We start from the raw sequence: 100605 nt of genomic DNA, 5'->3' as shown, positions 1-100605 counted from the left end.
TGAAAAAGCGCCATCCGGCATACACCAACCATGCCGCACATACGACACGACACAGCCAGAACAATAAAAACCAACCAACACAAAAAAGTACATTGGCACACTATTGAGTTCTCACACATCATCACCACACAGTCATGCGGAACATCTTTCGATGAAACGCAGCACTGCGAGTAAAGAAAATTTTGTTTGTCAGGGCCTGTTTTCCTACCGCCACTCTTCAAGAACTTTCGTTCCTGTGGGGCGCTGTCGGTCGCGCTGACTCGTATAAAGTTACACACGGCCTCCATAAAACACAAACATGCACTTCATTGAAGGTTTTTAGCCTCTCAAGAAGTGCACGTCATTGGCTTTATAGCGCTTGTCTGCGAGCAGTTTCTAGCTCGCGCCAAACCACCCCATGAGCCCCGGGCTGAAGACGTTGGCACGCTTTGCCATTCGGGGATAGGTCAGTGCCCACGCAAGGTAGATGATCACCATTCCGGCGACCGCCCACTCCATTGGAATCGTGGAATTGATGAGCAAGGTGAGAAATATGGCCGCAATGAGTGCTGCAAGGACAACCGTGTAGTGCCAGGTCTGTTTATCGGTAATGGCAAGACTCAGGAGGAGTGAGGTTGTCGCGAGAAGCACGACGGTGAATCCTGCAAGATTTCCAGTCACTACAGCGGTTATCAGGTCAGCCACCGCCGCTAAGCCCACTGGAATCACGGTGCACAGCAGGGTGGTTTTAGCCCAGGCAGCGCGGGGCAGCCCGAAGGTCACTGCATCTTTCAAGGAACTTCGCACTGAGTCCATTAGGATCGGTACGACAATCAAGGTGACGATGGTACCCACGATTCCCACGTTTTTGCCCCACAGTTGGATAATCGCAACAGTCGCCGCAATAGCGAGGAAGGCGCCGAACGCCACCCACATCCATGCGCGGGCTTGCGGGCGCAGAATGATCTGAGAAGCCGGGGAAGCGGAGAACAGGCCGGTTGAAGAATCACCATCGCTGCCAGCGATGAGTGATTTCGCCGTCAAACGCGATGGTTCAAACTGCTTCACCATGCAGACTATCCATGCCAACACCGGGGCAATGAGTACCCACCAGGGAAACGCAAAAGGTGCACTGACAAGAATGAGCACAAGCGCTAAAGAAGCATTGATTCTCCGATGCCCATTCCACACGCGTGTACTGAGACCAAAAGTGAGGTAACGCGAGAAGTCAGGTTGGGAAAGGTAAAGCATGAGGGGCATAAAGAGTGAATAGCCGATGGCCCAGCCAGTTCCGCGGTCCTGCCCCAGAAACGGCAAGACGATAATCCATATTGCGTAGATTGCACTGAATGTCGAGAGCGCCATGTGTCTATAGAGCTTCATCGCGTCTCCCCCAATGCCAGTACTGCCTGTTCAAGGGAAACCTCAGAAGCACGCAGGCCCATCTCCTGTGCCATGTCGAAGACGTTGGCGGAGTGGTTGGGTCGGGCGTCGACAAGCGCGCGGTCCGCTACCGCAGAGCTTTCGCGCTCGAGCACCGGGAGTTGCAGGCGCCCCAAGGCGCGATCGAGGTTCTCGGCGGGGCCGGTGAGCTGGACGACGCCCTCGATGAACTCATCAATCGGACCAGACAGAGGGCTCTCCCCCATCAGGGCCACCGTGTCGAGAAGACCGGACAATTCGTTGAGGTGGTGGGTGGAGACAATAATGGTGCGCCCGTGCTCTTCGCGCAGCACATCGTAGAAGATTTCCCGTTTAGCGGCATCTAGGCCAAGGTAAGGCTCATCGAGAAGCATGATCGGCACCCCCGATGCCACCGCAACGATGAAGCTAGCCGCCGACTTCTGCCCCCGGGACAGGCCCGAGTAGTTCTTCATGGGCAGCTCAAAGCGCTCGACCAGCTCTTCGGCGCGCTCTTTATTCCAGGTGGGCCACCGCAGACTGGACACGGTGAAGACCTTCTTCATGTTCCAACCTTCGGGCAGGGGGTTATCAATGCCCATGAGCACAACTTTGTTGAGCACCTTCTCATTGTCGAAGGGCTTCTCACCGTCAACCGTGATACCGGAACCACCCAGTTGACCGGCAATTTTGCGCAACAGAGTGGTCTTACCAATGCCATTGGGGCCGACAAGCCCGTGGGTGAGGCCGTCGCTGAATGTGAAATCTGGGGTCTTAATCATGAGTAGAGTCCTCGGCTTTCTGCGACTAAGTCGATGAGGTCGTGGAGTTGCTGGCGGGTATAGCCCAGGTGCACGGCTTCGTCGATAAGCGGGGCGGCGTATTCGGCCGCAAAGTCCTGGCGGCGGCGTGCACGAATAAGTTCGGCCGCGCCAAAGGTGACGAACATTCCGATGCCTCGGCGTTTTTCGAGGATCCCGAGATCCGCGAGGAGGGTGAGGCCCTTGCGGGCGGTGGCTGGGTTGATGCTGTGGAAAGCGGCGAGCTCATTCGTGGACGGCGCCTGGGCACCTTCAGCGAGAGTGCCGTCAATGATGGCGTCCTCGATAAGCACCGCTATCTGGCGAAAGAGGGGCTGCGCGGAATTGTCCATGCACGCCTCCTAGTTGGTTGGTTACTCATGTAACTAACCATATAACCAACCCTATATCGCCTGCAAGAGTCTCTCCCAACACCAGCTTGACCTGCGAATTTCCTTAAGGTTATCGACGTTTTGTGACCAATGGGGCACACTGGAACCCACTAGCCTTAGGCTGGGGACCACACGAATGTGACCATAGAAAAATTAGTTAGAAACAATAGAACGGAATTTAGGAGCCATGCTTGAGCGAACACTTGTTTTCGTTGACACGTCATACCTACTCGCTAGTTTTTATAACTCCTGGGAGACCGGCGCTCGGGCCCAACTAGAGATTGATTTGCCCGAGGTTGTTAGTTCCCTCGGCTGCATGATTGAAAACCAGGTGGGCAACCGTATTCACCGTCAGTACTGGTACGACGGAATCCCCGATACCGGCCCCCACCGCTACCAGCGCGCGCTACGCGTGTGCGATGGTGTGCAACTGCGCACCGGCCAGCTCATCGAATGGGGGGAACGCCGCACGCAGAAGGCCGTGGATACCCGCCTCGTCGCGGACATGATTGTCTCCGCAATGAAGGGTCAGGTCACCGACTTTGTCTTGGTCTCCGGTGACGCTGACATGATTCCCGGCGTCCAGGAGGCCGTCAACAACGGCGTACGCGTGCACCTCTACGGCTTCGGATGGGATTCCATGTCCTCGGCCCTTCGCCACGCCTGTGACTCCACGACCATCCTCGACCCGCGCGAGGACTTCGCCGACGCCATGGAACTCGAAGTCCTCGAGGGGCCACTGCCGCCGACAATCCGTGAGCCGCGCGAGTCCGACGAGGAGTCCGATTCTGACGCGGTGCTTGGCGACGTCCCCGCCGACCAACCCTCCGCCCCCACCGACAGCACCACGAACGGTGAGGACCACGAGCCTGAAGAGCCAACGGAAGCCCAAGCCGCCTTCCCTTCGGCGCCGAAGCCTGGTCCCTCCACTCCTTCCGCTGCGGCCCCCGCCGCACCAGACGCTGCGACCGCCGAGGCGCCCATCGACGAGGATGAGCCCATTCTTTCCGGCCGTCGCTCGCCCGCCGCCGCGGCGTCCACGGAGGACTCCAGCGACGCGGACGACGTCACCAACAAGGATTCTTCCGGGGCCAAGCCCGCGGATGCACAGGCCTCAGATAAGAATGCGGCGCCGAAGCTGGCACCCAAGCCCTCTGCACCAAAGCCTTCCATGATGGCCCCGCGCCGTAAGCTGCGCTCGAAGTATGTCCCGCTACCTGAAGAGGTCTGGAGCTCCGCCGGCTTCCAATCGCCCTTCGACGTTGGTCAGCAGTACGCCTCCTGGTGGTTCGATAACGCGGCCAGCGCCGATCAGCGCGACCAAGCCCACCTCCTCTCCGGCGGCGGCCTGCCCCCAGAGATCGACCGCCCACTGTTGCAGTTCGCCTGCGAAACGCTTCATGAGTACACCCTGACCGAGACCCAGCGCGTGAATCTTCGTGATGGTTTCCACTCCGGCATCCGTGGCGTGCTCATTAACATCCGCCGCCAAGACGGCTAACGCGCGCCAGTACCCGCAGCGTGCCGAGAAGCCACACCGGCACGCTGCTGCCTGACACCTCACGAGGAGCACACTAAAGGGACCTTCTAAGGCTTGTCGCTATCCGCGACCTGGGATTATCTTAATCCCGCGCCCTGGAAGGTCCCTGTAGTGTGGTCCCTCTGCTACTTCCTGTCGGGACCCTCTGCCCCTTCTACGTCCTCGGTGGCGTCGGTTTCGCCATCGGAACCAGCTTCAATAGCGTCCGCGGGCTTATCGCCAGCACCGGACTCTAGCTCCTTGTCCTTGGCCATCTCGGCACGAATCTCATCGAGGCGAGAGGTCGCGGCCATATCGTGGCCTGCGGCAGTAATCTCCTGAATGCGATCCCCGCCTGAGGCTTGGTGCAGCTCCTGGGCGCCGAGAGCGTCAGCGTAGCGCTTTTCAATCTTGGCGCGCACGCCATCCAACGTCGGCGTGGAATCGTCAGGCTTCAACTCATTCATGGAGTCGAGAGCCTCAGCGTTTTTCTCCTGCATCGCAGCCTGGTCAGCCTGAGCCAGCAGTTGGTCTACCTGTGCCAGCTGCTCCTTGAGGCGTGCCTCTGACTGCTGCTGCTGAGCCTTGGCCTGCTCAGCGGCCTGGGTAGCGGCCTCGTGCTGGGCCTTCACGCCCTCGAGCTCCTGCTCCACGGCGACGAGCTGGCTTGCTACAACCTCAGCAGCCTGGTTGTACTCGGACGCGACCTGCGGGTCCTCGGCCTTCTCCGCCAGTTCCAATGCCCGGCGCGTCTGATCCTGGCAGTCCTTCTGGTTCTTCACCAGGCGGTTGAGCTGCATCTCCAGCTGGGACTTACGGCCGACGATCTCCGCAGCATGCTCGGAAATCTGGCGGTGCTGCTCCTTGGCACCTTCCACCGCCTGCTGGATTTGGACCTTCGGGTCGGCATTCTCATCAATCTTCTGATCGAAAGATGCCATCACATACTTCCAGCCCTTGCTGAATGGATTAGCCATTGCGCTTACTCCTTCATGCTTGCTGCGGCCAGGTGTGCTGCCGCGGTTGTTGAATGCAGTCTTCTTAATCTTTGATGTCACGCTCAATAAAAAAAGGCGCTTTCCTGCGAGTGTAGCGATACTCACAGGAAAGCGCGCGGAGGGAGTAAAAGGAATTTACTCCGTCGGGCCAGACTGCTCGCCCTGCTGGTTTTCCACCTGGGCGCGAACCTCGTCCATGTCGAGGGCCTTGACCTGGGTGATGAGGTCCTCCAATGCTGCCGGCGGAAGTGCACCTGCCTCACGGAAGACCATGATGCCATCACGGAAGACCATCAGGGTCGGGATGGACTGAATCTGCAGCTTGGCTGCAAACTCCTGATTAGCTTCAGTATCGAGCTTGGCAAAGGTGGCGTCCGGGTGCTCTTCGGAGGCCTTCTCAAAGATCGGGCCGAAGCGCTTGCAGGGACCGCACCATTCCGCCCACGCATCAACAAGCGTGATGCCTTCGCCTTCAATGAGCTCCTTGAACTTGTCCTCAGTAATGTCGATCGTTGCCATTGGTCAATCTCCCTATCAGTTCGGGTTCATTCTTAGGTTCTTCTCCCCACAACGGTACACAACACCGTTCTATTCCTTGCGCGTATACCCTAGGGGGGTATATGCTCGGCTTAAGAACATCCGCAACAGAAGGGAAAACCATCATGGCCACCAAGAACTACACCGTTACCGGCATGACCTGTGGTCACTGCGAAATGTCAGTCAAGGAAGAGGTCGGCGAGATCGCCGGCGTCACCGAGGTCACTGCTGACCACGCTACCGGCGCTGTCAGCGTCAGTGGCGAGGGCTTCACTGACGAGCAGGTTGCTGCCGCTATCGCCGAAGCCGGCTACGAGCTGGCCTAACTATCATGACTAACGTCCTCCAGCCCGCCGCCCCCCTAGCCCACCTCGACCTCGGCGTTACCGGGATGACATGCACCTCATGCTCCTCCCGCGTCGAGCGCAAGCTCAACAAGGTTGAAGGCGTTGAGGCCACGGTCAACTTCGCCACGGAATCCGCGTCGGTGAGCTATGACCCCGCAACCACCACGCCCAGCGACCTCATCGAGGTTGTTGAAGGCGCAGGATACGGGGCCTTCACCATGGGCGGTGAGGGCGAGGCAGATTCGACGCCCACCACGACGGAATCCGCCCGTGATGCCGAAGCCGCCGACCTGCTGCAGCGCACGCTCGTCTCCGGGGTGTTGTCAGTGCCGCTCATGGTGCTGTCCATGGTCCCGGCCCTGCAATTCCAGCATTGGCAGTGGGCGTGCCTGGTGCTCGCGACCATCGTCTACATCTTCGGCGGCGCGCCCTTCCACCGGGCCACCTGGGCCAACCTCAAGCACGGTGCGGCCACGATGGACACGCTCATCACCTTGGGCACCACTGCCGCGTATGCTTGGTCACTCTATGCCCTTTTCCTGGGCAAAGCCGGCATGCCCGGCATGACCATGCACATGACGCTGCGCTCCAACAACGCCCAAATGGACCACATCTACCTCGAGTCCGTAGGCATGGTCATCACCTTCCTACTCCTCGGACGGTGGTTTGAGGTCAAGGCAAAGGGACGTTCCTCCGAGGCTTTAACCACCTTGCTCACCATGGGGGCGAAAGACGCCACGGTTCTGCGGGGAGAGTCCGAACAACGCATCCCTGCCTCTGACCTGCGCGTGGGCGACATCATCGTGGTTCGCCCTGGTGAGAAGATCGCCTCGGATGGTGTCGTCACCGCTGGGCACTCCGCAGTTGATGAATCTTTGCTCACTGGCGAATCTCTCCCCGTTGAGGTCTCCCCGGGCAGCCGCGTTACAGGCGCGACCATCAACGCCTCCGGCCGCCTCGAAGTGCGCGCCACGCGCGTCGGTTCAGATACCGTCTTGGCCCAGATGGGCAAGCTCGTCACCGATGCCCAGGCGTCAAAAGCCCCCATCCAGCGCTTGGCCGATCGCATCGCGAGTGTCTTCGTCCCCATCGTCATCGGTATCGCGCTGCTGACCCTCATTGCGCACCTCTTCGTCGGTGGCGTGGCTCCAGCGTTCGTCGCCGCCGTTGCCGTGCTTATTATTGCCTGCCCCTGCGCCATGGGCTTGGCGACGCCCACCGCGATCCTCGTCGGCACGGGCCGCGGCGCCGAGATGGGCATCCTCATCAAGGGTCCAGAAATCCTGGAATCAACCCGGCAAATCGACACCATCGTGCTAGACAAGACCGGCACGATTACCGAAGGCCGTATGTCTGTCACGGACGTGACACCCGTGAGTGGACCGCACGCCGAGCCCCGCAGCGAGGATGAACTCTTGCGCCTCGCCGCGGCCGTAGAGAAGGGCTCCAAGCACCCCATCGCCCGCGCCATCGTTGGCGCCTACGAGGGCGAGTTACCCGCCGCGGAAGCCTATGAGGAACTCCCCGGCCAGGGCATCGAAGCGACTATCGACGGCTCCCGGGTTCGCGTAGGCCGTCCCCCTGCCGGCTACGAGGGCACGGGCACCCAGGTCGGTGTCTATGTCGACGGTGACCTAGCCGGCACCATCGAACTGCATGACCGCATCAAGGATTCCTCCATTTCCGCTATTGTCCGCCTGAAAGAGCTGGGACTCGAGCCCTACCTCCTCACCGGTGACAACGCCAATGCTGCTCAGGCCGTTGCTCGCGAGGTCGGTATCGCGGAACCAGACGTTCAGGCAGAGGTCATGCCGGAAGACAAGGTCGATGCCGTCAAGCGCCTTCAGGCCGAGGGGAAGGTTGTGGCCATGGTGGGCGACGGCGTCAACGATGCCGCCGCACTTGCACAGGCCGACCTCGGCATTGCCATGGGTGCCGGCGCGGACGTGGCCATCGAAGCGTCCGATATCACCGTGATGAACAACGACTTAAGTTCCGTGGCTGATTCTGTGCGCCTTGCTCGCCGCACGCTGCGCATCATCAAGAGCAATCTTTTCTGGGCTTTTGCCTATAATATTATTCTCATCCCGGTTGCGGCCTTCGGCCTGCTCAACCCCCTTCTCGCCGGGTTGGCCATGGCTTTGAGCTCCGTATTCGTTGTCACGAATTCACTTCGCCTAAAAAGCTTTACCTCTTCGGAGTAGCATAACGGTGCATGAATCGTCTTGATCATCACACTATCTCCCGCACGGAACGCCTTGACCGGCTTCCAGTTACTCCCAAGCACAAACGTCTCCTCTTCGGCTCCGGCATTGGCTGGGCGCTCGATGCCATGGATGTGGGCCTCATCTCCTTCATCATGGCAGCCCTCGCCGTGCACTGGGGTATCACGCCCACCGAGTCCTCCTGGCTCGCCTCTGTCGGCTTCATCGGCATGGCGTTGGGCGCCACGTTCGGTGGCTTGTTGGCCGATAAGTTTGGCCGCCGCCACATCTTTGCCCTGACATTGCTGGTCTACGGACTGGCAACGGGCGCATCGGCCTTGGCGACTGGGCTGACGATTCTCATTGTCCTACGCTTCTTCATCGGACTCGGGCTTGGTGCGGAGCTTCCCGTGGCCTCGACCCTCATCTCTGAGTTCGCGCCCCTCAAGGTGCGCGGGCGCATGGTCGTCTTGCTCGAAGCCTTCTGGGCCTTGGGCTGGATTCTTGCGGCTGTTATCGGAACGTTTGTCGTGGGGGCGTCGGAAAGCGGCTGGCGCTGGGCATTAGCCCTCGGCATGGTGCCGGCCGTGTACGCTCTGTTCGTGCGGCTCAAGCTTCCCGAGTCCGTGCGCTTCCTAGAATCTCAGGGGCTCCACGAGGAGGCCGAGGAGATCGTCGCTTCCTTTGAAGCCGAGGTAGATGACGCCGACATCGACCGCACGACGCCCCCACCGACGTACTCCGAAGAAGACGTCACCGCCACCAGCATCTGGTCAAAGAGTCTGCGCGGCCGCACACTGGCGCTGTGGACCATCTGGTTCTGCGTCAACCTGTCGTACTACGGCGCCTTCATCTGGATTCCGTCTCTGCTTGTTGCTGACGGCTTCTCCCTGGTGAAATCCTTCAGCTTCACGCTCATCATCACGCTGGCACAGCTGCCTGGCTACGCCGCGGCTGCCTGGCTCATTGAGGTGTGGGGGCGCCGCAGCACACTGGCTACCTTCCTCGTGGGCTCCGCCTTGTCCGCGGGTCTCTACGGCTTCGCCGGCAGCGAGGCCATGATCATTCTGGCCGGCTGCCTGCTGTCCTTCTTCAATTTGGGCGCATGGGGCGCGCTCTACGCCATCGGTCCAGAGCTCTACCCCACCGCACTGCGTGGACGCGGCACCGGTGCCGCCGCTGGTTTCGGCCGGCTCGCCTCCATCCTCGCCCCGCTCATTGTCCCTCCTCTTATTGCTGCGGCAGGTACCGGCTGGCTCTTCGTGCTCTTCGCCGCGGCCTTCGCCATAGCGGCAATCGCAGCGCTCAGCCTCCCCGAACTTCGAGGCAAGGCCCTTGCTCAATAAAGTATCTCTCGCCGCATGGATAGCGGTGATGGTCGCTCTCACCACGCTCAAGCCCTTCTACCAGATCGGCTACCTGTGGAAGCCGGAAAACCAGCGCGTAAGGGACCTGCGGCTGGTACCGCTCGACGAATTTTCAGGCGGCACCTGGTTTGGCCCGCTCTTTGAATACGCGGGCAATACCGCCTTCTTCATTCCCTTCGGCATGCTGGTCTTTGCCCTGTGCCGGTCGTTGCCTAAGACGGCCGCGTGGGGCTTCGCTCTGAGCCTAGCGCTCGAAACTACGCAGTATGCCTTCGCGCTCGGGCGCACGGATATTGATGATCTCATCTTCAATACCCTGGGCGCACTCATCGGAGCAGTCTTTGCGCGCCTTAGTGGCGAGCGTTTCTTCCCGCTGTGGCGATGGCTGGCGCTGGCCGCAGCTGCGGTTTTCTTGGTGCTGGTGATTCTTGGCCCACGGTTGGGTGACCCCAACGCGGTGGTGGACCTCTAAACCGGAGCCGGTTTTCCCGTTCTCTCCCTAGCCGTGCGCCATGTTGACGAACTTGGAGTAATGCAGCTGGTGGGCCACCTTGACCGTGTCGATCGGACCACCACGGTGCTTGGCCAAAATAATGTCCGCTTCGCCAGCGCGGGGATCATCGCGGTCCTGTGAGTCTGGGCGGTAGAGCAGCATAACCATATCGGCGTCCTGCTCCAGCGAACCAGACTCACGCAGATCCGCCAACTGGGGCTTCTTGTCTGTACGGGATTCCGGACCACGGTTTAGCTGCGAGATAGCAATCAGCGGAACCTCAAGTTCCTTGGCCAGCAGCTTAAGCTGGCGCGAGAACTCCGAGACCTCCTGCTGACGAGACTCCACCTTCTTGCCCGAGGACATCAGCTGCATATAGTCCAAAACAATGAGGTCGAGGCCATGCTGCTGCTTCAGGCGGCGCGCCTTGGAACGAATTTCCATCATGGTGAGGTTCGGGGAATCATCAATGAACAGGGGCGCGTCTTGGATGCGGTTGAGGGTGTCATCAATCTTGGCCCAATCCTCCGTGGAGACACGCCCACCACGCATATCGGAAAGTTTGACCTCCGCCTCCGCCGAGAGCAGGCGCATAACGATCTCCGAGGCGGACATCTCAAGGGAGAACACGACGGAGGTCTTATTGTGTTGCAAGGACGCCGAGCGCATAAAGTCCATGGCTAGGGTGGACTTACCCACACCCGGACGCGCCGCCACAATGATCATCTGGCCCGCGCGCAGACCGTTAGTGAGGTTATCCAAGTCAATGAACCCGGTGGGAACGCCGGCTTCCACGCCATTTTGTTGGAGGGCAGCAAGCTCATCGATCGTGGGGTCAATAAGATCAGTCAGCGAGCGATAGTCCTCAGTAGTTTTCTTCTGTGCCACCGCGAAGACCTCTTGCTGGGCGCGGTCCAGAACCGATTCAATCTCGAGGTCCTCGGAGCCTTCAAAACCGAGCTGAACAACGCGCGTACCGGCATCAACAAGCTTGCGCAGCACGGCCTTTTCCGCCACGATTTCCGCGTAATACCGTGCGTTAGCTGCGGTAGGAACCGTGGCAAGCAGGGTGTGAAGGTACGGCGCGCCGCCGACGCGCTCCAAGTTGTTGTAGCGGTCCAGGCGGGAGGCCACGATAACCGCGTCAATATCCGTACCGCCGGCATACAGGTCAATCATCGCCTGATAGATGAGCGTGTGGGCTGGGTAGTAGAAGTCCTCGGGCTCAAGCTCCTCAATGACTTCCATCACCGTATTCGGGCTGAGCAGCATCGCGCCCAAGACGCCCTGCTCTGCCTCACGGTCTGCTGGTGGTTGGCGGAATTCTCCATAGCGCTTCGGTTCCTCGGGGCGTGAGTGGCCGCGGCGATAGGAGCGGCGCGATTCATCCTCGGAGGGCTCCGGCGGCAGTGGTACAGAGTCATCGTCGAAACTGGCGTTAGTCATTTCTCATCAACCCCCGGGGTGCTCGTATTTGCCTACACGTGTCCCGCCCGCTATCTCCCTCCCGAAACCTTGTGGCACGTTGGCTGGATCCGGAGAGAAGGCGTAGCAGCGAAGTACACAACAGTCTAGCCGAGGCCTCGGACACTCCCCCTTGGGCATAACTTCCAGATTTATCCACAGGAGGTTGTGGAATTACCAGCTCAGGCGACTTGGGTCTCCGGAAGGCCAAGGTCAGGGCTGTGGATAACTTATACCTGCCGTGACCTGCATAGATAATAACCGCAGGTCAAAGCTAGTTTTTTGCGGTGTGAAAAAGTGCACAGATTCGGTGGAAAAGTACGACTATTCGCGCTAAATCGCAGCTACCAGCAGGTTAACAACGACCCGTGTGAGTAAACTCATCGTAAACTAGCCGAAGAGTTATCCACAGAATTTCACAGTTATCCACATCTCTGCACAGTACCGGTGGCTCGGCTGCTGGACTGGGAAAACAGCGAAAGGCCGTGCCCTCTCCACCACCTCACATAGTGGGAGAAACACGGCCTTTACGCCTTGCTGTTGTCAGTGGGTCATGTCTGCGTCCTACTGCCACGCCTCACACGTGGGAAGGACGGAGTTGACCGTCGTGCGCCTTAGTTCTTAGGCAGCAACGACCGAGAAGTTCACCTTGCCGAGAACATCAGCGTGCAGCTTGAGCTCGACTTGGTAGTTGCCGGTCTTCTTGACCAGGCCCTTGGGCAGCACAACGATGCGCTTGTCCAGCTTCGGGCCGCCAGCGGCGGCAACGGCGTTAACAATGTCCTCAGCGGACACGGAGCCGAAGAGCTTGCCGGACTCGGAGGTCTTCACGGGGACCTTAACGTCCTTGAGCTCCTCCAGCTGGGTGCGGACCTCGCGTGCGTGATCCAGGTCGCGGATCTCGCGAGCTTCCTGAGCACGCTTGATGCCCTCGATCTGCTTCTCAGCACCGCGGGTGGCAACAATAGCCAGGCCGCGCGGAAGCAGGTAGTTACGTCCGTAGCCGTCCTTAACCTCAACAATTTCGCCAGGGGCGCCGAGGTTCTCAACGGCAGCGGTGAGGATCAGCTTCATGATCCCTGCCTTTCAATTGAGTTAAATGAATACTTGCGTGACAGTCTTAGAACGGGGGTTCTGCATCCGCACCGTCATAGCTTCCTGCTTGGGGTGCCGAATTCCACGGATCGTTGCTTGGAGCCGACTGCTGCTGAGACTGCTGCGGGGCAGAAGACTGGGATTGGTTTCCAGAGAAACCACCCTGGTTGCTGCCACCACCGTAGTTGTTGCCGCCGCCGAAATTGCCGCCGCCTTGCTGCTGGCCGCCGCCGTAGTTGCCACCATTGCCGCCGTTGCCGGACTTGCGGGTGACCTGTGCGGATGCGTAGCGCAGGGACGGACCTACCTCATCGACCTCAATCTCAAAGACGGTGCGGTTATCGCCCTCACGGGTCTGGTATGACCGCTGGCGCAGACGGCCAGTGACAATAACACGCATGCCCTTGGTCAGGGTCTCCGCAACGTTTTCTGCAGCTTGACGCCACACGTTGCAGGTGAGGAACATGGCCTCGCCGTCCTCCCACTGAGAGGTCTGCTGGTTATAGCGACGCGGGGTGGAGGCAACGCGGAAGTTTGCTACTGCGGCACCCGACGGGGTGAAGCGCAGTTCCGGATCAGCAACAATGTTGCCGACAACCGTAATGTTGGTATCTCCCTGAGCCATGTCTTTACTCCTTAATATCGGTTACGTGGATTCGTGTAGAAATGCTCGAAACCCAGTATCCGCTATTTGCTGTCGGTGCGCAGAACCTTGGTACGCAGAATGGAGTCGTTCAGGTTCAGGCGACGGTCGAGCTCGAGTACCGACTCGGACTCGCACTCCAGGTCTACGACGACGTAGATGCCTTCTTCCTTCTTGCTGATCGGGTAGGCAAGACGGCGCTTGCCCCACACGTCAACCTTGTCGACTTTGCCGCCATCCTTGCGGATGACTTCGAGGAACTTATCCAGGGACGGGGTTACGGTGCGCTCATCCTGATTCGGATCCAGAATGATCATGACTTCGTAGTGACGCACGGACCTCATCACCTCCTATGGTCTAGTAATTGGTATCGGCCATATCACCTTTGCGGATATGGCAGGAGGGTCTGTTGCGTCAAGCAACCCCCACACAGTACCGCACTGACCGGCGGAAAAGAAATCACTCCCCAGCTTTTACATGCCGTTGGTCGTCGCCGCAAAGAAAATAGCGGTACTCGCCGGAATGACAGTGAGAAATAGGAGGGCCAGCAACCCAAGAACGAGAGGCCACATGCGGTTCTCAGTACGCTGAAAAAGATAGTAGGCCGTGCTTACGCACAAGAATCCCAGGAAAATCGACACGATGCCGACAATCGTGATGATCATGTGCTGAACCCTCCGGCAAGGGGATCGCGCCCACCGTGCGCCGCACGAACCTTGTCCTCGGTCTTGCCCCACATCTGACGGATGACGAGCACACCAATAGCGATGATGAAGGCATCGCGCGTCATGACAGCAATGTCAAGCATCTCATGCGGCAGGGCCTTGTTTTCAGATCCGAGCATGTGCCACATGAGGATGGGCCAGACGAGGGCGTCGGCAAGCGCCCAGCTCAGTATGAGACGCCAACGAGGCAGGGCCAACACCGCCGGCACCACAAGCCACAGGGAGTACTGCGGCGACCACACCTTGTTGAAGATGAGGAACGCCATAATGATGAGGTAGACCAGCTCAGCCACACGGGGAGTGCGCGGCGCCTTCAGCCCCAGAACCGCAATGGCTGCACAGGAGACGAGGAATGCCACCAACGAGAACGTGTTCAGGAACTCCGGCGAGAAGTCCACCCCCGTGATCCGGTTGATGAGCGCATAAATCGTGGTCCATTCCGCACCGCGCTCCCGGTTAAGGCGGAAGAATTCGCGCCACGCCTCCGGGTACTTCAACGCCACCGGAAGGTTGACGACGACCCACGTGACAATCGTGGAGACAAACATCGTGACAAACGGTGCCCAACGCTTGTTCCGCATGGCGAGGACCAAGAAAGCCCCAAGAATGAAGAGGGGCCACAGCTTAAACGCCGTACCCAATCCAATGAGGACACCGGCAAGCAGATTCTTGCGCTTGGTCACTGCAAGGAGAGCGCCCACCATGAACGCCACGGAAGGAATGTCCCAGTTGGTAAACGCATGGATGACAACGAGCGGGCTGGCCGCCACGAGGATGGTATCCCACGCACGGTTGCCAGTGAGCTGAAAAACCATGACAACAACGCCGACCCACATGAGGGCCATGAAGAACGCGGTCAATCCGAAGTACCAGCTGACATCCGCTATGCCAATCCACTCAACAGCAGCATAGGTGTTGCGCGCTAGCCACCCCATGGCACCCTGGAACAGGCCCGCGAGCACGGGATACTCCATGTAGCGCGTCAGATCACCTTCCACCCATGAGTAGGCATAGGGAAAGCCCGGCTCATCCAAGCCACGCCCACCGTAGAGCGGCACAATGTCGTTGTAGCAAAAGGAAGTGTACTGGCGGTTGCCGTCCCAGTTGAGGCTGATGACGCCGTCGTCACCACGACGACTTCCCGCACAGGTGGCCTTGCTCATGAAACCGAAGGCCAAGAATGTCCATGCCAAGGTGATGATGACGCGCAGCGGCGTCCACCAGCCAGCGTTTCCGGACCGGGCAAAACGGCCCGTACGGCCGCCCAGAGCGTTGACCGCGCCGCGCGTCACCGACTCGGAGGAGAGGGGAACAAGCTGTTGAGTTGTCTGCTGACTCACTGGGGAATCTGTCTCCTATTGGCCGAGAAGTTGGTTAAGGCCATCATCAATCAACTGATCGATCGACGGGGAATTCGGCTGCTCCGGCTGTGCCGGCATCTCGGGTTGGTCCGGCTGCTCCGGCTGCGCCGGAACATTATCGGGGCCGCCGTCCTGCCCCTCGCCCTCATGGACTTCGCCCTCGTTGCCCTCGCCGCCTTCCGCAGTCTCCCCTCCCGGAGCGACCGGAGTCTGCTGCCAGGTCTGGGTCTGGCTCGGGTCGTAGGTATAGCCAGAACCCCAGCTGCCGACGCCGTAGTTGATGGGATAAGCCTGCGGGAAGGCCTGCTGCTCGACGTCAGCAAGCGAGGTGTCCAAGATGGACTTCCAGATCTTCGTCGGCGAGTTGGAGCCGTACATGATGCCGCCCCACTGATTAAAGATTGCGGAGGTGTTGTCGGCCGTGCCTACCCACACTGCTGTAGCCAGCTGCGGCGTGGAACCGACCATCCACGCATCCTTGTTCTGGCCCGTATCGCCCAGCTGCGTCGTACCAGTCTTGGAGGCAGACGGGCGTCCGCCAGCTAGCGCACCATTGGACCATGCGGCAATTGGCTGCATCGCGGAGATCACGTTGTTGGCCACGTTGGCGGAGACACGGCGTTCACCGCCGTCGGTCGGGTTCTCGTAGAGGACTTCGCCGGCATCGTTTTCTACCTTTTCCACGAAGTGCGGCTGATGCCATATGCCTTGGTTGGTCAAGGTGGCCATTGCCGTCGCCATATCGAGCGGACGCGACTGGTACTGGCCCAGCACGATGCCCTCGTACGGCGTTCCACCATTTTCAGTGAGGGTCTTTTCAATCCCCGGAAGACTGCGCGGCACGCCCAACGCATGCGCCATATCCGCGGTGTCCTGCGTCTTGTTTTCCAAGTCATCCTGGAGGCGCAGGAAGGACGTGTTATAAGAATTCTTCATTGCCTCAGCGATGGAGCAGCTACCGCAGCCGGCACCCACGTCGTTGGTCACGAGCTGCGATCCAGGCAGCTGGTAGGGCGCCGAGGAGTAGTAAGTATCGAGGCTAATGCCCTGCTGGAGAGCTGCGGCCAAGGTCATGATCTTGAAGGTAGAACCGGTCTGCAGTGGGGAGTTGGCATAATCCCAACCGCTGGAGTCATCACCGCCGTAGTAGCCGCGCACCGCACCCGTTGCTGGATCAATTGTGACGGCAGCCGCGCGGGCATCATCCTGCAGCTGAGCCAGTTCTGCGTGGGCAGCATCCGTCGATGCATTCTGAACGGTCATGTCGATGGTGGTCGTCACCTTGAGACCGCCGGTAGCCAGTTGATCCTCGGTGATACCGACACGGGACAGCTCATCAATCACTTGGTTCTTGATGTGGCCGTAAGCACCCGGCGCTTCGGTGTAGGCGGAGTACTCGGACGGGTCACGGGTCTCCGGGAATTTCAGCTGCTCACGCTCGGCTGCGTCCAGATCCCCCATCTCAACCAGGCCATCCATGACATAATCCCACCGTGCCTGGGAGCGGCCCTCATCCACCCAGGGATCGAGAACAGACGGCGACTGGATGACTCCAGCCAGCAGGGCGCCTTCCTCCATGGTGAGATCCTTGGCGTCCTTATTGAAGTACGCGTTGGAGGCTGCTTCAATGCCATACGCGTTACGACCAAAGTAAACGGTGTTGAGGTAGGCGTTGAGGATTTCCTCCTTGGACCATTCATTCGTCATCTTGATCGAGTAGATGAGCTCGCGAATCTTACGAACATAGGAGTACTCGTCACCCACCAGGGTGTTCTTCACGTACTGCTGAGTGATGGTGGAACCACCGCCAGCGCTGGCATCACCGGTGAGCTTGCCCAATACAGCGCGGCCGAGACCCGTGAAGGAGAAGCCGGAGTTCGTCCAGAACTCACGATCCTCCGCAGCCAGAACCGAATCCTCGACATAGTCGGGGATCTCCTCCAAGGTGACCTGACGGCGGTTACCCTCCGGCGGCACGAGCTTGGCCAGCTGTGATTCACCATCGCGGGCGACGATGGTGGAAATCTGGCTGGGCTGCAACTCTTCGGAGTCGGGGACGTCATACTGCGTATAGGCATAGCCAAAAAGTGCGGCGGGGATAGCCACGACAATAAGCAGAACAACCAGCACAATCCATGGCCAGCGGCGCTTAGTGTGCTTTTTCCTCGCCGGCTTTCGTGTCTTTTGACTGCCGTGCTTGCTCCGAGACGTTTCCTTTTCGGTCACTGATCCGTGTCCTCATCAATCCTGTACAGAAACTGTAAATACATGCAGCTTACCGGCGTGAACTGGGAAGCCAAAACTACTCTAAAGCATAGACCGTGGCTGCTCGTAGAAGATGATTCCAGCGGCACGCCGGGCACACTTCCACCGTATGGACGGTAAATTCCAACCCCTCGCCCGCGAGTTCAGCTATCTCCGACTCGCTTCGCGCGCTCCCGGCGCGGCGACCCAAGGACTCGCCATATACCCAGCGTGTAAGCCGCATCTGGCTCTCGCAGATGGGGCAGGGCTTGTGCATATCGACGCCGTGGTGCTCTGCAGCGGCGCGGAGGAGGAAATCGGCGTCGCACAACTCCTCACGGCTCATCCGTCCCGCGCGGAGGTCACGCAGATGCTGCGCGCGCTCCCATTCATAGGAGACCTCGTTGCGATACGCCACGGGTGAATTCGCTGCCACCTGTCCTGCCTCCTTTGCTGTTATCGACGCAGAATGTACCCAACCTACTTTAGTAGGGGCTGTGACAACGATCTATGCCCCTCGATCTCACTGTTCTACGGGCTCCGTCCCCACGGTGGGCAGTTCACGCTGCAAAAACTAAATTTTTCAGCAAGCTAACTACCATTGTGACGCGCAACTCGCTAAACTTATTTTCCATGAGTGAAGAAAATAGTGAGTCCCCCGTTTCTTACGAGGATGCCCTTGAGGTCGCCCGCCAAATTCAGCCCGCGCTCAACAAGCTCATGCTGATTTTCCAGCGCACCACTGAGGGCACATCCCTAACCACGTCCCAAGTGTCCATCATGAACCAGCTCCGCATGCGCGGCCCCTCCCGTGTGAGCACCATCGCGCAAGCTGAGTTGATTCGCATGCCCACCGCCTCCAATGCTCTGTACCAATTGGAGCGACACGGTTTTGTGGAGCGCCACCGCGATGAAAAGGACCGCCGTGGTGTCCTCGTTGCTCTGACGCAACTCGGTGAGGCCGAGTTGACCATAGTCTCCCGCCAGCGTGCAGCCGCTTTGGCGGAGATTCTGCGCTGGCTCGAACCCGAGGACATCCAGGACGCTGACTCCCTGGTGAATCTCATATCCAAACTGGCCGATGTGTACCGCCCTATCATGGAAGGCAAATAGACCATAGATTATGGCCATATTCAGATTTTCTTTTTATGGCCGCCGGGGTCGATAATGGATAAAACTACCCCGAAACTTGTACTGAATGGCTAAGAAATCTTCACGCCCCGCGGAGGGGCAGACAACCTCAGAGGATCCTCTCGATCCGATCCGCATCCTCGTGTCGTGGAGCCCTAGCTCTGCAGGCACCGAGGCTATCGATTTTGCCGCGTGGATCGCACGGTCCACACCGGTACAGATTCGCGTTGTCTCAACCATTTCGCAGCCGCTGACCGTCACCTCCTTGAGCAAACTCAACGGCTCCTACAAGAAGTGGTTTAAAAAGGAGCGCGCCGTCTGCGAGGAAGCTGTCCGCGACGTACTGGTTGCCGCGGGCGTCCACAAATCTCAATTGGATAAGAACGTCTCCGTTCTCGTAGCTGGGCCCTCCCGCCCGCAGCTTCTGGAGGAGATGGCGCAAGATTTTGGTGCCCATGTCATCTTGCTCGGCGCGAATCAGTCCGCACCGAAGGGCCGTTTCTTCTCTGGCTCCACTGCGGATGCCCTCCTCCATTACTCTCCGCTTCCCCTGGGGTTGAGCCCCCGCAGCGTCAAACTGTCCAAGCATGGCGTAACCCGCATCAACTTTGCCTTTACAGACCGCGGCTGCCACGAAGACTCCGCACTCCTCCACGCCGCCTGCATGGCGCAGCGCGGCGGCTTGCCTCTGCGCGTGCTGGCGTTTTCACCCGAGGGGCTTCTCGACGTCCCCCTGGACTACTCCCCTACCTTCCCCACCGACGCCCCCAATTGGCACGAGCATTCCTTGTCCTTGTTGGACCGCGCCCATGACCTCGTTGCGAAGCACTACCCCGACCTTGAGGTCACCACAGCGATTGGCAACGGCAATGGCTGGGCCGGCGCAGTGGATTCACTCAAGTGGAAGAAGGGCGATCTCCTCTGCCTAGGTTCTGCCCCGATGGGCCCCATCGCCCGCGTCTTCATCGGCAGCACCGCCACCGAACTTCTTCCCCATGTGCGCGTACCGGTTCTCGTGTGCCCCACGGATCCGGAGACTGCCGCCTGAGCCACGCGTTAGACTGCACACCATGGCAGCTGAGCATCCTGAAAACGATCTGACCTCGGACGCGGACTACGCTAACCTGCGCCGCCCCGAACCCCAGAGCTTCGACGAGCTTGCCGACGCCCCCGATCCCCTCGCCGTCGCCGAAGCCAACCGCCGCTCCACCCGCCAAGCCGTGTGGTTCATGGTGGCCATCCTCGCCGGTTCAGCACTCTACGCGTTGATCCTTGCCGGCATTTTTAAGCTCACTGGCTCCACCGATGACTGCATCCCCGCGGGCTACGCCTCGTGGCTGTGCACGAAGACGCAGCGCACCGTCTTCTCCACCACCACGTTGATCATCCCCTTCGCGGGCTTAATCGGCTGCGCGCTCATTATGGTGCGCAAGCTCAAGTCTTATGTGCGCTGGCGCGGCTGGATGGCCATCTTCTGGGTGATGGCCGGCAACTTCATGCTGTGGGGAATCAACGATATTCAGATCCTTCTGGCTCCTGAGCTCTAGCCCGCGCTACCTCGGCGCAGTCCGCACGCCCACAGTGCTGGGTTTCAATGTGCTGGATGCAGTCATCACAGATGAGTACTTGCTGGCGGCACGTGTCTTCGTTGATGCAGTTGTGAAAGGTGTTCGTCGCCTTCCCGCAGTGCACGCAGTGCCCCAGCTGGATGAAGCCAGGATCGTCGAGGCCTTGGCCGAACTCGTGGTGCATGCGCTTGTCAAAGACATACATCGAGCCTTCCCACAGGCCGTCGTTACCGTACTTTTCGCCGTAGCGGACAATGCCGCCGTCAATTTGGTAGACCTCATTAAAACCGCGGTTCTTCATCAGCGAGGACAGAATCTCGCAGCGAATACCGCCGGTGCAATAGGACACCACCGGCTTGTCCTTCATCCAGTCATACTTGCCGGATTCGAGCTCGGCGATGAAATCGTGGGTGGTCTTTACGTCTGGGACGACGGCGTTTTTAAACTTGCCGATTTCGGCCTCCATGGCATTGCGCCCATCGAAGAAGACGACCTCCTCGCCGCGTTCTTCCACAAGCTTGTTGACCTCTTCTGGCTTGAGGTGCACGCCGCCTCCGACGACGCCATTCTCATCCACCTTGAGCTCGCCCGGCGCGCCGAAGGCCACGATTTCATCGCGGACCTTGACCGACAGGCGCGGGAAGTCATCCGCCCCGCCCTCGGACCACTTGAACTGCATCTTTTTAAAGCCCGGGTACTCGCGGGTCTCGCGCACATAGCGCTTGCAGGCATCCATGTCACCGCCGACGGTGCCGTTGATGCCGTGCTCCGAGATGAGGATGCGGCCCTTGAGCCCCAGTTTCTCGCACAAGGAGCGCTGCCACAGCATGATCGCGGTGGGATCCTCGATGGGAGTGAAGCAGTAGTAGAGGAGAATCTTGCCAATAGTCACGCCCGCAAGTTTAGGCCCCGCTAAGAGCAAAGCCACAATCTTCCGGGCTTGACGCGGCGGCTGAGCGGCAGTTCTCGGAGCCACTTCCACGCCGATTCAACCCAGATCCCCAGACCTGGGACCCGCAACTCCCTGGTGGGCGGTGAGGCGTCGGCAAGCGCTTGGCGACGCCCACCTGCAAGTATGGGGCTCCAGGTCTGGGGAAATGCGCAGCATAGCCTCGCGGGGCAAGGCTATGCGGGGCAGGGCCCCCAAGGGGCTTAGCGCTTCTGGTACAGCGCGCTCTTGCGGGCGAAGACCGGGTCGGAGGTCACGAGCACTCCGAGGTTGCGGAAGATGCCCTCGTCCACAGAGCCCAGGATGGTGGTGGTGTGCACGTCACAGCCCTCCAGCTCCTTGAGCGCGTCGAGGGCTCGGCGTGCGTTCTCATCCTTCGCTGCCGATACCGACAGGGCGATGAGAACCTCGTCGGTGTGCAGGCGCGGGTTCAGCGAACCCAGGTGCTTGGTCTTGAGCGTCTGAATCGGCTCGATGGACTCCGGCGAGAGCAAGTGCAACTCATCGTCGATGCCTGCTAGGTGCTTCAGCGCGTTGAGCAGGGTCGCAGCAGAGCAACCCAACAGAGCGGAGGTGCGGCCGGTGATGATGGTGCCGTCGTGAAGCTGCAGAGCTGAGGCCGGCCCCTCAGTCTCCGCAGCCTTGGCACGCGCCGGTTCCACGACCGGACGGTCGGTGGCCTTGATGCCGGCCTTTGCCATGATCACTGCCGCGCGCTCGGACTGCGTGTTGTCCAGGCCATTGCGCGCCTCCTCCACCAATGTCTTGAAGTAGCGGCGGATGATCTCCTGGCGGGAGGCCTCGCGGCAGACCTCGTCATCGGTGATGCAGAAGCCCGCCATATTGACGCCCATGTCCGTCGGGGACTGGTACGGCACCGTGCCGGTGAGGCACTCCAACAGGGACTTGAGCAGCGGGAAAGCCTCGACGTCGCGGTTGTAGTTCACCGTGGACTCACCGTGGGCGGAGAGGTGGAAGTGGTCGATGACATTCGCATCGTTGAGGTCCACCGTGGCGGCCTCGTAGGCCAGATTGACCGGGTGGTTCAGCGGCAAATTCCAAATGGGGAAGGTCTCAAACTTGGCGTAGCCCGCCTGCACACCACGCAGGTTTTCGTGGTACACCTGCGACAATGCCGTGGCCAGCTTGCCCGAGCCCGGCCCCGGAGCGGTGACCACAACGAGATCACGGGAGGTCTCCACGTAGTCGTTCTTGCCCAGTCCGTCTTCGGAGACGATGAGGTCAATGTTGGAGGGGTAGCCAGGGATGATGCGGTGGCGAGCTACGGTGAGACCGAGGCGCTCCAGGCGCTCAATGAAGGCCTCCGCTTGGCTGTTACCGTCCTCCAGCTGGGTCATGACGATGTTGTTGACAAGGAAGCCGCGGTCCCGGAAGACATCGACAAGCCGCAGCACGTCGTCTTCATAGAGAATACCCAGGTCACCACGGATCTTTTGGCGCTCGATGTCCTTCGCATTGATGCACACGAGGATTTCCACGTCATCCTTGATGCGCTCCAGCATCGCAATCTTGTTATCCGGGGTGAAGCCGGGGAGCACGCGGGAGGCATGCATATCATCAAAAAGCTTGCCACCCATTTCGAGGTAGAGCTTCCCGCCGATGTCTTTGCGTCGAGCGTTAATGTGCTCCGACTGCAGTTGAATGTATTTTTCACGGTCAAAACCGAGTGCGCGCCCCATAATATTTAGGCCCTTCCGTTCAACGGGTAGTACCCGGAAAGTCTACAGCAGCACTGCCCCCGCGTAGACTTCGAGACATGCCTGAGGGACATGTCATTCACCGTCTTGCCCGCACACTCAATGCGGACTTCCGCGACGCACCACTCGCCGTGAGCAGCCCCCAAGGCAGGTTCGCTACGGAAGCCGCGCTTGTCGACGGCTCCTCCCTCACCCTCGCCGAAGCCTTTGGCAAGCACCTCTTTCTCCACTTCGACGCCGCGGATCCACGCCACGTCATCTACATCCACTTGGGCCTCATTGGCTCGCTGCGCTTCGAACCCTCGGCGGATGTGTGGGGCCAGATTCGGCTTCGCCTGGATAACGGGAGCACCGCTGCCAACCTGCGCGGCCCGCAGTTCTGCACGCTCATCACGGAAGAGGAGTACCAGGCCAAGGTGGCGAAAGTGGGGCAGGATCCTCTGCGTGAGGATGCCGACTCGAATGCTCTGTGGGCCCGTGTCCATGCCTCACGACGCAGCATCGGCGCTCAGCTTATGGACCAAGGACTGTTCGCCGGTGTGGGAAATATCTATCGCGCGGAGGCGCTCTTCCGTCAGGAGCTCTCTCCCTTTATCCCCGGCAACCAGCTGGACCGCGCAGAGTTCGACGCCATCTGGTCTGACCTGGTGGAACTTATGGACTACGGCGTGGAGCACGGACGCATCGACACCGTCCGGGATGCCCACACCCCGGAGGCCATGGGCCGCGAGCCGCGCAAAGATGATCACGGCGGCGAGGTCTACGTCTACCGGCGCGCCGGGCAGCCCTGCCACGTGTGCGGTACGGAAATCCAGGAGAAGGTCATGCAGGGCCGCAACCTCTTCTGGTGCCCCACCTGCCAACCCGCGCGCTAGGGTGTGAATTATGCGCCCTGCCTACACCGTTACCACTGTTCGTGCTGCTGAAGAGCGGCTTCTAGCCCAGCAATCGGAGCCGGATCAGCTCATGCGGCTCGCCGCCGCGGCCGTGGCGGAGGCAGCCGAAACCATGCTGGCCGCCCGCCCCGGCGCGGTGCTTATCCTGGCCGGCTCGGGCGGCAACGGCGGCGATGGCCTCTACGCCGGTGCGGAACTGGCTTCTCGTGGCGTCACGGTCCACGCGCTGGTTCCGCAGCGCTGCCACGAGGCCGCGCGAAGTGCGTTCCTCGCTGCGGGTGGCACGGTCCTTCCTTCCGATGCCGCTCTGCCGACAGGCACCGCACTGCTTATCGACGCCATCGCCGGCCTCGGCTCCGCCCGCGGCCTCTCCGGCGCAGCCTTGTCCTTCTACCACCAGGCCACCGCTACTGGAACCGCAGTCTTGGCCGTTGACATGCCCACCGGCATCGACGCCGAGAGCGGCGTTGCTGCCACGGATGCCGTCGAGACAGATGTCACCGTCACCTTCGGTTTTCCCCGCCTGGGCCACGCGCTGGCCACTGAGTGCGGACAGGTCGTGGTTTCCGATCTCTTCCTGCCCGGCGCGCCTTCCTTCGCAGAAACCCTCGCGGAACTCGACGAACCCGCAGGCTACATCGCCCACGAGCCCACCCTTTCCTCCCCCTGGGAGTGGCAACCGGGTGAACTCGATCTTCCTGGTGGGCGTGCAACCCGCCCCTGGCCGGTCGGCTGCACCGGTCCCATTACAGATCCCACGCCCGGCGCGCGCTCTGATAAGTATTCCGGCGGCGTCGTCGCCCTGGCCGCCGGCAGCGACACCTATCCCGGCGCGGGCGTCCTCTGCGCCACCGCGGCGGTGCGTGCCACGCCGTCGATGGTGCGCTTCATCGGTGACAACACCATTACCTCGCTTCTCCCCGAGCTGGTCTGCCACCCAGACGTCCCCTCCTCCGGGCGCGCCCAGGCGTGGGTCGTGGGTCCCGGCCGCGGCACCGATTCGGCGGCGGCCACCGAACTGCGAAAGGTACTGGCACAAGGCCTGCCCACCGTTATCGATGCCGACGCCCTCACGCTCCTGGCCACAAACACCTCACTGCGCCAGCTCGTGGCCGCGCACCCGCTCACCATCCTCACCCCGCATGAAGGCGAGTTCACCCGCCTGTACGAGGCCGCCTTCTCAGCTGCGCCGTCCGCCGCGTGGGGTGACGCCCTGCACCGGCTTGCTGAGGAATTGAACAGCATCATCCTGCTCAAAGGCCGCCTGACCCGCGTCACCGCTCCGGGCCAGCCGATCTATTCCTGCAACGCCGGCCATTCTTTTGCCGCGACCCCTGGCTCCGGCGACGTGCTCTCCGGCATCCTCGGCGCGGTCATCGCCCAGCTGTCTGCCGACGCTCCCGACGAGGTCATCACCGAGGTTCTCCATGCCGGGGCCATCCACGCGCACGCGGCGGCCATCGCGGCCGAAACCCCCGACGGCCTCGCCCCCTGTTCTGCCTCCCAGATCGCCGCAGCCATCCCGCAGGCCATCGCGCGGCTCCTCAATGCGGAACGCTAGCGCGCTGAAAAGTACGTTTCGATCAAATAGAGTCCGAAACACTTAGAGATCTAAGCCCCTATTTGATCGATCCGTAGTCCGAAGCCTTCACGGCGGTACGTTCTCGCACCCAAGGGCTAAAAATTCGCGGTTTTTGGGAGACTATTTACGAAAACGTACCGTTACTCGGCGCAGAATCCCGGACGCGGTGCCGACGGACTTGCGCAGCAGTCCCCGAGTGCCCACGGCCGTGGTGCCGCGGCGCAGCGAGGTGTTTTCCCACGGCCATGTCATTGCGGCCCAAGCAGCCATGACGGCGAAGGTTTCCACCGCGATGTATCCGGGCCAGGGCCCGAACAGGTTGATGATGGAGGGGCTTCCCGGCGCGTGGTTGAGGAAGCCGTAGTTGCCGTCGGTCTTCGCGTTGACCGCCATCGCGATGGCCATCCACACGGGCGTGACCTTGACGGCGAAGCGGTATCCCTTCCAGGTGGGGCGATAACCCAAGCCAAAGGTAAGGCCTAGCGGCACCGCCAGGGCCACGATGTGGAAGAACCAATAGGTGGCAAAGCGCAGCCAGCGCGGAGAGAAGTAATATATGACGTCCGGGGTGATGATGGCCTGCGGGTTGAGGATGATGCCCCAGAAATACGTCAGGGTCAGCGCGTGCTCATTGCCAGTAATAAGGCCCAGCGCCAAGATGGGGCGCAGCACGTCGCACAAGTGCAGAGGCAGGGATTCCCGGATGTCGAACTGCTTCGGGTCCAAGGATACGACCGTCCACGCAGTACCGAGGACCAGCAGGGCCCAGCCCACCATCTGCCGGACAAACTTTTCGCGGCTTGTCCCTTTGACGCGGCGAGCGCCAACGATAAAGACGCCGCAGGCAGCGATGGTTATCGTCAGCATGAGCGCATGCAGCGGGGTCCATTGCTGCATGCGCTCATAGTCGGTGGGGGTTACCCGGGGGCGGCGAGGTCGAAGCATATCGAAGTATTAATGTACTCCGCATTCGCCTATTTCGTGCGCCAAGGAGGAAAATTAGTTCCTTGAATTAATGCCGGAGCTAGGCCGCAACCTCCGAGTAGGCGGAAACCTTGCCGTCTTTGACCTCGACAACGCGGTCGGCGTAGTCCAGCAGGCTACGGTCGTGGGTGATGAAGAGTGTTGCGGTGTCGAAGTCCTCGGTGACTCCGCGCAGCAGCTTGGCGATGTCCCGCGAGAGCTTGGAGTCCAGGGCGGAGGTGGGCTCGTCAGCCAGCAACACGGAAGGCTGGCCCATCAGAGCGCGGGCGATGTTGACGCGCTGGCGCTGACCACCAGACAGTTGGTTCATGCGGCGGTTACCAAAGTCCTTCAAGCCCACGAAGCTGAGCAGCTCATCAGCGCGGTCCTGTCGGAGCTTGCGGCCTTCCATGTGGTCGATGATGAGCAGCTGCTCACGAGCGGTAAGGGAAGCCAGAAGGTTGGCCTGCTGGAAGATGAGGCCGCGGGAACCGGTGTGCTCCACGGTGCCGGAATCCGGCTCGATAAGGCCGGCGGCTACGGAAAGTAGCGTGGACTTGCCGGAACCGGACTCGCCGATGACGGCGCATAGCTCACCGGGTTTCACGTCGAGGCTCACGCCATCGAGGGCGGTGACGCGGGACTCGCCGTCGGGGTAGGTGACCACGACATCACGAAGGGACAGTGCGGGAGTAGCGGTGGTAGTCATTAGGCGTTGCCTCCTAGGGCGTCGAGCGGGTTGATCTTGGCCACGCGGCGGGTGGCGAGGAAGGCACCGGCGATACCGAGCAGCCAGATGCCGAGGGCCGGAACGATAACGGTCATGACGGAGACCTCGAAGGGCACGGTGCCCTGGGCGGCCAGGCCGAGTAGCCAGCCGACGAGAGCGCCCGCGCCGACACCGGCGGCCAGAATGATGGCGGCCTGTGCAATAGCGTCCTTGAGCAGGTACGTCACGCTGGCGCCGAGAGCGCGGAGAATGGACAGATCACGGGTGCGCTGGATGGTCCAGATGCTGAGGAAGGCGATGGTCACCAGGGCGGAGATTCCATAGAGGAAGGCCTGCATGGTCAACAGGGAGCCGCGCTCCGATTGGTAGGCCGGCAGACCTGCCAGAGCCTTCTTCATGGGGACGGATGTATCAGTTGGCTCAGTAGTGAGTAGGGCTACGCCCACCATGTCCTCCGGCATATGGGAGACCTTCTGCCAAGTGGCGGTGTCGACCCATACGACCGGGGAGTGGGAGTAGTACTCATCCGGCACCGCTCCGCGCACCTCTAAGTCGACTCCGCCGAGGGTGGCCTGGGACGGAGCATTCATCTCCTCATCGATGGACTCGCTGAGAACCATGCCGCGGTCCGGGATGAGGGTGTCCGTACCGGGGATCTCAGTGCCAGCCGGTAGGCCGAAGACAGCTACGCCGCCCTGTCCATCAAGCTTGGTCTGGGTAGCGCCCAGCGGGATAGCACCAGCGGTGACATCCTCGGCGTAGATTTCCGATTCAGTAAAGGACGGGTCCTCCGTGGAGAAGGTCACGTTCGGAGTGGATTCTCCCAGTGCCTCCAGGGCGGACGTATTCTGCTTAGACAGGCCTTGGGTGAGGCCGGACAACATAACGAGCAACAACGTAATAAGAGCCACGACGCCGCCGATCAGGAAGAAACGACCGCGGGCGGTGACTATCTCTCTCAATGCAAGGAACATAGTATTCATACTGCTCATGCGCTCGGAGAAAGTAATCGGGCACCTAGTTGAACCTCCAATCAACCAGTTGGTTGATTCGGCCTCAACCGCTAAGGCGATAGGCTGGATCGGCGTGATGATGCGAAACAGCTTGTGGAGCTTTGGCCTCCACGCCATGTTCGGATTCCTGCTGGTCTTCGGCGTGCTCCGCGCCTGGGCCGATGATCGCCTCGATGCCCGGGTTTTCGGCCTCGCGATTGCCCTCGCGGTGGTCTACGCCGGTTTCGTGCTCTACGCCGCCCGCAAGCCCGCCAAGCCCGTGCCCACCACGCTGTGGCTCGCCGCACTGTGCCTGCTGTGGATAGGCCTCATGGTGCATGCCCAAGACTTCATGTGGATGGAATTTCCGCTGGTCTTCGTCTTTGTCCATGCTCTCCCCTTCTGGCCCGGCATCCTCGCCAGCGCCATTTTGTGGGCTATCGCCGCTTTCATCCCCGCCTGGCTACATCCCCAAGCATGGACGGCGGCTGCCGCCATCGGCCCCTTCATCGGCACGTGTTTCGCCGTGCTCGTCTACCATGCCGCACGCAAGATTCAAGCGGAGGCGGTGCACCACGCGGCCGTCGCCAAGCAGCTGCGCGAAACCCAGGAGGAACTCGCCGCCACCGAGCACCAGGCCGGCCGCCTGGAGGAGCGCGAGCGCCTCTCCCGCGAGATTCACGACACCGTAGCTCAGGGCCTCTCCTCCATCGTGCTGCTCAGCCGCGCCGCCAAGAACACCCCGGATGCGCAGGAAAAGACAGCGCAGCTCCAGCTCATTGAGAAGGTGGCACGGGATAACCTCGCGGAAGCCCGCCGTTTTGTTAAAGAGCTCGCCTCCCCTGCCTCCTCCATTGATGAAGGCCTGCGCGCCCTCGTGGACGAGCTCCAGGCCCAAGCGAAGGGCCTGGAGCTGCGCACGCAGTTCAGCCTCAAACTCACCGGACGTGGTGAAGTTCCCACCGAGCTCCACCATGTTATTCTGCGCTGTGCGCGCGAGGGCCTGACCAACGTGATGAAACATGCCGATGCCGACCGTGCGGTGGTCACACTGGGAGCATTCGCGGATGAGGTCACCTTGGACGTCGTTGACGACGGCCACGGAATCGATGGCCCGCGTGGTTTCGGCCTGACCGGCCTCGAGCAGCGTGTGCGCAGCGTTGGCGGCACCGTCCAGGTAGAATCCTCACCTGCCGGCACCGCGCTCGCGGTGCGAATCCCAACAGGAAGCAAGCGCAATGGTTAACGTGATGCTCATCGATGATCACCCCGTGGTCCGCGCCGGGCTGCGCTCAATCCTCAACGCCTTTCACGACATCGAGGTGGTGCTGGAAGGCTCGGATGGCTCAGCGGTGGAGAAGCTGGCGCTTGACGACGTCCCCCCGGTCGACGTCGTCGTCTGCGATATCCAGATGCCGGATGTCGATGGCATCGCCGCTACCCGGCGCGTGCGTGAGCTCGATGGACCACCGGTGCTCATCCTGACGACGTATGACACCCAGGCCGATATCCTCGCCGCAGTAGAAGCCGGCGCGATGGGCTACCTACTCAAGGATGCTCCTGAGGAAGCCCTTCACAATGCCGTGCTTGATACCGCTGCGGGCAAGCGCACCTTGGCGCCCGAGGTGACCAACCTCCTGGCGGAGCGTCTTGCCCAGCCGGAGACCGCCCTGTCCGCCCGTGAACTGGAGATTCTTCAATCCCTGGCGACTGGCCGTTCCAATAAACAGATTGCGCAGCAGCTCTTCATTTCTGAGGCCACCGTCAAGACTCACCTCATTCACGTCTATCAGAAGCTCGGGGTGGACACCCGCACTGCGGCCGTCTCCGCCGCCCGCGAGCGCAAACTCATTTAAGTAAAATGCACATCTACGATTGCGTGGTCGTCGGTGGTGGCCAATCCGGCTTGGCCACCGGCTATTACCTGCGCCGCAAGAAGCTCGACTTCCTCATCCTCGATGCCAACGACTCCCCCGGCGGCGCCTGGCAGCACGCGTGGGACTCTCTCACGCTCTTCAGCGATTCCGAGTCCTCCACCTTGCCCGGCTGGCCCATGCCGCACTATGACGGTTTCCCGCCGGCTACCCATGTGGTGGATTACCTCACACGTTATGAAGAACGCTACGACCTGCCGGTTCGGCACGGGGTTGAGGTCACCGCTGTGTTTCATGACACCGCCTCCTTCCGCCTCACCACGAACCGCGGGGAGTTTCTCGCCCGCACCGTTGTCGCCGCCACGGGCACGTGGTCCGCACCGTTTATCCCCTTTTATCCCGGCGCGTTTGCTGGCCGCCAGTGGCACACCACGAACTACCCCGGCCCCGCACCGTTTCTCCCTGGCGCACAGCCCGATGCGAAGCGTGTCGCCGTCGTCGGCGCGGGTAACTCGGGGGCCCAAATCGCCGCCGAGCTTGCCTTGAAGGACGTAGACACCACGTGGTTTACCACGCATCCGCCGCGGTGGATGCCGGATGACGTCGATGGCCGCGTGCTCTTTAGCCGCAACCGCCAGCGCATGCTTGCGCTGGCCAAGGGCGAACCCGATCCCGGACCGGAATCGGAGCTGGGTGACATCGTCATGGTCCCGCCGGTGCTCAAAGCTCGGGATAGCGGCCTGCTGAGCTCCACGCCGATGTTTACCTCGCTCGATGAGCTCACCGAGCAGGGATTTAGCGATCTCGTCTGGGCCACCGGTTTCCGCCCCGCTTTGCGCCCCTTCACCGGGCTGCTGGCAGAAGGAAAGCCCACGGTGGAAGGATTCTTCCCCGTGGGCTATGGCACCTGGACTGGGCCGGGTTCGGCAACGATTACCGGTGTGTCGCCCTATGCGCGACAGGTCGCGGCCGATATCGCAGAACTCGTACGGGACTAGTCCGCCGCAGGGTTTAGAGCAGCATCGCACCAAGGAGTGCCACTACCGCTAACCCCAGGACGAAACCTAAGCGGTGCATAATCTGCTTCTGTTTCTCACGGCTCAGCCGCGCCATAAACAGCGCGCCAAGAACACTTCCCACCGTGTTGTAGAGGAGATCATCGATATCGCTAAAACCTAGGCGGAAGACGCACTGGGCGCTCTCGATTCCCACGCTCACTGCCACACCGAGGAGCAGGGCACCACCTAGGCCCCAGCGCACCCGACGAAGGGAACGCCCCATGACGTACACGGCCGCGCCGAAAGGCATGAAGAGAAGGATGTTGCCAAAGAGGTCGCTCCAGGCGCCGTACCACACCGAGGAGGTAGTGAAACCGCCGAAGAGGTGCAGGTTCACCCTGCGCACGGCATGGGCAGAACCGTCCACGACACCGGGGATATCCATGAAGGGTTTGCCGAGGGTGGCGAGGCCCACGGTGAGGAGGGCAAGGAGGGTGATGAGGAGGGCGTCGCGAAGCATGTGCCGGTTCAGATCCGGCACGGGCGCGAGCCGGTTACGGGGATGACGAAGCTCTGTCGTGCTCATGGTGCTCACTGTAAAGGCACTTGCTGCCAAGTTCCTGGATCATTTTCTGCCAAAATGCTGCTTCACAGCACAGGTAGGATAGTGCGCATGAGCACACTGATTGTCACACGCACTGATTCCGGAGTATCCCACTCCTTCCAAGACGAACCCCTACTGGCAGAGGGCGATACGCTCGTTACCGTGCAGTACTCGTCCCTCAACTACAAGGACGCCATGGCCTTGGAGGGCAATAAGGGCGTTATGCGCATTGACCCGCTGGTTCCCGGCATTGACGTCGTGGGCACCGTGGAAGAGACCACGGATGAGCGTCTGAAGCAAGGCCAACTCGTCGCCGCGTTTGGTGACGGCTTGGGGGAATTCCGCCACGGCGGCTACACCACCCAGCAGCGCGTCAACGGTGAGGCCACCATCCCCGTGCCGGAGCGTTTCAGCGCTAGCGACGCCGCCGCGATTGGTACGGCCGGGTACACCGCCGCCATCTGCGTCAACCAGCTGCGCACACACGGCACGACCGAGGGTCACATCCTCGTCACGGGCGCCACGGGTGGCGTGGGCTCCATCGCGGTGCAACTTCTCAAATCCGCAGGCTACGAGGTAACCGCGGTGACCGGCCGCGTTGATTCCCAGTCGGAGTACCTCACCACGCTGGGAGCGGACCACGTCCTCGACCGCGCAGCGCTCTCCGAGACCGGCCGTCCGCTGCAGAAGGCGCTGTACGACGGCGCCGTGGACACCGCCGGGTCCACCGTCCTGGCCAACGTTCTTGCACAGGTGCGGTGGGGCGGCGTGGTTGCCGCCACCGGCATGGCTGCAGGCCCGGACCTGCCGGCTTCGGTACTGCCCTTTATCTTGCGCGGAATCGTCCTGGCCGGTGGCAATTCCGTGGATGCGCCGCGTGCGGTACGTGAGGCCGCCTGGCAGCTTCTCGACGATCACCTAGACCTCGACCTGCTGCGCTCCATCACGGAGACGGTGCAGCTGAAGGATGTTGCTGCAGCCGCCGAAGAGCTGCGCGCCGGCTCCCGTCACGGGCGCACTGTCGTTGAGATCTAGTCCGCTTTAGTGGACGCGGTGGGACAAGGCCTCGTCATCAGTACCGGGAGCTGTGCCGAGCTCGCCCGTGGTGTCATCATCGCTGCGGGCCAGCCAGATGGAGGAGACCACCAACCCGCCCCAGATGACGACGACGAAGAGGATGAAGAGCAGGATTGCGCTTGTAGTCATTGTCGTTGTCCTTTCTTAGTAGTGGTTATTTCTCGCCCGAGACAGGCACAGCATTGTGGCTGACACGTGCAGTGGCAGTGTCTGCCGTCTGACCTGCAGCAAGCGGGTTCGGGGTGCCGGCCGGGCGGCCGCCGACCGGCACACCGTAGTCCGAGGTCTCCATGCCGTCTAGGTACTTGTTGCCGCGGAAGGCCACGAGCGGCATGAGGAAACTGCCCAGCAGGATGATGCCCAGCACGGCCCACCCAAAGAGCCCAATCTGGCTGGAGGAGTATCCCTCGTATCCTTCCCTCGCGATGGTGATGATCTCGTTGACCAGGAAGTAGACCAGCAATAGCGGGGTAGCGATGAAGGCCAGGACCTGCCAGAATCCGCCGACCTTAAGGTGAGAGACTGCATTGAGGTGCTGCTGGATCTCGTTGCGGCGGCCGGTAATCCAGCCCACGACCACCAGTGCGCAGATGGAGCCGAAGACAATGCCCAGGTTGTTGGTGAACTTATCCATGATGTCCAGCGTGACTAGGCCGGACGATGTGGAAAAGAGGAAGCAGGACACGACTGCCATGATGCTGCCGACGCTGATGGCAGACACTCGACGGGACACATCGAACTTATCGGCCACTGCGGAGACCACAACTTCCATGATGGAAATCAGTGAGGTCACGCCAGCGAGGAAGAGTGAACCGAAGAAGAGGATGCCGAAGAGGCCACCGAAGGGCATGAGGTTGATAATGGTCGGGAAGGCGATGAACGCCAGACCGATACCGGAGGAGGCCACCTCATCCACTGCGACGCCCTGCTGGGCAGCCATGTAGCCCAGGGTGGCAAAGACTCCAATACCTGCGAGAACCTCAAAGGAGGAGTTTGCGAACGCGGTCACCAGGCCAGTGTTAGTCAGGTTAGTGCGCGGTTTCAGATAGGACGCGTAGGTGATCATGATGCCGAAGCCGATGGACAGGGAGAAGAAGATCTGACCGTAGGCCGCAATCCACACTGAGGGGTTACTCAACACCGACCAATCCGGGGTGAAGAAAGCGTTGAGCCCCTCAGCCGCGCCGTCGAGGAAGAAGGCGCGGACGACCAAGACAATGAACATGACCGCCAGCACAGGTAGGAAGATGGAGGTCAGCTTGCCGATACCCTCGTTGATGCTCGTGGCGAGGGTCGCGATACAAATGATCCACACGACGATCATGACGCCGAGAATGGACGGGACCACGTTGCCCGAGTACGTCTTCTCCGGGTCCGACTGGAGGAAGTCACTCATGAAGTAGGTCGCCGTGTCCTCTCCCCACGCCTGGTTCACCGACTTGACGGTGTACAGGGCGGCCCAGGCGATGATCGCCGCGTAGTAGATGGCAATGAAGAAGTTCACGCCCACCTTGAACCACCCCACGCCTTCCCACGCTTTGCTGATTCTGCGGAAAGCCAGCGGTGCCGAGCCACGGAAGCGGTGGCCGATGGCCAGGTCGAACCAGAGAATCGGGATACCCGCAGTGAGCAGTGCCACCATGTACGGGATGAGGAAGGCGCCACCGCCGTTGTCATAGGCAACGTACGGGAAGCGCCAAATATTACCGAGGCCGACGGCGGAACCGATGGCGGCCATGAGGAAGACAAAACGCGTGTTGAATGTATCGCGCGTCGACTTGGTCTTTGTCGTGGTTGTTGAAGACATGAGAGCACCTTCTTGTTGAGCAAACTCCATGAACACGGGCCTGAAAGAGGGTCTTTCAGCATCCTCGTGCGACTGAGTGTTAGCGAGGAGTTTATACTACCTGCCGACCAATAGGTACCCTTTTTTGAGAATTGTGTCTCATTTTTCGCCACCTTTAAGTTAGGTCGCTCTCCTGTCCCGTCTCTGGGATTACGAAACGATAACCCAACCCAGATTCTGTGAGCAGGTACCGTGGGTGGGCGGGGTCATCCTCCAGCTTGCGCCTCAACTGGGAGGTGTAAATGCGAAGGTAGTGTCCCTGCCCCTCAAAGCCGGGACCCCAGATCTCAGAGAGCAGGTCCTCCTTGCGCACCAAGCCACCGTGGGCGCGAAGTAGCGTAGTGAGCACGCCCCACTCAGTGGGTGTCAGATGCAGCGGCTCGCCGCCTTTGGTGATGGAATGGCGAGGAACGTCAATCACGACGTCCCCGGCGCGGACCACAGCGGCCTCAGCGCGCCTCACGGGACTCTGCGGGCTGCCATGCCGCAGCGCCACTCGCACACGGGCCAAAAGCTCCTCCATAGAGAAGGGCTTGGTCACGTAGTCGTCCGCGCCGCGGTCGAGAGCTGCGGCGCTAAACAGCGGATCGGAGCGCGCCGTCAGGATGATGACCGGTACCGCAGACCACCCGCGGATTCCTTCCAACACGACGGTGCCATCCATATCCGGCAGCCCCATGTCCAAAATCACAACGTCTGGCTGCTGCTGCGACACCACCTGTAATCCCTCTGCGCCTGTACGCGCCTGGTGAACCTCGTAGCCACGAGCCTTGAAGTTAATACTCAACGTATTAAGTAGGCGGGGGTCATCGTCCACAATGGCGATGCTGGTTTTCTTCGTCGTCATTTTTGTTCTCCTCCCGCGACGGGAAACCGCAAAATAAAGGTTGCGCCCGGGGTGGCAGCCACCTCGATGCTACCGCCCATGGCCTCTACAAAGCCTTGGACAACAGAAAGGCCAAGGCCCACACCGTTGTCGTTGCTGGTATCACCCAAACGCTGAAACGCTTGAAACAGTTCCTTCTGCTTCTCCGGTGGGATGCCCGGGCCTTCATCGACGACGATCAGTTCTACCTGTTCAATGGTGGTCTGGGCGCTCAAGGTAACGGCGCCGGTTGGCGCATAGCGCAAGGAGTTATCGAAGAGATTGGCCAAGACGCGCTCCATGAGCGCCGTATCCGCGCAACACGTAACTCCGCGCACGCTAGGGTCAAGGTGAATGCGCCCAATTTGCTCTCGGGAATGCCCGAAGGCACAGGAAGCAATGGCGCGATTAGCCACTTCGGCTACGTCGACGATGTCTCGGCGGGCGGTTATGGCGCCAGCTGTGAGCCGGGAGTAATCCAGCAAGTTGGTTACCAATCCGGTAAGTTCCTCGATGCTCGCTGCAGTTTCTGCCAAAAGCATGTCCTGGTCTTCGGGAGTGAATTCAATGTCAGCGTTGCGCAACGAGGATACCGCCAACTTGGCCGTGGCCAGCGGTGTACGCAGGTCGTGGCTCACACTAGACAGCAGCGCTCGGCGCAACTCGTCAGCAGCGGCTATCGCATCTGCGCGCGCGGCCTCAGCAGAGAGCTTTTCGCGGCGAACAATGCCTGCGAGATAGCCCGCTACCACGGTGACCAGACCTCGGTCACGAGCAGACAATGTGGGGCCTTCGAGACGAAGCTGAACCGTGCCATCTGCGCTCGCGACAACGGTGTCCACCGCCCGTTCATCGCGCACCTTTTCGGGAATATGAAGATGTTTTGAGGTACGTACGGGGCTCGCTGCACGCCAGGTGGCAAGAACGTCACCGTTTTCATCAAGTAGCTCTGCTCTACGGCAACCAAATGCCTCCCCCACCTTGCGCATCACGGCATCTTTCGGGGAAGAATCCGCGCGACGATTCAAGGCGGCACGAGAAAACACTGTGAGCAACTCGGCATCACGCGCAGCAATAGCTGCGTTCGCACGCTCAATCTTGGCGCGGCGCACAAGGATGCCGACCGCCAGTGCGATAGCCACCATGACTACGGCGATCACGGCGTTAGCGGGATCTGCTATATCGAAGGTATGGATCGGCTCGGTGAAGAACCAGTTGACCGCTAGGCCCGAAGCCACCGCCACCACTACGGCCGGCCACAGGCCTGCCACCAAACTGACAAGCAGGATGAGCGCAAAGTAGAACGCGGAACAGGTGCCTGTTCCCAAATCCTGGCCGTCCGCCTGCACCAACAGTGCAGTGAGCCCGACGAAAGCTAACGCTGAGCTAAGCCACGCGATGGCGCGCTGCGGGAAGGGGCGGAAAGGATGCAGCATCCGTGTGAGCGGAAGTGGTTTTTCCGGGGGAAGGTTGACGATGTGACAGTCAATCGAGCCGGATTCACGCAGCACCGTTTCCGCCACCGTACCGTGCCAGTGCACGCCGAAGCGACGCCGCGGCGAGACTCCCACTACGAGCTGGGTGGCGTTGACACTCCGGGCAAAATTGAGCAGAGCTTCCGGGACGCTGTCCCCGGTAACCTGGTGCAGTCGTGCACCCACATCCTGGGCTAAGGACTGCAGCCGGGCGAGCTGTTGCGCTGATCCTCCCACCGAGGAGGAACGAGAGGTGAAGGAATCACCGAAAACAACGTGAACTACGTGCAATTCCGCCGAGGATTTTGTCGCGATGCGCCGCCCGCGGCGGATGAGGGTCTCTGCGTGCGCCACGTTTTGAATCGCCACAACCACCCGCTCACGTGCTTCCCACGTATCTGTGATTTTCTGGTCTAAGCGGTAAGTGATGAGGGCCTCATCAACCTGATCCGCTAACCACAACAAAGCTAGTTCGCGCAGCGCAGTAAGATTTCCCACACGGAAGTAGTTGTTGAGGGCAGGCTCAATACGTGCCTCGCGGTACACGTGGCCGTTGCTCAGACGGGTGCGCAGAAGCTGCGGGGAGACGTCGATAAGCTCAATCTCATCGGCAGCACGTACTACCTCGTCCGGCACCGTTTCCTGCGGCGCGATGCCCGTGATCTGCTTGATAACGTCGTTAAGACTCTCCAGATGCTGGATATTGAGAGTCGACATAACGTCTATTCCGGCCTCTAGAATCTGCTCAATGTCTTCCCACCGCTTCTCGTGAACCTCGTCTCGCGGATTAGAGTGAGCAAACTCATCGACGAGAACGATCTCCGGGCGCCGCTGGATAACCGCCGCGGTATCCATTTCACCCGCGGAAATGCCCTCGACAGTGCGCCTCGGAACAATCTCCAGCCCCTCGCACAGGGCCTTGGTGTACGCGCGCCCGTGGTCTTCCACTACCCCAACGACAACGTCGCGGCCTTGGTCGACCAGCGTGTGCGCTTCGCTGAGCATGGCGCAGGTTTTGCCCGCGCCGGGAGCGGCGCCCAACAGAATCTTTAGGGTGCCGCGCTTGACTCGCGTCGGGGGTGTTGTCGGTTCGGTCAACATTGCTTCATCTTATGAGCTGATCTTTATGGGCAGGGGGTAGGCGTGGGCAATGCAATGTTGAGTGTGGTCACATTTACCGTGTCCTCGCCCAGGAAACCCAGGCTGGCATGCTCAGTATTGTCTGCAATCAGCTTCTTCACGTCTTCGACGCTCATCCCCTGTTCCCGGGCCACACGCGGAGCCTGCAGCTCCGCGTACTCGGGGCTGATGCCGGAATCCACGCCGGAACCGGATCCGGTAACGGCGTCGGCAGGCACCTGCTCCACGGATACGCCTTCGCGCTGAGCAATTTCCTCTCGGCGTTCCCGGATGGCCCTTTCTAGCTCAGTACTTGATGTGCCGTAGTTACTCATACCTTCCGCGCGGGTGAAGAAGTAGGGCCCATCGTCCACGCCATCCTGAATCTGACTGGAACCGACCAGGCATTCACCCTGGTAGACAAGGTTGCCCTCGGCAGATTTCGGGGTGATGCGAGATATTCCCCACACTGCGGCCGGGTAGATCATGCCGAGTGCGACGACGCATAAGAGCACGGCGACGAATCCGGCGATGAGATTACGCAGATAAACACGCATTATCGTTTCCTTTTTCTTTGCAGGTTTTCTTTATAGGCCGGGAAGGAGGGAGACGACTTGGTCGATAACCCAGATGCCGATGAAGGGGGTAATGACACCGCCGAGACCCCAGATGCCGAGGTTTCGACGCAGCAGTGAGGACGCGGAGGCCGGTTTGTAGGACACGCCCTTGAGCGCCAGTGGGATGAGCGCGACGATGATGAGCGCGTTGAAGACAACTGCGGAAACAATGGCGGACTCAGGAGAATGCAGGTGCATGACGTTGAGGCGCTCCAAGTGCGGCAACTGTGTGGAGAAGAGCGCCGGCAGGATGGCAAAGTACTTCGCCAAGTCATTGGCCAAGGAGAAGGTAGTCAACGCGCCGCGGGTGATAAGCAGCTGCTTGCCAATTCGAACGACATCGATGAGCTTTGTCGGGTCGGAATCCAGGTCCACCATGTTCGCAGCTTCCTTCGCCGCGGAGGTACCAGTGTTCATGGCCACGCCTACGTCCGCCTGGGCCAGCGCTGGGGCGTCGTTAGTACCGTCACCGGTCATGGCCACCATGCGGCCTTGTGCCTGCTCCTCACGGATGCGGGCGAGCTTGTCCTCCGGCGTAGCTTCGGCGATGTAATCATCGACGCCGGCTTCCTTGGCAATAGCTGCTGCGGTCAGCGGGTTGTCACCGGTAACCATGATGGTCTTGATGCCCATCTGACGCAGTTCAGCGAAACGCTCGGCCATGCCGGGCTTGACGACGTCACTCAGTTGCACTACCGCAATTACCGTGCGGCTGCCATCGGATTCTTCCACGGCGACAGGCAGCGGGGTGCCACCGTCTTGTGCAATCTGGGTTACTGAGTCCTCGATCTCTTGCGGCCAGGTGCCGCCTGCTTCAGTAACCCACTTACGTACGGCATCGCCAGCGCCCTTGCGCAGCTTGCGGTGAGCCAGGTCTAGACCGGACATTCTCGTCGACGCACTGAATGGAACGACCTCCGCACTCCGCGCTTCTGCATCTCCTTCACTGGACAAAGAGTAGTTTTCAGTCAGCCAGGCCACGATGGAGCGGCCTTCTGGGGTTTCATCCGCCAGGGAGGAAATGCGAGCAATCGCTGCTGCCTCGCGCTCGTTAACTCCCGAAGCCACAATCAGGCCGGTTGCCTGGCGGTTTCCGTAGGTGATGGTGCCAGTCTTGTCCATGAGGAGCGTAGCGACGTCACCAGCCGCCTCCACCGCACGGCCGGAGGTGGCCAGAACGTTGTGACGAACGAGGCGGTTCATACCGGCGATACCAACTGCAGAAAGTAGGGCGGCAATGGTGGTAGGAATTAGGCAGACCAACAAAGCGATAAGGGATAGTGGCGAAAGCTCCGCGCCGGTGAACAGACCCATCGGGGCAAGCGCAGTGACGGCGACGAGGAAGAGAATGGTCAGCGTGGAGAGCAAGATGCTCAGCGCAATCTCGTTCGGAGTCTTGCGGCGTTCCGCGCCCTCCACCAAGGCGATCATGGTGTCAACGAAGGTGGAGCCCGGTTCGGAGGTGATTTTGACCTTGATGGAATCAGAGAGCACCACGGTGCCGCCGGTCACGGCGCAGCGGTCACCGCCGGCTTCGCGGACCACAGGGGCCGACTCACCCGTAATAGCCGATTCATCCACGGTGGCAGCACCTTCGATGACGTCACCGTCACCCGGGATGGTCTCCCCTGCTTCTACACGCACGATGGCACCCTTGGTCAGCTCGGACGCGGGGACCACTTCAATGCCAGAGTCAGTAATGAGATTGGCAGTTGCATCATCGCGCACAGAGCGCAGACTGTCTGCTTGGGCCTTGCCACGGCCTTCGGCATAGGCCTCGGCGAAGGCGGCAAAGGCAATGGTGAACCACAGCCATACCGTCACGACCCATCCGTAAAAGCTGGGGTTGATGATGGACCACACAGTGGTCAGTGCCGCGCCCACCCACACGACGAACATCACGGGGTTGCGTGCTTGGGCGAGCGGGGACATTTTGCTCGGAAGCGTTTTCAGCGCCGCAGCCGCGAGGCCACTGCTCTTCTCCGGAGCTTTGCTGCGAGGAGTCTTATCCGACTCAGCGGTGATGGTTTGGGTTGTCATGATAGTGCCTCCGAAATGGGACCCAGAGTGAGGACAGGGAAGAATGTGAGCGCTGCGACCAGCAGGATTACTCCGATAGTCAACAGCGAGAAGGTAATGCCGGAGGTGGGTAAGCTGCCTGCGGTGGTGGCCTGGCGCTTCTGTCCTGCCAGGCTTCCAGCTAGGTAAAGGGTGAAGACAATGGGCAGGAACCGGCCTAACAGCATGGCCAAGCCCAAAGTGATCTGCCACCAGGGCTCAGTCACCGTCAGTCCAGCAAAAGCAGAACCGTTGTTATTCGCCGCCGAGGTAAAGGCGTAGAGAACTTCCGACAGGCTGTGGGCATTATCCGCCGTTCCCGGTGCACCGAAGTTGGTCGCTGAGGCTTCCACGAGCTTGCGCTGCGCCACGGATGCACCAACGCCCACGAGAACCAGAACCGGCATGGTGAGGATGTACAGGCTGACCGCTGAAATTTCCTTGCGGCCAATCTTATTGCCCATAAACTCCGGTGTGCGGCCCACTAGGAGGCCACCGATGAACACCGCGAGGATGGCCACAACCAACAGGCCATAGAGGCCAGTACCCACACCGCCCGGCGCGATTTCACCCAGCAACATGTTGAGGATGAGCAGACCACCGCCCAGTGGCGAATAGCTATCGTGCATCGAATCCACCGCACCCGTCGAGGTACCCGTGGTAGATACAGCGAACAGTGCTGAGGCATCAATGCCTAGTCGCTGTTCGATACCTTCCATGTTGGCGCCTGCCAACTGAGACGCACCGCCGACAAGGGTGTGCTGTGCCCAAGTCACCAGAACAACCATCACGGTCCACAAACCACCAGCCACGCTGAGCAGCGTCCACGCGTGCTTCTGCGACTTGAGCATCACACCATACATGCGGATCATGCAGAAAGAGATGACAAGCAGGGAGAAGATCTCCACGAGGTTAGTAAAACCGGTCGGGTTCTCAAACGGGTGCGCCGAGTTGGCACCGAAGATGCCACCGCCGTTGGTACCCAAGAGCTTAATGGCTTCCTGGCTGGCCACGGGAGCACGGGAAATATCTACACCGGACTCCGTAACCAGGTTCGAGCCAAAGGTCTGCATGGTGCCGCCGAGAATGAGCACGGTGGAGATGATGAGTGACAGGGGAAGCAGAATTCGGACGAGACCACGGGTGAGGTCTACCCAAAAGTTGCCGATGAGGTGCTGACCATTCTCGGTTGCCAACTTATCGCGGCTGTAACCCAAGTGACCGATGCCGCGGATCAAGGCAACAGCAACACACATGCCCACTGCGGCTGAGGCGAAGTTTTGCACGGTCAGACCCAGCATCTGCGAAGCATTGGTCAGAGTATCTTCACCAGAATACGACTGCCAGTTGGTGTTGGAGGTAAAGGAAGCCGCAGTGTTGAAGGCCATCCACGGCTCCACGGCTTCCTCGCGGGCGTTTCCAAAACTTGGCAACACCGCCTGGAGCCGCTGCACTGCATAAAGGACGAGGACTGAGGCCAGACTGAAGCCCAACAGAGCGCGAGTGTAGTTCTTAGCGTTATGCCCCCGGTCAGGGTCAATGCGCAAAATTCTGTACACAAGGCGCTCCACGGCCCAGTCTTTGTCAGAGGTATATGTACGGGCCATCCAATTGCCCAGCGGCACGTAAGCCGCCGCTAGAAGTGCAAGTAGGGCAAGGTACTGCGGCGCCACCGCCGCAATGCTAGCGATCATGCGAAACGCTCCGGGTCAATAAGGGAAATGATGAGATAGGCCACGAGCGCGACAACAATGATGAGCCCGATGACTGCTGTGATGGTGTTCATGTTCTACGCGTCTCCATCCATTAACTCGTTGATGGAGGACGGACCGCCGAACGCTAGGACCACGATCACGATGACCAGAATGTCCAACATGTGGGAGAGACCCCCTTGTGCGCGTGCAAAGTTCTGCACTAGTCCGTGCTCAGTGAGGGTGTCACCGAGCATCAGTGCCTCCTAATCGGCATCTGACATCTAGTGACGTTAGGAGCACACCCCGCTGTACTTACCTTTTCTTTGCGGCATCTTTACACCTTTAGCCTCGAATCTTTACGTCCTCTTTACGCCCCCATTTACCCCCAACGAACAGATCCCGGAACTTCATTGTTTCTGCACATCTTCCTGAATACTCCCCCTAACTGTTCTTTCATCACGTAAAGTTTCTTTCCATGAACGAAACCTCAGTCATCATCGTAGGCACGGGCCTCGCCGGCATGGTCGCCGGCTATGAGGCCATCAAAGGTGGCAAGCACGTCATCTTCCTTGAACAAGAAAACCGTAACAACCTCGGTGGCCAGGCCTTCTGGTCACTCGGCGGACTGTTTTACGTCAACTCTCCCGAGCAATCCTTGATGCGGGTCAAGGACTCCGAGGAGCTGGCCTGGCGGGATTGGGCCAACTCCGCCGATTATGACCCGGTGACCGAGGAGGACCGCCACGATTATTGGGGTGAGAAATGGGGACGCGAGTACGTGCGCTTCGCGGCCACCGAGAAACGCGATTATCTCAAGAGCTTAGGCCTTAATGTTCTGCCCACTATTGGATGGGCAGAACGCGGCTCTGGTGACGCGTCCGGACACGGCAATTCCGTGCCGCGCTTCCACCTCACCTGGGGAACAGGTCCCGAGGTCGTCCGCGTTTTCCGTGAGCCACTCCTCCGCGCTGAGGAGCAAGGCCAGGTGGAATTCCATTTCCGCCATCGCGTGGATGAGCTCGTCATCGAGAACGACGAGGCGGGCAGTCCGCGTGTCGTGGGCGTGCGCGGCAGCGTCCTCTCCCCCACCAATCAGGCGCGTGGAGAGGCGAGCACGAGGGACGTCGTCAAGCACTTCGAGCTGCGTGGCTCTGCTGTGGTGATTGCCACCGGTGGCATCGGCGGCAACCTGGAGAAAGTACGCCAGATGTGGCCCACTGAGCGCTGGGGTGAGTGCCCGAAAGAGCTGGTCACGGGCGTGCCCGCGCATGTCGACGGCCGTGGTATCGACATCGCCCAGCAGGCTGGCGCCTCCGTGGTCAATACCGACCGTATGTGGGCTTACACCGAAGGCATGACCAACTGGGATCCCATCTGGCCTGGCCACGGCATTCGCATCATCCCGGGCCCTTCGGCGCTCTGGCTCGATGCGGAAGGCAATCGCCTGCCCACCAACCTCTTCCCCGGCACCGATAACCTGGCGGCACTCGCCCACATCGGCCAGACCGGCCACGGCTATTCCTGGTTCGTGCTCAACAAGGCCATCGTGGGCAAGGAATTCATTTTCTCCGGCTCCGAGCAAAATCCGGACCTCACAGATAAGGAGCTCAAGAAACTCGCCAGCAAGGTGGGCCCGGGCACGCACGTGGCGGTGAAGGCCTTCATGGAGAACGGAATCGACTGGGTCGTTGAAGACAACTTCAGCGATCTTGTCGCCGGAATGAACCGCCTAGCACCGGAGGGTTCCCCCACCATTGAGGAGGCCCACCTAAGAAAAGTCCTGGAAGACCGCGATTCCCAGCTGGACAACCCCTTCAGTAAGGATGCCCAAGTCAACTACATTCGCGTTGCGCGCGGCTTCTTAGGTGACAAGCTCATTCGCGTCGCTCCCCCACACCGCATCCTCGATGAATCCAAGGGTCCGCTCATTGCTGTGCGTCTCAGCTTCCTCACCCGCAAGACACTCGGCGGGTTGGAGACCAACCTCGACGGCCAGTGCCTCAACGCGGACGGCACAGTGTTCCCCGGACTGTATGCGTGCGGCGAGGCTTCCGGTTTCGGTGGTGGCGGCATGCACGGCAAGAATGCGCTGGAAGGAACCTTCTTGGGCGGCTGCATTCACTCGGGCAAACGCGTGGGCGAGGCGCTCGCGCGAACTTAGTCTTGCTGATGCCCAGCACGATCCCCTCTCCTGCCCTACCGTGTAAAACATGAACCTCGCTAGAAATGTCCGCATCGTGGTGGAGAATCCGTACTTCACGGTGACGCGCTTCGTCGCAACACCCGCTGAACTTACTGTGGGTGAGATGATCATCATCGTTCATGCAGCCCTTGGCCTCGAACCGTCTAAGCCCGGCCAGCTCATGGTGCGTGACGATGACGAGCCCATCGATATCTTCCCCATCATTGACTCGGACTTCTACGATTCCTTCGGGGAGGACATCCACTACCACCCGTCCGAGGGCGATTGGTGCATCACCATTAGCATCGCGGACACCTCGCGAGTCGTCATGGGCCTGCCTGCCCTGATCTCCGGGGAAGGCCCTGACTTGGTCACGGAGTTGGGGTCCGCGCAAGCAATGTTCAGCGTGATGCTCGATGTGCAGGCGTCCATGGCCTACATGGGCGTTGCACCGAACGACATGGAGCGCATTTTCCGGCTCTTCCCCAATTACACCCTTGAGCAGATCAATCAGCGTCTGACCACGTGCTATCACCCGGCTATCGCGGAGCGCTTGGCAGCGATGGGCACAGAAGCCGCAAACCTCGACGGAGGAACCCAATCCTCACTGGCCTCCGACCTTCCCTTCGATCCCTTCAACGCCCAGCCCTGGGATGACTTCACAGACGATGCTGACTCCCTGGGGTTTCCCACTGAGCTTCTCGAACAATGGCGCGAGGAGATCCATGAGGCCTACCCAGAACTCAGTCCAGGCTTCGCACTACCGGAGCTTTCCCAGGACACTGTCCAGATGATCGGCCAGCGCGTGCGCGGCTACCTCGACATCATTGCGGACTACCCGCGGCTTACTGGCGCTGGGTTCCTCAAGCAGGCTGCGGTGCAGCGCTTGAAGGACTGGCTGCCCAGGCCTAATTCCTATGAACACGTTAAACGCGAGGATTACCACGAAACGCTGTTGAACTTGCGTGAGTTCTTCATTGACCTAGATTGGCTCAAATGCACCACTTCAACCATCCGCGTCACTGAGCTTGGTGAAAAAGCGGCCCACGATCCGCAGTTCGCCACAGAACTGATTCTTAGGGCGATTCCTTTTGCCTACTGCCTTTCGGACACCGCGCCGCAGCTGGGTTTCGATCTTGTCCATCTTCTGCGTGGTGACACGGCCACCCAGCTGGACTGGGACCCTATTCTCGCCATCACCCGTGACCTGTTCTTTGCGCTGGGAATTCTCACCAGCGACAACCAACTAGCAACCATTACTCCTGGTCATGAAGGTTTTGTGGCCGCCGTGCTCTCCCCTCTGCGCGACGACCTCAACCAAGAACTGGACTAGCTCCGTGGCTGTTGCGGTCCAGCCGCATTCTGCTGCTGCTCCTGCTGTGCAGGCTGTTTCATGGGCTCCACCGTTGGCGTGGAGCGCACGCGGTACACCGCAATGACCAGCAGCACAATACCGCTAAACAGGAAGGCGAGGGCGCGGAAAATACCCGGCAGCGCAGCCAAATCGAAGAAGGTGAGCTTCAGCGTCGCCACGACGGCAAGCAGAATACCCAGCCCAGTGAAGCCTTCCTGTCGCTTAATAAGGAGGAATGCGGCGAGCATCATCCACGCCACTGACACCACCGCATGACCGGTGTACCACGCGGGCTGCACGAGATCGTAGCCTCCAATGACTAGACCGAGCCCGCTGACTACACCGACCACGGCAATCATGCTGAGGACAAGCGCGAACAGCGCGACAACAGCCGCGTAGAATTTGTTTCCTGCCACACCGTAAATCGTCTTCCGGCGTACCCATGCGGCCCCTAGAGCAGCACCCAGCAGTGCCGCTTCAATAGGCAGACGTGGCACCTCATAGAATCCACCGGCAGAGAACAGTGTGGCTGCCCAGGGAACGTAAGCGACAATCATAATGCTCACTGCCCATGTGAGGTGGAGGACGAGGTGGCGGAGGTAGGGCAGGAGGGCGATGAGTGCAGCATAGAAAAGCGCCGTCAGGAGAAGATTTCCCCAAACCCGGACCGGATCATCGGAGGGGTTCATCATGCTGTCACTGTAGAAATCAAACCGCGTCGCCATCAATGAACATGCGTAGAAGAGCGGAACCGCCCCGAGAGCAATCCAGCCCTGTGTGTGTCCCCACGCCACAACAACGACTCCTGCTAAACAGGCCACAATAATCCACGTAGCTGGCTCATAGTTGAACTGCGACATACCCAATATCAACATCAATACCGGCACGACGAAACCAGCGACTATGTTGCCAAAAGTTTTTACGCCTGTGCGGAAATGGACAGAAAGCCCCACGAGCGCAACTAGGGACAGCCCAGCAGCCGTGGCCTTGATGGCTGCAGGAGTAGGTTCATCACACAGGTGCAGACCGGCGACAACTAAGAACAGGGCAACGGCGCCGACACCGCGGAGCACATCGTTCTTGCGCAGAGCTGAAGCCACCAAAGCCACGAGAGGCATGAGCACTGCCGGCCAGGCGCTGCCACCGTAGGTGAACGTCAACACCGCTGCTGTAAATCCCATACCGATGGCTAACCACATCTGCGTCAACGAATGGAAGCCCTCGGGTTTGATGTGCACAAAAGCCACATACGCAGCGTAAATCATGGTCATGATGATGGCGCCGAACCATGCCGGCCACCAGCCCAACCACGTCACCACGAGCAACGTTGTCACCAGCGCAGAATAGAGCGAGGTAGCTAGTAGGGCAGTGGTTCCTGCCTCCGGTGCTTTGCCACGGAACTTCAACGAGGCACCTGCGAGTGCAATGGACACCATGTAGGCCAGAACCACGCGGCCAAGCGGTCCCAGCAACCCAGCCTGAATTGCCATACCTACCAGGAAAGCGATACCCACCAACGTGATGAGAGTACCGGCGATAGCAACGACGCCGATGAGCGTCTTTTCTTTCTCTTCCGGCGACTTTGGTGGCGTTGGTGGTCGCTGTTGCCACTGCGGCAGGGGTTGCCCGTGCTGTGTCTGGAGGTGCTGCATGTGCTGCTGGCGCTGCATCTGCTGTTGATACGGCATTTGTTGCTGCTGCGGCTGCTGCAGTTGCTGGGGGCGAGCCTGCGGTTGCGGCTGCTGGCGGAAAGCCTGCTGGTGGCGGTGTGCCTCCTGCTGACCCTGAGGAGGAGATTGAGGAGAAGATTGGGGTTGGCGCTGAAGCTGTGGCGCACCCTGGGGGAGAGGCTGCTGCGTCTGGGCCACGTGCGGTGGCCGAGGCTGCTGACCTAGGTGAGGCGTCTGAGACGCGCGTGGGGGCCCCGACGGCCTCGACGCGTCCCCACGGGCGCGGGATTGCTCATGCTCAGCAAGCCACCGGCGGGCATCACGAAGCTCCCGTTCCGCAGCTTCTAAGTGGCGCCGGTATTCCTCAAGGGAAGGGTCGTTGTGCATGATTTATGTTTACCGTGCTTACTACCCGGCGGCCATACGTTCAGCCGCATCGTTACCCAGTTGGAACCTGGCCCGTCACCCCTAGGTACACCACAGGATGAAGAAGAGGGGCCTACTTCACCACCAGGTTGACCATGCGGCCAGGAACGTAAATCTCCTTCACCACAGTCTTACCCTCCGTGAGCTGCGCAATGCGCTCGTCGCTCTGTGCAATGCCCACAACAGTGGCCTGGTCAGCGTCGGCAGGCACCATGACGCGAGCCTTCACCTTGCCGTTGATCTGGACCGGTACCTCTACCTCATCATCAACGAGGTACTTCTCGTCGAACTCAGGGAAAGACTCGTAGGTAATAGTGTCCTCGTGGCCAAAGCGCTTCCACATTTCCTCCGCGATGTGCGGGGCAATGGGGGAGACCAACTGTGCCAGAGGCTCAACGGCCGCGCGCGGAGCACCCTTCGGGTACGTCTTGGTCAGATAGTTGACGTACTCGATGAGCTTGGCCACCACGGTGTTCAGGCGCAGATTCTCGTAATCATCGCGCACGCCCGCAATGGTGCGGTGAAGGTGCTTGAGGTCATCGTCGGAAAGCTCTGCGTCCGTGGTGGACAGCTCGCCCGAATTCTCATCGACGGCCAAACGCCACAGGCGCTGGAGGAAGCGCTGAGAACCAACGACGTCCTTGGTTGCCCACGGGCGGGAGGTATCCAGCGGACCCATGGACATCTCATAAACGCGCAGCGTATCCGCACCGTAGTCGCGGCAAATGTCATCCGGGGCTACGGCGTTCTTTAGGGACTTACCCATCTTGCCGTACTCCTGGTTGACCTTTTCATCCCCGTAGTAGAACGCGCCATCGCGTTCTACTACCTCGGCGGCCGGGACGTAAACGCCGCGGGAATCGGTGTAGGCATAGGCCTGGATGTAGCCCTGGTTGTAGAGGCGGCGGTAGGGCTCCTTCGAGGTCACGTGGCCGAGATCGTAGAGAACCTTGTGCCAGAAACGGGCGTAAAGAAGGTGCAGAACAGCGTGCTCCACACCGCCGACGTAGAGGTCCACGCCGCCGGGATCATTGGCCCCATGTTCCTCCGGACGCGGGCCGGTCCAGTAGCGCTCGTTTTCCAGATCGCAGAACTTCTCGTCATTCGTCGGGTCGATGTAGCGCAGCTGGTACCAGGAGGATCCTGCCCATTGCGGCATGACGTTCGTGTCGCGGTAGTAGGTCTGCGGGCCGTCACCCAGGCCCAAATCCAACTCCACCTCGACCCACTCGCGGGCCTTGGCGAGCGGCGGCTGCGGGGATGAGTCGGCATCGTCCGGGTCGAAGGACACCGGCTTGTAGTCCTCTACCTCCGGCAGCTCGATGGGCAGCATCGACTCCGGAAGCGGGTGGGCCTGGCCGGCCTCGTCGTAGACGATGGGGAAGGGCTCACCCCAGTAACGCTGGCGGGCAAACAGCCAGTCACGCAGCTTGTACTGGATTTTCTCGCGGCCAGTACCCTGGTCTTCCAACCACGGGATAATGGCGGCGATGGCCTCATCCTTGGACATGCCGTTGAGGTCAATGGAATCGTTGGCGGAGTTCACGGCCTTACCGGACTCGGTATAAGCGCCGGACTGCGCTGCGCTTTCGTCCGACGAATCAAGCGGAGCGACGACCTCAGTGATCGGCAGACCAAAGACCGTGGCGAACTCATAGTCACGGGTATCGTGCGCCGGGACCGCCATGATGGCGCCGGTGCCGTAGCCGGTCAGGACGTAGTCCGCGATGAAGATAGGGACCTGCTTGCCGTTAACCGGGTTGGTGGCGTAAGTACCCAGGAAGACACCGGTCTTGTCCTTATTCTCTTGGCGCTCCAGATCGGACTTGGCGGCGATGGAGGCACGGTAGGCCTCCACGGCTTCCTTCGGATCATCGTGTCCGAAGGTCCAGCGCTCATCCACGTCATCGTCATAAGGAATGGGGGAGAGGAGGGCATCGACAAGCTCATGCTCGGGGGCCAGCACCACGTACTCCGCACCAAAGAGGGTATCCGGGCGCGTGGTGAAAACATCAATGTTGTAGCCCTCCGCATGGAAGGTGACCTCCGCACCACGGGAGCGGCCAATCCAGTTGCGCTGCATGGACTTGACCTTCTCGGGCCAATCCAACAGGTCCAAATCATCAAGTAAGCGGTCGGAGTAAGCGGTAATGCGCATCATCCACTGCTTCAGGTTCCTGCGGAAGACCGGGAAGTTACCGCGCTCGGATTTACCCTCCGCAGTGACCTCCTCATTCGCCAACACGGTGCCCAAGCCCGGGCACCAGTTCACGGTGGAATTGGACAGGTAGACCAGACGGAACTCATCAAGCGCGTGGCGTTGCTCTTCCTGAGTAAGGTCCGCGTAGTAGCGGCCATCCTTGGTGGTGCGCTTGCCCACCTCGAGCTCCTTGATGAGCTCAGACATCGGGCGCGCCTTCTGCTGATCCTCATCGAACCAGGAGTTGTAAATCTGCAGGAAGATCCACTGCGTCCACTTGAAGTAGGCCGGATCCGTCGACTCGACGGAACGGCGCGAATCGTGGCCCAGGCCAAGCAAACCCAGCTGGCGACGCATATTCTGAATATTCGCCTCCGTGGTGGTGCGCGGGTGCGTACCGGTCTGGATAGCGTACTGCTCCGCTGGCAGGCCGAAGGCGTCATAACCCAGGGTGTGCAGGACGTTCTTGCCCAGCATGCGGTTAAAGCGGGCATAAGTATCCGTCGCGATATAACCCAGCGGGTGACCCACGTGCAGACCCGCACCAGACGGGTAGGGGAACATGTCCTGGACGTTGAGTTTCTCAGCGGGGAGGTCTCCTCCCTCCGCGAGCGGGCCGACAGGGTTCGGTGCGTGGAAAGTTCCGTTATCCTTCCAGTACTGCTGCCAGGCCTTTTCGATCTGCGCGGCGAGCTCCGGCGTGTAACGGTGGGCGGTGGTATCGCTCGGGTTAGTCATGGTTAGACAGTGTAGTCACCGAACGGACATCTCCCCAGTTAACCCTAGCTAGAGCACTTTATGATTCCAGAGGGATGACCCAGACGAGGCGCCGAGGACACTCCTCTGCGGCTACCAGTTCGGCATGCGTCTAGGTAGCCCGGGCCGTTGCCTCAATCTGCTCTAGACGGTTGCGCAGATCCACGATGACATCGGTGTTGTTGCGGAAGATGTCAATGACAGACCCCTCTTCATCAAAGGGCGGCTGGAAGATTTCTTCATAGGCCACGCCGCCATTGTGGACCAGCACGTCCACCAGCATCGTGATGAAACGAATCTGGGCGGCGCTGAAAGACGTATTACCTAGGAGATCCGCGAATTGTTCTCGGACCGCGTCCTCGTCGAGGCCTACCAAACGCCGGATGAAGGCCGGAATGCTATCTCCACCCATGCGTTCCCGGAGAATCTCAATGCTGTCTTCAGAGCCCGCGCTTCCCCCGCCTGCTTGGGCCACCATCGCCTCCAATGCCGCAACATCCTCTGCGTTGAGTGTGCGTGCACTGCGCAGCTTGATCATCGCGAGGTCGTTGGCGTGTTCTTGGAGCAACTCGCGGAGGCGTTGTTCCAGCTGGGAGGGGTAGGACCCAGTACCGGGCAACTGCGCCGGCATCTCATTATCAATCGTGAGCTCACCCATCTCATCCTGGATATCGAGGGTCACGGCGTTGCGCTTTCTCTTAGGCACGAACTGGATAAGCGAACGCATGCCAAGGCGGATGGTCTCTAAGTCCTCAACCGTAACGTTGTTCCACCACTCCGGATCCAGCACGCGTTCAAGGAAGGAACGGCGCTCGGCCACCATGGGGATGGTGGCACTCACTGCCATGAGGTCACCTGCCATCCTCTCCACGCGTTGGCGCAGCGCCTCAAAATCTGGGCTGTGGTCAAGCAGTCCCACCTGAAGGTGCAGCACCACCAGGTCGAAGCGCTTAGCGGTCTCAGAGTCCTTCATCGTGTCTAGCGGCAAGTGCGCAATATGGCGGCGCAGCTGCTCAGCCTTCTCCTCACTTAGCTCATCCCACGCAGAGCGTTCGCGGTAGCGCAGCAAGGTTTCCTTGTCGCTGGGGCGGACCATGATGTGGCCCAGTGGCACGGATGCCGCCGAGGAGTGGAGGGAGTCCGCAAGCCCGCCGCGCAGGTCCGGGGCCACATCGTGCTTGTCCAGCTGCGCGAGCAAGCCCACGCGGGCATCGAAGAGCTTTTCCGACAGCGACCGCGGGCGCCCAGTTGCCGATTCGCGGGCCTCGCCCTTGTAGAACTCGTCCACATTGCCGCAGAAATCGAAGATGAGGAAGTGCGTCTTGTCCATCCCCGGGCCAAAGAGGTCCGGGCGCAAACGCGTTCCTCGGCCCACCATCTGCCAGAACTTGGTGGGGGAGTAGATGGGCTTGAAGAACACAAGGTTGACTACCTCGGGCACATCCACGCCGGTGTCCAGCATGTCCACCGAAATCGCGATGTTGACGTCCCCGTCTGGGTCTGCGAACTCATCCAAGGCTGACTGCGCATACGTCGTGTGTGTGGTGATGACAGAGGCGCCAGTGCGGGAATACTCGGGGAAAGAAGCATCGAATACTTCCTTGATGAGGTCCGCGTGCCGCTGGGTTCGAGCGAAGATGATGGTCTTGCCCAGTTGGTCACCGCCCACGCGGATCCCGTTCTCCACCACGGTTTTCAACACCTTGCGGATGGTGTCCTTGTTGAACAGGTAACGGTTAATCTCCGCCGAGGAAACCTGACCCGGCGGATCTAAGCGCCCGCCGTCCTCATCGGTCCCCCAATCAGACATGTCCCACGCCACCCGCTCCTCGGGTGACAGTTCGTCATAGGCCATGCCGCGCCGCAGGAAGAGCGAGTCCTGCCGCGCCGTCTTAAAGGGCACGAGGTTGCCGTCTGCTACGGCCTCATCAAGTCCGTACTCAAAAGATGGAGTCTTATCCTCCATCTCAAAAAGTGCATACGTGTCATGGTCAATCTCGCTCTTCGGCGTCGCCGTCAGCCCCACCACGTAAGCGTCGAAGTACTGCAAAATGCGCTTGAAGCGGTTGTATACGGAACGGTGTGCCTCATCCACGATGATGAGGTCGAAGTCAAAGGGCCCGAACCTCGCCGGCTTGTCACCGTCATCCCCGATGAGATTCATCATGGTGTTGTAGGTGGTGACATACACATCACCCACCTGCTCAGGATTCTTGATGAGGTTCACGGGCGTGGACTCCGCGTACATGCTCACAAAGGCTTTGTGCGCCTGATTGACCAGGGCAGTGCGGTCCGCCAGGAACAGCACCTTGCCCACCCAGCCGGCCTGTCGCAGCAGCTTGGCGGTGGCCACGGCCACACGAGTCTTACCAGTTCCTGTCGCCATGACCAGCAATGCTTGGCGACGCCTCCTCGCCTCCAACGTCTCCGTCACCGCACGGATGGCCTCGAGCTGGTACGTACGGGCGCCGCCGCCAGCAATCTCGGTGTCTACCGGCGTCTTGCTCAAAAGAGCACGCATGGTGCGCCGCCCAATCATGCGGCGCAACTGTTGCGCAGTGGGGAATCCCTCCACCTCGCGGGCGGGGTAGCCCGCACCAGAACCAGGAAGATTCGCAGCATCATCGATGAGGTCGATGTGATAGCCGTTGGTGCACACCATGACGGGTCGTGTTCCATACTCGCGCTCAATGCAGTCCGCGTACAGCTTCACCTGCTGGGCGCCCACGGTCATGGACTCCATGGACTTCTTGGCCTCGATGACGGCTAGTGGTGTGCGATCATCATCCCACAAGACATAGTCCGCATAGCCGACACCGGACGTGTTGGGCATGCCCTGAAGCTTGAGCTCCCGCGTGACGGAGTCACCACTAAACCCTGCCGCTTCAAGCATCGGGTCAATGAGCTGCCGGCGGGTCTCGGCCTCACCAATCGCCAACGGTGCTTCAGGCTGTGCTCCCACCCCGGCGCGCTCGGCTACGGCCGCTTCCTGCTCGGCTAACTTCGCCTCAAGGGCCGCAATTTTGGCAGCAAGTTTCTCTTCTACCTGCTGTGCAGCCGCACGCTCCGCTTCGGCTTGTTCCTGCGCATCAGCAAGTTCCGCCTTCGCGCGAACCTCCGCGCTCCGCCGCTTGAGCTCGAACTGGGCTGCCTCACGAAGCCGCTTCTCCTCCGCCTCGCGGGCTGCTTCCTGCGCCTCATCGAGCAGCAGCCGGTTTTTCTTTAGCTCCTCATCCTGCTGCGCCAGCTTCTTAAGGTAGGCGGCAGTCTGCGCTTGGGAACGCCCGGCAACGTGGATACCAGAAGCATCAGCGGCGGCTTGCCCCAGCAGGCGAGTATCAAAAGCCGCCTGCGGGCCCGGCGCGTTCTCCGGCTTAGCCGAGTGGTACCGCACCGCCCACACCATAAGGTCATACAAATGCGCTACCACTGCCCGCGCCTTCTGCGGGGTGGCCGGCGCTTGCTTGCCTTCCATGTCGTCAGCGTGTGCGGCATCATTGCCGCTCTTGCGCAAGATGGTCATCTTGCGCAGCATGGTCTCGTTCTTCACGCACTGAAGGAAGCCACGGTCCCTGGTCATATCCGCCAAGCTGAGGTAACCGGTATCGCCCAGACCCCGGAACGCCCAGATGTGGTTCACTACCCGCTCCAACACCTTGCGCGCGTAGAAGCAGGAAATCACCGGGTCTGCATCCACAAACCGCTCTACCTTTAGGCACTCCTCATACGCCGTGGGCCACACATAGCGCACAAAGCCGAAGTTAGTGTTGCGGATTGGCTCGCCCGGCACAGCGTTGCGCCCGGCAGTCGGGGGAGTCGGGGTCACCATAAAGTTCTCCAGGGACAAGATTTCACATCGGATACGTCTTGATCCCAGTAATTCTAAGTCACCACTCGTGGCCTAGCTACCACCATCACTCCGTTCCCTGGACAAACGCTCCGATTCCCCCTTGTTCTTTCCTCACACGCCACTAAAATCACCACTATCCCGTTGTTCAACTGCGAGCTGTTCCAAAGCTCACCAATCACCGGAAAGACTGTGACCATCACCGACCGCAATCGACCCATTGCTCGGGTTGTTCCCATTTCATCCCCAGATGGCCGAGTGCAGCAACTAGTAGCTGCCGGAATCTTGAGCCACACCCCCGCGCCTTACTCCGCGCTGACCACTGCGGCTCCAGAGCCCGACACCACAAGCTATCTACCGTCTAAGTCCGACGTTGTTTCGCTACTGGATAGGGAAGACCGCTTGTGATGCTGCACTCCGAAACTTCGGTGCTAGCGAAGTTGACCTTGCCCGAGGGGAGAAAAGCTCCTAAGCCGCCGATCACGGTTTTAGGGAACGCGCAAATCGTGGCACAACATCGATCTTCCTCTCGGTCACGCAGCTATTCCTTTTCCAATTGAGAATGCCGGCGGGGCGTCACGTTTATTGCACCCGCCATAGTAATTTCCGCGCTACGCTCGTAAATCCTTGAATTTTCAACTTCTCCAATCCGTCAAGAAGTTCCCTCAACTGGACCGGAGGACTTTTCAGTGCCCCAGCTTGTCGTGCAAGGCAAGCTAAGACTTCATCCGGATCAAGGTCCAATTGGTTGAGCAAGAATTCATCCGGGGTCTGAACATCAATGCCAAATCGCTGGAGCTCATCGCGTGGAAAGTCTTTGACGTTAAACGTCACAATGACATCCGCCCGCCCCTGGATAGCAGCCGCCAGGACATGCGCATCATCAGGATCTGGCAAGGCGACAACGCTCTCAAGCACTTCCCAGCTGGTGACATTGGCGTCATCAAAGAAATCTTGCATCACGGCTATTCGCCTCTCAACGGCCTCCGGAGGAAGTTCCGGATGAATTCTTCCCACCGCAAGGCTCACTTCCTCCAGAATGCGGTCGCTCCATAGTGGGCGATAAAGCCCAGCTTCCGCCAACGATAGGAAGGTATCTGCGAGCGATACCGGCACCAGCGTGCACGCATCCAAAAGCGCCGAGAATTTAGCCACGCCGCTCCTTCTCTGCCACTTCCTTGCGGACGTCCTTAAGGATCTGCGCAATATCAGCCGCGTCTGCAGCATCTACGTCATAGGCACCAGCCGCTTGGGCCTCAGACGCCAGCTCTCGCAGCGCTTTACGGCGTTCAGTCCGCTGCCCATCCCGGTACTGCAGTAAGTCGACGAGTCGAACTCTCCTATGCCTGCCTCCTGAAGGACGTTCGAACGCGATTGACCCGTCCTCGAGCTTTTTCACCAGAGTCGGCCTACTGATGCCCAGGAAATCTGCTGCTTCCTGCGTTGTGAGCAGTTGGTCTACAGGCGCAACCGTAATGCCCTTTCCTTGCCGCATCGCGTGGACAACCTTTGCCAACACGCTAAACGCTTCTTCAGGCAGAGCTACTGCTTGTCCGTCGGGCCCTACCAACGCAGCAGGTCCCTCCAGCTGTTCCAAGAACCTACTCACATCGAGCATGGCCTCTAGGTCTTGCGGTGGGAGAGTTGTGTGGGGGCGATTCCGTACTTCAGTCATGAGATCATCGTAGCGCAATTCGAAAAATACGAAAGAGCAAACACGAATCCTTCTTACTCGAAATAATCCTCATCCACCTCAACCAGCGCCACAGTCCGCTTGACCTGCACGCCCACGCCGTAGCGGATCATCAGTTCCGCCAGCCTGTCCCCATCAATTAAGACGACGCGTGACGCCACCGCATCCGCATACTCTTGCGCACTCGCAGAGAACTTCGCCGTAGTCAAAAACACCCCGCGGTCCGCCTGCGCGCCCTGCAGCGCACCCACGAATGCCTGAATATCCGGGCGACCAATACTCTTGTCCAGCCCATACCGTTTCGCTTGCACGTAAATACGGGACAGCCCCAGCGCATCTTGGTCAATGATTCCGTCAATGCCACCATCATTGGATAGCTGCGTGCGCGTGGCCTTGCCTTGTGTTCCGCCGTAACCCATGGCCATGAGCAGGTCCAGTACCGCCTGTTCAAAGAACGCCGGCTCATTCTCATGCAACCGAGTAAGCAGCTCGCCAGCGACAAACTCATTGTTGCGAGACACACCGGTTTCCACCTGCTCTACCGGATCCAGCTCACTCTCGGATCCTGGAAGGACGCTTTGCTTATCAACGCCAACCTCGCCCCCAGCCTTACGTCCCCGATTCCGACCCCGCCACGTTAGTGCCGCTTCCGTGCCCGCAATCTCTCCCAACAGCTGCTTCTCCGTCATCCCTTCCGGATAACGTGCCAACAGGTCACGGCCAAAGTCGGTAATTTGAAAGCGCGCCCGCGCAGGCGAGGTAATGGCATTCGCCTTCTTGAGGAATGTCAACGCCCACCCAATACGGTTTTCAAAACGCGACTGCCCCGACGCAATGGTCTCAAGCCGTTCTTCGTCAGTAATCCCCGCATAAGACGCAGTTGTCTCGATGAGCTCCCTACGTCGGAGCTCAGCTCCATTTTCATCAAGAGCTTCCAACACGGATACCAGGTAGGCTTCCCATCTTTCGACAGCCATTAGAGTTCTCCTTGGAATGCGCGGGTGGATAGGGATTTTTGTAGTTCTTCTAGAAGCTTCCTCTGGCGCTTCATCTGAGATTCAACGTCTTCGATTCGCGATGTTGATGATGCGTACTCTTGTTGCTCGTCCAATGATGCTTTAGGAATTGGCAACCTTTTCAACTCGTTGGCGTTGATATTTGCCATTCCTACAATTGCTTTTGCGGTGTTTCGCAATATCTTCTTGCCGAGAACCGAATTAAGGAACCCGGAGATATATTCAGGAACGGCTTTATCGTTTACTCGACATCTGATTAGGTAGCCTGCATACGTATACTCGCCTACCAACGCTGGGACGACAGCGGTTTTCCCCACCAAATCCTTGCTATTCGTTCTATTGAAAAGTAAATCACCGGTCTTCAGCGAATACTTCTCTCGGTTCTTGGTGTCGAGCTCAACGTATTTTAAATCTGAAAGATCAATTTCACCGTTGTAAGAGACATTCCCCATTCGAAGTATTGGAATGCCGATATTCTCGTTCGCCTTGTCGCTAGTTCCATACTGAGCGGATTCGAGATACTCACCAATTATTGTCGATTCCCGCTCACTTCTTAGGAACAAATCCGTAAACAATTCTTGCTTAAGCTGAAACAAGTCCCCCAAGGACTGATTAACCCTAACCAGTGCCTCATCTACCTCATCCAAAATCGCCGCAATGCGGCGCTGCTCGTTGAGGGGAGGGAGAAGAAACTCTTCTTCAACTACATCCGTCTTCGAGATCCCTGGAACAGCCGCATGCTTTTGAAGCCGTCCAAGTCGCAAATCCTTTAGTAGCCAGTACAGCCATCGAGAATCAACCTGCTCGTCAGACTTCGGAAATACACCGAATGCCGTATCAATAATCCAGCAGTTTCCGGAAGACCACTCTACGAATCCAGCGCTGCCCTTCCTGCCAACCACAGAGACAGGCCCTACAAAATTGGCTTCTACATGGGTCCCAACCGAACCGGCAGAGCCAAACACAGGAAACTCCCCTGCGACACGTTCCTCTTTCTTAAGAGCTTTGCCATATTTCAGCTCACACACATCCCCCAACCGCACCATGGGCCAGTCATGCTTTGCCGTACTCGCCATGCTAATTCCCTTCGCTGAGCATGGACTTGAGGTTTGCAAGGCCTTGGGCGATGTCGCGGTCGAGTTCTTCGATTTCGGCGATGATGTCCATGGGGTCGCGGGTTTCTTCTACTTCGAGGACGATCTCCTTGTAGCGGTTCATGGAAAGGTCGTAGTCGGCTTGGGCGATCTCCTCCTTGGGCACCGTAAAGGAGTAGTCGGTACGGGCGCGCTCACGCTCATCGGTGGTGCGGGCGTGCCAGCGGGCCACAACGTCTGGGAGGTTGTTGAGCTTGAGTTGTTCGTCGGTGAGGGTGACGGAGGTGGGGGCGTCGGCAAGCGCGGGATCGCTTAGGTCCTGGATGTGTGAGGCAGGGGAGGGGCCGAGCAGAGGGGCGTCAAGAAGCGGAGTGCGCTTGTCATCCAAGGAATAGCCATCCGCGGTGACGTCATAGAACCACACTTCGTCAGTACCGCCGGAATCCGTGCGGGTAAAGCACAGGACGGCGGTGGACACACCCGAGTAGGGCTTGAATACGCCGGAGGGCAGTTTGATGACGGCGTCCAGGCGCTGATCCTCAACCAAGGTTTTGCGAAGGGCTTTGTGCGCCTTGGTAGAGCCGAAGAGGACACCTTCAGGGACAATCACCGCGGCGCGACCACCCGGCTTGAGTAGCTGCAGGAAGCGGTGGACAAAGAGGAGCTCGGTCTTCTTGGCCGTCGTCACAGACTTGAGCTTGGGATCGATGGAGTCTTTGTCCAAGCTGCCTGCGAAAGGCGGGTTGGCCAAGACTAGGTCGAAGGCCTCATCGAACGTTGTGGGCAGCTGTTGCAGCGAATCGCGGTAAGAAATGTTGGGCTCTTCAAAGCCGTGCATGAACATGTTCATCGCGGCAATGCGCACCATGGTCTTATCAAAGTCGAAGCCCGTCAAACCCTCATTGGTAAACGTTGTGCGCGTGTCTTTGTTGAACAGGTCCTCGCGGTGATGGTGGGCAATCCAATCATTGGCACCCACCAGGAAGCCTGCGGTGCCACACGCTGGGTCGATGATGCGCTGTTGTGGCGTGGGCTCCATAAGCGCGACAAGAAGCTCGATGATGTGGCTGGGGGTGCGGAACTGGCCATTGGTGCCGGAGGTAGACAGCTTATCCAGCATGTACTCATACAAGTCACCCTTCATGTCCTTGTTAGAAAAGCGCAGCAGGTCAATGAGCTCCATGACACGTGAGAGCGTGGCTTCAGATTCGATATCGAAGGAGGCGTTAGCCATGTGTTCCTGGAAACCTGTGCCGCCCATCTCCTTGATGAAGGGGAATACCTTGGTGATGATGGTGACCTTGCGGCGGGCGATGTCGCGGTCCTCAATAAGGTTGCGCCACCGCAAGTCCTGCTGGCTGGCATCAAAGATGTCCTCCGTCGCAGTCGGATCACCCAAAGCGCGGCGCTTATCAATCTGGACCTGGCGCTCGTCGAGATCCTTGATAAAGAGCAGGTAGGTGAACTGCTCGATAACGGAGACTGGGTTGGAAATGCCGCCGGACCAGAAGGTGTCCCAGATGCGGTCGACGTTATTTTTGAGGGCGCCGGTAATCATGTAGTTCAGCGTAACTGCCGCAGGGAACAATGCACGCCATTAGCCCACGGTCGGGGTTTAACTCTACCTCGTCGTCAGCGCTAAACCTTCTTCACTACTAAATCTTTTTCACCACGGCTGGCTTGAGCTTCATCGCGCCGAAGCCGTCAATCTTGCAGTCGATGTTGTGGTCTTCCTGGCCGGTGCCAGCATCAACGTTGAGGCGGATGCCGCGGACCTTGGTGCCGGCCTTGAGCGGCTTCGGGGCACCTTTGACCTTGAGGGTAGTGGTGATGGTGACCGTGTCGCCGTCGGCAAGCGCATTGCCCACCGAGTCCACGATGACGGGGTCAGCCCCCTCCGCCGCTGAGTCACTGGCAGCGTCGGCGGAGAACTCATGCGCGCACTCGGGGCACACGATGAGAGGCGGCATTTCGTAGGTGTATTCAGAGGAACATTCGGGGCAGGGCGGCAGCGTTGGGGATGAAGTATCAGACATAAGGCACAGTCTAGCCTGGTGAGAGCAGAATGATGATATTGATCTCATCCTTTTGATTGATACGGGGGAGGGGTATAGGCTTAAACCACACCCAATCAGATTCATTCGAAAGAACTATGAAACGCTTTATCTCTCTCGCTGCCGCCTGTGCCGCAGCCGTCACCCTGTCCGCCTGCTCCACCGAGAGCCCTGTCCCCACCGAGGCCTCCAAGAGCGAGGCTGCCACCACTGAAGTCCAGCAGGTCTCCGCTGAGGAGATCCAGGCCGAGTTCGACCTTGAGGGACTGGATGGCCAGGAAATCGTGGACAAGCTGGATCGCCAGTCCAAGGACGAGCGCAATAGCGATCTCATCGCATCCGTGCGCCCGAACGAGCTCATCCTCGCTACTGAACAGGGCGAGGCCTCCCTACCGCTGCCGGAGGACAAGTTCTACCTCTCTGTTGCGCCGTACCTCACCGCTACGCACGACTGCTTCAACCACTCCCTGACCACCTGCACCGGTGAGCTCAGCAAGGAAGACATCCACATCACCATCACGGATGACGAGGGAAATGAGCTGGTCAACGAAGACACGACGACGTTCGATAACGGCTTCATTGGCTACTGGCTGCCGGCTGACAAGAAGGGCACCATCACCATCGAGAAGGACGGCAAGACCGGCGAGGTCCCCTTGGACACCTCCGACGAGGGCGGTACCTGCGTGACCACGCTGCAGATGGCATAAGCTGCCGTCACCCCACACAACGGTGGGCCCCAGCAGGGGGCTCGCCGTTTTTGCGTACCCACAGCGCGCCATGCGCTTGCCGACGCCGCCCCAAAGTGTGATATCCAGCACCCTAGTCTTAAATTTCCCTTACGCTAACCTGCCAGCCGTCTGTCAGTCACCCGGGGTCAGAACGGTGCTCAATGGATTCGGGCCGAACGGACAGGAAACTGCCATACTCCACCTTGCTTGAGGGAGAGAGGCGTTGGCCACAGTCCATCTCTATTACTCTGCACGCTCTTTTCACATAGAAAGCTCACTACATGCGTATTTCTTCCCGCGCACTGCGTACCTGCGCCGCTGTCACTATCGCCTCCGTCGCCACCGCTGGTGTCGTCGCCCCCGCTCAGGCAGCAACCGCTGGCCCGAAGAACGTCATCTACATGATCGGTGACGGCATGGGCTACAACCACATCGCCTCCACCAACCTCTACGAGTCCGGCCAGTCCAAGTACCTGGTTGAGGGCAAGTTCGACGGCGAGGTCAAGGAGATCGACGGTGAGTCCGTTCAGGCTTTCGAGGACTTCAACCGCGTGTCCATGACCACTTTCCCGGAGGGCGGCTCCTATGACCCGGCCAAGGCTTGGACCGACCACGATTACGTGAAGCAGGACAAGGTCACCGACTCTGCTGCTGCTGGTACCGCTATGGCCACCGGTCAGAAGGTGGACAACGGTGTCCTGGGCAAGTCCTCCTACGGCCACTCCCTGAAGAACATTTCCGAGCAGGCCATCTCCCACGGCAAGTCCGCTGGTGTTGTCAGCTCCGTTCCGTTCAGCCACGCCACCCCGGCTGCTTTCGCTGCGCACAACAAGAACCGCAACAACTACAAAGAGATTGCTGCTGAGATGGTCGGCTCCGACCTCTCCGTCATCATGGGCGCTGGCCACCCGGAGTTCGATGACAACGCTCAGAAGGTTGACGCTCCGAACTACAAGTACCTCTCCGAGGAGTCCTTCAACTCTCTGCGTGATGGCTCTGCCGGCTGGGAGTTCGCCGAGAACACCGCTGATTTCGAGAAGTGGGCTGAAGGCAACGTTGAGGCCGACAAGAAGTACTTCGGTCTCGCACCGGTAGCCTCTACCCTGCAGCAGGGCCGTGATGGTAACCCGGAGGCTGCTGAGCCGGGCACTGACCCGAAGAATGACGTTGTTGACCTGCCGACCATGACCAAGGGTGCTCTCAACGTTCTGGGCCAGAACGACAAGGGCTTCTCCGTCATGATTGAGGGCGGCGCCATTGACTGGTCCGGTCACGCCAACCAGACTGGCCGCGACATCGAAGAGACCCAGGACTTCAACAAGGCTGTTGACGCTGCTATCGCTTGGGTTGAGGAGAACTCCAACTGGGACGAGACCCTGCTCATCGTCACCGCTGACCACGAGACCGGCTACCTCTCCGGCAAGGACGAGACCGAGTCCTGGAACCCGCAGACCGGTGAAGAGGGCAAGGCTCCGCAGCACCAGTGGTACTCCGGCGAGCACACCAACCAGGTTGTTCCGTTCTTCTTCAAGGGCGCTGGCTCTGAGGACATCCTGGCCAAGGCTACCGGTGAGGATCCGGTCCGCGGCAAGTACATCGACAACACCGACGTTGCCAACCTGATCATCCAGGACTGGTGGTTCGCTAACGACTCCAAGCCGGAGGACCAGAACAAGCCGGAGGATCAAGACAACGCTGGTAAGACCCCTGAGGACGATGCCAACAAGGATGACTCCAAGGACGAGGGCAAGGACAACTCCAAGGGAGATTCCAACAAGGGCAACGCTGGCAAGAAGGACACCAGCTCCGCCACTGGCGCAGGCTTCCTGGGCGCAGGCGTTGCTGCCGCTATCCTCGGCGCAATCGCTGCCTTCCTGCAGTCCATCGGCGCTGTGAAGGTTGACTTCTCCGCTCTGCAGCGTCTGCTTCCCTAAGTTGCGCCCAGCAATCACAATCTAAAAAGCATCTCTACCAAGGCCCGCCGGCGCTCAGACAGATGAACGCCAGCGGGCCTTGTACTTTGCCGCGAACCTATCCCGACATGCTGTCCCTCGCAGTCAGCTCCACCAGAGCCCCACAGGAAAACTACTGTATCGAGGACTCCATCAAGCAGTCATACAGGAAGTCCATCAAGCTCGTTGCGTCATCGGTTCGAAACAGCTCATCGAGGGCAAGGTTGAATTCCAACCTTCTCGCATTCGGAATATTAAGTGCCGCGTAGCCATTGCTCATCAATAGCCCGGAGGCGACCAGCCGCGCGGTTCGTTTGTTGCCGTCGAAATAGAACTGACTACGAGTCGCTGAGCAGAAGTACGCGAGCGCCCTCTCAATCGGATTACCCAAACCTGCAAGGGAATCCACCAGGTCACCGTGCGCTTCACGGAGTTCGTCATCCGGATCAAACGGGACAAAGCCACCATCCATAAGCCTCACCCCCCGCCATCACCACGTACGCTTCCTTCACCACGGAAGAGGCCTGCATCCAGTGCTTCATTCCTGGCAACAGCATTATGTATTTTGTCACTCGTTGTTTTACTCACCGCGAATGAACCTTCTTTGACGAGTTCATGCAGCAGGTTAAATGCCTGAGACAAATCCAAAATCTGTTGCTGTTCCGCAAGCGCCTTGCCACCCACAGTGACGCCATCCAGCAAGGTACGGACTTCAGGGAGAGTGAATGTGTTGCCCTCCAGAGCAGCTGCATTCCACACGAGGTCGGGCAGCTGCCGGGTAAGCCGACAGAGTACACGCTCTGTACCTAGCTCAGGTACCTGCGGACGCTCACGCTTCTCCCAGCTCACACGGCTCGCCGCGATTCTCATTTCGTTTCACTTCCCGCATAGCGTTCTGCGTGCACGTCTATGTCAACTTGGAGTTCGGAAGCGTACTGAACCCCGCCGCTCACGCTCATATTGTCAAGCTCCCTTCCCGCGGCCGGACACAGCGTTACACCTCCGGCAATGGGGTCAGCGCTCAAGCGGACTCTCTGTGGAAGTGATGGCAGTATCGCAGCAGGATCTTCGCACCAAATTAGCGTCGAGCCGAGACGTCCTCCGCAACCGGGATACGGCCGCGGGCCATGTGCACGCGCGTACGTCCCCGACAGGGCCCAGCGTTGGCCCAGGGCTTGAGCAGCAGACGCTAGCGTGATGGGGTTCGTAGGCAAGAAGTGGCACGCGCCTGCGCGGCCATAAGGATTGGACGCCCACGCTGCTCGCTCTATCAACTGCAGAGGGGAAGCGTCATCGACTGGGACGTCCCCCCACTTTCTGAAGCGATTTATCCATTCAATTACTGCCGGAGAGTCGTCCTCGAGCTCCCCTAGAAGCACGCGAGCCGCCGTCGCAGCACTTGCGTTACTCATGCGCCTCACCGATAGAAAAACTTCATACCCGAGAACACATAAGACTTTATCCAGGGTTTCCAGGCTTGGCTGAGTAGTTCCCTGCAGCCACAAGTTGAGCGTATTTCGAGACACCCCGGTGCGCCGCGAAATATCGCTCAAACTAAGAGCGCTGTGTTTGAGGATTTCCACTGGGTCCATAGCACGAGAATAGCAAGGTGTCCTACCTTCAGGACAGGTGTCCTATCTCTAGGACATCACAGGCATCTACCAGCAACATGGCAACCACACCCCGCAGTGGCCTATGATGAGGTAAATGAGCGCGGAAATTTATTCACTTCCAACTACGCCACTGGTAGACACCGATCTTGTTGAGCAGGGTCCCCGCCTGTCGCTACGCCGAGGCAGCAATATCCTCATGCTGGAGCTGCCCGCCACCAATCCTGAGGCAGAGGTCACCGAGCCCCGCTGGGTTGTTCAATCCCATTTCATCGATCGCCCGCGTACGGTGCGTGAATTCGCCACGGAGGAACCGCTGGAGGTCGGCATTCCAGGCCCCTTTACCCGCATTACGGTAACCCTGCGGGACGGCGAGGAGGAGCTCATTGAGCCCACCACCTTCACCGGCATCACGGAGAAGGCGCACTTCATTGTCTATGACCGCACCACCCTCATCGCACCGCAAGGAACGTTGGAGGAGGCCGAACCGCTGGGCATCTGGGCTGGATGGGAGGTCGGCGCGCTGCCGGACCAGGTGACTGTGCCGCAGAGGGAACCGGTGGACGTCGCTAAGCACAGCGATTTCGAGTGGGACTTTAACGTCAGCATCCTTCCCAACGCCCGCGGTCTGGACAACGAGCCCGTTTTTACGCAATCTCCGCGCGTGCGCTTCATCGCAGAGGGGGAGTGGCGCATCGATCTCACCTACGCCCCGCTTGGCGGCGAGCAGGAAGAGATTTCGGAACAGACCTTCGAGGCCGGTATTGCCGAGCCTTTCCCCAGTGACCTCTATGAAGACCCCTGGGTAGGGCGCTACAAGGTGTCGCTGTGGCGCGACGCTGAGCTTGTCGACGTCCGCTTTATCTCCCTCGCCGAGGGCCTCCACATGCGCGCCACCAACGAGGGCCCGCGCGGCATGGATTTCCGCATCATCGATGCCCTTGGCGCTCACTCAGCCTTTAGCTACACGCTGGCCTCCCCACCGAAGAAGCCCATCGCGCTGGAGAAGGGCATGCGCACCTTCGAGGACACGGAAGTCTCGCGCCGCGAGGTGGTGGCCAGTGATGCCGGCTATGAGCTCGAGTTCGATGTGTGGCCGGAGGCCCTGTTTAGCCGCGTCAAGCGTATCGGCTTGGAGCCCACCGAGCACTCGGATAAACCGGTCATTCTGGCTGGTCAGCTCGATCAGGATGACATGTTCACCGTCCACTCGCCGCGCCCACTGCCGCTGGCCAAGTTCGTCACCATTGACGGCCGCCAGAAGATTAAGGAGCTGGCCCGTACCTCCAAGACCACGCAGGCTGTCACGAGCCTGGCAGTGCCGAATGCAGCGCTGGCGAACGCGGTGCGCAAGCAGCCTTCCGCCGAGCTCTTCCTCATGTGGTCGACCTTGTCCTACGAGGATTACCTGGATTCGCTGCCAGAGGGGGAGCGCGCCGCGCACGAAGCCCGCAGCCTGGAGCGGCGCATCGTGGAGTATGAGGCATCCGCTTCCACGAGCCTCATTTATGCCGCCCTGGCCACCGTCCGCAAGTCTCCGCTCGTGAGCCGTGGCCTGTTGGGGGAACAGGAAGTGATCATTGAGCAGAACGTCGAACCGCAGGTAGATTTGGTGGGCTGGGCCTGGCCATTGGCTACACCCACGGTAGAACCCACCCACCTCGAGCCGACAGAGCACGGTTTTAAACTCCCTGCCGAGTTGCTCGAGCACGGCTCAGCGCTTGTCGATGTCCGCGAGCTCACCCCTTCCTCCAACCTCACCGCCCCCGCTCGTCCATCCAGCGCCTCCATCGTTGTGACCCCGGAGGGCGCGGAGCCGGCGCGCGCGTCCAAGGACTGGACCCCGGAGGAGCTGTGGGGAGCTTTCCGCGCGCTGCACGTGCTGTCCCAGCGCAGCCCGAACCCGAAGCTGCAGGCCATGTTCGACAGCATCATCGACCGCCTCCGCGCTAACCCCGAGTCCGCCCTGCATGCGCTGGCCCAGACCGGCGTGAGCGTGAACCAGCAGGCTCGTTCCATCGCGCGTACCCGCCTGTTCCACTCGCCGCTCGAATCTGATTTGGAGACCAGCGCCGATAACTACCTGGATCTCCTCCTTGATCCTTCCGCCAGCGACAATGCCGAGCTCGCTGCCGTGCGTGAGACCGGCGCTGATGGGCTTACCCGCCCGATGCTCCTGGGCGCTGCCACCGTGCACAGCCCGACCCCCACGGTTGATGACCTCATGGGGGAGGCCGCCCGTGTCGCTGCGCTGCGTGAGTGTTTTGCCAACAACGGCGCCCTCGATGCCCTCGGCACTATTGAGCAGCTGCGCAAGGATGCCACTGCCCTCGCCTCCGTTGTGCAAAACGCCGGCGTGGACATGTCCATTAGCCACACCCTCGTGGCACTCGGCGCGTTTGCCAGCGGAAACACCGCCGATGAGCTCAACGCCGCCGCGTGGATGCCGTATATCTCCTATGCTTTTGCCTTGGCTGCGCGTGGTGCCGCCAATGACATCGTGATGGAAAGCCCCTTGCTCAAGGAGGATATGCCGATGCTTGCCGACGTCCTCCCCCTCGCCCCCCGCCTCTTTTTCTACGACCTCGTCACCGCGGAAGCTCTCTTCCACAATCGCGAGATGTAGTCACGTGAGGTGTGCCACAATGGGTGAGCATGAAGGTGATCTCCACGAACGTCGCTGTCCGCCGCCCGGAGCCGCATGGGCGGCACGAGTACACGGGCATCGATAAGCACCCGCGCCCACACCTCGACCTCGACATTCCCGGCCCCAACTACGGCGATGGCTCCGGGGTAGTAGGGGATTCCATCGGGGATCACGCGCACCACGGCGGCGCCGACAAGGCCGTGTATGCCGTAGCGCGCGAGGAGCTTGACTATTGGGAGGGCGAACTTAACCGCGTGCTGCGCAACGGCTATTTCGGCGAGAACCTCACGACTGAGGGCATTTCCTGGCCTAATGTCCTCATCAACCAGCAGCTTCAGATAGGGGAGTGCGTCCTCGAAGTCTCTATCCCGCGCCAGCCCTGCGCCACGTTCTCCGGCTGGATGGATGAGCCCGGCTGGCTCAAAACCTTCACAGACCGCGGTGATTGCGGCGCTTACCTGCGCATTATCACTCCTGGACGCATCACCCCGGACGACGATATTTCCCTCATTGGCCGCCCCGACCATGACATCACCATGGGCATGGCCTTCGCCGCCAAGATGGGGGATAGGGACCTAGCCCAACGCGTTGTCGACGCCGGCTGCCTCGCCCCCGTCCACCACGACCAGCTGGTCAAGCGCCTCAAATCCCGCGGCTAGCTAGCCATTCATAGGTTGTTGCTTGCGAGCCGCGCGTACCATCCATGCGCACCAATTGTGCTTTCACCAGTGACTTCAATGCATAACGTACTTGCGCTCTAGTGAGGCTTGTGGCTGTTTCGATTCCGCCAATGGTCAGCGGTTGTGCCGCCGTGCGCAGCGCCTCCGCTACGCGCGGCGCGTTAACTCCCAGGCCATCCAAGTCCACGGGTGCATCCACTCGTCGTTCCGGGTCGGTGAGTGGTTCCTCCTTGTGTAGTGGCTCCCAGGTGCGGGCCTCTCCACGCGTGTCCGGCCGCCACATCTTCACCGTAAATTGCACTCCAGAATCTATCAGGTCAGGCTCCGGTAATCCTTGCTCGCGCGCGGCATCCAGCATGAGCTGCACACCGCCGCCTTCGCCTTCAATGACAAAAGTGCCATCGTCTGCTTTGAGATATCGGCACAGTCTGTAGAGGCGCTGGTTAATCTCTTGGCGCGCAAGGTCTCTCGACTTGAGCTGCTCAACCGTCAGATCCCTAAGGCCCCCTGGGCTGGAGATGACCATCTTGTCTGGAAGTAGGCGGACATCAATCGATTTACCCGCACCCAACGTATTGGGCCCAAGATCTCGATGCACCAATGCATTCGCCACGGCCTCACGAATGGCTGAAAGGGGAAGCTCAGGAACTTCCACCATTGATCCATCGTCTCGATATCGCCGTACGGCGGCTAGTCGTTGCCTTACCCAACCCATGACCGAGTTCAACAGCACCGGAATGGGTCCCTCGAAGGTCTCCAACCCCAACACTCGCCCGTGCTTCGAACCATTTGGTAGCCTTTGCGCCACCGTTACTGCTAAAGAAGGAAAATGTCCTTGGGGATAGAAACCCAGCGCATACAGGCCAGCAAGCGTCACCTCTCCAGTCGCGGTCGTCACCGCTAGCGCCCGTAAGACGTCCTCGTCTTGAGCAAGTCCCGATAGTCGCCGATTCTTCCTCCGCGCCTGAACCAAGAAATCTTGCACTACGTCGCTATCTAGATCTGCAAGGCTCGTGCCCTCCACAATCGTCGTGTCATAAGACACTGCCTCTTCAGCATGCAGCTTCGCAACGTCCATCATGCGTAGCTCGGAGGCACTCATACGGTAGTCCCCATCAGCCATTCGTAGATATGCTTCTCCCCTATAGAGAGCTGGTTTATCCGTGACCGGCAATCCCGTCACCTCCGCAATCACAACATGCGTACCGTCTATTGCCACACTGGCGGTATGCACCGTGACTGGGGGAGTGATTGCATGACGAGCTTGCGAGGCCACTGCAGCCTCCATATCCGAAGGATTCTCAATGCCAGTAACAATGAACCCTTCCTTCTCATTGACACCGAGAATGATAAGACCACCACTTGGCATGTTTGCAAACGCACACAGGGTGTGCGGTAGAGAGTCTGGAATACCCCCCTTAGCGGTTTTGACCTCGACTGTTGTTGAATCACCCCCACGCAACTCGAGCTCAGCCAATAGCTCCCGCAGCTGATTCTCGGACCAATTGTTCACCTTGAATACCCGTCCTCAATGATAACAATGACAGTTCAATGCTAACTTTTCCTGCCCTCAATGACAATAGTTCTCACTGATCTTCTTATTGAGATTGTCATTGATGTTCTCATTGAGGCCGTTTTTCTTCTTTGAAAACTCGAATTTTTAAAGGTTATCTAGCGCCCAAACCCCAATGAGTGGTTGGATAAGAGTTATCCAACCACTCATTTACTGTTTGCCGAATGGATAACCTCTACATGCCCGACTACGTTACCGAGAACTGGATCCCCGAATCAGGCTCCGGCCTGCCCCGACGCGATAAGGCTGGAGGCCCTTTTCTGGTCTATGTTCCTGACCATCTTGCACGTAAGGCGTGGACTTTTTCCCCAGAGCTCACCAGCCGAGCAGCACGTATCGAGCGTGAGATTTTGAGGCTCAACCGCCATACGGCTTCAGGCCAGTTGGAATCTGTGGCCCGATTACTCATGCGTTCTGAAGCGATTTCTTCCTCACGCATCGAAGGTATTGCGCCCAACGTAGACAAGGTTGTCCTCGCGGAACTCGCCCAAGAGGAGGAAGTCCGTGGCTTTAAGGAAAGTGCGGAAGAGGTTGCCCGCAACCTCACCGTTCTGCGTTCCATTGAGAAGAGCTTTGCAACCGAACCGACAATCTCCGTCGAGCTTCTAGAAAGGCTTCAAAGAGAATTGATGGGGGAGAATGGCTCCATTCCCACTGGACTTCGCACTATTCAAAACTGGATCGGAGGAAGCAACCACACACCCATTGGTGCCGAGTTCATCCCAGCTCCCCCACGTCTAGTCCATGACCTCGTGGACGACTTATGTCTTTACCTCGATGGCGCTTCGCATGGGGCTCTCATCCAGGCCGCAATTGCTCACGCTCAGTTCGAAACGATTCACCCATTTGCAGACGGCAACGGGCGCGTTGGCCGTGCTCTCATTCATGGGATTCTTCTGCGTCGTGGGCTTACTGAGTACACCATTCTGCCGGTAAGTCTCGTCCTCGGTACGTGGTCCACAAGGTACGTTCAAGGATTAACGGCCTACCGCAAGGACAACGTCGACGAATGGCTCTCCATTTTTCTGGATGCTGCCGAAGAAGCCGTGAAACAGGCTCGCCTCATCGCTGACGATCTCGCGAGAATCCAGTTGGAGTGGTTTGCTGCCGTCGAAGACACCCGCCGGAAGGATGGGATGCAGCGCGCTCTTCGCGCAGACTCTTTAGAAGCCACACTGCTGAGAAGCCTTCCTGCGTATCCCATCGTCACGGTCAGGTCCATCCAGCGTCTCTATGGAATCACCCCTGGAAATGCACGAAAGGCCTTAGACCGGCTAAGCGGTGCCGGAATTCTACGCACCAAGGTGATTGCCAAGAACGGCGGCCTTGGATACTACGCGGACGACATCCTCAGCCTGCTCGACCTCGCAGACCGCCAGCTCGCCAGCAGTCGGTTCGATACGAGGCTCTCACCGCCTACCGGGCGCGCAGTTCCACAGGCACAGTCTTAAAGCCCGCGGATACGCTCAGCGTCAGCCACGAGGTTCTTCGTAAGCTTCTCCGCTTCAAGGCCAGTCAAGTCACAGCTGTCGAAGCGGGCCAGCCAGTCAGCACGAGTGGCGGGGGAGTCGAACCAGTTTGCGCGCTCAGCCTCAATATCCTCGATGCCGCTTAAGGTGCGGCCGTCGCGGGTGCGGATCTCGAGGTCGTCGACAAGCGGCGCAATCGCTTGAAGCCCTGGGACGATGGCCTTAAAGCCCGACGTGTGGGAAACCTCATTTGTCCAACGCGGGTAGCGGCTCACGCGCTGCGCCTCCAGGTAGCGCTGGACGACACCAAGCCTGGAGACCTCCTGCGCCACCGCCAAGCCCACGACCCTCACGCGGAAACCCGCGGAGCGAAACTTGGCTATCTCACCCGCGATGAATTCCGGGTTGGACAGCGTGTTCTCAATGATGAGGGAGTGCCCATGCTGCCGGCCATACTCAATCAGCGAGGACATCCAATAGGGGACTGGGCCATTAGTGAGCACGTCCATGCGCAGGGGATCGCGACCCATGATTTCGTCAAGGGCTGGATGCAATTTGCGTATCTCATCGGAGTCAAGGACCGTGTGGCCATTTTTCACGGATTCAATGGCTGTTGATTTGCCTGACGCTGGCTGCCCCGCCACATAAATGACTTCTGGAACAGACGGACTGTGAGCATTCGATCGGCCAAAGTAGCTGGCTTGCAGAGTATTAAGCCGTTGCTCCATAACTTGTGGATCAACGGGGAAATCAGCGGCGGACAGCATAGGTTATGCCGCTTTGTGCTCGGTGGAGAGAGCTTCGAGCCGTTGTGCAAAGAGAGCCGCAGCGGCACGGATGGCTTCGATGTCGGTTGAATCAACCCCACTGACCATGTCTTCTACGAGCCAGTTCTGACGAATCCACCACTGGGATTCAACATCGTTGCCTGCTTCAGCAGCCCTAGTGAGGTATGCAGCTTTCAGCGAGGACGCAACCTCCTTCATGGCGTCGAAGGCTGCGTACTCGATCTCCGGGACTTTGGCGGTGCTCATGGCGCTAAGAATAGCAGCGCCGGGCCGGTTTTAGCCGTTGATGATCTGCGGGTAAGCCAGGCCCTTGAGGCCCTCGGTACCGAACTCCACGCCGTAGCCGGAGGACTTGATACCGCCGAACGGCACGCGCGGGTCGACGGCACCGTGACCGTTAATCCAGGTGGTTCCTGCCTCTAGGCGCGCGGCGACGTCCAGAGCACGCTCGCGGTTGGAGGACCACACGGAGGAGCCCAGTCCCACATCGAGCTTGTTTGCCTGCTCGATGGCCCAATCCAGGTCCGTGTACTTCACAATAGGAAGTGCCGGACCGAACTGCTCCTCGACAACCAACGGGTTGTCTGGGTCGATGTCGGCCACCAGGGTGGTGGGGTAGAAGTAGCCCGGCGCGTCATAGTCCGGGTCGCCGCCCAGCAGAACGCGTGCGCCGGACTCCTTGGCAGCGTTGACGAGCTTGTCGACGATGTCGAACTGCTGCTTGTTCTGCAGCGGGCCGAGGACATTCTCTTCTTCCAAGCCCACGCCCATCGGGGAGGCCTTGGCCACCTCGACGAGGGCTTCGCAGACGGCGTCGTACAGCGATTCCGGCACGTAGACGCGCTTCATCGCAGCACAGGTCTGGCCGGTGTTGATGAACGCGCCCCAGAAGAGATCGCCGGCGATGTCCGTTGGGGAGGCGTCGTCAAGCACGATGCCGGCATCGTTGCCACCGAGCTCCAACGTGAGGCGGGTGAGGTTCTCGGCGCTGGCCTCCACAATCCTTTTGCCGGTGGCAGTGGAACCGGTGAACATAATCTTGTCGATATCCGCGTGTGCCGTCACCGCAGCGCCGACCTCACCATCACCGGTCACGACCTGCAACACTCCTTCCGGCAGCACAGTGTTGATGACCTCAATGAGCCCCAGCACAGAAAGTGGGGTGTACTCAGAAGGCTTAACGACGACCGCGTTACCCATACGCAGCGCCGGTGCAATCTGCCAGATGGTGATCATCATCGGCCAGTTCCACGGACCAATCGCACCAACAACGCCGAGCGGACGGTAATTCACTGTGGCAGTGATGTCATCATCAACGGCCGTGTAGTTCGGGTGCTCGAAGGACGTGGTCGCATTGAGCCACCCCGAGCATGCGCCCACCTCGAAACGAGCGTTCGGGCCGTTCAGAGGCTTGCCCTGTTCACGGGAGAGCAGTTCAACGAGTGCCTCTGCATTGGCATCCACAGCCGCGGCTGCCTTGGTGAGCAGCTCGCACCGCTCTTCGTCGGAAAGCTTGGCAAACTCCTTTTGTGCCTTAACCGCAGTCTCCACCGCCGTATTGAGGTCCTCCACGGTACCTTCCGGGGCATGGCCAACAACCTCCCCGGTTGCCGGGTTGAGAATCTCGCGGCCGTTCTCATCCGTGATGGCAGCCAGCAGGTCGGAATAGTTAGCGAACTGGGTCATGAGGTTCTCCTAGACAATCTAGTGCAGTCGTTTTAAACATGTTACCCATGACACAGCCACTGTGGTTCTAGTCAGTGCGGTTCCAACGACAAAGCCGGCGGTCACCACCTCATCGGGATGGCGTCCGCCGGCTTAGCAGGAGGACTTAGGCATTCGCGTACGGGTCACGCATAGCGATGTACTGCAGCGAGGTGTATTCAGCAATACCCTCGGCGCCGCCCTCGCGGCCCATGCCGGACTGCTTGACGCCGCCGAACGGGGCAGCTGCGTTAGAGATAACTCCGGCGTTGAAGCCCATCAGGCCAAACTCCAGACCGTCGCCGACGCGCCACATGCGGTCGGAGTCCTCGGTGAAGACGTAGGAGGCCAGTCCATACTCCGTGTCGTTTGCGATGGCGATGGCTTCCTTTTCGTCGGAGAAGGTCAGGATCGGAGCGATCGGGCCGAAGATTTCCTCCTGAGCCACGCGCGCATCGCGGGAGACGTTTGTCAGAACAGTAGGGGAGTAGAAGTAGCCCTTGCCCTCACCCGGCTTGCCGCCGACGAGAACCTTAGCGCCTTTCTCCACGGCGTCATCGACCAGAGCCGTGACGTTGTCGAGCGCCTTCTGCTCGACCAGCGGACCACAGGTCACGCCCTCATCGAGGCCGTTACCCACCTTGAGCTCACCAATACGCTTGGCAAACTTCTCCGCGAACTCTTCGGCCACAGACTCGTGGACAATGAAACGGTTGGCAGCAGTGCAGGCTTCACCGATGTTGCGCATTTTGGCGCCCATGGCACCTTCGACAGCCTGGTCCAGGTCGGCGTCGTCAAAGACGATGAAGGGAGCGTTGCCGCCCAGCTCCATGGACGTGCGCAGCACATTGTCGGCAGCGGCCTTGAGCAAGGTCTTGCCCACCGGGGTAGAGCCAGTGAAGGAGATCTTGCGGAGGCGAGAATCGGCCATAATCGGCTCGGAGATAGCGGACGCGGACTTACCGGACACTACATTGACCACGCCTGCCGGGACTCCGGCATCGATCATCGTCTGTGCAAAATACTGCGTGGTCAGCGGCGTCAGCTTGGCAGGCTTTACTACCATGGTGCAACCAGCGGCGATGGCCGGCGCAATCTTGCGGGTCGCCATGGCCAGCGGGAAGTTCCAGGGGGTGATGAGAAGGCACGGGCCCACCGGCTTGCGGCGAGTAATCATGCGCAGGGTGCCCTCCGGCGCCGGCAGGGTGCGGCCGTAGTCGCGGACGGCTTCCTCACTGAACCAGCGAAGGTACTCAGAGCCATAGGTAACTTCACCATAAGACTCAGCCAATGGCTTACCCATCTCCAAGGTCATGAGAGTGGCAAACTCGTCCTTACGTTCCTGGACCAGTTCAAAAGCGCGGCGCAGCAGCTCAGACCGCTCGCGAGTAGAGGTGCGTGCCCACTCTTCCTGGACTGCACACGCAGCATCCATAGCCTTCTTCGCGTCCTCAGACGTTGCAGAAGCGAGTGTCGCGATGATCTCTCCGGTAGCTGGATTCTCCACATCAAAGGTGGACCCATCCGAGGCATCCACCCACTCGCCATTGATAAGCAGGCCGGTCGGAACCTTGGCCAGCAACTCGTCAACATTGACCTTCTTGTTTTCGCTCATGAGTCTTTTCTACTCTCCTCGAGTGAATTTGTCTGCCAGTTGAGTGACTACTCCCCAGGCAGTACAAATCGACCATTTAACCTGCACGGACAGTGGAATTTTCTACATTCGCACTACACCCCAAAGGGCTACCCCCGCGGGGATAATTCGGAAAATTCGCTAGTTCACCGTGTGCGTTTCTACACTACGTTTCACGTGAAACTTTATCGGCCTACCAGCACGGTTCGCTTTAGACTAACCACATGACCAGCCCACGTACCGCCTTCATCCTGGAATCCTGTGCCATCGTCACCGGCGACGCCGCCGGTACCGTCCTTGAGAACCACTCCATAGGCGTCGACAAGCACGGCACCATTGGTTATGTCGGGCCAGCCGACGCGGCCCCTCATCTCCCGGGTGCGCGCCGCATCAACCTCCACGGCAAGTTCGTCCTGCCCGGACTCATCAACGCACACGCCCACCTGTTCTCCGACGGCAAGCCGCTTCACCCGGCGCTGACCTCCGAGCGCGGCGGGGCCATTGCCGCCACAGTCTTCAACACTCTTCCCGGTCGCGCGCTCATGCGCAAGCGCACCAAGGCGAACATTCTCACCCAGCTCAACTCCGGTGTCACCGGGCTACGCAGTCTGGGGGATCCCGGTTACGAGGTCGTGGAAGCCCGCGAAGCCATTGAGGCAGGGGAGTACGTTGGTCCCCGAATCCTGGCTTCCGGCCCACTCCTCGCAGCCACCGGCGGGCACGGTGTACCGCAGATTGCGCTGGTCAATGATTCCCCATGGGAAGGACGCCGCAATGTTCGCCACAACCTTCGCAATGGGGCCACGTGCATCAAGATTGCGGCAACGGGCGGCGTAACAGACGCGCGCTCCCTCGGGGAGGCGGGACGTCCGCAGCTCACTGAAGAGGAAATGGCAGCCATATGCGATGAAGCCCACGAGGCTGGGGTCATCGTCGCCGCGCATGCGCAAGGCGAAGTAGGAGTGACGGCAGCGTTAAAGGCCGGGGTCGACACCATCGAGCATGGCTGCCCGCTTACCCCAGAGATGGTGGAGCTCTTCAAGAACAACCCGCGCTCCCTACGCGGATACTCCGCACTCGTGCCCACCCTTATCCCCGCACTTCCACTGGCGAGGCTAGACACGGAAGTGACCAAGGTCAATGACGTGGTGAAGCAGAACGGCATCGCCATCTTTGAAGGCATGCTCGATGGTCTCCGCACGGCCTTGGCTGAGGGCGTGGTCATCGGTACGGGAACTGACTCTGCCTGCACGTACGTGACGCACTACAGCTTGTGGCGCGAGTTGGACTATCTCGTGCGCTTTGGAGGCATGACCCCCGCTCAGGCGCTCCAGGCAGCAACACAGACCAACGCCGAAATCCTCGGCTGGGGAGAAATCACGGGAAGGGTAGAGGAAGGTTTCGCAGCCGACCTCGTCGTCGTGGACGCCAACCCTCTCGAGTCCTTCCGCAACCTCAGCGCTCCCCATATGGTCATCGCGCGCGGCCACCTCATCGAAGAACCGGCCTTCGAGACGCTCGACGAACTCGATGCCGTCCTTGACGGGATTTGATCCGTCTGTGTTTCACGTGAAACACAGACTCACTGAAGGAGCGTCCTATCGGAGGATGCGCCCTTAATCTTGGCGAACTCCGCCATGAGATCCTCCACCGTCAGCTGAGCTTTCTGCTCTGCATCTGCGGAGAAGATGATCTGGCCTTCATGCATCATGATGAGGCGATTGCCCACCTGAAGCGCTTGGGCCATGTTGTGCGTGACCATGAGTGTGGTCAGCTTGCCCTGCTCCACAATCCGCTTCGTCAGGTTCGTCACAAGCTCGGCGCGCTGCGGGTCAAGCGCTGCGGTGTGCTCATCAAGCAGCATGACATCCGGGTGAGTGAACCCCGCCATAAGGAGCGACAGCGCTTGGCGCTGACCGCCGGAGAGCAGGCCTACTTTGGTGCCGAGGCGCTTTTCCAAGCCGAGCTCTAGGGACTCCAGCTCGTCGATAAAGACCTTTCGGCGCGCCGAATTAAGCCCCAACCCCAGCCCGCGACTTTTTCCGCGAAGGTACGCCAGCGATAAGTTCTCCTCAATGGTGAGGTTCGGTGCAGTACCAGCCATCGGGTCCTGGAACACGCGCCCCACTTTGCGAGCACGTTTGTGCTCCGACTGTGTAGTGACGTCTTTCCCGTGAATCCGAATCCTTCCTGAATCTGGGATGAGCCGGCCCGAGATGGAATTCAGCAAGGTGGATTTTCCCGCACCGTTAGAACCGATGACGGTGATGAAGTCACCGGGGGAGAGGTGAAGGGAGACGTCGCGAAGCGCCCGGCGCTCATTGGCAGTGCCCGGGAAGAAGGTCTTCGAAATCGAATCAATGCTGAGCATGGCCTAGGCCCTCCTTCGAGTGCGAACCCGCGTCAAGCGCGGTGCCACAAGCGCGACGATGACGAGCAGCGCGGTGATGAGCTTCATGTCGTTCGGGTTAAGCCCCACCTGGAGCGCCACGAAAATGATGAGACGGTAGACCACGGAGCCGAGCGCCACCGCAACAACCGCCAGCCAGAGGCGGGACTGGGGGAGCACCGCCTGCCCCAGGATCACCGAGGCGAGCCCGACCAAGATGAGACCGATGCCCATGGAGATGTCCGCGAAACCTTGGTACTGAGCGATGAGCGCGCCGCACAGGCCGACGAGGCCATTCGATAGCGCGAGGGTGAGTATCTTCGTGAAATCCGTGGAGACGCCGAAGGAGGTGATCATCTGCTTATTATCGCCCGTCGCACGCAGCGAGAGGCCCAGGTCTGTGGACAGGAACCACACGATAATCAGACACAGTGCGAGCGCTCCCGCAGCGAGCAGACCGACTCCAGCCCACGTGCCCATCATCGAATCCAGGGGAGTGAACACCGAGTCCTGCGACAGTAGCGGGACGTTGGCACTTCCCATGATCCGTAGGTTGATTGACCACAGGCCAATCATGGTGAGGATTCCCGCAAGCAGTCCGTCGATACGGCCCTTTGTGTGAAGTAAACCAGTGACGCAACCGGCGATGAAGCCGGTGCAGAAGCCAGCAAGCGAGGCCACAAAGGGATTCACACCAGTAGTAATAAGAATGCTGGCAGTCGCGGCGCCTGTGGTGAAGGAGCCATCAACGGTCAGGTCGGGAAAGTCAAGGACGCGGAACGTCAAGTAAACGCCCACGGCCATGACGGCGTAGAGAAGCCCGAGCTCAAGCGCACCAATCACAGCGTCTCAGCCTTGTCCAGAATCTCCTGTGGCACCTCGATACCCTGCGCCTTTACAGCATCCTCATTGATGACGTAGGTGTAATCGGACGCGGTCTCCACGGCGGTCTCGGCCGGGTCGGCACCGTCTTGAAGGATGCGCAGCGCCATCTCGCCGGTTTGGCGGCCCAACTCCTTATAGTCGATACCGATTGTGGCGGCAGCACCGCCTTCGACCGCACCGGAGTCCGCAGCGATGACTGGGATGGTCTTGTCATTCGCCACCTTGATCAGCGAGGAGATACCGGAGACCACCATGTTGTCCGTCGGAACATAAATTGCATCAACGTCGCCCAGCGCCTCCACCGCCTGCGGAATCTCGGTCACAGAGGTGACGGTCTGAGACTGTACGCCCATCCCCTGTGATTTAGCGGCTTCCGTAAGCTGGTCTACCTGGACCTTGGAGTTCACTTCGGCAGAGGAGTAGACCACACCTACGGTTTTCGCGTCGGGGACCAGCTGGCTCATGAGCTTGACTTGTTCTTCGATGGGAGCCGCATCGGACGTACCGGTGACGTTTGCACCTGGCTTGTCCACGGATTCGACAAGCTCCGCTTCAACAGGGTCCGTGACTGCGGTGAAGAGGAGGGGTTTGTCCTTGATGGACTTGCTCATGGCCTGGCCTGCCGGAGTGGCGATTGCCAGGTAGAGGTCATGGTTGGCGTTTGCCATCTGCTGGGAGATGGACACCGCAGTACCCTGCTCACCGTTGGCATTCTGGATATCCCAGTCCACGTCCACGCCGGCGTCCTCGAACGCGGCCTGGAAACCCTCGGCCGCAGCATCCAGGGACGGGTGCTGGACCAGCTGGTTGATGCCGATGGAGTAGGAGTTCCCACCTCCCGAATCGCCGCCGGCGCTTTCCGACGATGACGAGCAGCCCACCAGGGCAGCCGCCCCCAGGGCCAAGGAGGAGAGAACAGTGGCGGTCTTCTTAAACATGGCAATCCTTAAGCTAGATAATCAACGGCTGTGGTGACCGTTATTAAAGTCGCTCCACAGGGCCTTAAGCAGCAGTTTTGTAAATTTTCTTGGCCTGCGGGGGTAACGCACGAAACCCCAAAGCTGTCATTCGACAGAAACAGAGTCGTGCATCACAACCCTCAACTGCATGTTTGCTACATCACTCTGATGTTGAGTCGTTTTCGCGGAGGACGATTCTCGGGGGTACCCATGTTTCATTTACCTGTACGGCAGAAGGTATCGGTGTTAGAGTCGATGCTGTGAAGAACACTTTTAACCTTTGGTGGTGGCGCGCGTAACCCGCGGGCCCTTTTCTTCTCCCCAATTTTTAAGGCCCGCAGCTGCGGGCTTTTCGGCGTTTTGCTCTTTTGCGAAGCTCGCGGCAGCACTCACTATCGTTAAAGAAAGACACAGGATGCCGTATACAGCCCAACGTGAGGTCAGGTACATACCCGACGCCAGCGCGCTCTTTTATGCTCTCGCCACTCCGCAGGATTCCCTGCTTTTAGAGTCCGCCGACATTGAGACCAAGAAGAACCTCACCTGCATCGCCATTACGAAGGCAGCACTCAAGGTCGTGTGCCGCGGCCAGGAGGTCACCGCAACGGCCTTAACACCAGCCGGTCACTTGCTCTTAGATGAACTTCGTCAGGATTTTTGCTCCAAGATGAGGCAGAACGGTGACGTCAGCGCCACCTTTAGCTTCGAACTCTCCACCGAGCACGATGAGCGCGCCCGCCTCCGCGCCACCTCGACCGCAGATATCTTGCGCACGCTGCAGTTTAGCCAGCTCTATTCCGGCGAGTCACTTCCATTCCTCGGTGGAGGATTCGCCTTCGACTACGTCGACACCTTCGAGACACTCCCACCGGTGCCAGACGGACCGAATGAATACCCTGATTATGAATTTCTCGTAGCCGAGCACGTCCTCACGGTGGACCACCTGACTCAGAGGGCAAGGATTGAGGGGTGGGGCGTCGACAAGCACGCGCTCGAAGAGGAGCTCGACCTGGCCGCCGTCACCGTACCTGGTACTCCAGAGGCCCCCGCACCGCGAGAGAGCATAAGCGCACGCGCCTCCATCGACGACGCCACCTTCCGCAGCCACGTTGAGCGGCTCCAGGGCAACGTCCACGCGGGCGATATCTACCAGGTTCAACCCTCACGCGCCTTTAGTATTGACTGCCCTGATGCTTTCGCTGCCTACCGCACGCTACGTGAGACCAATCCTTCTCCGTACATGTTCTACGTGCGTGGCGCCGATCACGAGCTCTTCGGCGCCTCTCCGGAATCGAACCTCAAATACACCGCCTCGGACCGGCAGGTTCAGCTCTATCCCGTTGCCGGTACGCGGCCGCGCGGCGCCACGCACGAGCTCGATATCCGCAATGAGCTGGAAATGCGGACCGATGCCAAGGAGGTTGCCGAGCACATCATGCTCGTGGACCTCGCCCGCAATGACCTCGCCCGCGTCGCCGTTCCCGGCACTCGCCACGTCGCTGACCTACTCCAAGTCGACCGTTACTCGCGTGTTATGCACCTGGTCTCCCGCGTCGTGGCCACGCTGCACGAGGATTTCGACGCCCTCGACGCCTACCGTGCGTGCATGAACATGGGCACGCTGACCGGTGCGCCGAAGCTGCGCGCCATGGAGCTCATCCGGGAGACCGAACAGACTCGCCGCGGTTCCTTCGGCGGCGCCATTGGCTACCTGCGCGGCGACGGCTCGATGGATAACTGCATCGTCATCCGTTCCGCCTACGTCAAGGATGGCACCGCCATCGTCCAAGCAGGTGCCGGCGTCGTCCGCGATTCAATTCCCCAATCCGAAGCCGATGAAACGGTGCACAAGGCCTACGCGGTGCTCAGCGCCATCGCCCAGGCACAGAGTGCATCCCTGGAGGTCATCCGATGAACCCGCACGTTGTCCTCATTGATAACCACGATTCCTTTGTCTACAACCTCGTCGATGCCCTCGCCGGCTACAACACCACCGTCTTCCGTAACTCGGTCCCGGTGGAGAAGGTGCTCGCTGCGAAGCCCGACATCATCATTCTCTCGCCCGGCCCAGGTCACCCCAGGGACGCGGGATCGATGATGCCGCTTATCGACGCCTCCCTCGGCCGCATCCCCATCCTCGGGATCTGCCTTGGTTTCCAGGCACTCCTCGATCATTTCGGTGGGACCGTCGAGCCGTGCGGCCCGGTTCACGGATCGTCCGTTCCCATGACCCTGACCGAGGCCGGGGCACGGCACCCGATCTTTCAAGGCCTCACCACCGATTCGGAGCCGGACAACCCAGACTATGTCGGCCGTTTCGTTCCGGTTGCCCGCTACCACTCCTTGGGGTGCGCGAACATTCCGGACGAGATGCGCAGCCTGGCTTCAACCGAGACAGACATCGGCCCCGTCACCATGGCGGCCGAGACTCTCGACGGTAAAGCCATCGGCCTCCAGTTCCACCCGGAGTCACTCCTGACACCAACGGGCCCCATCATGATCGAACGCTGCATTGAACAACTATCCGCTATCCCCACTATGGAGGCAGATAACTAATGACCACCAAGGCTCCACTCACAACACTCCAGAACTTCCTCGATATTGAAGAGCCGACTCTCGAGCAAGCGATCGAGGTCTTCACTCCCTTGACGGTGGGGGAGTACGACGACATCCACATCGCCGCGCTCCTGACCCACATCCGCACTCGCGGCGAAACCTTCGCCGATGTAGCCGGCGCCGCCCGCGCCTTCCTGCGCGCAGGGCGCCCCTTCCCGGTCACCGGCGCGGGCCTCATGGATACCGCCGGAACCGGCGGCGACGGCGCCAACACCATCAACGTCACCACCGGCGCCTCCCTCGTCGCCTCTGCGGGCGGAGTGAAGATGGTCAAGCACGGCAACCGTTCCGTGTCTTCGAAGTCAGGCTCCGCCGACGTTCTCGAAGCCCTCGGCATTCCGCTCGATCTCGATCCAGAACGTGCTGTCCGCCAGCTCGAGGCTTCCAACTTCACGTTCCTTTTCGCCCCGGCCTACAACCCGGCGGTTGCTCACGTGCAACCGGTGCGCAAAGGCCTGGGCATCTCCACCATCTTCAATACCCTCGGCCCGTTATTGAGCCCCGGCCGGCCCGAGTTCCAGATTATGGGAATCGCCAACCCGGCTCAGGGCCAGCTCATCGCGGAGGTATTCAAGGATCTCGGCCGAACCCGCGCGCTCGTCGTCCACGGCGCCGGTACCGATGAAATCGCTGTGCACGGCACCACCCAGGTATGGGAGCTGCGCGATGGCTCCATTGAACACTACGAACTGACCCCGGAGGAGCTCGGCATTTCCCGCCACGAACTCGCCGATCTCGCCGGTGGTGACGGCCAGGAGAACGCTCAGGCGCTTCGCGCGGTCTTTGCCGGCACCGGCAAACCCGCCCACCACGACGCCATCGCCGCCACCGCGGGTGCAATGTTCTACCTCAACGGAACCACCAACACCATCGCCGATGGCGTGGCCCATGCAGCCCAGCTCATCACGGACGGCTCCGTCGCCGCCTGGCTCACGAAGCACGAGGAGGCTGATTATGGCTCTGCCGACCGTGCTTGAGGGGATCGTCGCCAAGCGCCGCACCCATCTCCCCGCCATCCGGGAACGTGTGGCCCACGTGGATCTGGAGGCACTCCCTCGGTCCGAGCGTTCCTTCTTCGATGCCCTTAACGGCACCAACCGCTTCATCATGGAGTGTAAGTCAGCATCGCCTTCGCTCGGCCTCATCCGCGACCACTATGAACCCGGCGCCATTGCGCGCGTCTATTCCCGCTATGCTTCGGCGATTTCGGTTCTTTGCGAGCCGGAACGTTTCGGCGGCGACTACGACCACCTACAAACCGTGGCACTCTCCACGCACCTCCCGGTGCTGTGCAAGGACTTCATCATCGATCCGATTCAGGTTTATGCCGCACGCTATTTCGGCGCCGATGCAATCCTGCTCATGATGTCCATCGTTGATGATGAGACCTACTCCGAACTCAAGCAGCTTGCCGATTCCCTCGGCCTCGACGTCCTCACCGAGGCCATCACCGAAGAGGAGGTCGCCCGCGCAACAGCCTTTGGCGTCGACGTCATCGGAATCAACAACCGCAATCTGCACGACCTAACAATCGATCTGGACCGCACCGCCCAACTCGCCCCCCACATTCCTGCGGGAAAGGTCATCGTCTCCGAGTCCGGCATCCGCGATAACCACACCGTTCGTCAGCTCGGCGCTCACGCCAATGCGTTCCTCGTTGGTTCGCAGCTGACCGGAACCCCGGACATTGACCGTGCTTGCCGTGAACTAGTTTTCGGCACCAACAAAGTCTGCGGTCTCACCACGTGGTCCGCTGCCCAGGCCGCCCGCGCTGCAGGCGCCGTCTACGGGGGCCTCATCTTCGAGGAGGCTTCTCCACGCACTGTTTCACGTGAAACCGCACAGGACATCATCGCTCACGAGCCGGACCTGAGTTACGTCGCGGTCTCTCGGCGGACAACCGGCTGGGACGAGCTCGCCTTCGAAGGCGTCGACGCTCTCCAGATTCACGCGCCTTACCAAGGTAGTACGGAAGATGAGTTTGATCTCATCGCGTCTGTCCGAGCAGCAGCGGGGGAGCGTCAGGTCTGGCGCGCTATCGATATGACCGCGCCACACGGTCCTTCACTCGCCACCGCGCTTGCCGACGCCGCCGACATGCTCATCCTTGACTCCGGCCCCGGCGGAACGGGAACCTCCTTCGACTGGTCAACCGTACCCGCCGCCGTTAAGGACAAGACACTACTCGCCGGCGGACTCAACCTGTCCAACCTCACCGACGCACTCCGCGTGGGCACCCTCGGCCTAGACCTCAACTCCGGCGTCGAAAACAACGGCCGCAAGGACACTGGACTCATTGCCCGCACCTTCGACACCATTCGTCACTTTACGTATTAAGCCCCAACCCAAAGGACCACCATGACCACTCCATCCGAAACCCGGGAAACGCTCCTTCCGGCCTACTTTGGCGAGTTCGGCGGACAATTCGTCCCCGAATCGCTCATCCCGGCCCTCGACCAACTTGAGCAAGCTTTCGTCGATGCTCAGAATGATCCCTCATTCCGCGCGGAACTGGCCGGCTACCTCCGTGATTACCTTGGCCGCCCAACTCCGCTCACTGAGGCCACCAAGCTCGGCGGCAAGGCACGCATCTTCCTCAAGCGCGAGGACCTCGTCCACGGCGGCGCTCACAAAACCAACCAGGTAATCGGGCAGGCCCTCCTGGCTAAGCGCATGGGCAAGACCCGCATCATCGCCGAGACCGGAGCTGGCCAGCACGGAACCGCAACCGCCCTCGCGTGTGCCCTCCTCGACCTTGAATGCGTTATCTACATGGGCGCCAAGGACGTCGCTAGGCAGCAGCCCAACGTCTACCGCATGGAGCTTATGGGCGCAAAGGTCATACCCGTTGATTCCGGATCAGGCACACTCAAGGACGCCGTCAACGAAGCCCTCCGCGATTGGACCGCCACCTTCCATGAGTCGCACTACCTCCTCGGCACTGCTGCCGGTCCGCACCCGTTCCCCACAATTGTGCGTGAGTTCCACAAGGTGATTTCTGAAGAAGCCAAGGCACAAATCATTGAGCGCACGGGCGGGCTTCCCGACGTCGTCGTCGCCTGCGTCGGCGGTGGCTCCAACGCTATCGGAATGTTCGCCGACTTCATCGATGACGAGTCCGTCGAACTCATCGGTGCCGAGCCAGGGGGAGAGGGCCTCAACTCCGGGCACCACGGCGCCACAATCAACAACGGAACCATCGGCATCCTCCACGGCGCGCGCTCCTATCTCATGCGCAATGCCGATGGACAGGTCGAGGAATCCTATTCCATTTCCGCCGGCTTGGACTACCCGGGCGTCGGACCACAGCACGCATACCTCTCCCAGACAGGCCGTGCCACATATGTCGGCATTACCGACGCCGAAGCACTCGAGGCCTTCCAGCTACTCAGCCGCCGCGAGGGCATCATCCCCGCCCTCGAGTCTTCCCACGCCTTGGCCTACGCGCTCAAGCGCAAGGAAGAAGACATCACTATCCTCGTCTCCCTTTCTGGTCGCGGCGACAAGGACATCGACCACGTCCGCCGCACCCTCGAGGAACACCCCGAATTCAAGCTCCCGGAGGAGAACTAATGAGCCGTTACGAGACACTCTTTTCAACACTCGCCGCCCGTAACGAAGGTGCCTTTGTCCCCTTCATCATGCTCAGCGATCCCGACCCGGACACGGCACTGGCTATTGTCCGCGCCGCGGTCGCCGGCGGTGCTGATGCCCTCGAACTGGGTGTGCCGTTTTCCGATCCCGTTGCCGACGGCCCGACGATCCAGGCCTCTCACATCCGAGCGCTCGCCGGGGGCGCCACCGTCGACTCCGCCATTGCGCAGATCCGCCAGATTCGTTCCGAGTTCCCAGATCTTCCCATCGGCATGCTCATCTACGGCAACGTTCCCTTCACTCGGGGGCTTGAGACCTTCTACTCAGAGTTCCATGACGCAGGCGCCGATAGCATCTTGCTTCCCGACGTCCCCGTGCGCGAAGGTGCCCCATTCGTCGCCGCCGCTGAGAAGGCCGGTATCGATCCCATCTTCATCGCTCCGGCCCAAGCCTCGGAGCAGACCCTCGCCGGGGTGGCCAAGTACTCCAAGGGCTACATTTACGCCATCTCACGTGATGGCGTCACCGGCACCGAGAAGGAATCAGAAACGCGTGGGCTCGACGACGTTGTGAGCAACGTCAAGCGTTTCGGCGGTGCACCGATCCTCCTCGGTTTCGGTATTTCGACCCCTCAGCACGTAGCGGATGCCATCGCCGCCGGTGCCGCCGGCGCCATCACCGGCTCGGCACTCACCAAAATTGTCGACGCCCACCTCGACGAGAACAACAAGCCCACCCCGGAGCTTGCTGATGCCGTCACCTCCTTCGTTGCTGACATGAAGGCCGCGACGAAGCACCCCAGCTAAACCACCCCAGCTGAACCACCACGGCCACCGTCCGCCCCACAACGTCGATGCCGGAGCAAGCGAACCAGACGCCTGAGCTATCGCCCAACCCTCATCAGCACAAACTGCTCCCCACTAGTTGGACTGAGTAATCAGTTGCTTACTAGTGGGGAGCAGTTCAGAAGGGAAGGGCGGAAGAAAGTTTCACGTGAAACTAGGAGTTGGTGAGCTCCTCGTTCACAGCCGCTTTATCGGCTTCGGCCTCAATGCCTTGAATTTTATCGCGGGCAAAGCGGTCAACAATCATCGCGATTGCACCATCGCCGGTGACGTTCGCAGCGGTACCCACAGAGTCGATAGCGATGTAAGCCGCAATCATCAGAGCGACCATCGAATCATCAAAGCCCATATTGGATTGCAGGAGACCAACGGCCACCATAACCGCTCCACCCGGTACGCCAGGGGCAGCAATCATCATGATGCCCAAGAGCAGGATGAAACTCAGTGCCTTGCCAAGGTTGCCCTCCATACCCGGAGTCATGAACACAATCGCGAAGGCGTAGAGCGTCAGCTTCATCATCGAACCGGAGAGGTGGATAGTCGCACACAACGGGATGACAAAACCGGCAACGGGCTTGGAAATACCGTTCTTAAGCGCGGAGTCAAGAGACACAGGAATAGTAGCCGCGGACGAAGAGGTACCCAGCGCCGTGAAATACGCCGGAGCCATGTTTTTTAACGCAGTGAAGGGGTTCTTACCAGCTATCGCACCGGCCACCACGTACTGGAAAACCAGGTAGACGAGCGTCATGACGACGGAAAGCAGAAGCACCTTCGCGAAGGCGACCATTACCGCGCCAATGTTGCCATTCATACCCAGAGTGAGGAAGATGCCGAAAATGTAGATAGGCAGCAGCGGGATGACAAAACCCCAGATGACCTTGATGACGATGGCCTCGAACTCTTTGGACAGGGTGTAGAGGTTGTCAGACTTTACAGTCGTCATAGCAACGCCAACACAGAAGGAGAGGAGTAGCGCCGTCATGACCTCAAATGGTGCCGGCATGAGAACCTCGAAGTAGGGTTCAAGGGCACCTTCATCGATGTCGGATACATCGGTATTGAGAGTTTGCCCCTTGAGCATGACCGGGTAGAGAAGCTGGGTCAGAGCATACGCAATAAGGCCAGAAATGATGGTGGAACCGTAAGCAATGCCCGCAGTGATGCCGAGCCACTTTCCAGCACCACGGCCCAGTCCAGCGATAGCTGGGGCGACGAGGGCAAAGATAAGAACTGGGATGAAGAAGCCGAGGAAGTTAGAGAACAGCCCGTTGAAAGTTGCAAAGGTTCTACCGAACCATTCGGGCGCAAACCGGCTTACGATAATGCCCAAGATAATCGCCACGATAATCTTGAACAACAGAGAGTTGATAACGCTCTTGAGTTTCATGATTGAGTCTTTTCTATGGTTGGAACCATGTGGTTGTCCATCGCCAGGGAATAAAAGCTTTAATATCTGCCAAGCGACACGAAATGTATATTACAGCACCGAACTAATAATTTGAACCGGCTTTCTCGTCTTCGGATGGGAGGGATAGACTAGTGAGCATGCTCGTAGTCGGAATCCTGTTTTTCATCATCGCTGCCATTCTCCTGATCGTGGGTGGACTGGCCACAATGCGCAAGCTGCCTGGTAATGGTGTCGTCGGACTGCGCCTCGCGGAAATCCGGAAAACCAAGGAAGCATGGGACAATGCGCATGCCGTCGCTGGGCCATTTTGGACATTGGGTGGGGTGGCACTGGTTTTTGGCGGTATCGTCGCGCTTCGCGCCGAAGGCTGGATGTGGCTCATTCCGGTAGCCACTTTTGTCATCGCCGTTCTCGCGCTGTCCATCGGTTCCAACATGGGCGCTCGCGCTGCCTACTTGTGGGACCAGGCACACAAGGACGACGAGGGATGCGGGGATTCCTGCAATTGCGGCGATGGAGGGTGCGGGGAAGAAGAGGCACCGACTGTCGACGTCTCCGCGGTCCGCGCTGCCGCCGAGCGCGCCGATCAGTCCCATTGATAAATACGACACTGTGACGCTATAAGCGGATAGTTCGCTTCTTACTCTTATCGTCACAACGAATTCTTAGTCCAGGCGATCCAATGGTTGGTTAGACCCTCCATTGAGATCGCCACTTTTTATTTCTTATCGTTTGCTGCCAAGTCAACAGGAAGAGGCTTAGAAGACGGGCTGGCGCGTGACAATGATGGGTCACCCGGAGGACTATAGTCTCTATGACTAACATCAAGCGAAACACAGCACTCCAACTCGTCGCCGCCGCAGCACTGAGCCTTACCGTTCTGGGAGCCGGCGCCACGTATGCCCGGTCCATCGACTCGCGGGGGAACAGTACGATAGCAGAGGCGGGAACAATCTATAGCGACGTGGGTACCTCATATGGGTCTTATGACTTTAGCGGTAGCCCAATGGAAGAGCTCCCCATATGGGAAGGCGAAATCGGATAAAGTAGGGCCCATGACTACGTGTTCTCGTCGTATGTTCCTACTCGGCTCCGCCACCACCTTCGCTGGCGCTTACCTCGCCGCGTGTGGCAAGGAGCCCTCCGCTGAAATTGCCGCCACTGAGATCCCAGTGGGATCAGCTGTCATCGTGGATAAGGTCATCTTTGCACAGCCAACCGAGGGCGAGTTCAAGGCCTACTCGCAAACCTGCCCACACCAGCATTCGCTCATCACCAAGATTGAAGGCATGACCGCCACGTGCACAACCCATTACTCTAGCTTCGACCTTGCCAAGGGCGAGGTCACCGGCGGCCCCAGCCCCAAACCGCTCACCGAGTACGGCGTTGAGAACGATGGCGGAACCGTCAAGAACGTCCCCGCCTAATCTCGCCGGAAAGCGTTTCACGTGAAACATCTGAGGGGCGTCTACACTCTGTTGTATGCTTGAGCGTCTCAAAAACCTTGACCCCCTCATCATCCTGATCCTCTGCGCGGTCGCGATCGCCGTCGTGTTTCCCGCGCGGGGAGGCTTTGCAGACACCTTCGACGCCCTCACCAATATTGGTATCGCGCTTCTCTTCTTCCTGTACGGTGCGCGCCTATCGCCGCGCGAAGCCATCAACGGCATCAAGCACTGGAAGCTTCACCTGACGATCCTGGCGTTCACCTTTGTGGTCTATCCCGTCGTCGGCCTTGCACTCAGACCGCTCACGGCATTCATCCCCATGGATCTCTACCTAGGCATCCTCTACCTGACGCTCGTGCCGTCGACGGTGCAGTCCTCAGTGGCCTTCACGTCCGTCGCGAGGGGAAACGTCGCCGGCGCCATCGTCTCGGCATCAGCGTCCAACTTGGCGGGTGTCATCCTCACCCCACTCCTCGTTATGGCACTCATGGGCGCGGGCGACGGAATACACATCGATAGTTCGGTCTTCGTTGAGATTTCAGTCCTCTTGCTCCTGCCATTCGTGCTCGGCCAGCTCACACGGCGATGGACCGGCAAGATCGCCGCAAGCAAGGCCACCAAAGTAGTGGACCGTGGATCCATCGCAATGGTCGTGTATGCGGCCTTTTCGAAAGGCATGGTGGACGGAATATGGGCGTCGATAAGCATCTGGCAGATCCTGTTCCAGATACTCTTCTCTACAGCACTAGTCTTCTTCATGCTGTGGCTCACCAAAATCGTCAGCGCGAAGCTCGGGTTTAGCCGCGAAGACTCCATCGCCATCCAGTTCTGCGGCTCGAAGAAGTCCCTAGCAACGGGCCTACCGATGGCATCGGTCATCTTCGCATCCGGTAGCACGTCGCTCGGACTGCTTATCCTGCCACTCATGATTTACCACCAAGTTCAGCTCATGATTTGCGCGTCTGTGGCTTCGCGCTACGCACGGGTAGAGTGAGGCATCATGAAAACTCTCTACGTCCGCACCACCATGTCCATCCCGGAAGTAGGCACCGCCGTCCATATCGCGGAGATGCAGGAAATTAGTGAGACCGCCTGCTCCATGCAGCGCATGATTGCGCTCGCACCGAATGACTCGATCGTGGGGGCTGCGACGCCTCAATCTTCGGTGGGCAATGCGGATATCCCTCAGCACGTTGTGCCCCATCCCAATACTTACGACGACTTCCCAGACATCGACGCCGAATTTATCGGCGCTATGGAGTTCCACTCCCTGTGGACCGAGGCCACCGCGCTCTACGGTGACCTCTAGAAGACCCAGTTCACTAAGAGCATGTAGAACACGGTGCCACCAAAGATCGAAAGACCGGAGTTGCGACGCCACAGATGCAGGGCAGCGGTAAACGCTGCGGCGGCAAGGGGGGCGATGAGGTTTCCCGTGTCACGAGTGGCTCCGAACAAGGTATAAACCACCAACACCGTCATCACGCCCACCGGCATGGTGAAACCAAGCATGGAAATGAACTGACTGCCTTTCAGCGCCTTAACAAAGGCGAAGGGAAGCCAGCGCAGCAGCACCGTCACGAGGCCCACGGGAATGAGGACCGCGACGACGGCAGACAGGGTTACTCCGGCTGGCATGGCACATCCTTCCGCAGAACCAGTGCGCTATCGATACGCGGTGAGAGGTAGCGCACGACGAGCAGGAGGAAATAAGCAGTGAGTGCCACCATAAGCAGCTGGCCGGGGAAGAGAAAGCCGGCAAGGATACCCAGGGCCGCCGCGGTGAGCGGCAGAGAATAATCCTTGTTGTTCTGGAAAGAGTCAATGGCCAGGACAACGAACAGAGCCACGAGTGCGAAATCGAGTCCCTTGACCGATGGCGGAATGGCCTGGCCCGCGAGCGCGCCAATGATGCCGGCGCCCACCCAGAGAAGCTGGCAGAAAAGCTGCACCGTGAACACGAACGTGCCACTGGGGCGAGTAGTACGGGGGAGAGCGGAGATGACGGCATAGGATTCGTCGGTCAGCGCGTAGGTGGAATAGGCGCGGCCGAGGGGATTGCGAATCTCATCGCGTGGAAAGGTGAGGCCGTAGAAGATATGGCGGAAATTCACCATGAAGCCAGTCAATGCCGCAACCGCCGGGGTGACACCGCTGGTCACCATAGAAATCGCAAGAAATTCCATAGAGCCGGCGTAGATGATGACGGAGAACACCGGAGTCCACCACCAGTCGAAGCCGGTCTGCACCATCAGCACACCGAAAGCAAGGCCAAGCGGGACGACACCTACGGCAATAGCCATGCAGGTTTTCACCGCCGTGACAATCTCCGAACGCATGGGGCAAATGTTAGTTCACGGCGCGCGCAAGGATACTAATTATCTTCGTCGATGTAGCGCGGGAAGGTAGAGAAAAGCGGCAGGGGCATAGCCTGGCGATTCATCACATCCGACCACGTATCCGTGGAGCCGGAAGAAACCACGTCTTGGGGGAGAGCGGGCGCGACGTACCAGTCGCCGCGGTCGATTTCCGCCTCAAGCTCGCCCGGTTCCCACTCGAAGAGGCCGACGAAGAGACGCATGCCATCGACAAGTTCGGTGACCTCCTCAGGGCCCACGCGCAGATCCACCATGGCCAAGCGCGGGGCGAGGCGGCTCAGCGCCGGATACTTCTCAATATCCACGCCTTGGCGCGTCATGGCAACGCCGAGGGCTGCCTGCTGATTGTGCGGACCACCAATGTAGAGGGCCTGCGGTTTAGCCACCGCAGGTAGCCACTCGGGCATGACGTTAAACACGGCCATCTCAGAACGCATGGTCAGGTCGACACCATACGTACGCCCGCCCAGCTGCTCAGTGATCAGGATAACGGAGCGATTGTAGTGCGGGACGAGGATGTCGGGAGCAGCAACAAGCAGCTGGCCAGGAGCCGGTTCATTGCGTTCGAGAGCGTTGAAAAGTCTATCTGCGTACATCCCTATCTAGAATTCCACCACTCGCGCAGCTTCGCAATAGCAACGTCGCGCTCCAACGGGCCCTCCTCAAGGCGCAGCTCCTTGAGATAAGACCATGCCTGGCCCACCTCGGGGCCGGGTTTGAGATCAAGGATCTCCATGATCTCGTTGCCGTCGAGGTCCGGGCGCACGCGCGCGAGGTCTTCCTTCGCGGCAATGTCCGCGATGCGCTCTTCTAGCTGGTCGTACGTGCGCTGAAGGCGGCGGGCCTTACGCTCATTGCGGGTAGTGCAGTCCGCACGCACAAGCTTGTGCAGGCGGGGGAGAAGATCGCCGGCGTCGGTGACGTAGCGGCGTACGGCCGAGTCGGTCCACTGGCCATCACCGAAGCCGTGGAAGCGCATGTGCAGGTAGACCAGCTGACCGATGTCCTCAGTGGTGGCCTTGGGGAATTTGAGCTTGCGCAAGCGCTTGCGGGTGAGCTTGGCGCCGACCACCTCGTGGTGGTGGAAGCTCACCTTGCCGTCGGTGGTATCGCGCGTATCGGGCTTGCCAATGTCATGCAACAGCGCAGCCCAGCGAAGAATGAGGTCAGGGCCGTCGTCCTCCTGCTCCATGGCTTGGCGCAGCACGGTGAGGGAATGGGCGTAGACATCCTTGTGCTGCGCGTGCTCGTCGGGCGCCATGCGCAGGGCGGGAATCTCCGGGAAAATGTAGTCCGCAATGCCGGTCTCAACGAGCAGGTCGATGCCCTTCCACGGCGCAGTGCCGCAGATCAGTTTGTTGAGCTCGACTTGGACACGTTCGACGGTGATGCGCTGGATTTCACCGGCCATGTCGGTCATGGCGGTGCGCACGCGCTTGGCGACGTCAAACTCCACCTGCGCCGCAAACCGTGCCGCGCGGAGCATCCTGAGGGGATCGTCGTGGAAGGAGATCTCGGGCGCATCGGGAGTGTCGAGGATGCGGTCCGCCAGGTGCTGCAGGCCACCCATCGGGTCGTGGAACTCTCGCGTACCATCGGGGCGCAGCTCAATCGCCATGGCGTTGACAGTGAAATCGCGGCGCACGAGATCGCCTTCGAGGGTGTCTCCGTAGATGACCTCCGGGTTGCGGGAATCACCGTCGTAACTGTCGGAGCGGAACGTGGTGATCTCGATCTGCTGGCCCTTATACGCAGCGGACACCGTGCCGTAGTCAATACCGGTGTCCCACACGGTCTCGGCCCAGTCCTCGAGGATGGCGTAGACCACGTCGGGGCGGGCTGGCGTGGTGAAGTCGAGGTCATTGCCCAGACGGCCCAGCAGGGCGTCGCGGACGGAGCCGCCGACGAGGTAGAGGGGGGCGTCGTGAAGCGCAAAGTGGTCCACCAGCCCCTGGAGGAGGCCACTGAGCTGGCTGAGGGAAGCGTCTGCGCGGGCGAGAACGCCGATTAGCTGAGTGTCCTGAAAATTCACGGATCGAAGTCTACTACGATTAGCAGGGATGACTAAGAACACGCCAGGCTCCAAGCGCCGCCGCCGACGGGGCGCGGGCAGCCGGAACCGCCGCACGGGACGCCCGCAGCGCGCGTCCACCAACCGCATGACCACGCGGGATGAGACGTCCGCGGGCGGTCTCGTCGTGTCCGGATTGGCGGAAGCCGTCGACACTGACGGAAACGTAGACCTCTCCCAGATCTACGTGGCGCTCATCGGCAGGCTGGATCGCCGCGGCCGTCTGCTGTGGTCCATGCCGAAGGGCCACGTGGAGAACGGCGAGCCGAAGGAGCTCACCGCTGAGCGCGAGGTGTGGGAGGAGACCGGTATCTATGGCAAGGTCTTCGCGGACCTCGGCATGATTGATTATTGGTTCGTCTCCGATGGCGTGCGCATCCACAAGACCGTGCACCACCACCTGCTGCGCTTTGAGGACGGCATCATGAATGATGAGGATCCGGAGGTCACCGAGGTCTCCTGGATCCCCGTCTCCGAGCTCATTGAGCACTTGGCCTATGCGGATGAGCGCAAGCTCGCGCGCATTGCCCATGATCTGTTGCCGGATCTCGCGCGAAAGGAAGCCGCCGCGGGAAAGGCGACTCCCCGGTGAGCCGGCACGGGTGGCGCGTGGCGCTGGCTGCGGCGCTAGCGCTCGGGTGCGTTACCCCGGCGGCCCAGGCAGAGTCCCCCGAAGACAGCCTGGCGAATGCGCAGTATTGGTTGGGGTCACGGGGGCCGGACGAGTTGGAGCTCAGCCTGCTCAGTGCCAGCGAAGCACGGGTAGGGGACACCGTCGAGATGACCTTAAAGATCCATAACCCCACCGACAGCGCGGTGGACAACCTGCAGATAACTACCCGCCGCAGCGACGCAGTGCGATCCACCACGCAGGCCCGCCAAGAGCTGGCTGTGGGTTCTTTTCCTTATTATGGGCCCTCTGAGTCCAGCGGGGCTTTGAAGCCGGGGGAGAGCCGAGAAGTGACCGTCGCGGTTCCCACAGCACTGGGAGAGGAATCCACGCTGGCCATTACGGAACCCGGTGCCTACCCGGTGCTCTTTACCCTGACCGGTACCCGCGATGGCGAGGCCGGAAGCTTTGCGGAAGAGCGCACGATCCTGGATATTCAGGGCGAACAGGATGCTCCGGAGAATCCGCGCGCGTTCTCCATTATCTATCCGCTCACCGCGGAGGTCGATGTGGTGCCGGGTGATACCGGCGGTCAGGATCTCATCCTGCAGAGCGAGCAACTGCCGGAGCAGATGGCGCCGGGTGGGCGTTTGGATCAGTTAGTCGATATCTACGTGGACCATGACCTGCACGGGTCCGGGTGTGTGGCTCTGGATCCGGCGCTTGTCGACGCCGCCTCCCGCATCGCCTCCGGCTACACGGTCAACGACTCACGGCCTCCCATTGCGCAGCGCCCGAAACGCTTGCGTGATTCCTGGTTCTCCAGCTCGGATAATGATCGTGGTGAACCGGGTCAGCACTCCCAGGATGCTGCTGCCTGGCTGGACAAGCTCAAGGGCCTCGACTGCCGCATGCTCATGCCGTGGGCGAACACCGATACAGATGCCGTGGCCCACGTAGGCAATGAGCGGCTCACGCACGAGGCAGTGGAACAAGGAGCGGAGACAGTTGAGCGGGTACTCGGGAATCCTCTGAATACCTCGCTGACCGCGCCGGCCACGGGCATCAGCGAACATGAATTCTCGGTGCCCATGCTTGTCGCAGATAATTCCGCGTGGGCCGGCAAAGCGGTGACGTTCGATGCCTCGCTCGGCGCACTCCTAGCCCAAACCGGGTCTCTTCCGCAGACCACGGGCTATTCCAACCCAGAGATGCGCTATGACTTCGCGGAGGACTCGGAACAGGCGCGGGCGTTGACAGCGGGGGCGTCGCTAAGCATTGCTTCACAGGAGTTGCTGCACGGCGGGGACGAGGAGCCGGAAGGCCTCGTGGCCAAGCTGCCGAACTACCACGATCCCGCCGCCGCCCGCGCGGTCATGGACACCGCCCAGCGCCTACTGAACTCGCAGCATCTTTCTCCGCGGCCGGTGACGACGCTGCCCATCGAATCAAGCGAGGGCGAGCCCGGAAGCCCCTATGTTAACCCCGCCGCTTTCCACGACGCGGAGATTACCCAGGTAGCCCAACAGGCGCGGTATACCGATGAGCTCATGTCCATCATGGTCAATGACCCAGCCATTGCCATGACGCGCTATGAATTCACGCTGCCGCTGCGCCGCGATCTACTCGCCGTGCTCAGCGATACGCGCCGCACAAGCCTGCGCGGCTTCCGCCCAGCGGTGGAAGATAGCCGCAAGCGTTTGGAGAAGAACGCGGATGTACTGCGTGATCTGCGAGCCTCGGTCTCACTCATCCCACCGGGCAATGTGTACACGCGCGTTTCGGAATCCTCGCCGCTGCTCATCGTGGCGGAGAATGGGCTGCCGCTGCCTGTCGACGCCCACCTGGCCTATGACGCCCCCGACGGCGCCACCCTCAACACGCAGGACTCGGTTCACATCCCGGCTAAGGGATCTATTACCGTGTCCATGACCGCTGACCTGCCGAGCGACGCCGACCGCACCTCGTTGCGGCTGTGGCTGGCTACCCCGTCTGAGCACCTGATCTCAGACCCAATTGATATCACCGTTCAGACGCGGGCCGGTATCGTTAGCGTGTATGGAGCCGGTATCGTTGCCGCGCTCGTCCTCGTCCTAGCCGCACTGTTCCGGCTGGGTAAGCGGAAGAAAAAGAACACTCACGGATAGTTTTCTCTATGACACATGAACCTTTGTCTGGTGCCCGTCGACGCATTGTCACGCCCTCCCCACCGGCACCGGTCCCGGAAAAGCGCGCGCCGAGCGGCGTCGTTGCCGTCGACGACGAACACGAAGACCGTTCGGGTCTGAAGGGAGAATCCCAGGCAACCTCGGGCGAATCCTCCGGAGATACAAACTCCGACGGTGCCGTTGTGCGCGCCACCGGCTCGATGGCTGTTGCAACGTTGATTTCCCGCATCACGGGCTTCATCCGCAACGTGCTCATCGGCTCCTCCTTGGGCCCAGCGATTTCTTCTGCCTTCACCACGGCGAATCAGCTCCCCAACCTCATCACGGAGATCGTGCTGGGCGCGGTGCTGACCTCGCTCGTTGTGCCCGTCCTTGTCCGCGCGGAAAAGGAAGACTCCGACCGCGGCGAAGCCTTTGTCCGGCGCCTCTTCACGCTGGCCTTCTCGTTGCTGGCCACAATTACGGTTCTGTCGTGCATTTTCGCCCCGCAGCTAACCCGCATGATGTTGCCCGAGGATGGCAAGGTCAACGCCATCCAGGCCACATCGTTTGCTTATCTGCTGCTGCCACAGATCTTCTTCTACGGGCTATTCGCGCTCTTCCAAGCGGTGCTTAACACGAAGAATATCTTTGGTCCGGGCGCGTGGGCGCCGGTGGTCAACAACATCATTTCCATCTCGGTGCTCGTGGCTTATCAGCTCGTTCCGGGCAGCTTGCATCCCGATGCGCCCTCGCCGATCACGGATGGGCATGTGCTGCTCTTGGCACTGGGTACGACGGCCGGTGTGGTCGTGCAGTGCCTCATCTTGTTCCCATATCTTGCCAAGGCGGGCATCAACCTGAAGCCACTGTGGGGATTGGATGACAGGCTCAAACAGTTCGGTGGCATGGCCATGGCCATCGTGGCCTACGTGGCCATTTCGCAGCTGGGTTATGTGATTACCTCCCGCGTGGCAGCTCACGCCGACGATGGCGCGCCCTTCACCTACCAGCAGGCCTGGCTGCTTTTGCAGGTGCCATACGGCGTCATTGGCGTCACGCTGCTCACCGCGATTATGCCGCGCCTCTCGCGCAATGCTGCGGACGGCGATGTCAAGGCCGTGGTGCGTGACCTCACGTTGGGCACAAAGCTGACCTTCATCGCGCTGATCCCCATCGTCATCTTCATGACGGGTTTCGGCATCCCCATTGCCCGCGGCCTGTTCCAGTACGGCGCCTTCGACGCCGAGGCCGCCGAGCTGCTCGGTCTGACGGTGAGCTTCTCCGCCTTCACGCTGATCCCGTATGCGCTCGTGCTGCTGCACCTGCGCGTGTTCTACGCGCGCGAAGAAGCGTGGACGCCAACGTTCATCATCGCCGGCATCACCCTGACCAAGGTTGTGCTCTCCTTGCTCGCTCCGCACGTGGCGGACTCCCCAGAGCGCGTCGTTATTCTGCTGGGTACTGCAAACGGCTTCGGTTTCGTCGCCGGTGCTGTCATCGGTGGCTTCCTGCTCAAGCGCAAGCTCGGCAGCCTCGGCGGCCGTGCGGTGGTAGCCACGACCATCTGGTCGGTGCTGTCCTCACTCGTTGGCCTCCTCGTGGTCTACGCCCTGAACTGGGCCCTCAACTTCGTGCTGCCAGCCTCCTTGCCACCGCTGGTCAACTTGGTGAAACTTGCCGTCATCGGTGTGGTCTTCGTGGTCGTCACCGGCATCGTGCTTTCGCGCTCTGGGCTGCCGGAAGTCATCAACCTGGGCCGCCAGTTGCAGCGTATCCCGGGCATGTCTCGCCTCATCAAGATCGAGAATGCCGAGGCCATCGAGGTCGAGGCCCCCGATCAGCTGGAGTTCCAACCAATCTTCAGCGTGGATGCCTTCAATTCCTCGCCGGTACCGCCACCGATGTCTGCCGGTATCGTCCGCGGCCCGCGCCTGGTCCCAGGCGCTCCGGTGTCCGATGGCCGCTTCCGCCTCCTCAAGGACTACGGCTCAGCCCCGGGCACACGCTTCTGGAAGGCCCGCGAACAGGCCACCGGCCGCGAGGTCTCGCTGACTTTTGTCGACACGACGGGCGAAGCCCCCATGGCCCCGGCCACCCCCGCCGTAGCGGCTCGCCGCTCGGCAGAGGTGTCTCGCGCCACGCGCCGCCTAGCGGAGATGGAACTGGATGCCGTGGCGGAGAACATCGACATCCTGTCCTACCGCCAGGGCTGCCTTGTCGTGGCGGATTGGGTAGAGGGAACCTCGCTCAAGACGGTCTCGGAGGATAAGGACCTCGATCCCCGCGCCGTCGCTCACGCCTTGGTACCGCTAGTACGCACTACGGCCGCCGCTCATGCGGCGGGCCTCGTGCTCGGTATGGAGAACCGCAACCGCATCCGCATCTCCACCGAGGGTATCGCCACGCTGGCCTTCCCGGCGGTTCTGCAGAGCAACGACGAGGAGACCGACCGCTCCGCGCTCTCCTCTGCCATCTCCCTGCTGGTGGAATCCACGAGCCCGACCCCGGAGGTCCTCCAGGAGATCGCCGCTGATGCGGAGGTAGGGGAGGACTCCGACTTGGAAGACATCGCCCACCGCCTAGCGGCCTACGGCGGCGATGGCGAAGACGGCGAGGAGACCCTCCAGGTCCCTGTGGAGGAGACCCCGCGCAAGGAGGATCCGAGCCCCGCACCAGGCTTCGGCGGCCGCGGCTATTCCGGCTCCGGCATCATCGTGCTCGGCGTACTGGCCACCGTCTTCGTCGTAGCCATGGCGGCGCTCAGCGTGTGGATTCTCTCTCAGGTTGGCGATGAAGAGACCTCACCCGTCGTGACCAAGACGGAATCCTCCGCGGAAACGACCTTCCCCAACGTGCCCGCGGTGCTGCTGAAGGACGTGCAGTCAACCTCCGTCCCGGAGGGCAAGGAGGTCACCGGCGAATGGACCACCAAAGACGCGGACGCCGGCCTACTGCTCAGCATTGACAAGCCCACGCAGCTGCATGTTCTGCCACTGAATCAGAAGGATTCCATCGGCGCGAAGTATGTGGTCTACGGCGTGACTAGGGAGGAGTTCGACCCCACGGATCCGGAGTCCTCCACGCTCACCGAGCTCGCGCACGGCACCCTCACGAGCGCCCGCCAGGACATCGAACTCAAGAAGAAGCCGGTGGCTTTCGACGGCGCCCTCATCCTCTTCACGGACATGCCCAAGTCCGGGTCTGTCACCTTGAAAGACGCCACTCTGGTGGGAATCCCGACAAACTAACACTGCTCCCCACATGTCCCCAGACCTGGAGCCCGCAACTCCCTGTTCGTTGGTTCATACGCACCACGCGCTTGACGACGTCCACCTGCAGGTTGCGGGTTGCAGGTCTGGGGATTTGACTTTTGACGCACAATAACCCTTGACAGCTGTGCGAAGGGACGTATAATTATTGTTGTCGCGTCAACATTAGAATGAAATGAGGAACCCATGACTATCACTGCAGGAACGTACGCACTGGACCCAGCACACACCACCATCGGCTTCGTTGCTCGCCACGCCATGGTTACCAAGGTGCGCGGCAACTTCAATGATTTTGAAGGCACCCTTACCGTAGCGGAGAATATTAACGAGTCCGCCGCTAACGCCACCGTGAAGACGGCGTCCATCGACACCAACAACGCTGACCGCGATGCCCACGTGAAGGGCGAGGACTTCTTCGACGTTGAGAAGTTCCCGGAGATGACCTTCACCGCGACCAAGTTCGACGTGAACGAGGCAGGCGAGGGCACGGTCACCGGTGACCTCACCATCAAGGGCACCACCAAGTCCGTTGACTTCAAGGTAGAAGAAGCTGGCGTAGCCGAGGATCCCTTTGGCAAC

At 60.0% G+C, this 100605-nt stretch carries 90 protein-coding genes (1 of these 90 cut by a window edge); 37 read left to right on the top strand and 53 right to left on the bottom strand.

Going from position 1 to position 100605, the window contains the following annotated elements; translation table 11 throughout:
- Window positions 1-375: 375 nt before the first annotated feature.
- The 3 genes from M5J09_RS08110 to M5J09_RS08100 are packed head-to-tail and all read right to left on the bottom strand — an operon-like array spanning window position 376 to window position 2533.
- Window positions 376-1362 (bottom strand): hypothetical protein, encoded by a 987-nt coding sequence (locus M5J09_RS08110; RefSeq protein ID WP_257157527.1) that lies wholly within the window; start codon window positions 1360-1362, stop codon window positions 376-378.
- A complete protein-coding gene (locus M5J09_RS08105; RefSeq protein WP_239181259.1) occupies window positions 1359-2162 on the bottom strand; it encodes an ATP-binding cassette domain-containing protein in 804 nt (267 codons plus the stop codon). Before M5J09_RS08105 ends, M5J09_RS08110 begins: the two co-directional genes overlap by 4 nt.
- Window positions 2159-2533: a GntR family transcriptional regulator gene (locus M5J09_RS08100; RefSeq protein ID WP_042532761.1), complete on the bottom strand. Its 375-nt coding sequence runs from the start codon at window positions 2531-2533 to the stop codon at window positions 2159-2161. The genes M5J09_RS08105 and M5J09_RS08100 overlap by 4 nt, the downstream gene beginning before the upstream one ends.
- A 226-nt stretch (window positions 2534-2759) precedes the next feature.
- Between M5J09_RS08100 and M5J09_RS08095 the strand changes: the two genes are divergently transcribed.
- Window positions 2760-4073 (top strand): NYN domain-containing protein, encoded by a 1314-nt coding sequence (locus M5J09_RS08095; protein ID WP_257157526.1) that lies wholly within the window; start codon window positions 2760-2762, stop codon window positions 4071-4073.
- 164 nt (window positions 4074-4237) lie between these two features.
- Here M5J09_RS08095 and M5J09_RS08090 read toward each other — a convergent pair whose 3' ends face one another.
- Both M5J09_RS08090 and trxA read right to left on the bottom strand, forming a co-directional pair.
- Window positions 4238-5068, bottom strand: a complete 831-nt coding sequence (locus tag M5J09_RS08090) for a PspA/IM30 family protein (protein WP_257157525.1) — start codon at window positions 5066-5068, stop codon at window positions 4238-4240.
- Window positions 5069-5224: 156 nt separating this feature from the next.
- Window positions 5225-5608, bottom strand: a complete 384-nt coding sequence (gene trxA, locus M5J09_RS08085) for a thioredoxin (protein ID WP_257157524.1) — start codon at window positions 5606-5608, stop codon at window positions 5225-5227.
- A gap of 143 nt (window positions 5609-5751) precedes the next feature.
- Between trxA and M5J09_RS08080 the strand changes: the two genes are divergently transcribed.
- From M5J09_RS08080 to M5J09_RS08065, 4 genes are read left to right on the top strand one after another with little or no spacing between them, the layout of a single operon-like run.
- Window positions 5752-5952: a heavy-metal-associated domain-containing protein gene (locus M5J09_RS08080; protein WP_042532774.1), complete on the top strand. Its 201-nt coding sequence runs from the start codon at window positions 5752-5754 to the stop codon at window positions 5950-5952.
- 5 nt (window positions 5953-5957) lie between these two features.
- Window positions 5958-8177, top strand: a complete 2220-nt coding sequence (locus tag M5J09_RS08075) for a cation-translocating P-type ATPase (protein ID WP_257157523.1) — start codon at window positions 5958-5960, stop codon at window positions 8175-8177.
- Between the two features lie 11 nt (window positions 8178-8188).
- Window positions 8189-9523, top strand: coding sequence for an MFS transporter (locus M5J09_RS08070; RefSeq protein ID WP_257157522.1), 1335 nt, complete (start codon window positions 8189-8191; stop codon window positions 9521-9523).
- Window positions 9513-10016, top strand: coding sequence for a VanZ family protein (locus tag M5J09_RS08065; protein ID WP_374982112.1), 504 nt, complete (start codon window positions 9513-9515; stop codon window positions 10014-10016). Before M5J09_RS08070 ends, M5J09_RS08065 begins: the two co-directional genes overlap by 11 nt.
- A gap of 27 nt (window positions 10017-10043) precedes the next feature.
- On the opposite strand, the gene dnaB is transcribed toward M5J09_RS08065, so the two are convergent.
- The 8 genes from dnaB to M5J09_RS08025 all read right to left on the bottom strand — a co-directional run bounded on the left by dnaB (window position 10044) and on the right by M5J09_RS08025 (window position 18005).
- Window positions 10044-11483, bottom strand: a complete 1440-nt coding sequence (dnaB, locus tag M5J09_RS08060) for a replicative DNA helicase (RefSeq protein WP_042532782.1) — start codon at window positions 11481-11483, stop codon at window positions 10044-10046.
- A 639-nt stretch (window positions 11484-12122) separates the two neighbouring features.
- Window positions 12123-12575: a 50S ribosomal protein L9 gene (rplI, locus tag M5J09_RS08055; RefSeq protein ID WP_239181254.1), complete on the bottom strand. Its 453-nt coding sequence runs from the start codon at window positions 12573-12575 to the stop codon at window positions 12123-12125.
- A 46-nt stretch (window positions 12576-12621) separates the two neighbouring features.
- Window positions 12622-13221, bottom strand: coding sequence for a single-stranded DNA-binding protein (locus M5J09_RS08050; protein ID WP_042532787.1), 600 nt, complete (start codon window positions 13219-13221; stop codon window positions 12622-12624).
- Window positions 13222-13283: 62 nt separating this feature from the next.
- On the bottom strand, window positions 13284-13574 hold the full coding sequence (rpsF, locus tag M5J09_RS08045) for a 30S ribosomal protein S6 (protein ID WP_257157521.1): 291 nt from the start codon (window positions 13572-13574) through the stop codon (window positions 13284-13286).
- A 138-nt stretch (window positions 13575-13712) separates the two neighbouring features.
- Window positions 13713-13904 (bottom strand): hypothetical protein, encoded by a 192-nt coding sequence (locus M5J09_RS08040; protein ID WP_042532791.1) that lies wholly within the window; start codon window positions 13902-13904, stop codon window positions 13713-13715.
- Complete coding sequence (locus tag M5J09_RS08035) at window positions 13901-15304, bottom strand: glycosyltransferase 87 family protein (protein ID WP_257157520.1); 1404 nt, start codon at window positions 15302-15304, stop codon at window positions 13901-13903. Before M5J09_RS08035 ends, M5J09_RS08040 begins: the two co-directional genes overlap by 4 nt.
- A 15-nt stretch (window positions 15305-15319) precedes the next feature.
- The gene (locus tag M5J09_RS08030) at window positions 15320-17551 is read right to left on the bottom strand and encodes a transglycosylase domain-containing protein (RefSeq protein WP_374982111.1); all 2232 of its coding nucleotides are present in this window, start codon (window positions 17549-17551) and stop codon (window positions 15320-15322) included.
- A 76-nt stretch (window positions 17552-17627) separates the two neighbouring features.
- On the bottom strand, window positions 17628-18005 hold the full coding sequence (locus M5J09_RS08025; RefSeq protein ID WP_236683985.1) for a DUF5318 family protein: 378 nt from the start codon (window positions 18003-18005) through the stop codon (window positions 17628-17630).
- A 197-nt stretch (window positions 18006-18202) separates the two neighbouring features.
- Between M5J09_RS08025 and M5J09_RS08020 the strand changes: the two genes are divergently transcribed.
- The 3 genes from M5J09_RS08020 (at window position 18203) to M5J09_RS08010 (ending at window position 20247) form a co-directional block, all read left to right on the top strand.
- Complete coding sequence (locus tag M5J09_RS08020) at window positions 18203-18682, top strand: MarR family winged helix-turn-helix transcriptional regulator (RefSeq protein ID WP_042532799.1); 480 nt, start codon at window positions 18203-18205, stop codon at window positions 18680-18682.
- Window positions 18683-18767: 85 nt separating this feature from the next.
- Window positions 18768-19748 carry a universal stress protein gene (locus M5J09_RS08015; RefSeq protein ID WP_257157519.1) on the top strand — a complete coding sequence of 327 codons (981 nt, stop codon included), beginning with the start codon at window positions 18768-18770 and terminating at the stop codon, window positions 19746-19748.
- Window positions 19749-19770: 22 nt separating this feature from the next.
- Entirely contained in the window at window positions 19771-20247 is a 477-nt protein-coding gene (locus M5J09_RS08010; RefSeq protein ID WP_257157518.1) for a hypothetical protein, read from the top strand.
- Here the strand turns inward: M5J09_RS08010 and M5J09_RS08005 are convergent.
- The gene (locus M5J09_RS08005) at window positions 20210-21160 is read right to left on the bottom strand and encodes a rhodanese-related sulfurtransferase (RefSeq protein ID WP_257157517.1); all 951 of its coding nucleotides are present in this window, start codon (window positions 21158-21160) and stop codon (window positions 20210-20212) included. The genes M5J09_RS08010 and M5J09_RS08005 overlap by 38 nt on opposite strands.
- A gap of 260 nt (window positions 21161-21420) precedes the next feature.
- Window positions 21421-22917 (bottom strand): DUF1846 domain-containing protein, encoded by a 1497-nt coding sequence (locus tag M5J09_RS08000; RefSeq protein WP_257157516.1) that lies wholly within the window; start codon window positions 22915-22917, stop codon window positions 21421-21423.
- Between the two features lie 77 nt (window positions 22918-22994).
- Between M5J09_RS08000 and M5J09_RS07995 the strand changes: the two genes are divergently transcribed.
- On the top strand, window positions 22995-23810 hold the full coding sequence (locus M5J09_RS07995) for an Fpg/Nei family DNA glycosylase (RefSeq protein ID WP_257157515.1): 816 nt from the start codon (window positions 22995-22997) through the stop codon (window positions 23808-23810).
- Between the two features lie 10 nt (window positions 23811-23820).
- Window positions 23821-25392, top strand: a complete 1572-nt coding sequence (locus M5J09_RS07990) for a bifunctional ADP-dependent NAD(P)H-hydrate dehydratase/NAD(P)H-hydrate epimerase (RefSeq protein WP_257157514.1) — start codon at window positions 23821-23823, stop codon at window positions 25390-25392.
- Between the two features lie 141 nt (window positions 25393-25533).
- On the opposite strand, the gene M5J09_RS07985 is transcribed toward M5J09_RS07990, so the two are convergent.
- The 3 genes from M5J09_RS07985 to M5J09_RS07975 all read right to left on the bottom strand — a co-directional run bounded on the left by M5J09_RS07985 (window position 25534) and on the right by M5J09_RS07975 (window position 28080).
- The gene (locus M5J09_RS07985) at window positions 25534-26358 is read right to left on the bottom strand and encodes a TIGR02206 family membrane protein (RefSeq protein WP_257157513.1); all 825 of its coding nucleotides are present in this window, start codon (window positions 26356-26358) and stop codon (window positions 25534-25536) included.
- 79 nt (window positions 26359-26437) lie between these two features.
- Window positions 26438-27085, bottom strand: coding sequence for an ABC transporter ATP-binding protein (locus M5J09_RS07980; protein ID WP_257157512.1), 648 nt, complete (start codon window positions 27083-27085; stop codon window positions 26438-26440).
- The gene (locus M5J09_RS07975) at window positions 27085-28080 is read right to left on the bottom strand and encodes an ABC transporter permease (protein WP_070536958.1); all 996 of its coding nucleotides are present in this window, start codon (window positions 28078-28080) and stop codon (window positions 27085-27087) included. Before M5J09_RS07975 ends, M5J09_RS07980 begins: the two co-directional genes overlap by 1 nt.
- A 115-nt stretch (window positions 28081-28195) precedes the next feature.
- On the opposite strand from M5J09_RS07975, the gene M5J09_RS07970 reads away from it, so the two are divergent.
- The 3 genes from M5J09_RS07970 to M5J09_RS07960 are packed head-to-tail and all read left to right on the top strand — an operon-like array spanning window position 28196 to window position 30970.
- Window positions 28196-29344, top strand: coding sequence for a sensor histidine kinase (locus M5J09_RS07970; RefSeq protein WP_257157529.1), 1149 nt, complete (start codon window positions 28196-28198; stop codon window positions 29342-29344).
- A complete protein-coding gene (locus M5J09_RS07965) occupies window positions 29337-29954 on the top strand; it encodes a response regulator transcription factor (protein ID WP_257157511.1) in 618 nt (205 codons plus the stop codon). Before M5J09_RS07970 ends, M5J09_RS07965 begins: the two co-directional genes overlap by 8 nt.
- Window positions 29955-29959: 5 nt before the next feature.
- Entirely contained in the window at window positions 29960-30970 is a 1011-nt protein-coding gene (locus M5J09_RS07960; RefSeq protein ID WP_257157510.1) for an NAD(P)/FAD-dependent oxidoreductase, read from the top strand.
- A gap of 13 nt (window positions 30971-30983) precedes the next feature.
- On the opposite strand, the gene M5J09_RS07955 is transcribed toward M5J09_RS07960, so the two are convergent.
- A complete protein-coding gene (locus tag M5J09_RS07955; RefSeq protein ID WP_257157509.1) occupies window positions 30984-31556 on the bottom strand; it encodes a VanZ family protein in 573 nt (190 codons plus the stop codon).
- An 87-nt stretch (window positions 31557-31643) separates the two neighbouring features.
- Between M5J09_RS07955 and M5J09_RS07950 the strand changes: the two genes are divergently transcribed.
- Complete coding sequence (locus M5J09_RS07950; RefSeq protein WP_042532828.1) at window positions 31644-32609, top strand: acryloyl-CoA reductase; 966 nt, start codon at window positions 31644-31646, stop codon at window positions 32607-32609.
- A 6-nt stretch (window positions 32610-32615) separates the two neighbouring features.
- On the opposite strand, the gene metS is transcribed toward M5J09_RS07950, so the two are convergent.
- From metS to M5J09_RS07905, 9 genes are all read right to left on the bottom strand, one after another.
- Entirely contained in the window at window positions 32616-32780 is a 165-nt protein-coding gene (gene metS / locus M5J09_RS07945; RefSeq protein ID WP_042532830.1) for a methionine/alanine import NSS transporter subunit MetS, read from the bottom strand.
- Between the two features lie 25 nt (window positions 32781-32805).
- The gene (locus M5J09_RS07940; protein ID WP_257157508.1) at window positions 32806-34458 is read right to left on the bottom strand and encodes a sodium-dependent transporter; all 1653 of its coding nucleotides are present in this window, start codon (window positions 34456-34458) and stop codon (window positions 32806-32808) included.
- 154 nt (window positions 34459-34612) lie between these two features.
- The gene (locus M5J09_RS07935) at window positions 34613-35344 is read right to left on the bottom strand and encodes a response regulator (protein ID WP_257157507.1); all 732 of its coding nucleotides are present in this window, start codon (window positions 35342-35344) and stop codon (window positions 34613-34615) included.
- Window positions 35341-37938, bottom strand: a complete 2598-nt coding sequence (locus M5J09_RS07930; protein ID WP_257157506.1) for an ATP-binding protein — start codon at window positions 37936-37938, stop codon at window positions 35341-35343. Before M5J09_RS07930 ends, M5J09_RS07935 begins: the two co-directional genes overlap by 4 nt.
- A gap of 23 nt (window positions 37939-37961) precedes the next feature.
- Entirely contained in the window at window positions 37962-38513 is a 552-nt protein-coding gene (locus M5J09_RS07925; RefSeq protein WP_042532838.1) for a potassium-transporting ATPase subunit C, read from the bottom strand.
- Window positions 38514-38543: 30 nt separating this feature from the next.
- On the bottom strand, window positions 38544-40613 hold the full coding sequence (gene kdpB, locus M5J09_RS07920; RefSeq protein WP_042532840.1) for a potassium-transporting ATPase subunit KdpB: 2070 nt from the start codon (window positions 40611-40613) through the stop codon (window positions 38544-38546).
- Window positions 40610-42322, bottom strand: a complete 1713-nt coding sequence (gene kdpA, locus M5J09_RS07915; RefSeq protein ID WP_374982113.1) for a potassium-transporting ATPase subunit KdpA — start codon at window positions 42320-42322, stop codon at window positions 40610-40612. Before kdpA ends, kdpB begins: the two co-directional genes overlap by 4 nt.
- Entirely contained in the window at window positions 42322-42417 is a 96-nt protein-coding gene (kdpF, locus tag M5J09_RS07910) for a K(+)-transporting ATPase subunit F (protein ID WP_039672809.1), read from the bottom strand. The genes kdpA and kdpF overlap by 1 nt, the downstream gene beginning before the upstream one ends.
- Before the next feature lie 3 nt (window positions 42418-42420).
- Complete coding sequence (locus M5J09_RS07905) at window positions 42421-42579, bottom strand: hypothetical protein (protein WP_158407812.1); 159 nt, start codon at window positions 42577-42579, stop codon at window positions 42421-42423.
- A 221-nt stretch (window positions 42580-42800) separates the two neighbouring features.
- On the opposite strand from M5J09_RS07905, the gene M5J09_RS07900 reads away from it, so the two are divergent.
- Window positions 42801-44486 carry an FAD-binding dehydrogenase gene (locus tag M5J09_RS07900; RefSeq protein WP_257157504.1) on the top strand — a complete coding sequence of 562 codons (1686 nt, stop codon included), beginning with the start codon at window positions 42801-42803 and terminating at the stop codon, window positions 44484-44486.
- Between the two features lie 49 nt (window positions 44487-44535).
- Complete coding sequence (locus M5J09_RS07895; RefSeq protein WP_257157503.1) at window positions 44536-45840, top strand: hypothetical protein; 1305 nt, start codon at window positions 44536-44538, stop codon at window positions 45838-45840.
- Here the strand turns inward: M5J09_RS07895 and M5J09_RS07890 are convergent.
- Window positions 45837-47513 (bottom strand): DUF2339 domain-containing protein, encoded by a 1677-nt coding sequence (locus M5J09_RS07890; protein WP_257157502.1) that lies wholly within the window; start codon window positions 47511-47513, stop codon window positions 45837-45839. The genes M5J09_RS07895 and M5J09_RS07890 overlap by 4 nt on opposite strands.
- On the opposite strand from M5J09_RS07890, the gene M5J09_RS07885 reads away from it, so the two are divergent.
- Entirely contained in the window at window positions 47514-47756 is a 243-nt protein-coding gene (locus M5J09_RS07885; RefSeq protein ID WP_257157501.1) for a hypothetical protein, read from the top strand. It begins immediately after the preceding gene.
- A 274-nt stretch (window positions 47757-48030) separates the two neighbouring features.
- Here the strand turns inward: M5J09_RS07885 and leuS are convergent, their stop codons facing one another.
- From leuS to M5J09_RS07845, 8 genes are all read right to left on the bottom strand, one after another.
- Window positions 48031-50895 carry a leucine--tRNA ligase gene (gene leuS / locus M5J09_RS07880; RefSeq protein WP_257157500.1) on the bottom strand — a complete coding sequence of 955 codons (2865 nt, stop codon included), beginning with the start codon at window positions 50893-50895 and terminating at the stop codon, window positions 48031-48033.
- 130 nt (window positions 50896-51025) lie between these two features.
- Window positions 51026-54760 carry a DEAD/DEAH box helicase family protein gene (locus M5J09_RS07875; RefSeq protein WP_257157499.1) on the bottom strand — a complete coding sequence of 1245 codons (3735 nt, stop codon included), beginning with the start codon at window positions 54758-54760 and terminating at the stop codon, window positions 51026-51028.
- Window positions 54761-55342: 582 nt separating this feature from the next.
- Window positions 55343-55915: a putative toxin-antitoxin system toxin component, PIN family gene (locus M5J09_RS07870; protein ID WP_186302102.1), complete on the bottom strand. Its 573-nt coding sequence runs from the start codon at window positions 55913-55915 to the stop codon at window positions 55343-55345.
- Window positions 55908-56435, bottom strand: a complete 528-nt coding sequence (locus M5J09_RS07865; RefSeq protein ID WP_144790517.1) for an excisionase family DNA-binding protein — start codon at window positions 56433-56435, stop codon at window positions 55908-55910. Before M5J09_RS07865 ends, M5J09_RS07870 begins: the two co-directional genes overlap by 8 nt.
- A gap of 53 nt (window positions 56436-56488) precedes the next feature.
- Complete coding sequence (locus M5J09_RS07860; RefSeq protein ID WP_144790519.1) at window positions 56489-57430, bottom strand: restriction endonuclease; 942 nt, start codon at window positions 57428-57430, stop codon at window positions 56489-56491.
- Window positions 57430-58545, bottom strand: a complete 1116-nt coding sequence (locus M5J09_RS07855; RefSeq protein ID WP_144790521.1) for a restriction endonuclease subunit S — start codon at window positions 58543-58545, stop codon at window positions 57430-57432. The genes M5J09_RS07860 and M5J09_RS07855 overlap by 1 nt, the downstream gene beginning before the upstream one ends.
- 1 nt (window position 58546) lies before the next feature.
- Window positions 58547-60121 (bottom strand): class I SAM-dependent DNA methyltransferase, encoded by a 1575-nt coding sequence (locus M5J09_RS07850; RefSeq protein WP_257157498.1) that lies wholly within the window; start codon window positions 60119-60121, stop codon window positions 58547-58549.
- Window positions 60122-60218: 97 nt separating this feature from the next.
- Window positions 60219-60599, bottom strand: coding sequence for a zinc ribbon domain-containing protein YjdM (locus tag M5J09_RS07845; protein ID WP_257157497.1), 381 nt, complete (start codon window positions 60597-60599; stop codon window positions 60219-60221).
- Window positions 60600-60715: 116 nt separating this feature from the next.
- On the opposite strand from M5J09_RS07845, the gene M5J09_RS07840 reads away from it, so the two are divergent.
- Together M5J09_RS07840 and M5J09_RS07835 are read left to right on the top strand one after the other, a co-directional pair.
- Window positions 60716-61324: a CueP family metal-binding protein gene (locus M5J09_RS07840; RefSeq protein WP_257157496.1), complete on the top strand. Its 609-nt coding sequence runs from the start codon at window positions 60716-60718 to the stop codon at window positions 61322-61324.
- Between the two features lie 302 nt (window positions 61325-61626).
- Window positions 61627-63279 (top strand): alkaline phosphatase, encoded by a 1653-nt coding sequence (locus M5J09_RS07835; RefSeq protein WP_257157495.1) that lies wholly within the window; start codon window positions 61627-61629, stop codon window positions 63277-63279.
- Window positions 63280-63430: 151 nt separating this feature from the next.
- Here M5J09_RS07835 and M5J09_RS07830 read toward each other — a convergent pair whose 3' ends face one another.
- The 3 genes from M5J09_RS07830 to M5J09_RS13315 are packed head-to-tail and all read right to left on the bottom strand — an operon-like array spanning window position 63431 to window position 64889.
- Complete coding sequence (locus M5J09_RS07830) at window positions 63431-63769, bottom strand: Fic family protein (RefSeq protein ID WP_257157494.1); 339 nt, start codon at window positions 63767-63769, stop codon at window positions 63431-63433.
- 5 nt (window positions 63770-63774) lie between these two features.
- A complete protein-coding gene (locus tag M5J09_RS07825; protein WP_257157493.1) occupies window positions 63775-64146 on the bottom strand; it encodes a hypothetical protein in 372 nt (123 codons plus the stop codon).
- Between the two features lie 17 nt (window positions 64147-64163).
- Window positions 64164-64889 carry a helix-turn-helix domain-containing protein gene (locus M5J09_RS13315; RefSeq protein WP_374982110.1) on the bottom strand — a complete coding sequence of 242 codons (726 nt, stop codon included), beginning with the start codon at window positions 64887-64889 and terminating at the stop codon, window positions 64164-64166.
- Between the two features lie 115 nt (window positions 64890-65004).
- Here M5J09_RS13315 and M5J09_RS07820 point away from each other — a divergent pair, with 115 nt between their 5' ends.
- The gene (locus M5J09_RS07820; RefSeq protein WP_257157492.1) at window positions 65005-67533 is read left to right on the top strand and encodes a hypothetical protein; all 2529 of its coding nucleotides are present in this window, start codon (window positions 65005-65007) and stop codon (window positions 67531-67533) included.
- Window positions 67534-67562: 29 nt separating this feature from the next.
- Window positions 67563-68213 carry an MOSC domain-containing protein gene (locus tag M5J09_RS07815; RefSeq protein WP_257157491.1) on the top strand — a complete coding sequence of 217 codons (651 nt, stop codon included), beginning with the start codon at window positions 67563-67565 and terminating at the stop codon, window positions 68211-68213.
- Here M5J09_RS07815 and M5J09_RS07810 read toward each other — a convergent pair.
- The gene (locus M5J09_RS07810) at window positions 68197-69747 is read right to left on the bottom strand and encodes an ATP-binding protein (RefSeq protein WP_257157490.1); all 1551 of its coding nucleotides are present in this window, start codon (window positions 69745-69747) and stop codon (window positions 68197-68199) included. The genes M5J09_RS07815 and M5J09_RS07810 overlap by 17 nt on opposite strands.
- A gap of 239 nt (window positions 69748-69986) precedes the next feature.
- On the opposite strand from M5J09_RS07810, the gene M5J09_RS07805 reads away from it, so the two are divergent.
- The gene (locus M5J09_RS07805) at window positions 69987-71258 is read left to right on the top strand and encodes a Fic family protein (protein WP_257157528.1); all 1272 of its coding nucleotides are present in this window, start codon (window positions 69987-69989) and stop codon (window positions 71256-71258) included.
- Here the strand turns inward: M5J09_RS07805 and M5J09_RS07800 are convergent.
- The 4 genes from M5J09_RS07800 to M5J09_RS07785 all read right to left on the bottom strand — a co-directional run bounded on the left by M5J09_RS07800 (window position 71255) and on the right by M5J09_RS07785 (window position 75383).
- A complete protein-coding gene (locus M5J09_RS07800) occupies window positions 71255-72043 on the bottom strand; it encodes a zeta toxin family protein (protein ID WP_257157489.1) in 789 nt (262 codons plus the stop codon). The two genes, M5J09_RS07805 and M5J09_RS07800, sit on opposite strands and share 4 nt — an antisense overlap.
- A gap of 3 nt (window positions 72044-72046) precedes the next feature.
- Window positions 72047-72310, bottom strand: a complete 264-nt coding sequence (locus M5J09_RS07795) for a hypothetical protein (protein ID WP_042532883.1) — start codon at window positions 72308-72310, stop codon at window positions 72047-72049.
- 30 nt (window positions 72311-72340) lie between these two features.
- Window positions 72341-73750: an aldehyde dehydrogenase family protein gene (locus M5J09_RS07790; protein WP_257157488.1), complete on the bottom strand. Its 1410-nt coding sequence runs from the start codon at window positions 73748-73750 to the stop codon at window positions 72341-72343.
- Window positions 73751-73895: 145 nt separating this feature from the next.
- Entirely contained in the window at window positions 73896-75383 is a 1488-nt protein-coding gene (locus M5J09_RS07785; protein WP_239179754.1) for an NAD-dependent succinate-semialdehyde dehydrogenase, read from the bottom strand.
- A gap of 242 nt (window positions 75384-75625) precedes the next feature.
- Here M5J09_RS07785 and M5J09_RS07780 point away from each other — a divergent pair, with 242 nt between their 5' ends.
- The gene (locus M5J09_RS07780) at window positions 75626-76954 is read left to right on the top strand and encodes an amidohydrolase family protein (protein WP_257157487.1); all 1329 of its coding nucleotides are present in this window, start codon (window positions 75626-75628) and stop codon (window positions 76952-76954) included.
- 29 nt (window positions 76955-76983) lie between these two features.
- Here the strand turns inward: M5J09_RS07780 and M5J09_RS07775 are convergent, their stop codons facing one another.
- From M5J09_RS07775 to M5J09_RS07765, 3 genes are read right to left on the bottom strand one after another with little or no spacing between them, the layout of a single operon-like run.
- Complete coding sequence (locus tag M5J09_RS07775) at window positions 76984-77772, bottom strand: ABC transporter ATP-binding protein (RefSeq protein ID WP_042532889.1); 789 nt, start codon at window positions 77770-77772, stop codon at window positions 76984-76986.
- Window positions 77773-77775: 3 nt separating this feature from the next.
- Complete coding sequence (locus M5J09_RS07770; RefSeq protein WP_257157486.1) at window positions 77776-78633, bottom strand: ABC transporter permease; 858 nt, start codon at window positions 78631-78633, stop codon at window positions 77776-77778.
- Window positions 78630-79613: an ABC transporter substrate-binding protein gene (locus M5J09_RS07765; protein WP_257157485.1), complete on the bottom strand. Its 984-nt coding sequence runs from the start codon at window positions 79611-79613 to the stop codon at window positions 78630-78632. The genes M5J09_RS07770 and M5J09_RS07765 overlap by 4 nt, the downstream gene beginning before the upstream one ends.
- Before the next feature lie 436 nt (window positions 79614-80049).
- Here M5J09_RS07765 and M5J09_RS07760 point away from each other — a divergent pair, with 436 nt between their 5' ends.
- Genes M5J09_RS07760 through trpA form a run of 6 tightly spaced genes read left to right on the top strand, consistent with a single transcriptional unit; the run spans window position 80050 to window position 86650 of the window.
- The gene (locus M5J09_RS07760; RefSeq protein ID WP_257157484.1) at window positions 80050-81549 is read left to right on the top strand and encodes an anthranilate synthase component 1; all 1500 of its coding nucleotides are present in this window, start codon (window positions 80050-80052) and stop codon (window positions 81547-81549) included.
- Window positions 81546-82190 (top strand): anthranilate synthase component II, encoded by a 645-nt coding sequence (locus M5J09_RS07755; protein WP_257157483.1) that lies wholly within the window; start codon window positions 81546-81548, stop codon window positions 82188-82190. The genes M5J09_RS07760 and M5J09_RS07755 overlap by 4 nt, the downstream gene beginning before the upstream one ends.
- The gene (gene trpD / locus M5J09_RS07750; RefSeq protein WP_257157482.1) at window positions 82190-83227 is read left to right on the top strand and encodes an anthranilate phosphoribosyltransferase; all 1038 of its coding nucleotides are present in this window, start codon (window positions 82190-82192) and stop codon (window positions 83225-83227) included. The genes M5J09_RS07755 and trpD overlap by 1 nt, the downstream gene beginning before the upstream one ends.
- Window positions 83205-84587 (top strand): bifunctional indole-3-glycerol-phosphate synthase TrpC/phosphoribosylanthranilate isomerase TrpF, encoded by a 1383-nt coding sequence (trpCF, locus tag M5J09_RS07745; RefSeq protein ID WP_257157481.1) that lies wholly within the window; start codon window positions 83205-83207, stop codon window positions 84585-84587. The genes trpD and trpCF overlap by 23 nt, the downstream gene beginning before the upstream one ends.
- A gap of 21 nt (window positions 84588-84608) precedes the next feature.
- A complete protein-coding gene (gene trpB / locus M5J09_RS07740; RefSeq protein WP_257157480.1) occupies window positions 84609-85823 on the top strand; it encodes a tryptophan synthase subunit beta in 1215 nt (404 codons plus the stop codon).
- A complete protein-coding gene (gene trpA, locus M5J09_RS07735; protein ID WP_257157479.1) occupies window positions 85823-86650 on the top strand; it encodes a tryptophan synthase subunit alpha in 828 nt (275 codons plus the stop codon). Before trpB ends, trpA begins: the two co-directional genes overlap by 1 nt.
- Window positions 86651-86843: 193 nt before the next feature.
- Here the strand turns inward: trpA and M5J09_RS07730 are convergent, their stop codons facing one another.
- Window positions 86844-88079, bottom strand: a complete 1236-nt coding sequence (locus M5J09_RS07730) for a dicarboxylate/amino acid:cation symporter (RefSeq protein WP_070536912.1) — start codon at window positions 88077-88079, stop codon at window positions 86844-86846.
- Between the two features lie 158 nt (window positions 88080-88237).
- Between M5J09_RS07730 and M5J09_RS07725 the strand changes: the two genes are divergently transcribed.
- The 4 genes from M5J09_RS07725 to M5J09_RS07710 all read left to right on the top strand — a co-directional run bounded on the left by M5J09_RS07725 (window position 88238) and on the right by M5J09_RS07710 (window position 90857).
- The gene (locus M5J09_RS07725) at window positions 88238-88699 is read left to right on the top strand and encodes an SdpI family protein (protein WP_070536911.1); all 462 of its coding nucleotides are present in this window, start codon (window positions 88238-88240) and stop codon (window positions 88697-88699) included.
- A 456-nt stretch (window positions 88700-89155) separates the two neighbouring features.
- Window positions 89156-89527, top strand: coding sequence for a Rieske 2Fe-2S domain-containing protein (locus M5J09_RS07720; RefSeq protein WP_257157478.1), 372 nt, complete (start codon window positions 89156-89158; stop codon window positions 89525-89527).
- Between the two features lie 55 nt (window positions 89528-89582).
- Window positions 89583-90542, top strand: coding sequence for a bile acid:sodium symporter family protein (locus tag M5J09_RS07715; RefSeq protein WP_257157477.1), 960 nt, complete (start codon window positions 89583-89585; stop codon window positions 90540-90542).
- A 6-nt stretch (window positions 90543-90548) separates the two neighbouring features.
- On the top strand, window positions 90549-90857 hold the full coding sequence (locus M5J09_RS07710; RefSeq protein WP_257157476.1) for a hypothetical protein: 309 nt from the start codon (window positions 90549-90551) through the stop codon (window positions 90855-90857).
- Here the strand turns inward: M5J09_RS07710 and M5J09_RS07705 are convergent.
- From M5J09_RS07705 to M5J09_RS07690, 4 genes are read right to left on the bottom strand one after another with little or no spacing between them, the layout of a single operon-like run.
- A complete protein-coding gene (locus tag M5J09_RS07705; RefSeq protein WP_257157475.1) occupies window positions 90854-91186 on the bottom strand; it encodes a branched-chain amino acid transporter permease in 333 nt (110 codons plus the stop codon). The two genes, M5J09_RS07710 and M5J09_RS07705, sit on opposite strands and share 4 nt — an antisense overlap.
- A complete protein-coding gene (locus M5J09_RS07700) occupies window positions 91171-91887 on the bottom strand; it encodes an AzlC family ABC transporter permease (RefSeq protein ID WP_257157474.1) in 717 nt (238 codons plus the stop codon). Before M5J09_RS07700 ends, M5J09_RS07705 begins: the two co-directional genes overlap by 16 nt.
- 35 nt (window positions 91888-91922) lie before the next feature.
- Window positions 91923-92522: a YqgE/AlgH family protein gene (locus M5J09_RS07695; RefSeq protein ID WP_257157473.1), complete on the bottom strand. Its 600-nt coding sequence runs from the start codon at window positions 92520-92522 to the stop codon at window positions 91923-91925.
- A 2-nt stretch (window positions 92523-92524) separates the two neighbouring features.
- On the bottom strand, window positions 92525-93958 hold the full coding sequence (locus M5J09_RS07690; protein ID WP_257157472.1) for a CCA tRNA nucleotidyltransferase: 1434 nt from the start codon (window positions 93956-93958) through the stop codon (window positions 92525-92527).
- A gap of 28 nt (window positions 93959-93986) precedes the next feature.
- On the opposite strand from M5J09_RS07690, the gene M5J09_RS07685 reads away from it, so the two are divergent.
- From M5J09_RS07685 to M5J09_RS07670, 4 genes are all read left to right on the top strand, one after another.
- The gene (locus tag M5J09_RS07685) at window positions 93987-94589 is read left to right on the top strand and encodes an NUDIX hydrolase (protein WP_042532929.1); all 603 of its coding nucleotides are present in this window, start codon (window positions 93987-93989) and stop codon (window positions 94587-94589) included.
- Window positions 94586-96754, top strand: a complete 2169-nt coding sequence (locus M5J09_RS07680; protein ID WP_257157471.1) for a hypothetical protein — start codon at window positions 94586-94588, stop codon at window positions 96752-96754. Before M5J09_RS07685 ends, M5J09_RS07680 begins: the two co-directional genes overlap by 4 nt.
- An 8-nt stretch (window positions 96755-96762) precedes the next feature.
- Entirely contained in the window at window positions 96763-100005 is a 3243-nt protein-coding gene (gene murJ / locus M5J09_RS07675; protein ID WP_257157470.1) for a murein biosynthesis integral membrane protein MurJ, read from the top strand.
- A gap of 207 nt (window positions 100006-100212) precedes the next feature.
- Window positions 100213-100605: the 5' portion of a YceI family protein gene (locus M5J09_RS07670; protein ID WP_257157469.1), read on the top strand. It continues 141 nt past the right edge of the window; the window shows 393 of its 534 coding nt (coding positions 1-393); the start codon lies at window positions 100213-100215; its stop codon lies beyond the right edge, outside the window.

The organism is Corynebacterium sp. BF-R-2 (assembly GCF_024586525.1).
GTDB lineage: Bacteria > Actinomycetota > Actinomycetes > Mycobacteriales > Mycobacteriaceae > Corynebacterium > Corynebacterium singulare.
This window is presented reverse-complemented; position numbering and strand designations above follow the sequence as displayed.

Excerpts from the sequence above, each read along its gene's own strand:
- M5J09_RS08110 (WP_257157527.1), bottom strand. The coding sequence starts at position 1,362 with ATGAAGCTCTATAGACACATGGCGCTCTCGACATTCAGTGCAATCTAC.
- M5J09_RS08105 (WP_239181259.1), bottom strand. The coding sequence starts at position 2,162 with ATGATTAAGACCCCAGATTTCACATTCAGCGACGGCCTCACCCACGGG.
- M5J09_RS08100 (WP_042532761.1), bottom strand. The coding sequence starts at position 2,533 with ATGGACAATTCCGCGCAGCCCCTCTTTCGCCAGATAGCGGTGCTTATC.
- M5J09_RS08095 (WP_257157526.1), top strand. The coding sequence starts at position 2,760 with ATGCTTGAGCGAACACTTGTTTTCGTTGACACGTCATACCTACTCGCT.
- M5J09_RS08090 (WP_257157525.1), bottom strand. The coding sequence starts at position 5,068 with ATGGCTAATCCATTCAGCAAGGGCTGGAAGTATGTGATGGCATCTTTC.
- trxA (WP_257157524.1), bottom strand. The coding sequence starts at position 5,608 with ATGGCAACGATCGACATTACTGAGGACAAGTTCAAGGAGCTCATTGAA.
- M5J09_RS08080 (WP_042532774.1), top strand. The coding sequence starts at position 5,752 with ATGGCCACCAAGAACTACACCGTTACCGGCATGACCTGTGGTCACTGC.
- M5J09_RS08075 (WP_257157523.1), top strand. The coding sequence starts at position 5,958 with ATGACTAACGTCCTCCAGCCCGCCGCCCCCCTAGCCCACCTCGACCTC.
- M5J09_RS08070 (WP_257157522.1), top strand. The coding sequence starts at position 8,189 with ATGAATCGTCTTGATCATCACACTATCTCCCGCACGGAACGCCTTGAC.
- dnaB (WP_042532782.1), bottom strand. The coding sequence starts at position 11,483 with ATGACTAACGCCAGTTTCGACGATGACTCTGTACCACTGCCGCCGGAG.
- rplI (WP_239181254.1), bottom strand. The coding sequence starts at position 12,575 with ATGAAGCTGATCCTCACCGCTGCCGTTGAGAACCTCGGCGCCCCTGGC.
- M5J09_RS08050 (WP_042532787.1), bottom strand. The coding sequence starts at position 13,221 with ATGGCTCAGGGAGATACCAACATTACGGTTGTCGGCAACATTGTTGCT.
- M5J09_RS08040 (WP_042532791.1), bottom strand. The coding sequence starts at position 13,904 with ATGATCATCACGATTGTCGGCATCGTGTCGATTTTCCTGGGATTCTTG.
- M5J09_RS08020 (WP_042532799.1), top strand. The coding sequence starts at position 18,203 with ATGAGTGAAGAAAATAGTGAGTCCCCCGTTTCTTACGAGGATGCCCTT.
- M5J09_RS08015 (WP_257157519.1), top strand. The coding sequence starts at position 18,768 with ATGGCTAAGAAATCTTCACGCCCCGCGGAGGGGCAGACAACCTCAGAG.
- M5J09_RS08010 (WP_257157518.1), top strand. The coding sequence starts at position 19,771 with ATGGCAGCTGAGCATCCTGAAAACGATCTGACCTCGGACGCGGACTAC.
- M5J09_RS08000 (WP_257157516.1), bottom strand. The coding sequence starts at position 22,917 with ATGGGGCGCGCACTCGGTTTTGACCGTGAAAAATACATTCAACTGCAG.
- M5J09_RS07995 (WP_257157515.1), top strand. The coding sequence starts at position 22,995 with ATGCCTGAGGGACATGTCATTCACCGTCTTGCCCGCACACTCAATGCG.
- M5J09_RS07990 (WP_257157514.1), top strand. The coding sequence starts at position 23,821 with ATGCGCCCTGCCTACACCGTTACCACTGTTCGTGCTGCTGAAGAGCGG.
- M5J09_RS07985 (WP_257157513.1), bottom strand. The coding sequence starts at position 26,358 with ATGCTTCGACCTCGCCGCCCCCGGGTAACCCCCACCGACTATGAGCGC.
- M5J09_RS07980 (WP_257157512.1), bottom strand. The coding sequence starts at position 27,085 with ATGACTACCACCGCTACTCCCGCACTGTCCCTTCGTGATGTCGTGGTC.
- M5J09_RS07975 (WP_070536958.1), bottom strand. The coding sequence starts at position 28,080 with ATGTTCCTTGCATTGAGAGAGATAGTCACCGCCCGCGGTCGTTTCTTC.
- M5J09_RS07970 (WP_257157529.1), top strand. The coding sequence starts at position 28,196 with ATGATGCGAAACAGCTTGTGGAGCTTTGGCCTCCACGCCATGTTCGGA.
- M5J09_RS07965 (WP_257157511.1), top strand. The coding sequence starts at position 29,337 with ATGGTTAACGTGATGCTCATCGATGATCACCCCGTGGTCCGCGCCGGG.
- M5J09_RS07960 (WP_257157510.1), top strand. The coding sequence starts at position 29,960 with ATGCACATCTACGATTGCGTGGTCGTCGGTGGTGGCCAATCCGGCTTG.
- M5J09_RS07955 (WP_257157509.1), bottom strand. The coding sequence starts at position 31,556 with ATGAGCACGACAGAGCTTCGTCATCCCCGTAACCGGCTCGCGCCCGTG.
- M5J09_RS07950 (WP_042532828.1), top strand. The coding sequence starts at position 31,644 with ATGAGCACACTGATTGTCACACGCACTGATTCCGGAGTATCCCACTCC.
- metS (WP_042532830.1), bottom strand. The coding sequence starts at position 32,780 with ATGACTACAAGCGCAATCCTGCTCTTCATCCTCTTCGTCGTCGTCATC.
- M5J09_RS07940 (WP_257157508.1), bottom strand. The coding sequence starts at position 34,458 with ATGTCTTCAACAACCACGACAAAGACCAAGTCGACGCGCGATACATTC.
- M5J09_RS07935 (WP_257157507.1), bottom strand. The coding sequence starts at position 35,344 with ATGACGACGAAGAAAACCAGCATCGCCATTGTGGACGATGACCCCCGC.
- M5J09_RS07930 (WP_257157506.1), bottom strand. The coding sequence starts at position 37,938 with ATGTTGACCGAACCGACAACACCCCCGACGCGAGTCAAGCGCGGCACC.
- M5J09_RS07925 (WP_042532838.1), bottom strand. The coding sequence starts at position 38,513 with ATGCGTGTTTATCTGCGTAATCTCATCGCCGGATTCGTCGCCGTGCTC.
- kdpB (WP_042532840.1), bottom strand. The coding sequence starts at position 40,613 with ATGACAACCCAAACCATCACCGCTGAGTCGGATAAGACTCCTCGCAGC.
- kdpF (WP_039672809.1), bottom strand. The coding sequence starts at position 42,417 with ATGAACACCATCACAGCAGTCATCGGGCTCATCATTGTTGTCGCGCTC.
- M5J09_RS07905 (WP_158407812.1), bottom strand. The coding sequence starts at position 42,579 with ATGCTCGGTGACACCCTCACTGAGCACGGACTAGTGCAGAACTTTGCA.
- M5J09_RS07900 (WP_257157504.1), top strand. The coding sequence starts at position 42,801 with ATGAACGAAACCTCAGTCATCATCGTAGGCACGGGCCTCGCCGGCATG.
- M5J09_RS07895 (WP_257157503.1), top strand. The coding sequence starts at position 44,536 with ATGAACCTCGCTAGAAATGTCCGCATCGTGGTGGAGAATCCGTACTTC.
- M5J09_RS07890 (WP_257157502.1), bottom strand. The coding sequence starts at position 47,513 with ATGCAGCACCTCCAGACACAGCACGGGCAACCCCTGCCGCAGTGGCAA.
- leuS (WP_257157500.1), bottom strand. The coding sequence starts at position 50,895 with ATGACTAACCCGAGCGATACCACCGCCCACCGTTACACGCCGGAGCTC.
- M5J09_RS07865 (WP_144790517.1), bottom strand. The coding sequence starts at position 56,435 with ATGACTGAAGTACGGAATCGCCCCCACACAACTCTCCCACCGCAAGAC.
- M5J09_RS07860 (WP_144790519.1), bottom strand. The coding sequence starts at position 57,430 with ATGGCTGTCGAAAGATGGGAAGCCTACCTGGTATCCGTGTTGGAAGCT.
- M5J09_RS07855 (WP_144790521.1), bottom strand. The coding sequence starts at position 58,545 with ATGGCGAGTACGGCAAAGCATGACTGGCCCATGGTGCGGTTGGGGGAT.
- M5J09_RS07850 (WP_257157498.1), bottom strand. The coding sequence starts at position 60,121 with ATGATTACCGGCGCCCTCAAAAATAACGTCGACCGCATCTGGGACACC.
- M5J09_RS07845 (WP_257157497.1), bottom strand. The coding sequence starts at position 60,599 with ATGTCTGATACTTCATCCCCAACGCTGCCGCCCTGCCCCGAATGTTCC.
- M5J09_RS07840 (WP_257157496.1), top strand. The coding sequence starts at position 60,716 with ATGAAACGCTTTATCTCTCTCGCTGCCGCCTGTGCCGCAGCCGTCACC.
- M5J09_RS07835 (WP_257157495.1), top strand. The coding sequence starts at position 61,627 with ATGCGTATTTCTTCCCGCGCACTGCGTACCTGCGCCGCTGTCACTATC.
- M5J09_RS07830 (WP_257157494.1), bottom strand. The coding sequence starts at position 63,769 with ATGGATGGTGGCTTTGTCCCGTTTGATCCGGATGACGAACTCCGTGAA.
- M5J09_RS13315 (WP_374982110.1), bottom strand. The coding sequence starts at position 64,889 with ATGGACCCAGTGGAAATCCTCAAACACAGCGCTCTTAGTTTGAGCGAT.
- M5J09_RS07820 (WP_257157492.1), top strand. The coding sequence starts at position 65,005 with ATGAGCGCGGAAATTTATTCACTTCCAACTACGCCACTGGTAGACACC.
- M5J09_RS07815 (WP_257157491.1), top strand. The coding sequence starts at position 67,563 with ATGAAGGTGATCTCCACGAACGTCGCTGTCCGCCGCCCGGAGCCGCAT.
- M5J09_RS07805 (WP_257157528.1), top strand. The coding sequence starts at position 69,987 with ATGCCCGACTACGTTACCGAGAACTGGATCCCCGAATCAGGCTCCGGC.
- M5J09_RS07800 (WP_257157489.1), bottom strand. The coding sequence starts at position 72,043 with ATGCTGTCCGCCGCTGATTTCCCCGTTGATCCACAAGTTATGGAGCAA.
- M5J09_RS07795 (WP_042532883.1), bottom strand. The coding sequence starts at position 72,310 with ATGAGCACCGCCAAAGTCCCGGAGATCGAGTACGCAGCCTTCGACGCC.
- M5J09_RS07790 (WP_257157488.1), bottom strand. The coding sequence starts at position 73,750 with ATGACCCAGTTCGCTAACTATTCCGACCTGCTGGCTGCCATCACGGAT.
- M5J09_RS07785 (WP_239179754.1), bottom strand. The coding sequence starts at position 75,383 with ATGAGCGAAAACAAGAAGGTCAATGTTGACGAGTTGCTGGCCAAGGTT.
- M5J09_RS07780 (WP_257157487.1), top strand. The coding sequence starts at position 75,626 with ATGACCAGCCCACGTACCGCCTTCATCCTGGAATCCTGTGCCATCGTC.
- M5J09_RS07775 (WP_042532889.1), bottom strand. The coding sequence starts at position 77,772 with ATGCTCAGCATTGATTCGATTTCGAAGACCTTCTTCCCGGGCACTGCC.
- M5J09_RS07765 (WP_257157485.1), bottom strand. The coding sequence starts at position 79,613 with ATGTTTAAGAAGACCGCCACTGTTCTCTCCTCCTTGGCCCTGGGGGCG.
- M5J09_RS07760 (WP_257157484.1), top strand. The coding sequence starts at position 80,050 with ATGCCGTATACAGCCCAACGTGAGGTCAGGTACATACCCGACGCCAGC.
- M5J09_RS07755 (WP_257157483.1), top strand. The coding sequence starts at position 81,546 with ATGAACCCGCACGTTGTCCTCATTGATAACCACGATTCCTTTGTCTAC.
- trpD (WP_257157482.1), top strand. The coding sequence starts at position 82,190 with ATGACCACCAAGGCTCCACTCACAACACTCCAGAACTTCCTCGATATT.
- trpCF (WP_257157481.1), top strand. The coding sequence starts at position 83,205 with ATGGCTCTGCCGACCGTGCTTGAGGGGATCGTCGCCAAGCGCCGCACC.
- trpB (WP_257157480.1), top strand. The coding sequence starts at position 84,609 with ATGACCACTCCATCCGAAACCCGGGAAACGCTCCTTCCGGCCTACTTT.
- trpA (WP_257157479.1), top strand. The coding sequence starts at position 85,823 with ATGAGCCGTTACGAGACACTCTTTTCAACACTCGCCGCCCGTAACGAA.
- M5J09_RS07730 (WP_070536912.1), bottom strand. The coding sequence starts at position 88,079 with ATGAAACTCAAGAGCGTTATCAACTCTCTGTTGTTCAAGATTATCGTG.
- M5J09_RS07725 (WP_070536911.1), top strand. The coding sequence starts at position 88,238 with ATGCTCGTAGTCGGAATCCTGTTTTTCATCATCGCTGCCATTCTCCTG.
- M5J09_RS07720 (WP_257157478.1), top strand. The coding sequence starts at position 89,156 with ATGACTACGTGTTCTCGTCGTATGTTCCTACTCGGCTCCGCCACCACC.
- M5J09_RS07715 (WP_257157477.1), top strand. The coding sequence starts at position 89,583 with ATGCTTGAGCGTCTCAAAAACCTTGACCCCCTCATCATCCTGATCCTC.
- M5J09_RS07710 (WP_257157476.1), top strand. The coding sequence starts at position 90,549 with ATGAAAACTCTCTACGTCCGCACCACCATGTCCATCCCGGAAGTAGGC.
- M5J09_RS07705 (WP_257157475.1), bottom strand. The coding sequence starts at position 91,186 with ATGCCAGCCGGAGTAACCCTGTCTGCCGTCGTCGCGGTCCTCATTCCC.
- M5J09_RS07700 (WP_257157474.1), bottom strand. The coding sequence starts at position 91,887 with ATGCGTTCGGAGATTGTCACGGCGGTGAAAACCTGCATGGCTATTGCC.
- M5J09_RS07695 (WP_257157473.1), bottom strand. The coding sequence starts at position 92,522 with ATGTACGCAGATAGACTTTTCAACGCTCTCGAACGCAATGAACCGGCT.
- M5J09_RS07685 (WP_042532929.1), top strand. The coding sequence starts at position 93,987 with ATGACTAAGAACACGCCAGGCTCCAAGCGCCGCCGCCGACGGGGCGCG.
- murJ (WP_257157470.1), top strand. The coding sequence starts at position 96,763 with ATGACACATGAACCTTTGTCTGGTGCCCGTCGACGCATTGTCACGCCC.